This is a genomic window from Bradyrhizobium sp. HKCCYLRH2047 (assembly GCF_051168175.1).
Classification (GTDB): domain Bacteria; phylum Pseudomonadota; class Alphaproteobacteria; order Rhizobiales; family Xanthobacteraceae; genus Bradyrhizobium.
The window spans coordinates 392696-505795 of record NZ_JBNPUM010000003.1 but is presented as its reverse complement, the minus strand read 5'-3'; the positions used below and the strand labels follow the sequence as shown (position 1 = coordinate 505795).

Genomic DNA, 113100 nt, shown 5'->3' with positions numbered 1-113100 from the left:
TGTCGGAGGTGAAGTTGCGCAAGGACGTCGTCATCAGCCGCACCAAGCGGTCGAAGACGATTTCGAGCATCGGCAGACGCTCGTAGGAGACCATCGCCGAATCGATGATCGCGCGAATGCCGGAATGGTCGTCGAGACTGACCTCGCCGGCGGTGAAGCCGAGGAGGTTGTCGATCTCCTCCTGCGACAGCACCCGCTCGCCGCCGTTCTTGGTGGCGCCGAAATCGCGGCTGCCGTCCTCGACCATCGCGGCCCATTGCAGGGCCATCGATTCGGTGAGTTCGTTGGCTGCTGCGGCTTCCGCGGCCTCTGTGGGATCCTCCGAGTCGAGCGAGGCTTCCCATTGCGCGGCTATCGCATCTTGGTCGACTTGATCGTTGCCAGCCATGATCGTTGCGCTTCTTTGCCTTACTGGACCACGATTTCCTTGAACAACACCGCGTTGACCTGGTTGGGCGCCAGCGCGACGTTGACCCGCTTGGTGAGCTCCTCCTTGAGCCGGAACAGGCCCGCCGAGCCGTTGAGGTCGCTCGGCCGGAGCTCGCGCAAATACGTCTGGAAGATGTCGGTGACGCGCGGAAGCGTCGGCTTGATCGTCTCGACCTGCTTCTCCTCCTTCACCTCGAGCACGATCTTCACTTTCAGATATTGGACGCGGTCACCGGGATTGCCGACCAGGTTGACGAGAAGGTCCGGCACCTCGACGAAGGCCGGCGGCTTCGGCGGCGGCGCCGCCTCGGCGTGATGCTCGTCGTTCTTGTGGCTGAAGAAGAAGAAATAGCCCGCACCGCCGACGCCGAGCAGCGCCAGCGCGCCGACGACCATGATGATCAGCTTGAGCTTGCTCTTCGGCGAGCCTGCTTGCTCCTCGCCTTCGCCTGCTCCGGCTTCGTTCTCGGCCATAGCTTTCGGATCCTTCCGGAAAATCGAGCCGATGCCGCCAGAAAGCTTAATGACGCGAAACCAACGCTCCCAGCGCATCTGCGCTTTGTTGAGGGAACGCTACGGTAACAATGGTTAACGGAAGCTTTCTTTTGCCGAGGCGGTGGGAAAAACTTGCCGGGCAATTATGGTTAGCGAGACGTTATTGCCGGGTGTTCTGAACCCGCACTGAAATCCAAACCATTGATTTATCGATAGTTTCAGAGTTGGCACGGCTTTCGCTGTACCCCTTGCGAACCCGCCGGCTTGGGAGAGCTGAACGGTTCTGGAAGACCCGGTCGAGACCGCCTTGGGAGAGGTGCCGCGAACGGGATTCGTTAAGAGGGGAGATCGACCGGTGGAGAATGCGCTTCTCATCGGATTGTCGCGGCAGATGGTGCTGGAGCGACAACTCGACGTCGTTGCCAACAACGTCGCCAACGTCAACACCAACGGCTTCAAGGCCGATCAGCAGCTGTTCGAGGAGTATCTCTCCTCCGGCGCGCATGAGGACAATTTTCCGGTAGCCGGCCGCAGGGTCTCCTATGTGCAGGACCGCGGCACCTATCGCGACTTCTCGCAGGGCTCGATGCAGCGCACCGGCAACGCGCTCGACGTCGCCGTCACGGGCGACGGCTTCCTGACGGTGCAGACCGCGGCCGGCGAGCGCTACACCCGCGATGGCAATCTGCACATGAACAACCTCGGCCAGCTCGTCACCGCCGCCGGCGACCTCGTGCTCGGCACCGGCGGTCCGATCGTGTTCCAGCAGACCGACCACGACATCAACATCTCGCCCGACGGCACCGTGACGGTGGTCGAGGGCCTCAACCGCACCGACTCGATCCGCGGCAAGCTGCGCATCGTCAACTTCGCCGATCCGCAGGCCGCGCAGAAGCAGGGCAACAACCTCTACGCCGCCGCCGCCGGCGCCACCGCACAGCAGGACACCAAGTCGACCGTGCAGCAGGGCTACATCGAGAAGTCGAACGTCAGCGCGGTCGGCGAGATGAGCAAGATGGTCGAAGTGATGCGTGCCTACACCCAGGTCGCCAACATGCTGCAGGTCCAGAGCGACCTGCGCAAGAACGCGATCGAGAAACTCGCCGACGTTCCGGCCTGACAGATCTTGAAGGAGACGTGACATGCAGGCGCTTCACACCGCTGCGACCGGAATGGCGGCACAGGAACTCAACGTTCAGGTGATCTCCAACAACATCGCCAACCTCCGCACCACCGGCTTCAAGAAGCAGACGGTGGCGTTCCAGGACCTGATCTACGAGCACATGCGCCGCGTCGGCGCGCAGTCGTCGGACCAGGGCACGATCCTGCCCGTCGGCATCGACATCGGCGGCGGCGTCAAGACCGTCGGCACGCCGCGCTCGATGACCCAGGGCACGCTGTCGCAGACCGGCAACGACCTCGACCTCGCGATCTCGGGCGAGGGCTTCTTCAAGGTGCTGATGCCCGACGGCACCTTCCAGTACACCCGCGACGGCACCTTCCAGATGGACAATCAGGGCCGCATCGTCACCGCCCAGGGCAACCCGGTGCAGCCGACCATCACGATCCCGCAGAACGCCTCGGGCATCACGGTCAACGCGCAGGGCCAGGTCTCGGTGACGCTGCCGGGCTCGACCACCTCGAACATCATCGGCCAGCTCCAGATCACGCGCTTCATCAACAAGGCCGGCCTGCAGCCGGTCGGCAACAACCAGTTCACCGACACCCCCTCCTCCGGGCCGCCGCAGGACGGCGTCGCCAACCAGGACGGTCTCGGCAGCATCACCCAGGGCAGCCTGGAGCAGGCCAATGTCGACGTCGTCAGCGAGATGAGCGAGCTGATCGCCGCGCAGCGCGCCTACGAGATGAACGCGAAGGTCATCTCGGCCGCGGACCAGATGCTGCAGTCGACCACGGCGCTGTTCCGCTGAGGTTCGAAGGGAGATCACCGTCATGACCCGTACCGTCCGTCCCTTCCTTCTTGCGGCTGCCCTGCTCGCCTCGACTGCGCTCTCGGCGCTGGCCGGCGAGGCCGACGACCAGATCAAGGCGCCCGTGCTGCGCTCCACCGTGAACGTCACCGGCGACATCGTTCGCGTCGGCGACCTGATCGACAATGCGGGCGTCGCGGCCAACATCGCCGTCTACCGCGCGCCCGACCTCGGCACCACCGGCGTGCTGCCGGCCGCGCAGGTGATCGCGACCCTGCGCACCCACCAGGTGATCGGCGTCGAGGTCCGCGACATCAAGGAGGTCGCGGTCACGCGGCTGGCGCGCGCCGTCGATGCCAAGGAGATCGGCGCGGCGGTGGCCCAGGCGCTCGATCACCGCAACGGACTTGGCGATGCCGCGAACCTCAGCATCAGCTTCGACCAGCCGGTGCAGGACCTCAAATTCGAGGCGTCGATGTCGGGCACGCTGGCGCCGACCAGCGTCCGGTTCGACCCACGCAGCGGCCGCTTCGACATCACCTTGGAGCTCGGCCAGGCCAATGGCGCTGGTACGACCAAGCTGCGCTACACCGGCACGGCGATCGAGACCGTCGAGGCCGTGGTGCTGACCCGCAACATCGATCGCAACGAGATGATCCGCTCCGGCGACCTGCAGACCGAGCGACGGCCGCGTGCCGAGCTCGGCGGCGGCGAACCCGCCTCGCGCGAGCTCGCGGTGGGCATGCAGATGCGCCGCCCGGCGCGCGCGGGCCAGGCGCTCAAGACCACCGACCTCGCCAAGCCCGACCTCGTGCAGCGCGACCAGGCGGTCACGCTGATCTTCCAGACCGCAGGCATCTATCTCACCACGCGCGGCAAGGCGCTGGAGTCGGGCACCGAAGGCGATGTCGTCAGCGTGCTCAATCTGCAGTCCAAGCGCACCGTGACCGGCCGCGTCTCGGGTCGCGGCCAGGTCTCCGTCGACATCGCCGTCGCCAAGCCGGCGCAGACCTCCGAAGCGGACATCGCCGCGCCCGTGGCCGTCGCCAGCCGCCTTCCCACCTCCGCCACCCCGAAAGCCGAGTAAGTTTCATGTCGAAGTTCAAGTTTGATGATCGGGGCGCATCGAGCCTGCGCCGGGTCGCGCTGATCTCGGTCTCCTTCGCGGTGCTGTCGATCGCCGGCGGATGCTCCTCGATCGACCGTCTCAGCCAGATCGGCGAGCGGCCGAAGCTGACGGAGATCGACAATCCGACCACGCAGCCGGGCTACAAGCCGGTACAGATGCCGATGCCGAAACCCGAGACCGTGTCCTACGCGCCGAACTCGCTGTGGCGTAACGGCTCGCGCGCCTTCTTCAAGGACCAGCGCGCCCGTCAGGTCGGCGACCTCCTGACCGTCACGGTCAGCATCTCCGACAAGGCCAATTTCGCCAACGAAACCCAGCGCAGCCGCACCAACAAGGAGGATTCGGGCATCACCGACTTCATCGGCGCGAAGACGCTCGGCGTGCAGGCGCAGAAGGTGCTGCCCGGCCGCATCCTGACCGCCGACGGCACCTCGTCCTCCGACGGCAAGGGCACCATCCAGCGGTCGGAGTCCCTGACCACCAGCGTCGCCGCGGTCGTGACCCAGGTGCTGCCGAACGGCAACCTCGTCGTCGAAGGCAAGCAGGAGATCCGGGTCAACTACGAGATCCGCGAGCTGATCGTGGCCGGCATCGTCCGCCCCGAGGACATCCAGAGCGACAACACCATCGACTCCACCAAGATCGCCCAGGCCCGCATCTCCTACGGCGGCCGCGGCCAGATCACCGACATCCAGCAGCCGCGCTACGGCCAGCAGGTCATGGACATCCTGCTGCCGTTCTGAGGCAAACCTCAGCATCAAGGACCGGGCGGAGCGCCGCCCGGTCGCACTGGAAGCCGCCCATGCGATGACCTCGCAAGGCGCAAATCGAAACGAGGACCAGGACACACGACCGAAATCCCTCCCCAGGCGGGAGGGTCGGACAAGGGATTGGCCGAGCGCGATATGGGTCATGGCGCATGACCCCGCAGCCGCCGCCCTTCTCTGAAAACGAGCTCCCACATTGCCCTATGCGAACCTAGGCGCGGCGGGTGATGTATACGCGGCCTCCGGTAGCTCCCCTGCCGGAGGCCGTGTTCGTTTTAGTTGTCACACCCGAGCTGATGGACGCCAGCTCAAAGCGTTCCAGCGCCACCTCGGCTCACACGAACGCGGCCTCGACCACGCCGAGGCCGTCCAGCTCCATCCGTACCCGGTCGCCCGCGCCCAGCCAGATCGTCTTGACCAGGCTGCCGGTCAGGACGAGCTGCCCGGCCTCGAGCCCGTCACCACCCGCGGCGAGATGATTAGCAAGCCAGGCCAGCGCATGGACCGGATGTCCCAGCACATCCGCGCCTGTGCCCTCGCCGACCAGGGTGCCGTTGACGATGGCACGGCCCTGCACAGCGGCCAGGTCCGCCACGGCAGCGCGTGGGAGCGCCGGGCCGAGGACACAGCCGGCAGCAAAGAAATCGTCGGCGACCAGCGTCGGCGCTCCCAGCGTCTGCCATTGCACATAACGGTCGTCGACGATCTCGATCGCCGCATGACAGTCGCCGATCGCCTCGATGACCCGATCCATGGTGAACGGCGCGTCCAACGGCGGCAGGTCGTGCTCGAGTCGCACGGCGATCTCGCATTCGACGCCCACGCGGACGAAGTCGGCCGTGCGCAGTTCGACACCTGTCTGGTGAATACCGGACGCGAACACTCCGCCGGAACAGGGATGCGGAATGCCAAGATAGTCCTGCATCACCTTGCTGGTGCAGCCGATCTTGTAGCCGGCGAAGTCACCGGCCTGCTCGGCGAGCAGCCAATGGACTTCGCGCTGGATCTCATAGCCGGCCGCTTCATCCTTCGGCTGAAGCTGAGGCGGCAGAGCCCCCAGGGGCGCCCGCTGCTTGCGGGCATCCACGATCAGTCGCGCAGCGGCAAGGATCTCGTCTGCTCCCATGGCCCTTCAACTCCCCTGGCCCGCGGCCCGAACCGGCATCGCAGGATCTATGGTGAACGGATTGTTTATAAACGAGTTTTGGACTCCCATCTCAGCTTCATCAACAATTTGAGACGGCGCGGCCGCGGCGCAAGCGGCTCGTTCAACCGATTTCACGTTTCACGATACCGAGTTCGAGCAGACTTTCCGCAGTGGCGACGATCGCGTCCTCGTTGGAGCGTGGACTCCAGCCGAGCAGACGCCGCGCCTTGTCGGCGCTCGCCTCGCAATAGCGCCCAAGCAACGGCTGCACGGCGCGTAGCTGCGGCACCACCACGCCGAGCAGGCGCGCCAGCCAGTCAGGCAGCTCATGCCGTGGCACCCGTCGCCCGCCGACGCCCATCCGCGCGCGCAGGACCTGCGCGATTTCCAGCAGCGAGACGCTCCGGCCCGCCATCGCCAGGAAGCGCTCGCCCTTGGCGGCCGGGTCTGTCATCGCCCGCAGATGCAGGTCGGCGACATCGCGCACGTCGACGAGGCCAAAGCTGATGCGAGGCACGGCGGGGGCCTGGCCGGCCAGCAGCGCCTGCACCATCGCGATGGAGGTCGAGAAATCCGGGCCCAGGACAGGGCCGAGCACGGCGACCGGATTGATCGTTGCAAGCTCCAGCGCGCCGCCCTCGCGGGCGATGAACTCCCAGGCCGCGCGCTCGGCGAGGGTCTTGGACTTCGGATAGGGTTGAATGCCCGGACCATCGAGCCGGCTCCAGTCGGTCTCGTCGAACGGCCGGCGCCGCCCCTCGTGGCCGTAGCCGATCGCGGCGAAGGATGAGGTCACCACCACGCGCCTGACACCGGCATCGCGCGCCGCCCGCAGCACCCGCAAGGTACCCTCGCGGGCCGGCACGATGAGCTCATCCTCATCCTTGGGCACGGCGGCCGGCAGTGGCGAGGCGACGTGCAGAACATAGTTGCACCCATCGACCGCCGCCGCCCAGCCCTCGTCCGAGGTGAGATCTGCGGCATGAAACGACAGCGGCCCGGTGTCGGTCGCCCCGCCGCGCCGGAGCATTGTCAAAACCTCGCTTTGCCGATCGGGACTGCGCAAGGTCGCGCGGACACGGTGACCCGCGGCCAGCAGCTGCAGGATCGCATGCGCCCCGATGAAGCCGGAGCCGCCGGTAACCAGAACCTCGCTCATCAGAATTGCGTTCTCCGGGCGGGACTCCTGGGCGCAAGGATGGCAGTGCGCGATGGCAAGGCCATGTCGGGACCCGCTGCGCTTCGCGCGCCGGCGCTCAGCTCGCTTCCGTTGCGGCCACCGAACTCTCGCCAGGCGTCCTGAGCCAGGGCAGCTCGAACTGGCAGGTCAGCCCGCTCTCGGCAAACGTCCGCTGCAGATGCCTGACGGTGCGGGTCAGCAGCCGGCTGCCGAAGCCGACCACCGGCGGCTCTGTTGCCGGCGGGCCGCCGCTCTCCTGCCAACGGACATGCAGCGCGTCCTGCGCCAGCGACCAGCTGACATCGACGTGACCGTTGGGCGTGGTAAGCGCGCCGTATTTGCTGGCGTTGCAGGCCATCTCGTGGATGACGAGCGCCAGCTGCGTCGTCAGCTCGACCGGGACCAGGACGGCGGGGCCGCTGGTCGCGAGCTGATCCGGTGTGCCGGCGAACGGCACGACCTGGCTCCTGATGAGCGCGGCGAGATCGGCGCCCTGCCAGTCGTTCTCGGCGAGGCTGGTGTGCACCGTCGCCAGCGCATGCAGGCGCGAGGTGAAATCGCGGACCTTGGCGTCGTGGCGCGGCAGCAGCTGATGCGCCAGCGACTGCACCACGGCGAGGCTGTTCTTGACGCGATGGGCGAGCTCATGCACCAGCAGCTCGCGCTTGCGGTCGGCTTCCTTCGCGGCCGTGACGTCGATGTTCACGCCGATCATGTACGGATCGCCGCCGCCCTCGCCGCCCAGCATGCGGGCGCGCGCCTCGATCCACCGGATCGAGCCGTCGGGCAGCGGCACCCGCCATTCCGAATCGAGCTCCCCGGTAATCAGCGCCTGCTTGTTGTCCCGGTCGGCACGCGCCTGATCCTCGGGATGCACCAGCGCCAGCCAGGCGTCATAGGTCCCGGGGAACGTGCCCGGCGCAAGCCCATAGAGCTCTTCGATCTCATCGGACCAGTGGCTGGCGCCGGATCTGCCGTCCCAGGTAAAGGTGCCAAGCCGTCCGTATTTCGCGGCGAGCTTGAGCTGCCCGGCCGTGCGCGACGCATCGTCCCTGGCCTGGGCGAGCATCCCGAAATTCTCCTGGATGACGCGTGCACTCTCCGCCTGCGCCCTTTCGGCCGCAGCCAGTCGGGCGTTGAGCGCCCGGACCTCCGGGGGATCGGCGGGCGCGGCCTCGCCGGGGATGGCGCTCTTGACGGCGATGCTTTCGAGCGGCCGGGCGATGCTTCGGCCGATGCCGGCCGCCAGCAGCAGCGCCAAGGCACAGATCGTCGTCGCCACGATGGTCGCGGTCTGGACCGTCGAGGAGATCGCCTGGGCGAAGGCCGCCTGCTTGATGCCGACCCCGACCGTCCAGTCGCTCAGTTGGGGACGCGCATTGGCGTTGATGACCCGATCGCCCTCGATCGACGGAAACTCCGCAATCCCCTCGGTCTTGGCAGTCGCCCGCCAGCCGGCCGACGCCGGCTGCCCGGTCGTGGTCGCGTTCTTCGGGATGCGCGAAACGTAGCGGCCCTGGCCGTCCATGATGCCGACCAGCCAGTCGGCCGGCAGCTGCTGCTGGGCCAGCAGCCGGGTGTAGCTCGCGGCCGGCATGGCAATCGAAAGGCAGCGGAACGGCTTGCCGTCCTTGAAGACGGGGACATCGACGGTCGCCACCCACGCGCCGGAGTTGGGGCCGGTAAAGATGTCCGAGATCGACGGCCGCCCCGACTGAAACGCCCGCTCCTGCGAGCGCCGGCCCTCGGGAGTGCGCTCGCCGAGCGGCTTGCCCGGCGTTGCGATGGTGTTGAGCAGCAGCCGGCCGCTGGCGTCGGACACGATGATCCAGCCTTCGCCGCTGACCGCACCGACACGGCGCGCCTCTGCCTCGAAGCTGCTGAGATCGGCAGCGCTGAGATCAGGCGACTTCGCCAGCACCTCCGCGAGCGCGATGTAGCGCCGCAGTTCGGCGTCGACGGCACCGGAGATCGTTTGCGCGGCATAGGACAGGCCGCGCCGGATCGAGGCGTCGGCAGATTGCGCCATCGACACGATGACATAGGCGATCAGCCCGACGCAGGGCAGGAACAGAATGCCGGCCAGCAGAAGGAGGCGTCCCTTGATGCTCAGGGCGCCGTAGGAACGCTGCATCGTTGCCAGCGCGCCTCTGGCTATGTTCGGCTCGCCCATGATTCCCCGCGGCGTTCCGAGATGGAACCGCAGATAATTCAGCAGACGCCGAAAAGTTCCGGATGTTTGGAGAACAAAGGCGCTTGCGTTCGCTCCCGCACATCCTGTGCGGACCGCACGAACGCGTCTCGGCCGTCAACACTGCGGCCGCACCCGGCAAGCGGCCGCAATCCCTGCTCGTTCAGGTCAGCGTCGCGATCTACTCGTCGCGATAGACCTTTTCACGCTTCTCGTGGCGTTCCTGCGCCTCCACCGACAGCGTCGCGATGGGACGGGCCTCGAGCCGCTTCAGCGAAATCGGCTCGCCGGTCTCCTCGCAATAGCCGTAGGTGTTGTCCTCGATACGCTGGAGCGCCGCGTCGATCTTGGAGATCAGCTTGCGCTGGCGGTCACGGGCGCGAAGCTCGATCGCCCGGTCGGTCTCCGACGACGCGCGGTCGGCGAGGTCCGGATGGTTCACGTTCTCCTCCTGCAGAGCCTGCAGGGTGAGCTTCGATTCGCGCAGGATCTCCTCCTTCCATGCCAGCAGCTTGGCGCGGAAATAGTCGCGCTGGCGTTCGTTCATGAAAGGCTCTTTTTCGGAAGGTTTGTAGTTCTTCAACTTTTCCAAGGTCAGCCCATCTGTACGTGCTGGCGCCGGTTTCGGCACCGGCGGACGGAATACGCCCGTTCGCGGCCGCGTTATATAGCGGCCTCATGTGACAGACAATATTTCCATCGGCACGGGCGCCCCGCCGTTCGGGCCGTTGCACAGGCAAATTTGGCCCCGGCCGGCGGGACGCCGTGGATGGCCTCAGTAACCGACCGTGAAACGGGCCCGCCGGTGCGCCGGACGCTCGATTTCGTCGGCCATCGCGACCGCGAAGTCCTCGAAGGTGATGAAACTCTTGCCGTCGGCATCGACCAGCAGCTGGTCCGTTCCGAGCCGGAACTTGCCGGTCCGGGCGCCAAAATCGATCATTGCCGAGGGCGACAGGAAGGTCCAGTCGAGCTCCTTTTCCTGGCGCAGACGGTCGAGGAACGCGGCGCCCTTCACCGCTTCGGCCTTGTAGGCGGCCGGAAAGCCGGGCGTCGTCACCAGCCGCACACCCGGCGCGACCTCGAGCGAGCCGGCACCACCGACCACGAGGTAACGCGATACGCCGGAGTCCTTGGCGGCTCCGATCAGGGTCTCGACATCGCTGACCAGGAAATGGATCGCGCTGATCGCGACATCATGGCCGGCCCACAGTTTCGCCAGCGCGGCGCGGTCGTTGGCATCGCCCTGCACCGCCGTGACGTTGGCGCGCTTCTCGATCTTGTCCGGGTTGCGGGCGATGCCGGTGACCTGGTGGCCGCGGCTGGCCAGCTCGGCGGTGATACGGGATCCGGCACGGCCGGACGCGCCGGCGACGGCGATCTTCATGGGGCAGCTCCTATGTTCGAGATCACGAGGTCGGATCCGAGACTGGACGCAGCCACCTCGGTATCCGATAGTGACTAGATAGCCGAACGAATGCTGGTGTTAAGAGCGCACTTTAAGATCACCTGGTCACGCCGGAGTAACCGATGAGAGCCGCGAACGTCTACGCCGCCGACTGCCCGACCCGCCAGATCCTGGATCGCGTCGGCGACAAATGGGCCGTGCTGATCCTGATCCTGCTGCGCAACGAACCGTTGCGCTTCAATCAGTTGCGGCGGACGATCGAAGGCATTTCGCAGAAGATGCTGTCCCAGGTTCTGAAGAGCCTGGAGCGCGACGGCCTGGTGCGGCGGCGCGCGATCGCGACCGTTCCGGTCACGGTCGAATATTCGATCACGCCGCTCGGGCTGACGCTCGCCGCTGCGGTCGATCCGCTGCGCGACTGGGCCGAGCGCCATCTCAAGGAGGTCACCGCGGCTCAGCGCCGCTACGACGCGCAGCAGCCGTCGAAGGCGGCTTGAGCGCGCGCGATGCGTCTCAGCCCCGCCCGGCCTTGGCGAGCTCGACCTCGACGCGCAGCTCGATCTCGGAGAGGATCGCATCCAGTCCCGGGTCGCCCGAGGTCTGCTTCAGGTCGGCCGCGGCATCGCGCAGCCGCAGCGCCATCGCGGTGTCGAGCCTGCCGGACAGCAGCGACAGCTTGAGATCATCGAGCACGTCGAGCGCGCGCTTGCCGCGCTGGACCGAGCGCTTGCGGCGCTCCGCCGGCTCCTCCTCGATGCCCTGCAGCGCCAGCAGCGCATCGATGTTCGCAGTCTGCTTCGGCGCGAGCGTCGCGCGCGTGTCCTGCGTGGTGCCGGCATCAGGCAGCCTGAAGCCGCCGGACGAGGTCTTCCGCGTCGCGCTCGTCGACGAGCCCAGCGTCGTGCCTTTCGGTCCGTAGATGCGCATCGATGGCTCCCGCAAGCTTCCGCCTCTCGACGGGGAGATTGGCTCCGTCGTGGTTAACGGTGCGTAAACGGCCCGGCAAATTCTGCCGGGGCGGCAGCTTCGTTCCCCCGGCGCGCCCCGGGATCGCAACAAGGCTCGCGATTGATTTCACACTCTTTCAAGGAGTTAGCCCGGAGCATCGCCCTGGCACGGCGCTCGCATAGTTGAACGTCGATCATGCGGTCATGGGAGTGGCCGAGTGATCACTTGAAGAGTTCGAGGGGAGCATAGGATGCGACGCGTCCGAACTACGCGCCTGTTTCAGGTCGCCTGCGCCGCCGTGCTGGCGCTGGCATCTACCGTCATGTCTGCGAATGCGACCTCGCGGATCAAGGATCTCGCCAATATCGAAGGCGTGCGCCAGAACCAGCTGATCGGCTACGGCCTCGTGGTCGGCCTCAACGGCACCGGCGATACGCTGAACAACATCCCGTTCACCAAGCAGTCGCTGCAGGCGATGCTCGAGCGCATGGGTGTCAACATCCGCGGCGCCACCATCCGCACCGGCAACGTCGCCGCAGTCATGGTCACCGGAAACCTGCCGCCATTCGCCACGCAAGGCACGCGCATGGACGTGACGGTCTCCGCGCTCGGCGACGCCAAGAACCTGCAGGGCGGCACCCTGCTCGTCACCCCGCTGCTCGGCGCCGACGGCAACGTCTATGCGGTGGCGCAGGGCTCGCTCGCGATCTCCGGCTTCCAGGCCGAGGGCGAGGCCGCCAAGATCGTGCGCGGCGTGCCGACCGTCGGCCGCATCGCCAACGGCGCCATCATCGAGCGTGAGATCGAGTTTGCGCTGAACCGGCTGCCGAACGTACGGCTTGCCCTGCGCAACGCCGACTTCACCACCGCCAAGCGCATCGCCGCCGCGATCAACGATTTCCTCGGCGTCAAGACCGCCGAGCCGATCGACCCGTCGACGGTGCAACTGAGCGTCCCGGCGGAGTTCAAGGGCAACGTCGTCGCCTTCCTGACCGAGATCGAGCAGTTGCAGGTCGATCCTGACCTTGCCGCCAAGATCGTCATCGACGAGCGCTCCGGCATCATCGTGATGGGCCGCGACGTGCGCGTGGCGACCGTCGCGGTGGCGCAGGGCAACCTCACCGTCACGATCTCCGAAAGTCCGCAGGTCAGCCAGCCCAACCCGCTGTCCCGCGGCCGCACCGTGGTCACGCCGCGCACCAGCGTCGGCGTCACCGAGGAAGGCAAGAAGTTCGCGGTCGTCAAGGACGGGGTTTCCTTGCAGCAACTGGTCGACGGCCTCAACGGCCTCGGCATCGGTCCCCGCGACCTGATCAGCATCCTGCAGGCCATCAAGGCGGCCGGCGCGATCGAAGCCGACATCGAGGTGATGTGATGGCGACGTCCTTCATCGACTCCTATCATGGCCGCGTCGCTCTGAGCCTGCCGACGGCTGCGGCCGTCACCGCGCCGCGCACCGATCTCGATCTCGCCGAGGCACTGACCAAGGTCTCGCCCAAGGCACAGGCCAAGGCCAAGGCGACGGCAACCGACTTCGAAGCGATGTTCCTCAACAGCATGTTCTCGCAGATGACCAGCGGCGTGAAGGGCGACGGTCCGTTCGGCGATACGCCGGGCACCGGCGTCTGGCGCTCGATGCTCACAGAGCAATATTCCAAGAACTTCGCCAAGGCCGGAGGCGTCGGCATCTCCAACGACGTCTTCCGGACTCTCATCCTGCAACAGGCCGCGAGCAGCAGCTCCGGCGCCCACGGCAAAGCGTAGATGTTCGCGTGACAAGCGCGTGGGCGGCAAACGCTCACGCCAGAGGGAGTTATGAAATGACCGCACAGGGCCAGGCGAAGAAGACGACCTACACCGCCGCCACCAGCGCCGCAGAGGCACGCGCGCTCGCCGACGAGATGGTGAGCGTCATGAGCGAGCTCATCGCGGTCATCGAGCAGGAGACCGAACTGGTCCGCGCCGGCAAGCTGCGCGAAGGCATGGCGTTCGGCCCGAGGAAGACCGAGCTGTCCCGTCACTACGTCACGGCCGTCGGTCGTCTGAAGGCGAGCCAGAATTTCATGAAGCAGACCGCGCCGGAGCTGCTCGCCACCCTGCACCGTCACCACGACACCTTCCGCGCCATGCTGCAGGTGAACCTGACCGTGCTGGCCACTGCGCACGCGATCTCGGAAAAGATCGTGCGCGGCGTCAATGCCGAGGTTCAGCGCAAGAACATCCCCAGCACCTATACCGCCGGCGGCCGCCGCGCCGCCCCGGGGGCGCGGCATCTCACCCCGCTCGCCGTCAGCCGGACGCTCTGAGCCTCACCGCCAGACCCCCATCTGCATCGCAGCGCCGCGCCGCCTCACGGGCCGCGCGGCCATCGCCGCTTAACGCTCGGATAAGCTTAAAAGGCCCGGGCGAATCACAACGCGCCGTTCATCCTATTTCCTAACATAACGTTGATTGGTCATCGGCATAGTTGCAAGCGGGATGGGTTGGGAATTGACTCGATGGCCATGAGGAGGCTGCCATGAGTTCCGATTTCAGCGTAAGACCGGTAGGGACGCCAGCGTCCGTTCCGATAATTCCACCGTCGAGCCAGGCGGTGGTGAGCGCTGTTCCAACGGACCTTCCTCCCAGCCAGACCGTGACCGCGGCCGAGCCCGGCGCGCCCGTGCGCAACGACATCCCGGTCAACATCGCGAACGATCTTTCGGTGTCGCGCCAGGCCTATTACGATCGCGCCGCTGCCGCTCTGGTATTCCAGGTGGTCAACCGCAAGACCGACCAGGTCGTGACCCAATATCCAGATGAGGCCGTGCTGCGCCGCCGGGCCTACTTCAACACGCTCGATCTGCAGAAGGATCTGCAGAAGGCGGACGTGCCGCGCGTCGTGGCGACCGATCGCACAGCCTGAGCCCCCGCGGGATCGGGCCGCTTCATTCCGCCGCCCCGCCGCCTGCACGCCGCCCCACCGGGCGGCGTTGCCGTATCGAGCGGCGCAAGCTTTGGCGGATCAACTGCTCCGTATCGCGTAGGCGGTGTCGAGATAGGTCTGGCCCGAGGCGGCGTCGGTGACCACGTTCTTGATCTGGGCCTTGCCGTTGCCGGTCAGCGTGAACTTCGTATCGCCGATCCTGAACGCATTGTGCTTGATCAGCACGTCCTGATACTTGTTCACGCCGTCGCGCTGGTAGCGAACCTAGGCGTGAAAGCCCTCGACGTTGGCGATCGAGACCGTGAACGACGTCCCGTTGGCATATCTTCCGCGCCAGCCGCCCTGATGGAGCGTCTGATCGACGGCCACGTATCTGCTGTTGCTTCGCGCCGTATTGAACAGGTTCGACTTGTCGGACGCAGAGGGGATGCTGCGATGACGGTCGCGATGGCGCGCCTCCCGCCCCTGCCCCCTGTGGTCAGCTCCGCCCGGACAATCCCGCGGCGATGTGGCAGTTGATGTCGATCAGCGACTTGAGCTTCGCCGGATCCGGGTCCATCTGCATCTCGATCGTCTGCTTCATCACGAACACGCCGATGTTTGCGATGTTCTGGCGGATGTCGAGCGGATTCGGATTGTCGTCCGCCTCCATCGCGCTCATGAAGATTGTCCACAGGCGACGATTGAAGAGCAGAGCCTTGTACATGTTGCGATCGGGGCCATTCCAATTGGCCTGGACTTCCTGCAGCTGCCGTGCCGCCTTCAACAGAGCCTGGGCTTCGATCTCCCGTGGTGATGCCGTCGTCTGCGACGTGCGGGCATAGGCTTGAGCGGCATATGACATCAACTACTCCGGACTGACGCAGGGACACGACCAAACTGCTCAGGTTTTGTACTTTGTGTGCCTTTAAAATATGGTTAGCGGCCGTTAGCGGAATTTGTTTCGTAGCGTCACGGAGCACCGCAAATCGCTTTGTTTGGTGCACCTCTTAATTTCTTGCGAATGCGCTGATTCAAAATGTCCGGACGAAGATCGTACGTTGTTCATCGAACCCGGCGGCGCGAACTACACGAACAACGGCGTTCTCGCAGAGCGAGACCACCGCTCCCCGACATCGAACGGAGACCAGTGCCGGCACGCTCGGCATGGCCAAACGCAGAAGCGGCGGGCAAGGCCCGCCGCTTCGATGAGATATTATTCCAGCGCGTTCGCGCTCAGCGCAGGAGCTGCAGCACGCTCGCCTGCGACTGATTGGCCAGCGCGAGCGCGGAGACCGCGATCGACTGGCGGGTCGACAGCGCCTGGCTGTTGGCCGCCTCTTCGTTGGTGTCGGCCAAGGTCAGGTTCGACGAGCCGGTCTGCAGCACGTTGATCAGGTTCTTGTTGAAGTCCTGACGGACCTGCACGATCGACAGGTTCGAGCCGAGCGATGACGCCTCGGAGCGGATCGCCGTCGATGCGCTGTTCAACGTCGACAGCACCTTGTTGGCCGAGTTGCTGTCGAGGAAGTCGGTTCCGACGACCAGCGCCGACAGCCCGAGACCGGTGCTGTTGAAGGTCACGCCGGTGATGTTCAGCGTGGACCGTCCGGTCTCGTTGAATACCAGCTTGAGCGTATCGCCGTTCAGCAGGTTGATGCCGTTGAACGAGGCGTCCTGCGCCGTGGTGTCGATCTGCGCGAGCACGTTGTTGTACTGGGCGATCAATCCGGCGCGTGTGGTCTGCGAGTTGGTGTCGGCCACCGGCGTGGATGCCGTCACACCGTTGAAGGCCTGGCTTGCCGCCGTGGAGGAGCCGGCCACCGCGCCGATCGTCGAGGACGCCGATTCGTTGGTGGTCAGGATCGTGAGCTGGCCGTTCGTGCTGAGGCTTGCCTGCAGATTGTTGGCCGCGAGCGCAGTATTGAGCTGCGCCAGAGTCGATATCTGCGAGGCGCCGGTGCCGAACGTTATGTTGGTTGCGACACCGCCTCCTGTCGAAGCTATGGTCAGTGTCTGTCCTGACAATGCTGGCGGATTGCGTGTCGTGGTTGCGGCCGTCAATCCGAGCTTGGCCAGGGCCGTGCCCGAGACTGTCAGATCCTGCGCCGTGCCTGTCGCGAGAGTTATCTGGCCTCCCGTCACCGAGGATGGCGTAGCGGTTGCGCCGGTGACCGAGTCGATCGCGGCGAGGAGGTTGCTGACGGTGTCGCCGACGCCGATATTGGTGCCGGCCGAGACCGAACCGGCCACGAAGGTGAACACCACGCCGTTGACCACGAGCGTGTCGCCGGTCGTGACGCTGCTCGCCAGGTCGTTCGAGGTGGAGCTCGCCGTGCCGGACAGCCTGGTGGAGCCAGTGATCGCGACCGCCGTGCTGGTGTTGTCGTTGTTGACCGCGGAGCCGGTCACGAACTTGTTCGAGGAGCTGCCGAGCAGGTTGTTGGCCGTCGCCCCCGGAATGACCGCGGAGGTCACGCTCGACTTTGTCGTGTAGCCCGTGGGAGCCTGGAGCACCTGGCTTGCGATCGACTTGGCGCTGTCGACCAGCTTCTGCAGCGAGGTGAGACCGGTATTCGCAGCCTGGAGAACCTGGACACCGTTACCGATGCTGTCGAGCAGGTTCGCAATGTCGCTCGCGCGGTTGTTGAGCGATTGCGCGGTGAAGAATTCGGTGGGGTTATCGAGCGCCGTGTTGACCTTGTTGCCGGTGGCCAGGTTGTTTTGAGTCGTGGCCAGCAGCGATGCGGTGTTTTGCAGCGCCAGCAGGTTTTGGCGAACCGAAGCCGAGAGAACGATACCGGACATGTGTGTGAAACCTTCCTAGTTATTCACCAGGAGGTTCTAGTCCACCCACTTTTAAAACATGGTTAATGGCGCTTTAAATTTCTTGCTTAACGACTGGTTGCGATCCCTCAGCTCCACTCGCGTCCGGTTCCAGACCAGTATTGATACGGGCCGGACGGCCAAACCAGGCGAAAAAAAGCGGCGGGGTTTCCCCCGCCGCCTTGGTCGTCGAGATGCGATGCGTGCGGATCAGCGCAGCAGCTGCAGCACGCTCGCCTGCGACTGGTTGGCGAGCGACAGCGCGGACACCGCGATCGACTGGCGGGTCGACAGCGCCTGGCTGTTGGCCGCTTCCTCGTTGGTGTCGGCCAGCGTCAGGTTCGACGAGCCGGTCTGCAGCACGTTGATCAGGTTCTTGTTGAAGTCCTGACGGATCTGCACCACCGACAGGTTCGAACCCAGCGTCGACGCTTCCGACCGCAGCGTCGAGCTCGCCGAGTTCAGCAGGGTGATCACCTTGTTCGCCGAGTTGTTGTCGAGGAAGTCGGTGCCCGAGGTGAGGTTCGACAAGCCGAGACCGCCGGTGTTGAAGGTCACGCCGGTGATCGAGAGCGTCGACTTGCCGTTCTCGTTGAAGGTCAGCTTCAGCGTGTCGCCGTTGAGCAGGTTGACACCGTTGAACGAGGCGTCGGCCGCGGTCGTGTTGATCTGCGCCAGCACGTTGTTGTACTGCGAGACCAGGCTCGCGCGCTGCGTCTGCGCGGTCGCATCCGCCACCGGAGCCGCCGCCGTCAGGCCGTTGAAGGACTGGCTGGAGGCCGCCGCCGTACCACCGATCGCACCGATCGTGGCCGACGCCGCGTCGTTGGTCGTGGTGATCGAGATCTTGCCGGTGGTATCGATCGAGGCCTGCAGGTTGTTGGCCGCGAGCTTGGCGTTGAGATCGTTCAGCGACTTGACCTGCCCTGTCCCGAGACCGAACGTGACACTCGTCGCCGTGCCTCCCCCTGTCGCACCGATCGTCAAGGTCTGACCCGACAGACCGTCGCCGACAGCAGTCAGCCCGAGCTTGCCCAAGGTGCCGGTGCTGCCCGAGAGCGTCAGTCCGGACGCCGGCGGCGTCAGGGTGATCGCACCCGCGGTGATCGACGCGGTCACGCCGGTCTGGGTCTGGATCGCCGACAGCAGGTTGCTAACGCTGTCGCCGATGCCGATGTTGGTGCCGGTCGAGGACGTGCCGGTGACGAAGGTGAAGGTGGTGCCGTTGACGACCAGCGTCTCACCCGACGTGATGCCGGTGGAGAGGTCGTTCGACGAGCTGCCCGACGTACCCGACAGCTTGGTCGAGCCGGTGATCGCCGCCGGAGTCGTGTTGTCGTTCTGGACGACCGAACCGGTCACAGCGGTCGAGCTGGAGCCGAGCAGGTCGGTCGCGGTCGCACCGGTCAGAGCCGCCGAGGTCACGCTGGACTTGGTCGAGTAGCCCACGGAGCTCTGCAGCACCTGGTTGGCGATCGACTTGGCGCTGTCGACGAGCTTCTGCAGCGAGGTGATGCCGGTGTTGGCGGCCTGCAGCACCTGCACGCCGTTGCCGATGCCGTCGAGCAGATTGGAGATGTCGGAAGCGCGGTTGTCGAGACCCTGGGCGGTGAAGAAGTTGGTCGGATTGTCGAGCGCCGAGTTGACCTTCTTGCCCGTGGAGAGGTTGTTCTGGGTGGTGGCGAGGAGCTGAGCCGTCGACTGAAGCGAGAGCAGATTCTGACGCACCGACGCCGAGAGAACAATACCTGACATTTTCATACCCTTCTGGTGTGAAACAAACTGCCCGATCCATTCAGGATCGAGGCGAAGCCCGCGGGTGACTGCACCACCGGGCGACGTGCGTTAAGGTAAATGCGAGCGGCTAACAAACAGTGAAGTGACGACCGCTCGCGTTGCCCGACGCGCCGCACCGGCACGGCCGCGCCGAGGTGATTCGCCGCGGATCACATTGAAAACACCGCATATTCGCCGGGCACGCGCGGCCATTTACCGTCCGTTAACCATGATCGGAAAGGATTGCTGCGCGCCGACCGATCGAGCGCGCAGACTTCCCGCGCGATTGAGACTGGCAGCTGGACCGGTCATCGGCCTCGACGCGGCAGGTTCGGCGCCACGCCGATTGCGGCAACGGAGAATGAGAATGGCCCTGAAAGTCGAACTGAAGCCGCATGAGCGCATCATCATCGGCTCCTGCGTGATCACCAATACCGATCAGCGCGCGCGCCTCCTGATCGACGGCGAGAACATTCCGATCCTGCGCGAGAAGGACATCCTGACGCCGGAGACGGCCGACACGCCGGCCAAGCTCGTCTATCTTGCGGTCCAGCTGATGTACATCTCCCCGGGCGCAGATGCGGATCACGGCACCTATTTCAACCTGCTGCGCGACATCATCACGACGGTGCCGAGCGCCTGGCCGATCATCGAGGCGATCAACGGCCATATCCTGAACGGCGATCTCTATCAGGCCCTGAAGGAAGCCAAGAAGCTCGTCGCCTACGAGAAGAAGCTGATCGAGCAGGCTGAAGCCGAACAGCAGGACAAGCCGGTGAGCTCGGCGGCCTGAGCTTTCGCGTCCTCACATCGGAAGGCCCGGCTCGCCAGTCGCGAGGCCGGGCCTTCCGATTTTTTGCGCGCCCGCCAGGCTCCGCCGCCAGCAACGTCGGACCTTCCATGTCGTCCGATGAAAAAGCGGCGGGGTTTCCCCCGCCGCCTTGGTTTTCGAGAGATGACGATGCCTGCGGATCAGCGCAGCAGCTGCAGCACGCTCGCCTGCGACTGGTTGGCGAGCGACAGCGCGGACACCGCGATCGACTGGCGGGTCGACAGCGCCTGGCTGTTGGCCGCTTCCTCGTTGGTGTCGGCCAGCGTCAGGTTCGACGAGCCGGTCTGCAGCACGTTGATCAGGTTCTTGTTGAAGTCCTGACGAACCTGCACGACCGACAGGTTCGAACCCAGCGTCGAGGCCTCGTTGCGCAGCGTGGAGCTCGCCGTGGTGAGCACGCCGATCACCTTGTTCGCCGAGTTGTTGTCGAGGAAGTCGGTGCCCGAGGTCAACGTCGAGAGGCCGAGGCCCGCGGAGTTGAAGGTCACGCCGGTGATCGACAGCGTCGACTTGCCGTTCTCGTTGAAGGTCAGCTTCAGCGTGTCGCCGTTGAGCAGGTTGACACCGTTGAACGACGCATCGCTCGCGGTCGTGTTGATCTGCGCCAGCACGTTGTTGTACTGGGAAACCAGGCTCGCGCGCTGCGTCTGCGCGGTCACATCCGCCACCGGAGCCGCCGCCGTCAGACCGTTGAAGGACTGGCTGGAAGCCGCCGCCGTACCGCCGATCGCGCCGATCGTGGCCGACGCCGCGTCGTTGGTCGTGGTGAGGGTGATCTTGCCGGTCGACGAATCGATCGAGGCCTGCAGGTTATTGGCTGCGAGCTTGGCGTTGAGATCGTTCAGCGACTTGACCTGCCCTGTCCCCAGGCCGAACGTGATGCTGGTCGCCGTGCCACCTCCTGTGGCGCCGACCGTCAAGGTCTGACCCGACAAGCCGTCGCCGACGGCAGTCAGCCCGAGCTTGGCCAAGGTGCCGCTGCTGCCCGAGAGCGTCAATCCCGCCGCCGGCGGCGTCAGGGTGATCGCACCCGCGGTGATCGACGCCGTCACGCCGGTCTGGGTCTGGATCGCCGACAGCAGGTTGCTGACGCTGTCGCCGATGCCGATGTTGGTGCCCGTCGAGGACGTGCCGGTGATGAAGGTGAAGGTGGTGCCGTTGACGACCAGCGTCTCACCCGACGTGATGCCGGTGGAGAGGTCGTTCGACGAGGTGCCCGACGTACCCGACAGCTTGGTCGAGCCGGTGATCGCCGCCGGAGTCGTATTGTCGTTCTGGACGACCGAACCGGTCACAGCGGTCGAGCTGGAGCCGAGCAGGTCGGTGGCGGTCGCACCGGTCAGGGCCGCCGAGGTCACGCTCGACTTGGTGGAGTAGCCCACCGCGCTCTGCAGAACCTGGTTGGCGATCGACTTGGCACTGTCGACGAGCTTCTGCAGCGAGGTGATGCCGGTGTTGGCGGCCTGCAGCACCTGCACGCCGTTGCCGATGCCGTCGAGCAGATTGGAGATGTCGGAAGCGCGGTTGTCGAGACCCTGGGCGGTGAAGAAGTTGGTCGGATTGTCGAGCGCCGAGTTGACCTTCTTGCCCGTGGAGAGATTGTTCTGGGTGGTGGCGAGGAGCTGAGCTGTCGACTGAAGCGATAGCAGATTCTGGCGTACCGACGCCGAGAGGACGATACCTGACATTTTCATACCCTTCTGGTGTGAAATAAGCCCCGATCCCTTCGAGATCAGGGTGAAGCCCAGGTCGACTTGAGCGACCCGGACGACGGGCGTCACGGTGAATGGCAGTGGCTAACAAACGCTGAAGGGTTGCGGGGCGCAGCCGCCTCAATCAGCAGAACAGGCGCATCGGCGCGGCTCATTGCCGCGTCATCACGCAAGAACGCCCCTTGAAAAGGCTCATTGATTCAACAAACGCACCCGTCATTCACAACGTGTCAACCACCTTTGGAAAGGTTTCGACACGCGCGGCTACATTCCGTCGGCGGTCGTCATCGACCAGCGGACGACGCCTAGATGCGGTTTGCGATCAGAGCGCCAGCGGCGGAGCTTCGATCTCGATCAACGGCGTGAGACCGGCCGCGCGCTGGCGGCCGAACATGAGGACCGCCGCAATCAGCCGGTCGATGTCGCTCGTCCCGGTGCGATGATTGACGATCGCGGCACGGATCGCCAGCCGTCCGTCGAGCATCGTGGTCGACGGTGCGGCGAGGCCGGATTCGTGGATGTCGGCGACGATCTCGCCGTTGAGCGCATCGGCATCGTCTGCGCGATAGCGGAAGCAGACGATGTTGAGATTGACCGGCGCCAGCAGCTCGAGCTCGGGCTCGGCGCGCACCCGCGACTCCAGATGGCGCGCGAGCTCGCAGCTTCGCGCGATCACGGCACCGAGCGCGTCCGTGCCGAACGTTCTCAGCGTGAACCAGGTCTTCAGCGCCCGGAAGCCGCGCGACAGATCAGGACCGAGATCACAGGGCCATTCGGCGCCCGCCGCGAGACCGCGGGTTTCCCGGCGCAGATAGGCGGCCGGCGAGGCGAAGGCGTCACGATGCTTGGTGCCATCGCGCACCAGCAGGAAGCCCGCATCGTAGGGCACCTGCCCCCATTTGTGAAAATCCAGCGCAATCGAATCCGCCAGCTCGATGCCGGCGAGCTTCGGTGCGAGCTCCGCTGACAGCATCGCGAGCGCACCGAAGGCGCCGTCGACGTGAAACCAGAGCCCCTCGGCACGGCAGAGTTCGGCAACAGCCGCGAGGTCGTCGATGGCGCCGATATCGACGGTGCCAGCGGAGGCGACGACGAGAAACGGATGCAGGCCCGCGGCGCGATCGCGCGCGATCGCGGTCCGCAGCTCGCCGACGTCGACGCGATGTGCGGCATCCACCGCGATGCAGCCGAGCGCGTCGCTGCCCAGTCCGCAGATGTCCATCGCCTTGGCGATGCAGCCATGCGCCGCCTTCGACGTGTAGGCGCGCAAGCGCCGCCCCTCCTCACCGAGACCCGCCGAGCGAACCGACGCGCCGAGCGCGGCGCGGCGCGCCACCAGCACCGCCATCAGGTTCGCCATCGAGGTGCCGGTGACGAAGATGCCGCTGGCGCATACCGGAAAGCCGAACAACTGGCGCGTCCAGTCGACGACCTGCCGCTCGATCTCGATCGGCGCATGGTCGCGGCCGCCGAGATTGGCGTTCAGTCCGGCAGCCAGCATCTCGGCAAGCATGCCGACCACGGTGCCACCGCCGTGCACCCAGCCCATGAATCCGGGATGCACGTTGCCGGTCGCGTAGGGAACGACGAGCTCGCTGAAATCGCGATAGACCTCGGCGAGATCGGTCGGCGCATGCGGCAGCGCGCTGCGGAAGCTCTGCCGTGTCGCCGGCGACATCGGCTGCCACACCGGCCGGTCGCGGATATCGGCGACATAGTCGATCATGTCGTCGAGCATGCGATGACCGAGCGCGCGCATCTGGTCCCAATGTTGCGGATCGAGCGTCTCCGCCGTCCGCGACGCGGGATCGATGCGCAGCCCGGCGGTCACGCCGCCTGCTCCGCCCGAGACGCGGCGCGCTTCTCGATCATGGCCGCGAAGGCCGCGAAGATCTTCTGCATCTGCGGCGGCTTGTAGGGGAAGATCTCCGGCGAATCCATGTTGTGGACGACGGCCGTATTGTCGGCCTCGAACACCAGCAGCGCGCCGTCCCTGGTCTCGGCGCAATCGATGATGAAATAGTCGAGGCCGACGCGCGCGGCGATCGCATCGAGCACACTGCGATGACGGCGGCCGAAGCCGATGTCGAAGGTCTGCATGAAGGTCGCCTCTTCGAGGCGCTTGCTCTCGCTGCCGGCCATGTTGGCGTTGAGGTACCAGATGTCCCAGCGCCGCGCGATCGCCATGTGGCAGGCGTAGGCCGTGCCGTCGACGAACACGATGCGGTACTTGCGGAACTGGCCGTCCTCGCTGGCATAGTCGACGAAGCGCGAGACGAAGAACTCCTGCTCGTCGCGCTCGTCGAGATAGAGCGACAGCTCGAGCGGCTCGTCGATCTTCTCGAGGCCGACGCCGGCATGCGAGCCGCGCGGCCGCACGATGACCGGGAAGGCGAGCGAGTGGTCGACGTCGGTGATCCATTCGCGCTCGTCGGCGATCTCGATCAGGCGCTCGCGGTCGACGGGGATGGTCGCCGGAATGGTGAGTCCGTCGATGCAGGCCAGCAGCGCATGCAGCTTGTCGCGGTCGAGATGCCAGATCCGCTCCGGCGGATTGAGCAGCGGACGCGGCCAGCGCGCCGCGACGGCATCGATCTCGCGCAGCGCGTGCTGGCAATCCTCGGAATCGGAGGCGATGACGATGGCGACGTCATGGGCCGGCAGCGGTGCCAGCAGGTTCGCGCCTGGAACGACGTAGAGCAGCAGCAGCTCGAAGTCGGTATCCTCGAGCAGGAACTCGATCGGCGTGTTGCTGCCCATGTCGGTGGCCGCAGCGAGCGCGAGCACGCGCAGGCGCGGCGTCTCGCTCTTGCAGCGCACGCGATAGAGCTGCTGCGACTGCAGCACGTCGTGCTGGATTGCAAGCCCGGACGATTTCTCGCCGATGAGCTGCGCGATCAGCGCCAGGTCGAGCCCCTCGCCCGGCTCCGCGCGGCCGTCGAGCAGCTTGGCGAGCAAGGCGGCCCACATCGGTTTCAGGTCCTGGCCGTCGAAGGCGGCCTTGGCGAGCTTGGCCATGCCGACCCGGTCGGCACATCCTGCGCCGGTGGCGTCGGCCAGCGCGAGCAAATCAGTCGGCATTGCAGATGTCCCTGAGATCCTGGCTGCTCAGATCCGATACGAGCAGCTCTGTTTTGGCAACGATGTCGGCGACGCGGTCGATGTCGGATTCGAGATTGACCCGGGCGGCGGTGACGTCGTCACACCATGCGTCCGTCACCTGGCGCGCCCCGATGCACAGCCGCAGCGCGGCCGTCGGCGCCTCGCCCGCGCGTTCGATCCGCACCGGCTGGCCGATCAGGCACTGGCGCGCGGCAACCTCGGCTGCTCGCCCGGTGAAGCGGCTGCGGAGATCGCGCTGGAGCGCGCGATACACCGCCTGCGTCTCACCGAGGCCGAGCAGGCCGCCGTCACGCTGGAGCGCGAACGGGAAGATGGTGGGAAAGCCGAACTCGTCGTCGCTCCCATCCAGCGCAGGCGCGCGGGCGGCGATCGGACGCAGCGCCGGCGACAGCATCAGCAGGCTTTCGATGGACTCGCCGAGCTGCCGGATCGCCATCCGGCGGAACGGCTCGGGCACGGCGTGATATGCGGCGATCTCCGCCAACGCGGCTTCCCAGCGCAGCCATTGGCCGATATTGGCGCGCGGCGCCGTGCGCGCGCGCAGATCCGTCCAGGCGAGCGGCCAATCGCTGCGATTGACGTAGTCGAACAGGCCGGGGGCGATCGGATGTCCGCAGCGCGGCGCAGCCGATGCGGCCGCGGGCACCAGCAGCGCGCCGCTGAAGGCGGGGCCGCCGAAAAATTTCGCGCCGGTGACGAGCACCAGATGGCCGCGTTCGAGATGGTCGCGCAGCCGCGCCGCGCCGAGCCGCATCTGGCAGGCATCGACGACGACCTGCACGCGCCCCGGCCAGCGCCGCGCCACCTCGTCGAGGCAGCCCATGTCCGGCGCGCGCCAGCCGAGCTTGGAGGACTCCATGACCTGCAGCAGGACGCTACGGCCCTTCCGCGCCAGCGCCTCGACGATGTCGAGCACCTCGGCATCGATATCGCCGCGCGGCTGCATCGATGCGCCGTCGAGCAGCGGCAGCGACACGGCGTCGCCCGAGAGCCCCTCGATCGGCGTGTTCGTCCGCACCGCCAGGCCGTTCGCCGTCCGCGTGCTGAAATGGTGTCCCCGGGCGCTCGCGGCAGTGCCGCTTCCGGTCTGGTCGCTGCCGACGACGATGCTCGTGACGCTCTCGCCGAGCATCGCCCGCACCAGCGCCAGCGCATGCAGTTGCGAGTCGGTGCCGGACGGCGAGAACACGATGTCGATGTCGTCGGCAAGGCCGAGATGTCCGCGCAGTTCGCAGCGCATCTCCTCGGTGCGCCGGTCGAGCGCGGCGTCGAGGCCGAGCGAGATCGTCGCATGCATCAGTTGCTCGCGCGCCAGCTCGACGCGCGCATAGGCGCGTTCCGAAATCGGCGACGCCGTGCTCGATGCGAAGCACAGCACATCGGGTTCGGGCGACGGCCCGCAGCCATAGACGTTGCGGCCCCAGGGGCGATCGAGCGCCAGGCGGGCGTCGCCGCCATCGATCAGGAGATCGCCGAGCAGGGCAAAGAGATCACGCAGTCCGGCCGCGACGCCCTGCTCGCGCCGGTCGATGCGGGATGGCTGGGAGATCTGCGACCGGGTTGCCGCCGGGGTCATGGTACGGATCGTCAGGCTGCGTCAGCCGCAGCAGCGGTCGGAACCGCCACCGCCGAGGCGAATTGCGAGGCGACATTGCCATGGAAGACGGACGGACCGACGTGATCGAGCCGGCTGTCGAGATCGGCCCAGATCTCGCCGCCGAGATCGGTCCATCGTCTGCAGAACGCGAAATCCTCGCTGAGATAGGTGCCGGTCGCCGGATCGATCATGCATTCGAACAGCGCGAAGCGGTTCGGGCTGCCGGCCAGCGCATCCTGCGAATGCTCGCGGAAGAACTGCAGCGGCGCGTAGGCCGGATGCGCGATCATCGCCTCGATGACGCGGCGGCGGATCATCAGGAAGCCGGTGCCGGCATAGCGCACGCGGGTAAAGCCGTTGACCACCGCGACGTGGTCCGGATTGTCAATCTCCAGCACGTAGTCGAGCGACGCCGCCGGCACGTCCATCCGGTTGTCGTTAATGGCGCGGCGCGCCTTGCTCCAGTTGACCTTCTTGACCGGATAGACACCGGCGACCATGTCGCCGCCGGACTCGATCAGCCGGAAGACCTGCCTGGGCGTAAAGCCGATGTCGGCATCGACGAACAGCAGATGGGTTGCTGTGGGATCATTGAGGAACAGGGTGACGAGATTGGCCCTCGCCCGGGTGATCAGCGCATCACCGTCGCGCATGTGGACGGTGAGGCCGACGTTGGAGGTGGCGCGCAACTCGCGCTGCAGGGCGAAGATCGAGCTCGCATAGATGCTCGACACCTGGCCGCCGAAGCATGGTGTCGCGACCACCAGATGAATGCGCTCGTCGGTTCCGTCACTCACGTTCCGCCTCCAGACAAAGAGGCTCTCGCCCCAGATCTGAACAAAAGCTAAAGAGACGTGGTTAACGAAAACCTAACCGCCGTCCCCGGGGCGCTACAGATATTTCACCAGCGTCAGCTGGGCGAGCATCGCCGTCGTCTGGTAGGACGCCTGGAGGTTGGTCTGGAGCTGCAGGATCTGGCTCGCCACCTCCTGCTGCGAGATGCCCTCGGTCTGGTCGACCATGGCCTGCATTGCCGCCTTGGCCTGGGTCTGGCGCGCCGTGGCGTCCTTCATCGTGGTCTGGGCGTTGGCAAACTCGGTCTGGATGTCCGAGATCGCCTGCTGGCCGAGCTGCGGCGTCAGGTTGGCGGCGATGCGCTGGCTGAGCGCGCCGATCTGCTGCGGGGCATTCGCACCCGCCGGCGGCGTGTTGACGGCGGCATAGACCGCGGTCTGCTGCACGAGGTTGCGGATCGCAAACTCGTTGCCCTGGGCGCCGAACTGAATGCTCTGCGCCGTGTCGATCCGGATGGTCGCGCTCGACCGCGCCGAGCCGGGACCGCTGTTGCCGGTGTACCAGGCGACGGTGTTGGCCGAACCGTTCACGAGGCTGGTCGCCGATCCCAGCGGCGAGCCGGAGACGCGCAACGGCGGCGTCGGCGCCGTCACGGTGCCGGAGAAGCCGAGCGCCCCGAACGCACCCGCGTTCGAACTCGACACCGAGAAGCTGGCGGCGTCGTCGGTGCGCAAGGTGATCACGCCGCCGCTGACCGTCGACGGCGTCGACGTGCCGCTGAGCGTATCGATTTTCGACAGCAGCGTCTGCACGCTGTCGCCGACATTGATCTGGTTGTTGCCGTTGGCGCCGGAGGCGACGAAGGTCAGCGTCTGTCCGTTGACGGTGATGGTGTCGCCGGTTGCAAAGCTGGTCGCGATCGAGTCGGAGCCCGCACCGCCCGACAGCAGCGTCGCTCCGGTGATCGGCGCCGGTGTTGCGAGCTTGTTGTTGACCACGGTGCCCGACACGGAGCTCGCCGTGTTGAAGAAGTTGTCACCGGCGACGACCGCCGAGGCGGCGGTCAGCGAGGTGTTGGCCAGCGTCGACAGCGCCGTGTTGAGCGCCGCGTTGAGATTGGCGGAGGTGGCCGCGGGCGTGGCACCGATGGCGAACGTATTGGTCGGCGCCGGCGTCGTGGTGGACGCCGTCAGCTTGATCGATTCCGAGGTGCCGTCGGGCAGCTTGAAGGTGAAGCTGATCTGGTCGCCCGCATTCGGATTGCCGGCGATGAGATCGACCGAGATGCCCGCGGGCGAGCCGGACGGTCCGGTCACCGTGGCGTTGGTCAGCGACGACGTCACCCCGCTCAGCTTGAAGCCGAACGGCGAGCCGGCGACGTCCTCCGCCAGCGTGATCGGCATGGTGGCCGACGCCGACAGGTTGAGACGCCCGAGACCGTTGAGCCCGAGATCCGCCTGCTGCCGCTCGGCGATGACCTGCTTGAGCCCGGCCTGCGTTGTGGTGCCGTTCAGGATGTCGTCGGCCGATGCGATCGCCGGCCGGTCGGTGGCGCTGCCGGAGAAAATGTAGCGGTCGCCGACCTGCGTGTTGAGGATGCCGGTGATCGCCGACAGGTTGGACAGCGCCGTCAATTGTCCCGTGGTCTGGCCAGTGCTGGTCAGGTTCTGTGGTGTCGCCGAGGCGCCACTCTGGACCTGGTCATGAATCTTGGACAGCGACTGCAGCGAGGTATTGACCGCGCCGATCACGGTATTGACGTGGGTCATCGTCAGCGTGAACGCCGAGATGTTCGACAGCTGCGCCCGCGCCGCGATCGCGAACCCCTCGTCGGGCCCCATGCCGGCGTAGTTGTTCGCCTTGACGCCGCTCGAGAGCTGCGTGGAAAGGTCCGCGAGCTGGCTCGTGATGTTCCGCACGGACAGGCCGAGCAGAGAGCTTCCGTAATTGACACTGCTGATCGTCATCTTACACGCGCCTCACTAAAACGCCTGGAGCAGGCTCTGCATCATGCTTTGCACGACCGACATGATATGGGCGTTTGCCGCATAGGTGTTCTGGACCTGGATCAGGTTGGACATCTCGCTGTCCATGTTGACCCCCGCGGTGCCCTGGAACTTCTCCTTCAGCGTGCTGACCACGACGGCCTGGCCCTGGCTGAGCTGGGTCGCCAGCGTCGACGCACTGCCCTGCTGGCTGACGAATTGCTGCAGATAGCCGGACACCGTGCCCTGGAACGGCTGCGCCGCCGAGCCGAGGCCGGTGGTCGGCGAGTAGCTGAAGGTCGCCGAGGTGAGCTGCGCGAACAGGAAGTCCGGCCGCGTCGAGTCGCCGGCCGCGGTCTGCGGCGAGGTCGAATAGGTCGACAGCTTGGTCGGATCGTTGAGCAGCGCCGGGTTGACGTTGAGCCGCCCGGCGAGCCCCGTCATCTGCGAGCCCGTCGAGGTGATTGCGCCGGTGTAGAGCGCGCCGCCGTCGGTGAACACCGGGAGCTGCGCATTGCCGCTGGCAAGCGTCTGCGTCGTGGTGGTGGCCGAGGCCGCCTTGACGGTCGCCTGGCTGCTGCCGTCGTCGGTGATCCGCAGCGTGCTGCCGGAGGGATTGGAGAACTGCAGATGCGCCGACCCGAGCGCGCTGTTGAGCTGCGAGACCACCGAGGCCATGCCGAGCGAGAAGTCGACGCCGACATAGGACGGGTTGGCGCCGGTGGCATTCTGCAGCGGCAGCGCAGCGGGATCGTTGACGTTGACGACCTTGATCTGACGCTGGACGTTGCTCGAGTCCGTGTAGGTCAGGTTGATGGTGTTGCCCGCCAGCAGCCCTGATGTCGAGACGTCAAAGCCGGCCGGCGGCCCAGCCACCGCGGTGCCCGCCGTGGTCTTGTCGGACAGTGCCGAAGCCATCGTCGCCGCGAGCTGGTCGACCTGGGTCTGGGCCTGCACCAGGGTCTGGTCGCGCAGCTTGAGGTCGGCTGCGATCTGGCCCGAGTTCAGCAGATTGTTCGACACGACGTCGAGCGACACGCCGTTCGACAGCTTGATGTTGAGCTGGCCGACGCCGGTCTTGGTCGGATCGCTGTTGTAGAGCGAGGTGGCGTCGAGCGTCCCCGGCGAGGAGAAGGTGAACTCCGAGCTGAGGCCCGCGCCGACCAGCTGGATGCCCGAATTGGTGAATATGCTCGTGCCGTTGGTCGGGTCGGACACGACGCGGATATCGACATATTTGGCGAGCGTGTTGATCGCGTTGTCGCGCTGGTCCTGCAGGGTCGCCGCCAGCGGGTCGGAGCTGTCGAGGCCCTGCAGCTGCGTGTTGAGCGTCGCAATCTGCTTGATCGCCGCGTTGGCCTGCGTGACCGAATTGCCGATGTCCTGCTCGACATTGCTGCGCAGGGTCTGGATGCCCTTGGTGGTCGCGTTGAGCTGCAGCGCCACGCCCTGCGCCGCCGACAGCGCCACCGACTGCGCCGACTGGTTGCTCGGATTGTTCGACAGCGACTGCAGCGCCGTGGTGAAATTGTTCAGCGCCGTCTCGAGCGTGCCGCTGCCGCCGGGCGTACCGTACACGGTCTGCAGCTGGCTCAGGATGTTGGCCATCTGATTGGCGTAGGTCCCGCCCGAGGTCTCGGTGCGGAGCTGGTTCTGGACGAACAGATCGAGCTGACGGTTGACGCCGGTCGTCGTCACCGTCGAGCCGAAGCCGCCGCTGGCGACCTCGATCTGGTTCGGGTTCTGCGCGACGTAGCCGGGGGTGTTCGCGTTGGCGACGTTCGACGAGATGATCGAGAGCGCGGCCTGCGTCGAACGCAGGCCGGACATCGCGGTGGCGAGGGCAGAACTCAAACCCATGTGCGGTAGCCTTATGTCAATTCAACTGCCACGTCTCAGCGCGATCAGCGCAGCACGTTCAGAAGATCCTGCACCATCGAATTGGCCGTCGTGATCACCTTGGTGTTGGCCGAATAGGCCTGCTGGGTCACGATCAGCTTGGTGAACTCGTCGGCGATGTCGGTGTTCGAGCCTTCCAGCGAGCCGCCCGAGATCTTGCCGGTCGCGCCGATGATGGCCTGGCCGGACTGATCGGTCGCCTCATAGGCGCCGCCGTCGAGCGCCTTCAGGTAATTGGTGCCGTTGAAGTGCGACAGCGTCACCTGCGCCAGGTTGATGGTCTGGCCGTTGGAGAAGGTGCCGGTGACGACGCCGCTGTTGTTGACGGCGACCGACTGCAACTGACCGGCGGCGAAGCCGTTCTGATTGATCTGGTTGATGGTCGCAGAGCCGATCGTGCTCGCATATTGCGTCAGCGCGCCCGAGGAGATGTTGAGGCTGACGGTACCGAGCGTGGTGCCGTCGACCACGACGTTGGGGATGGAGATGTTGGAGGTCGTCGGCGACACCAGCGAGCCGTCGGAGGCGAACTGGAAGTTGGTGCCGACGTTCTGCCACGCCACGGTCGAGCCGGTCGCGTTCGAGTCGGTCTGGTAGAACAGGTTCCAGGTGTCCTTGTGGCCGGTGCCGAGCGTCGCGCTGTCGACCTTGCCCCAGCGCAACTGCACGTTCACCGGCGTGCCCGACGAGTTGTAGGCCGTGACCGCGCCGCCAGAGATCGTCTCGTTGTTGAAGTTGGTGAGATCGTTGCCGATCACGATGCCGGTGCCGGGACTCGCCGTGCGCGTCAGTGCCACCGGTGACGTGAGGCCGAGCGCGGTGAAACCCGGGGACGCGCTGCTCATGGTCCAGTCCTCGCCGCTGCCGGAATGCAGCGTGATCTTGCCGGCAGTGATGGTCGGCGTCACGCCGGTGACGGCCGCGATCTTCGCCATCAGCGTGCCGACGGAGTCGCCGACATTGATCTGGGTGCCCGAGGCGCCGGAGGCGACGAAAGTGAAGGTGATGACGTCGCCCGCGCTGCCGGTCATGGTGATCGTGTCGCCGGTGGCAAAGTTGCTCGTGATCGAATCGGTGGCCGCACCACCCGACAGCAGCGTCGACGTGGTGATGTTCGCCGCGTTCTTGTTGACCGCCGTACCGCCGGTGACGGTGGAGTCGGCGTAGAAGTTGGTGCCCACCGGCAGCGGCACGTTGGAGAGGTCGGCCGAGTTGAGGCCGCCGGCCGCGACCAGGGTGCCGGTCGCGGCATTGCCGCTCGCGGCGGTCTTCGGCTGCGTCGGCAGGTTGGCGGCGTACTGGATTGCGGTGGTCGCCTGCGCCGGCACGAAATTGTTGGCGAATTGCAGCACGGTCGGCACGTTGCCGGTGGCGTTGCCGGTCTTCGGATCGACCGCGACGCCCATCAGGTAATAGCCGGCGCCGTTGATCAGGTTGCCGTTGGCGTTGAGCTGGAAGTCGCCGCGCCGGGTGTAGTTGGTGACGCCAGTGAAGACCGGCACGTTGTCGACGACCGAGGAGGCCTTCTGCACGTTGAAGAAGCCGTCGCCGTTGATCGCCATGTTGGTGGCGACCGAGGACGTCGAGACGGTGCCCTGGGTGGTGATGGTGGCCTTGGCGAAGGCGGTGACGCCGCCGGCATTCTGGCGCGTCGGGTTGGTCGCGTTGGGGATGAGGTCTTCGAAGCTGGTGCCGATGCCCTTGTAGCCGACGGTCGACGCGTTCGCGATGTTACCGGAAATGTTCTGCAGCGCGAATGATTGAGCGGACAGACCGCTCACCGAAGTATTCATCGCGTCGAAGATACCCATACCAATCTCTCCACTGTGATGCCGGTGACAGGTCGGCCCGCACCGCGTTTCGTGGAGAGCTGTCGCAATCGCTGTGCCAGATGCGAAAATACTGTGAAATCAGCGGGTTGAAAAACAACAACGTCAAAAAACCAGCGTCAAAACTGGTGAACAATTGCCGAGCCGGCAGTTCTTGCCGGGCCGGACACGCCAAATCGCGCTCCGGCGCGGCCGCTCGTCACGGCTACCGGCGCGTCCTCAAGACCCCCATCTGAGCCTTGAACGGACGAGCCGGAATATCCGGGCGCAGATTCCCGTCAGGTCGACGACGGATTTGCCGGGTGGAACGTGAGCGACAGCCCGTCCATGCAGTAGCGCAGGCCGGTCGGCTTGGGGCCATCGTCGAACACGTGGCCGAGATGGCCGCCGCAGCGGCGGCAATGCACCTCGGTGCGGACCATGCCGTAGGTCTTGTCCTGGCGGGTCGCCACGGCATTGTCGAGCGGCTTGAAGAAGCTCGGCCAGCCGGTGCCGCTGTCGAACTTGGTGTCGGAGGAGAACAGCGGCAGGTCGCAGCCGGCGCAGGCGAAGGTACCCTTGCGATGCTCCTTCAGCAGCGGGCTGGTCCAGGGCCGCTCGGTGCCCTCCTCGCGTAGGATCTCGTATTGCTGCGGCGTCAGTTGCGCGCGCCACTCGGCCTCGGTTTTCTCGACCTCGAACTTCTCGGCGGCGCGGGCCGGCGCGGAACCGCCGAGCCAGCGCAGGGCGGCGAAGCCGAACAGTCCGGCGGCGGTGGTCAACATCAGGCGGCGGTCGATCATGGCGGTCTCCGTACGGCGATGAGTTACCGGATCTACGGATGGGATCCCGCGAAGTTACGTCGGGCGCGGGCGCGGCGGCTCACTTTCTTGCGAGGTGTCAGCCCTCCCCGGCGTCGGGATGGCGGTTCAGATCGGATGGCTGCGGCCGCAGCGGCAGCCGCGAGCCGGGCCGCTCGGCCGCCCGGCGCCGCGCTTCGGCCGCCCGGATCTCGCGCATGCGCTCCTGCGCACGCACGCGCTCGCGGTGTCGCGCCAGCGTCCCGGCCGCGGCGGAGCGGCCGCGGACCCAGAGATTGACGACATGCCCGGCAACCCGGCCGCTGACGCCGCCGGCCCAGACCAGTTCGAACGGCGAGAACAGCTTCCAGCGATCGTCGCCGGCGAGGATCGCCTGGGCGATCAGCTGTCCGGCCATCGCCGAAGTGTTGAGCCCCTGCCGGCCGAAGCCGCTCGCGACCCACAGGCCTTTGCGGAGCTGGCCGATCTGCGGCATGCCGTGCACGGTCTGGCCGGTGACGCCGCCGAAGGTGTCGGCGATCTCGACCCGGCCGAGCTGCGGAAACACCGTCCGGATCCGGCGCTGCAGCGCCGCGGCAAATCCGCTGGGCCGCGCGTCCCAGGTCGTCTCCGGGCTCGCCCACATCAGCCGGTCACCGTCGACGATTCGGAAATGATCGATGCCGTCGGTGTCGCTGACCGATCCCTGGAAGGAAATCGCCTCGGCGAGGCGCTCGCCGAGCGGCGCGGTGACGCCGCCATAGCGCCACACCGGCAGCAGCGTATCGGACAGCTTCTGCAGCGGCGCGCCGAGATGGATGTTGCCGGCCAGCACGATGTGCGAGGCGCGCATCCGCGCCGACGGCGTCACGATGCGCTTGCGCACGCCCGACGCATCGATGCTGACCACCGGCGTGTCCTCGAAGATCCGCGCCCCGGCCTTGTGCGCGAGCCGCGCCAGCGCGTGAACGTACCTGCGGCCGTCGAACTGGAACGCCTTGGGATAATGGACGCCGTGGAAGTAGCGGTCGGTCTTGAGCTCGGTCCTGACGCGCTCGATCTGCCAGCCCTCGACCTCGGTGTCGAAATCCTCGTGCAGCATCTGCAGGCGGCGGATCAAGGCGTCGCCGGCGTCGACATTGGAGACTTCGAGCGCGCCCTCGCTGAGCCCGATGCCCGGCATCGCTGCCTCGGTGGCCTGGGCGCGGATGAACTCGGCACCGGACCAGGACAACGCCCATAGCGCCCGGGCATGCGCGAGCCCGACGCGCTCGATCAGATCCGGCAGCGGCAGGTCGAACCCAGGCATCACCGTGCCGATCATGTGGCCGGATGCGTTCCACCCGACCTGGCGGCCTTCCAGCACCGCGACGCTCGCCCCCTGCCGGGCCGCGCACAATGCCACCGTCAAGCCGGCCAATCCCGCCCCGACCACGCAGACGTCGACGTCGAGGTCGAAATTCAGCCTGGTGCGGCCGTGTGCACCTGCGGCATCCGCGTCATCGTTCACGCTTGTGGAAGTCTCGCTCATGGCGTTTTCTTAGCGAACCCTGCGCCGGACGTCATGACGCTTTTAATGGCGACAAAGAGACGTGGTACAGCCGGACCCAGCCTGAACGATTCGAGACGGAATTCCATGCGCCGATTGATGCTGCTGCGCCACGCCAAGACCGAGACTGACGCGCCGACCGGCCGCGACCAGGACCGCCGTCTCGACGAGCGCGGGCACCAGGATGCCGCCATGATCGGCGATTTCATCGCCAGCCACCCGCCGGTGCCGGAGCTGGTGCTGGTCTCGACCGCGGTCCGGGCACAGCAGACCTGGGACCTCGCGCTTGCGGCGATGAAGGACCGTGTCCCGGCCCCGCAGGTCGAGACCGTTCCCGGGCTCTACGGCGCCGAGCCGATGCAGATGCTGCATCACATCCGCCTCGCGGCAGTGCACGATCCGAAGCAGCTCCTGCTCGTCGGGCACAATCCCGGAATGCACGAGCTCGCGCTGGCGCTGACCGGCGGGGGCGATTCAGAGGCCCGCCACGAGCTGATGCGCAACATGCCGACCGCGGGTTTGGCGGTGCTCGATTTCGACACCGACGATTGGGGCGACGTCAGCTTCACCCGCGGCCGTCTCCTGAGATTCGTCACGCCCAAGCTGCTCAAGCATGGCTCGGTCGATTGACAGGCAGGTCCGGTCCGGCGCGTAATCCCGGCGGACAGAGGAGGACCTTCGATGTTCAACTCGATTCTGGTGCCGATCGATCTGGCCGACACCGACCTCGCCAAGCCCGCCATCGCCACCGCGGCCACGTTGGCACAGACCTGGAGCGGCACGGTGCATCTGCTCAACGTCATGCCGATGACGCCGGTGATGCTCGCCGAATACGTCCCGGCCGATTTCGACGCGCAGCAGCGCGAGACCGCCGAGGAAGCGCTGTCGATCGTGGCGCGCGAATCCGGCATCCCGGCGGAGCGCATCAGCTATACGGTGCGCCAGGGCGGCATCTATCACGAGATCCTCGAGGAGGCAGCCAAGGTCAAGGCCGACCTGATCGTAATGACCTCGCACCGCCCGGCGATGCGGACCTACTTCCTCGGCAGCAATGCCGGCCACGTCGTGCGCTACGCCAAGTGCTCGGTGCTCGTGGTGAGGCCGTAAGACGCGGCCCGTCCGACGCATCCTGCGCGTGGACCAATTTCCACTTCGTGGTCATTGCCATTGCATTGGCGTTTCTCGATCATATTGCCCGACCGAAGCGCCGACTGAGGACACCGTCATGAGATGGCCTCTGCCTTATCCAAGGGCTGGTGACGTATTGGGTATCCTATTCATCGTCGCGCTGCTTTGCCTTCTCGTTTCTGGCTTCTACTGGTTTCCCAATCCTAATCCGAATACCGGATTTGGTCCGGACTGGGATTGCACTCCTGTCCCCAATGGCCAACCGATCTGCATCAAAAAGATAGGTCAGTGAACGCAGTCCGCTGACGGAATGAACCACGCGGTTGTCCGAATGCCCCCGATCATGCGTCGGCGTGATCTCGATCGAGATCTTGCTTCGGTTGGCTGTGAATAAGGATCCGGCTAGCGTGAAACGATCCCATCGAATCTCACGCGCGTGTTGGAAGACCCTGAGCAAGTGTTGGGTCAGACGGGCGGAGCCCGAACGGCGCGGGCAAGCCAGAAGCTGCGCTCGCCTTTGGCCGGCTCGCCGACTGACTGTGCGATCAGTTCGAATCCATTGTCGCGCAGCAACGCAGCGTACTCGGACGGATCGAGAGACGCATGATAGAGCGGATCGCCGCGGTAGGACCCGATGGCTTCGCCATGTGCGGGTCCGGCGTTGAACAGCAGCACGCCGCCCGAAGCCGCGCAGGCCGCGAAGATCGGAAACATGCGCCGCTGGTCATCATGTCCGAGATGGAAGAAGCTGTCCCACGCCAACACCCCGTCAAATCGCCGCCCTGAGGTCCACGACCGCATGTCGGCAACGACCCATTCCTGATCCGGCATTCGCGTCCGACACAGCGCGATCATCGTCGGCGAGCTGTCCACCCCGGTGACGGAAAATCCTTGCGCCGAGATGTGCGCTGCGACCGGCACACCACCCCCGCAGCCAAGATCGAGCACGTTCGCGCCCGGCCGCAGGAGCGTAACGAAGCGTTCGATGGGAGGCTTGTCAGTCCAGGCGGCCGCGCGGCGGTCAGCGTCCCACGCCAATGCGTGACGCTCATAATGGGCGACGATCCGGCTCGCACCTCGGCTCATGGAAGCTCCGTCATAGAGGGCAGCGCGTAGGGTCGGCAAAGGCGCGCCCGATCAGCGTGCTTGTCCGTGCCATCTGAGGGCGCCGTGCCCACCGTCTCGCGCGGATGGAGAGACGGTGGGCACATCATCGTGCGGCTCGCGCGCCCCGATGACTTTGTCCACCCTACGGGGCTCGCACCTTTGCCTGGAGCTTTGCGCCTCACGGCCACTCCGCAATGTAGCCCTTCGCCTTGTACGGCGCGATCTTGTCCCATTCGCCGAGCACGCGGCGGCGGAATTCGGGATGTGTGTGCCAGAGATGGCGCGGCACGCCGAAGCCGTCCACCGTCAGCAGCATCTTCTCCACCTCGGGCCAGTGCCGCTGCAGGGTCATCGCGTAGCGCCGCGCGGTCCAGCTGTTGCCGAGACAGATCACGCTGCCGACATTGGCGAGGCCGAGCGCGGCGTCGATCACCGGCAGCGCGAGCACGACGTTCTCGCCGGTGTTCGTGGCATGATGCTCTTCGAGGATGCGCTCGGCCGGAACGCCGCGCCTCACCATGGCGGCCTTGATCAGCGTACACTCCGAAACATCCGCGCCCGGCGTGATCCCGCCGCTGACGATGGCGTGGCGGAAGTAGCCCTGCTGCCATAGCTTCGCCGCCGTCTCGGCACGCAGCTCCTCGTCGACGCGGGTGCCGAACACGAACAGCAGATCGGCCGGCCGCAGCGGCGTGTCGGCGAAATGCCGCGCGTTGATCGCGGCGATCTCGGCGTCATCCGGCCTGCGCAGCGCGCGATCCTGCATCGTCCCACTCCGAAAGCGACTCGCTCAGTCTGGCATGGTGCGCCAAATCTGCACGATCACATTCGGTGACCGGCGATGCGATTGCGTGATCACGGCAGCAGCGCGGCCGGAATGTCCGTGAACGTGTAGCTGCGCGGCCTGTTGCGGGTGATGAAGCCGCCGACATACCAGGCGAACAGCGCGGCGAAGCCGATCAGGAACAACGCGCCCGACCATTCGGCGATGACGAGCGCACGCACCAGAAGCCCGGCCATCGCGACGGCGAGCAGCGCGATCGCGGCGAGCGCCGCGCCGTAGGTGAAGCGGCCGAGGCCCGCGGTCAGCCGCGCGTTGCTGCCGCTGACGGCGAGCCGCGCATGCAACCCGAGAATGAAGGCGCGATAGGCCTCGCTCTGCGGCGCCATCAGGGCAGCCGTCTGCCACGAGACGGAGATGATGCCGAGGCGGCGGCCGTCGCGATGGGTGACGTCGGCCCGAAAACGCGTCGCCTGCATCGACACCGGTCGGTAGGACAGCCGGATCGCGACGATCTCGGCGTAAGGCCACAGGCCGGTACGGCCGGCGAACCGCCACGACAGGCCCTGCTCCGTCAGTTCGAACTGGTGCGCGGCCCCGATCAGCGACGCCTTGTAGGCGTAGCGGATCGTATCATCGCCGGCCGTGGTGGTGCGCTCGGAAATGGATCGGTCCTGTTGCGTGTGGCACGCGCCTTATCCTACAAGCGGAGCATGAGCGAAACGATCTATTTTCCGCGCCATTTGATCCTGGCCGGGGCGATGGCCGCCGGCGTGCTGCTGGCGCTGGCGGTGCACATGCTCGGCGCCCGCTACGGGCTCGATCTCGGCGGCCTGTGGCAGACCGAGAGCGGCGCCTTCATGCCGGCGGGATCGGCGATCGCGTGGTGGCTGATCGCCACCGTCGGGTTCTCCTCGGGCTACTTCATCGCCAACATCATGCACAGCGCGGTGTCGGGCGAGATCCCGCAGCGGATGCGCAACTTCCTGGTCGTGGTCGGCGTCCTGATGCTGGCCGGCATCGGCCAGGCGATCTCCGGTCCGAGCCCCGTGCCGTCGGCCTCGGGCGTACTGGCAGGCCTGGCCGCGCTCTGCCTCGGCGCCCTGATGGCGTTCTGCGGCGCCAACTTCGCGCTGCGCAAGACCTGACCGGCGCGATCCGCACACGCCGACGCCGCGCGGGCGACCCGCGCGGCGTTTTGCCTCATCAACGATCGAGCGTCAGCTCGCGGCGCGCAGGTTGACGCTCGTCTCGGCGAGCTTGGTCAGCTTCATGTCGGTCGCCTTCTCCTCGTCGAGCGTCTTCTGCAGCACGGCGGCGCAGTCGCTGCGGCCGAGCTGCTTGGCCCAGGCGATCAGGCTGCCATAGCGGGTGATCTCATAGTGCTCGGCCGCTTGGCCGGCATTGATCAGGGCGGCGTCAAGCACGGTCTTGTCCGCGACCTCGCCGGCGACCTCCTCCGCCTCTTCGATGATGCCGTCGATTGCCGGGCAGTCGACTGCCTTGGGCGCAATGCCATGCATCTCGAACACCTGCTCGAGCCGCTTCACATGCGTCCTGGTTTCGTCGAGATGGGCAAGAAAACCCTGCTTGAGCTTCTGATCCGTCGCCTTCTCCGCCATCTTGGGCAGCGCTTTGACGAGCTGGTTTTCGGCGTAATAGATGTCCTGCAGCTGATGAACGAACAGATCGTTCATCGTCTTGATGTCCTTTGTGAACAATCCCATTTGCTTCACGTCCTCCTGGTTCGGGAACATGGCAGGTCCCGCCCCCGACCGGTGGTCGCCATGTTCGCTGTGCTCGCGGGCGCTAACCGGCGGCAGCGGCGGTCGTTCCTGTGTCACCGAGCCTGCCGTCCGGAACCGGGCGCGGAGGACCAAGTTTGCCCGTGAACCCCGCGGGTAACCAGTTGGACCGAACTGAGGCGGATGGGCGGCCAGCCATGTGACCGGAGTGTGACAGACCTGCGCCGCATGGGTCGGAGCTGACCTGTGTCAAGGACTGCACAAGCCGCGCATTTTAGCATAAGAAACAGGCTGTCACGAATTGCCCGCCCCATCGATCAATGGTTTCGCCTCTTTTCCAAGATCTAGTACCGCCCCGCCGGGAGGATGAATGCAGCGCCTGCTGACCACGCTTGGGCGTGGCTTCAAGAAATGGATCGGCTGGAAGCGGCTGGGGATTGCAGCGAGCCTTGCGATCATCGCCTTCGCGATCACGACGCTCGTGCGCACGCTGAAGGGCGTCGACGCCGGCGTCATCCTGACCGCGCTCACCGAAATCCCGCCCGGTCACATCGCGCTCGCGGCCTTGTGTGTGGTCGGCGCGTTCTGCACGCTGACCTTCTATGACTATTTTGCGCTGCGAACGATTGGCAAGAAACACGTGCCCTATCGCATCGCGGCGATGAGCGCCTTCACCAGCTATTCGATCGGCCACAACATCGGCGCCACCGTGTTCACCGGCGGCGCCATCCGGTTCCGGATCTACTCCGACTACGGCCTGTCCGCGATCGACGTCGCCAAGATCTGCTTCCTATCGGGCCTGACCTTCTGGCTCGGCAATCTGTTCGTGCTCGGTATCGGCATGACCTTGCATCCGGCCGCCGCCACCGCGATGGACCAGTTGCCCCCGGCGGTGAACCAGTTGATCGCGATCGGCATCCTCGGGGCGATCTTCGCCTATCTCGGATGGCTGACCGCCGGCAAGAACCGGCGCCAGCTCGGCCAGAACGGTTGGAAGGTGGTGCTGCCCTCGGCGCAGCTCACGCTCGTGCAGATCCTGATCGGAGTGGTCGACCTCGGCTTCTGCGCGCTGGCGATGTACCTCCTCGTCCCCGCCGCTCCGCCGATCGATTTCCTGTCGCTGTCGGTGGTGTTCATCCTCGCTACCCTGCTCGGCTTTGCCAGCCATGCCCCCGGCAGCATCGGCGTGTTCGATGCCGCGATGCTGGTGGCGCTGCCGCAGTTCGGCCGCGAGCAGTTGCTGGCCACCCTGCTCGTTTTCCGCGTGCTGTATTTCGTGATCCCGTTCGCGACGGCGATCTCCATCATGGGCATCAGGGAACTCTGGCTGAATGTGGTCAAGCCGTGGCAGGAGCGGCGCCGGCTGCAGGGCGCGGTGTCGGACGAGATCGCCGCCAAGCGCGCCGCGACCACGGCGCACGCTGCGGTTCCCCAGCGCATCAAGCGGCACTCCCAGCGCTGAGCATCAATTCTCTCGCGGACGACGCAGCGGCTCGCCCCTCGGCCGGTTGAAGTCGCGTGCGATCCTCTTATTTCCGCCCCATCGCTGACGTGAATCCTTGCGCATGACCCGAATGCCCCATCGTCCGTTGCTCGCCGCCTGCGTCCTGGCCGGCCTGCTTGCCCCTCTCGCCGCCACCGAGGCCGCCGCGCAGTTCGGCACGGCGCCGCCGCTGCAGATCAGCTGGGAGGTGCGCAACCGCTTCCGTCTCTTCCGGGAGGAGCGCGACTTCCTGCTGCATACCGAGAGCACGCGCGACCGCTCCATCCTCGCCGCCGAGCAGGCGTTGGCGGTGCAGAGCGACGGCCGCGGCTGGGCCCGCAACGTCGTCAACCGGCTCTGCATCGACCTCGCCGGTCGCATCAACGAGCCATGCACGCGCGACAACGTCAAGGAAAGCTATCTCACGCCGATCGACCACCCGGTCACCGTGCGCCTGACCGGCCCGGTTCCGGTCGGCGCCACCTGCGCGTGGTCGTTCGACGACGGCGACGGGCCGCAGACCTCGACATTCGACTGCGCCGAGCCGGTCAACCTGCGCGTCCGCTACGGCCGGCAGACCGTGGCATCCGTCGATGTCGCCAGCCCGGATGGGACGCTGCAGGTCTCGACCGGAATCCAGGTCCGCGACGTCCTGATCGCCGGCCTCGGCGACAGCATCGCCTCCGGCGAGGGCAATCCGGACCGCCCGATCGCGCTCGCCGACGAAGGCTTCTGCTTCCGCTCCTATCTCGGCGGTCCGACCGCGCAATATTATCGGCCGAGCCGCGCCGGCTTCAAAGGCGGCCGCGCCTGCGAGGCGCCGGACACGCTGCAGAACTGGCAGAAGCACAGCGCGGTCTGGCTCAACGCCGCCTGCCACCGCTCGCTCTACAGCTACCAGACACGGACGGCGCTGGCGCTCGCCGTGCGCTATCCGCATGTCGCGGTCACCTACCTGCCGCTTGCCTGCACCGGCGCTACCATCGCCGACGGCCTGTTCGGCAGTCAGCGCGCGCGCGAATGCACGCCGGGCCGCTCTGCGGCCACTTGCGCCGGCGGCGTCAACGGCCAGCTCGGCGAGCTGCGCGAGGCGCTGACCGCGGCCAAGCGCCGCCAGCCGGACCGCAAGCTCGATCTGATTCTGCTGTCGATCGGCGCCAACGACATCAACTTCTCCGGCCTCGTCGCCGACGTCATCGTCGATACGCCCACCGAGCGCACGCTGTTCAAGCGCTCCGGCGTGATCGGCTCGGTCGAGGAATCGCGCAGCGAGCTGGCGCGCGACCTGCCGCAGGGTTTTGCCAAGCTGCGCGAGGCGCTGAAGCCGCTGGTCGGCGACCTCTCGCACGTCATCTACACATCCTACGGCAACCCGGCGCTGAGCGGCCCGGGCACGCCCTGCCCGGGTGGTCCGGCCGGCTTCGAGGTCCACCCGTCGTTCAATGCCAATCCGCAGCGGCTCGCCAAGGTCGCGGGCTTCGTCGAGAACGAGTTCCTGCCGTCACTGCGCGGGCTGGCGCAATGCACCGCGGGAGTCCTGTGCCGCGACCCGCAGGCCGACCGCATGACCTTCGTCGATGCGCATCAGGCCGCGTTTGCCGATCACGGCTTCTGCGCCCGCTCGCCGCAGGATCCGCCGTTCGACCGCGAATGCTTTTCGGCCGACGGCGCCAGCTTCGATCCGAACATCGTCAGCGCCGCCAACGAGCCGCTGCTGTGCGGCCGCGGCGCCAGCGAGTATCGCCCCTATCTGCCGCGCGCGCGCTGGATCCGCGACGCCAACGACAGCTACTTCTCGGCGATGACCTATCCGCAAGGGCTGCCGGCGGCGATGCAGCCCTCCGACATCCACGATGCGAGCTGGGGCGTGCTGTCCGCGGTCTATGGCGGCGCCGTGCATCCGACGGCGGAGGGCCATGCCGCGATGGCCGACGCCGCCTTTCCGGCTGCGGCGCAAGTGCTCAACCTCGATGCGGCCGAGCCCAACGTCACCAGCCAGCCGCTGCCGCCCGCGGGCGTGGTGAGGCAGTAGTCGGCCATTCGGGCAGAGATCGCAGAGGAAGAACGGCCTGCAGCGCTCCGCTCCGCACAGCGTCTTTCGGGAGGCCCTCCGTGAGCGGGCGCTCAGGGACAATGGCCGTGTGGCAGCGAGATCTCCGAGCCTCATGGTGAGTTGGGAGCGGACGGAGAGCTGGGCCGCCCCCTCGACGTCCCAACGCTCAGCGCGCAAGTCGGCGGCGACCACCGCCATGCGATCCTGATTGTCGTTGTGCCCAATATGGGTTGTTCACGCACATGGCCGCGAGACCCCAGCCTGCCCTTCGACACTGATCCCAGGATGTATAGGTGCATTCGAAAGAGGTGCTACCACCCCATTCCCACTTTTGTAGGCAGACAGGATAATTGGAATCATGGGTTTGAGCAGCGGCGATCGGGATCATGGAGATGGCCGCGCTCCCCGCGATTATCCAACGCAGCATCAGCATCGCTCCCTCGTCGAATTCCGATCGCTGCGGCCAATGGCCCGCACAACCACCGGCAAGCAACGCTCGGATGATCATGGAGACCTTGTCGTCGACCACGCGCTTGATCTGGATCAAGCTCTTCGCCGACGCGGTGTCCGAGATCGCGCTCCCTTGTCGGCCCGGAGCGACGGTCGTAGTTCGGAAGCCGTCTACTTGATTGCAGCCGGCTTCTTCATCATCGGCGGCGCCTGCTTGGTGGCAGGGCCTGTTGCCGTCGTCGCTTGCGAGGGCAGATATTTGGCGAGGATCGCCGGATCGATCTGCGCCATGTTGCTGTCCGGCAGGCGGGTCCAGGTCTCGTCCTTGCCGAACAGCGAGATGCCGAGATAGCCGTGCAGGATCAGCGACTGCCCATCCGGAGTGACCCGCATGTTGGCCTTCCAGATGTTGCCGTCGCGCGGATTGAGCACGTTGCCGCCTTCGTATTTCAGCCCCTCGCGCTTCATGTCACGCACGAAGGAGATGCCGAGCACCGGCGCATTCTTGCGGTCATCGCTGCACTTCGAACAGACCTCGTTCGGATTGTCGCCGGGACGCGGAAACGTCTTGGCGATCACGCCCTCGAACACGCCGTCGTGGTCGATGAAGAGAAACCAGCCGACGGGCCTGCCATCCTCCACCTTCTGCCACAGACCGGCCGCGGTCGGCTCAGCCGCGAGCGCAGGCCGCGTCAGCAGAGCACCGGCAACAACGAGCGCGCCGATCGCGAGCTTCGTCACACCAGGCACCAGCCGAAGTCGGGGAAACGCATTGCGCATCATCATCTCACCTTGACCAAGTCACAAAATGAATGGCCGCACAGTACGGCCGTTTCGTGCATCGTTCCAGCCCATAACAGGTCTGGCGCGCCGGTGAAACCGGCACGCGCAGGAAACATTTCTTCACATTTGAGTTGGTCCGGCGGTGCCGGGTTCCACTGTGCGAACGAATTAGTTGACGCCGAGCTTCTTCTGCAAGCTCGACGACGACGTCGTGTACTGGAACACCAGCCGCTTCTCCGGATACACGTAGCGGTGCGCCTTCTGCGCCATCAGCGCGCCCTCGTGGAAGCCGCACAGGATCAGCTTGATCTTGCCGGGATAGGTATTGATGTCGCCGATCGCGAAGATGCCGGGCACCGAGGTCTCGAACGCCGACGTCTCGACCGGAATGAGATTGTGCTCGAGCGCGAGGCCCCACTCGGCGACCGGGCCGAGCTTCATCGTCAGGCCGAAGAACGGCAGCATCATCTCGCACGGCACGGTCTCGACCGCATTGTCGTTGCCCTTGATGGTGGCCGCGGAAAGCTGACCGTTCGCACCTTCGAGCGCGGTCACCTGACCGATGCGCAGATCCATCTTGCCGCTCGCGACCAGCGCGCGCATCTGCTCGACGCTGTGCGGCGCGGCACGGAAGTCGTCGCGGCGATGGACGAGCGTGATGCGCTTGGCAAGGGGATGCAGATTGAGCGTCCAGTCGAGCGCGGAATCGCCGCCGCCGACGATGACGACATGCTTGTCGCGGAACTGCTCCATCTTGCGCACGGCATAGAATACCGAGGTGCCTTCGTAGGCCTCGATGCCCGGCACCGGCGGACGCTTGGGCTGGAACGAGCCGCCCCCGGCCGCGATCACCACGACCTTGCACTCGAACACCTTGCCGGCGTCGGTGGTGACGCGAAACCCGGGATCGCCGATCTTCTCGACCTTCTCGACCATCTCGCCGAGATGGAAGGTCGGACTGAACGGCTTGATCTGCTCCATCAATTGATCGGTGAGGCCCTGCCCCGTCACCATCGGCACGCCGGGAATGTCGTAGATCGGCTTCTCCGGATACAGCTCGGCGCATTGGCCGCCGACCTTGTCGAGGATGTCGATCAGATGCGCCTTGATGTCGAGCAGCCCCAGTTCAAAAACGGCAAACAGTCCGCAAGGGCCCGCGCCAATGATCAGCACATCGGTCTTGATCGCTTCGCTCATGTCGCTCTTCTCGTTGGAGGCGCCGCTCGGAGGTTGGCGGCAGATGGCGGTTCCGAATTTGTAGCCAACGGGGTGGTCGCAGGGAAGGCACAAAAGCCGGCCCCCTGCTCGCGCGCGCGGCTTGCAGCGGCGGGCTTAGCCGGGTTTGAAGGGGATATGAATGATGGAGATCAATCGGTGACAGAGACGGCCCGCCGCGACCACGCGCCACGCCTGGAGGACTTTCCCTACCGCCTCACGGACAATGTCCGCTTCGGCGACCTCGACCCCAACCAGCACGTCAACAACGCGGTCTACGCGACCTATTTCGAGACCGGCCGGGTGACCCTGATGAAGGACCCGCGCCACGGCCTCGGCCAACAGGGGCTGGCCTGGATCATGGTGCGGCTCGACATGCATTTCCGGGCCGAGCTGCGCTGGCCGGGCACAATCGAGCTGGGACTGGGGGTCGTGAGGCTGGGGCGCACGTCGGTGACCTGCGAGCAGGTCATATTCTCGGACGGGCGCTGCGTGGCGTCGGCCACCGCGGTCATGGTCCTGATCGACGAAGTGACGCGCAAGCCGGCGCCGCTGACGCCGAATCTCATTGCTGCGCTCCAGCCCTGGGTCCGCCGCGGCGTGACGATCGCGCCGCCGGCATAGGCCTGGCGGCGATCATCGGAGGCGCGGCGACGAGGGCGCGAGGCGAACGGTCAGGCCTGACGCTCGGGGGTGGAGACGACGAGGCCGTCGAGCTCGTCGGAGACCTTGATCTGGCAGGAAAGACGGGAATTCGGCCGGACATCGTAGCCGAAATCGAGCATGTCCTCTTCCATCGGGGTCGGCGGGCCGACCTTCTCGCGCCAAGCTTCGTCGACATAGACATGGCAGGTCGCGCAGGCGCAAGCGCCGCCACATTCGGCCTCGATGCCGGGAATGGCATTGCGGATCGCCGCTTCCATCACGGTCGCGCCGTTCTCGATCTCAACGGTTCGGGATTCGCCGGTATGGTCGACAAAGGTGATCTTGGCCATGTGTGCTCGTGCTGCGCAGGAAATGAGGTCGGGCTGTCCTATAACGGACCGCTCCGCTCCGCGCTAGTGCTGCCGCCGGCCGCTCAGGCCGCGCCGAGCATCTCCGAAATCGCCGCGCGGGCCTGCGCGATCGCCGTGCCGAGCCAGGCCAGCGCATCGGCCGGATCGCCCGCCCGCAGCGCCGCTTCGAGCCCTTCCGCCGCATCGGCAACGTCGAGCGCGCCGACGGCGCGGGCCGAGCCCTTCAGCGTGTGGGCGACGGTGGCGGCATCCTCGGGCATCACCTGCAACCGCTCCAGCAGGCGGACGGCCTGGCTGGAGAACATGGCGAGCACCTCGCGCTCGAGCGCGCTGTCGCCGAGCGTCATCCGGCGCAGCAGGTCTAGGCTGATCGGCCCGTCATCGGGAACCAGCGGGGGCGAGGGCATCCATTCGATCCGTGAAAGGTCGGGAATCATGGCGGCAATCCGGGTCCGGCGGGCGCGCCGCGCGCGCCTGTGGTAAGCCAAGCACGACAATGGTTAATGCATTGTTACCGGCCCAATTGCCGCGGGTTTGCCGCGATTTGGGCCCGGCTCTGCCCCAATCGCGGCAGAAACGGGAATTCGCAGAACTTCTAAAGTGTTAACGGCGGCTGCTGTTAACGATGATTAAGAATCTCTTAACCACGGCCATTTCTTTCAACAGGCACAGCCAATAGGATGATGCCCGGATGGAGTGGGTCACCTGGCGGAATTTGCCACCCCTGGTGCCTGCGAGGGATGACGTCCGGTTCGAGCGTTGCGAGAGGGCACTCGTACGCGGCTCGCCGGATCGAAATTAAGACGAGGGCTCGGACTCAACATGGCGAACACTCCGAAAAAGGTCAAAGACCCGACTGAAGTTGCGCTGTCCGCCATTCAGGAGGCTTTGAACATCAGCGATTCGTCCGCGCCCACGGACTCGCAGAGCTCGGTCCACGCTGACGGAGCCCCGCCGGTCATGCCGAACGGCGTGTCGAGCCTGGATTCGTTCGACTCCCGTCCGGGCATCGATCGCAGCAGCCTTGACGAGATCGAGCCGCCGCCGCTCGCCGCGCGCCGTCCGGCCAATGACGACCGCGAAACCATCGGCCAGTTGCTGCAGGCGATCCAGAAGGGCCGCCCGTCGCGCGGCGTCTACACGCTGGCAACCGCCTTTGCAGGCATCTGGATCGTCGGCTGCGTGCTGCTGACCATCGGCTTCCTGCCCGCCTTGCAGGCCTTGATCGGCCAGAGCGGCGGCGTGCTGGTGCTCGCCGGCCTCGCCGCGGTGTTCTTCGCACCCGTTCTGCTGTTCTATTTCCTCGCGAGCCTCGCCTGGCGCGGCCAGGAGCTGCGCATGATCGCGCAGTCGATGGCGCAGGTGGCGATCCGCTTCTCCGAGCCGGAGGGCGCCGTCAGCGATTCGATCGTGACCGTCGGCCAGGCCATCCGCCGCGAGGTCGCGGCGATGGGCGACGGCGTCGAGCGCGCGATCGCGCGCGCGGGCGAGCTCGAGATGCTGGTCGCCAACGAGGTCGCGGCCCTCGAGCGCGCCTACAGCGACAACGAGGTCCGCATCCGCGCCCTGCTGCAGGACATCGCCCACCAGCGCGATAACCTCGTCGGCCAGGCCGAGCAGGTCCGCAGCGCCATCTCGGGCGTCCAGATCGACCTTCGCCACGACATCGCGCTGATCTCGGACGCCATCGCGTCGCGGGTCGACGAGGTCGCCAAGAGCATCACCGGCGCGCTGGAAGAGCGCGGCGCCCACATCACGGCCGCGCTCGGCAACGCCGGCGACAACATGATCCTCGCGCTCGGCGAGCGCGGTGGCGATCTGCTCGACCGGCTCGAAGAGGCCAGCGCCGAGACCACCCGCGCCGTGCTCGACGCCTCGGAGCGGCTGACCACCAGCCTCAATTTCAAGACCGGCCACGTCCACGACGAGTTCGCCGACCTGTCGGACCGAGTCCACGAGATGCTCAACGAGCGCATCGACCGCATCACCGGCGAGTTCGAGCAGCGCACGGCGGCCATCGTCGACGGCATTTCGGTGCGCACCGAGCAGCTCCACGACCAGCTCAAGGCCTCCGGCGAGTCCCTCCTGCTGGAGCTCGAACTGCGCAGCGGCGATCTCGTCACCAAGATCGACGAAGCGAGCCAGCGCATGTCCGGCCACATCGTCACGTCAGGCGAGAAGGCGAGCGAGTCGCTCGATGCGACCGTCAATTCGCTGGTCGCCAAGGTCGTCAGCCAGACCGAGAGCACCCACGACACGCTGTCGATCCAGATCAGTGCCTTCGACGAGCTGGTGAAGAACCAGGGCACCGAGCTCGCCGAGCGCTTCGCACGCGACAGCTCGACCTTGGGCGCGCTGATCACCCGGCACATCACGGAGTTCGACCGCACGGTGAAGACCTATGGCGGCGAGATCGTCGAGCGCATGGGCCAGCGGACCCAGGAAATCTCCGACAATCTCAAGTCTTATGTCGACACGTTCGATACGCGGCTGTCGTCCAACAGCGGTGAGATCACGGCGACGCTGGATCAGCGGCTGAACCAGTTCGAGACCAATCTGCAGGCCCGCATCACCACCCTCGACACCTCGCTCGATGCGAAGATCAAGACCTTCGACGACAGCGTCGAGGGCCGCCTCAAGTCGCTCGAGGAGAACTTCGACACCCGCGCGACCTCGGTCACCTCGACGATCGAGGGCCGCCTCGGCACTCTGTCCAATTCGCTGACCGACGGCGCGGCGCAGGTTCTGCACGCGATCGACTCGCGGCTGACCGTTCTGACCACCTCGCTGACCGACGGTTCGGCGCAGGCGATCCAGTCGATCGATTCCCGCCTCAACATTCTGACCTCCTCGCTGACCGACGGCACCGACAAGGCGCTCGAAGCCATCGATCAGCGCATCCACAGCCTGTCGAACATCATCGACGGCCGCAGCTACGAGCTGACCGAAGCCGTCACCGCGCGCTTCCAGGACATCCATCAGGGCATCGAGACCCGCGTCGGCTCGATCGCCAAGGACATCGACCAGCGCGTCTCGCAGTTCGAGGACCTCTTGGGCTCGCGCGTCGAGGCCGTGGCCGGCCGCATCGAGAGCAGCGGCCGTCAGGCCAGCGACGAGCTGATGACCCGCGCCGAGCTGCTGTCCGCCAGCATCAAGTCGCATGTGGAAGATGCGGAGCGGGCGCTCACAAACCTCGTGGTCAACACCAGCGAGACGATCCAGACCGGTGCCCGCTCGGCACAGCAGGCGCTGCTCAACGTCTCGACCGACGTCGGCTCGCAGCTGAAGAACACGTCCGCCGAGGTCGAGCGTGCCCTGTCGAACGCAGGCAGCGGCGCGGCCGAGGCCGTCCTGACCAGTGCGCGCGAGGCCCAGGCCGCGCTGGTCGCGGCCTCCGGCGAGACCGCCGACCAGATCAAGTCGCTGTCGGCCGACGTCGAGCGTACGCTCACGGCGGCAGGGTCGACCACCGCAGCCTCGATCCTCGCCGGTGCGCGCGAGGCCCAGAACACGCTGGTGTCCGCCTCCTCCGACGCCGCCACCCACGTCAAGTCGCTCGCCGTCGACGTCGAGCAGGCGCTGACGGCCGCCGGCTCAGCCACGGCAGCCTCGATCCTCGCCGGTGCGCGCGAGGTCCAGAACACGCTGGTGTCCGCCTCCTCCAACGCAGCCGACCACGTGAAGTCGCTCGCAGCCGACGTGCAGCGCTCGCTGACCAGTGCCGGGACGGAAACCGCCGAAGCCATCACGGCGGGCGCTCGCGATGCCCAGCATGCCCTGCTCACGGCATCGAGCGAAGCGGCCGAACAGGTCAAGGCGCTGACCGTCGACGTCCAGCGCTCGCTGTCGATCGCGGGGACGACCACCGCGGAAACGATCACCGGCGGCGCCCGGGAAGCGCAGAACACGCTGATCAGCGCTTCGTCCGAAGCGGCCAATCACGTCAAGTCGCTGGCGGCCGACGTCGAGCGCACGCTCGCGGCGGTCGGGACCAGCACGGCCGCGGCGATCGTCGACAGCGCCCGCGACGTCCAGTCGAAGCTCGTCACCGCCTCGACGGAAGCAACCGAGCACGTCAAGTCGCTGGCCGTCGACGTCGAGCGGACGCTGTCGTCCGTCGGCGCCGATACCGCGACCTCGATCCTCAACAGCGCGCGCCAGGCGCAGATGTCGCTGACCGCCACGTCGGCCGACACCGCAGCCACCCTGGTCGGCAGCGCACGCGAAGCCCAGGCGGTGCTGACGACGACCACGACCGAGACGGTCGCGGTGATCGTCGGCGGCGCGCGCGAGGCGCAGAACCTGCTGACGGCCACCTCCACCGACACCGCGGGCCAGCTCAAGGCGATGTCGTCGGAGATCGAGCGCGTCATCAATTCCGTCGCGGCGAACACCACCGACGCGATCCAGAGCAGCGCGCTCAATGCGCAGAGCGCGCTCGTCGCCGCCTCCAACGAGGTCTCCACGCGGGTCAAGTCGACCTCGACCGAGATCGAGCGCTCGGTGCTCGCCGCCGGCAACTCGTTCGGCTCGGCCATGACCGGCAAGACCGACGAGATCGTCACCTATGTGCAGCAGCAGAGCGAGCGGCTTTCGCAGATGCTCGACGGCAAGCGCGGCACCCTGGTCGAGGCGCTCAACTCCAAGACCAACCAGCTCACGATCGAGATCGATCGCGTCACCACCGACGCGCTGAAGGCGATCGAGGTGCGCGGCCAGAACTTCGCTCAGAGCGTCAATGGCAACGGCTCCGAGGTCGCCCGCACCATCACCTCGGCGGGCGAGCTTGCGACCACCGCGATCACCAAGTCGCTCAAGGAGCTGGAGCAGGCCTCGCGCGCGGCGATCGAGCAGTCGCGCCAGGTCTCGGTGGCCGCGGTCACCGAGATGCAGGAGACGAGCAAGATCCTGCGCACCGACACGGTCGCCCTGTTCGAGCGTCTGCGCGAGGGCAACATCCTGCTGCAGGAGGTCCTGACCGGAGCCCACGACAACCTCAACTCGCTGGAGCGGGCGCTGGTCACCCGGGTGGCCGACTTCGTCACCGCGATGAACGACGTCACCGCGCGCAACGGCACCGCGACGCAGACGCTCGAGGACCAGCTCAACGTGTTCAACTCCAAGACGTCGCGGGCGCTGGAGGATCTCAACTCGCTGTCCAGCCAGTTCGACGCGCATGGCAAGGCGCTGATCGAGGCGGCGGCGATCGTCGAGCAGAGCAACCGCGATGCGACCGTCTCGATCTCGGATCGCAAGACGACGCTGGAATCGCTGGTCACCACCATCGATCTGCGCACGGCCGATCTCGACCAGCGTCTGACCCGCTTCACCACCCTGCTCGACGAGTCCTTGGCGGCCGCCGAGGAGCGCGCCCGCGACATCGCCCGCGTCGTGGCGGAAACGGCGGGTGCCGGCTCCACCGCGCTCAGCCGCCAGTTCGAAGCCATCCGCACCAACGCCGAGGAGGAACGCCGCCTCACCACGTCGCAGATGCAGGAGATCTACCAGCAGAGCACGCAGGAAGCCGATGCGATGTTCAAGCAGTCGGCCGAGAAGTTCGCCACGCTGGTGTCGAGCATGAAGCAGATGACCGCCGAGATGCATCGCGAGCTCGAAGCGACCCGCAACGAGCTGCGCCGCGGCGTGCTGGAGATGCCGCAGGAGGCCGCCGAGAGCACGGCGCAGATGCGCAAGGTCATCGTCGACCAGATCGAGGCGCTGGCCGAGCTCAACCGGATCGTCGCCCATCATGGCCGCGGCCTCGACGTGGTCAGCGCGTCGCGCCCCGCCGCGGTCGCCGCGCCCGCCGCCGTGATCCGTCAGGAAGAGCCGATCGTCGCCGCAGCCGTCGGCGGCCGGCCCGACATGCGCCTGCGCGAGCCGGCTGCGACCAGCGTCGCCAACCTGCCGCCGCCGGATCTCGGCATGCAGCCGCCGGCCGCGCCGCCGCAGCCACGCCGGGTCGAAGCGCCGCCCATGGGTCCGGTCGCCGATCAGCGCAGCGACAACTGGCTGTCCGACCTGCTCAACCGGGCCGACAACAGCACCGCCGGCCAGCCGCAGCCTCCGCGTGGCCGCGGTCCGGCGCAGCAGTCGGGCAATCCACTGGAGTCGCTGTCGCTCGACATCGCCCGGCTGATGGACCGCAATCTCGCGGCCGAGATGTGGGACCGCTACCAGCGCGGCGAGACCAAGGCGTTCTCCAAGCGTCTCTACACCCCGGCCGGCCAGAAGGCGTTCGACGAGGTCGCCCGCAAGTACCGCGCCGACCGCACCTTCAAGCAGACGGTGGACCGCTACATCACCGAGTTCGAGCGGCTGCTCGACGAGGTCGCCCGCGACGACCGCAATCCGCAGGCGCTGCGTGCCCAGCTCACCTCGGAGACCGGGCTGGTCTACACCCTGCTCGCCCACGCCGCCGGAAGGCTGGCGTGACGAAGGGGGCGAATGGCGAGTAGCCGACCAACGATCGAAAAACAAACGGAGGCCGCGAGGCCTCCGTTTTGCTTTTGCAGGTCCAGCAACGCTTTTTCCGGCTTCGCTCGTTCCCGCCCCGCCTCCGCTCAACCGGACAGGAAGACCTGGCGCTGGGTGGCGCGCCTTGAAGTCGAGGTCGCCCAGGACTCGGACGTCACGGTCCGTCAGACGAGACGACGACGCACCGACCAAGGAGCCACCAGCGGCGCGCGGCGGCAGGAGAGCTCACGCACCCTATTCGCTATTCCCCCATTCGCCATTCGCCAAGGCCTCACCGCCGTCCGCTGGCGGAGGGCGCGGGCGCCGGCTGCGAGGCCTGGGCGTTGCTCGGGCTGGAGTTGCTGGCCCCGAACAGGACCCGGGTCGGATTGCGGTCGAAATTGTTCACGGCGCGGCTGATGTCGGACAGCGTGCGCCGTCCATCGGCCATCAGCGCGCCGGAGCGCTTGTCCAGATCCTCGGCGAGCTCGCGGATCGACTTCACCGTCAGGAACAGCTCGCCGCCATCCTTGCCGCCGGCCAGCGTGTTGAGACCGAGCATCAGGGTATCGGCCTTGCCCATGATGCCGTCGACCCGGCTCATGACGCCATCGATGCGCTCGGAATTACGGGCCAGCGACTGGGTGAACACCTCGAGATTCTTGATTGAGTTCTTTACGGCGTCCTGGTTGTCAGCGACGACCTTGTTGATGTTCTGCAAGGTGGCGCGGATCGCTTCGGTCACGTCCTGCAGCCGGGTCGGATCGGCACGCAGCACCGGCACGCCATCCTCGTCGAGCGGCGGCGGCGGCGCAGCCTCCTCGCCGCCCTTCAGCGAGATCGCGGCGACGCCGGTCAGGCCCTGGAACTCGAGCCCAACCAGGGTGTCCTTGCGGATCGGCGCGTTGTTCTCGACCATCGCCAGCGCCACGACGCGGCGCGGATTGTCGAGCTTGACCGAAATGACCTCGCCGACCCGGATACCATTGAAGTTGACGCTGCCGCCGTTGCGCAGACCCGCGGCCGGCCCCTCGAACACGACCCGCAGCGGGCTGCGCTGCTTGGTCGTGTGCAGGCTCTGAAACCAGAGGACAAACCCGATCGCCGCGGCAATCACTGCCAGCGTGAACGACCCGATCAGGACGTAATTCGCCCGCGTTTCCATTACCAACTCCGGTACCGGCACGTCACGGCGGTCATCCAGCCCCCGCTTCCGCGCACTGTCGGTTGGCGCCGGACAGCGGCACCCACCCCATCAACTTTGTCGCGGCAGTCCCCACTCCCGCTCACAAAAATCGTCCCTGGGGCGCGTCGCGCTACCCCATCACGGCTCGGGCACGCTTGCCGTGGAAATACTGTCGGAGCCACGGATGTTCCGAGGCCTGCATGTCGGCCATCGATCCCGCGGCGATAATCTTGCCGTCGCCCAGCACGGCGATGCGGTCGCACGCCGTATACAGGCTGTCGAGATCATGGGTTACCATGAAAACCGTCAGTCCCAAAGTGCGCTGCAGGGTCCGGACGAGCTCGTCGAAATCGCCGGCGCCGATCGGGTCGAGTCCCGAGGTCGGCTCATCGAGGAACACCAGTTCCGGATCGAGCGCGAGCGCGCGTGCCAGCGCGACCCGCTTGATCATGCCCCCCGACAGCTCGCTCGGGAAACGATCAGCAACATCGGGCCGCAATCCGACCATCACGAGCTTTGCGATCATGATCTCGTCGAGCAGACGCTGCGAGACCTTGAGATACTCCCGGACCGGGAACTGGATGTTCTGCCGCACCGTGAGCGAGGAGAACAACGCGCCCTGTTGGAACAGCACGCCCCAGCGCCGCTCGACAGCGCGGCGGCCGGCACGATCGGCGGCGTCGAGATCGACGCCGAACACCTCGATGTTGCCCGACAGCTTCGGCACCAGGCCGATGATGGTGCGCGTCAGCACCGACTTGCCCGCGCCAGAGGGACCGACGAAGCCCAGGATCTCGCCGCGCATGACGTCGAGGTCGAGCCCGTCGAGCACGCGCGTCTTGCCGAACTGCACGGTGACGTCACGCACGCGGATGATGGGATCGGAGACCTGCTGCACCATCTCAGCTCACATCCCGACCGCGGCGAAGAAGATCGCGAACACGCCGTCCATCACGATGACGAAGAAGATGCCCTTCACCACCGACGAAGTGGTGTGGCGCCCCAGCGACTCGGCGCTGCCCTGCACGGCCAGTCCTTCGACGCAGGCGACGATCCCGATCACGGCAGCCATCACCGGCGCCTTGAGCAGGCCGACCTTGAAATGATCGATCGAGATCGCATCGCGCAGGCGCAGCAGGAAGGCCTCGGGATCGACGCCGCCATAAAACCAGGCCACCAGCCCGCCGCCATAGAGCGCGGCGATGTCGCCGAGGAAGGCCAGGATCGGCAGCGCGATCACCAGCGCCAGCATGCGCGGCAGGATCAGGACCTCGATCGGATCGAAGCCCATGGTGCGCAGCGCGTCGATCTCCTCGCGCATCTTCATCGAGCCGAGCTCGGCCGTGTAGGCGCTGCCCGACCGGCCGGCGATCATGATCGCCACAAGCAGCACGCCGATCTCGCGCAGCACCAGCACGCCGAGCATGTCGACGACGAAGATGTCGGCGCCGAACCTTCGGAAATGGAAGATGCCCTGCTGAGCGATGATGCAGCCGATCAGGAAGGTGATCAGCACGATGATCGGCACCGCACGCCAGCACACCTGCTCGAGATGATGAATGGTCGAGGTCAGTCGGAAGCTGCGGGGATGAATGAGGACCCGGCCGCTGGCGACGATCACGGCGCCGAGCATGTCGACGAGTGCGGCGACCGTGCCGAAGATGCCGGCGACACTGAGGCCGATCTGGCCGAGCATGCCGGTGATGGTCACCATCGTCGCGTCGCCATTGGGCGCGGTGCTGACGCGGCGAACCTCGTCGACCAGGCTGGCGTAGTTCGCAGAGAGCCCATCGATCCGGACCTCGACGGTTCCGGTCGTGAAGCTGCGGCGCAGCCGCTCGATCAGCCAGGCGCCGAACGTGTCGAGCTTGGACACCTGGGAGACGTCGATGGAGACATCGATCTTCTTGCCGGCGAGCTTTTCGGCATCGGCGACGAGCCGTTCGAGCGACGGCGCAAAGGGCGCAGTCCAGGCGCCGGTCGCGCGCAGCGACAGCGCGTTGCCATCGCCGCTGCGCTGCAGATCAGGGCCGCCCTTCACGACGGCCATCCTCGGAGCCTTGGACGTCCGCTCCTTGACGAGAAAAATCCCACCGCGTCGCTACCACCTTGCCGGAGACCACTATCAACAGCCATAGTCGGTCACATCGCGCAAGTCCCAAGCGCCTCATTCCGGTTCACAAAGCGCCAGACTTTCAAATGACTTCCAACGGTTTTCCAATACTGGACGCCCAGATCGGCCACTGGCCGATCGCCGGCAGCTTCACGATCAGCCGCGGCGCCAAGACCGAAGCCGTGACAGTGATCGCGGAGCTGCGACACGGGACGATGGTTGGCCACGGCGAATGCGTGCCCTATCCGCGTTATGGCGAAACGCCCGATGCGGCGCTGAGCGCCCTGCTCGCGATGCGCGATGCGATCGCCTCTGGTCTCGACCGCAACGCCCTGCAGACGGCGATGCCGCCGGGCGCGGCGCGCAATGCCCTCGATTGCGCGCTGCTCGACCTCGAAGCCAAACGAAACGGCCGGCGCATCTGGGACCTGCTCGGACGCCGCGCACCGGCGCCGTGCGTCACGGCCTACACGATTTCGCTCGGGACCCCCGATGTGATGGCCAAAGCTGCGGCCAAGGCCGCGCACCGCCCGCTGCTCAAGATCAAGCTCGGCGGCGACGGCGATCCGGCGCGGATTGCAGCCGTGCGAGCCGCGGCGCCGCAGTCACAACTGATCGTCGACGCCAACGAGGCCTGGACCGAGGCCGTCCTGGAATCCAATCTCGCAGCCTGCGCCGCCGCCGGCGTCACGCTGGTCGAGCAGCCGCTGCCCGCAGGCAACGACGAAGCGCTCGGAAGGATCGCGCGCCCGCTCGCCGTCTGCGCCGACGAGAGCGTGCACGACCGCAGCTCGCTGGACGCGCTGCGTGGGCGCTACGACGCCGTCAACATCAAGCTCGATAAGACCGGAGGACTCACCGAGGCGCTTGCCATGGCCGATGCCGCGCGCGCGCTCGGCTTCGACATCATGGTCGGCTGCATGGTGGCGACGTCGCTGTCGATGGCGCCGGCCATGCTGCTGACGCCGTTCGCCCGTTTCGTCGATCTGGACGGACCGCTGCTGCTCGCCGAGGATTGCGAGCACGGCCTGCACTACGAGGACAGCCTGGTCTATCCGCCCGATCAGGCGTTGTGGGGCTGAAGCGAGACGCCGCGGCGCGCGAGCCACATCAGCGCGCCGCCCGCTCCGGCCATCGCAGCCATCACGTAGTAGACGCCGGGGCCATAGGCCGCATAGACCGGCCCCGAGAGGGCCGACGCCGCCGAGCCGACCACGCCGCTGGCGGCGGCATAATAGCCCTGCCCGCGCGCGGTCAGATGCGCCGGCACCTGGCGCACCAGCAGCCCCATGGTTCCGACCAGCGTCAGCCCGAAAGTGAAGCCATGGCTGATCTGGACCGCCGCGAGCCCCGCCGCATGCGGCTCCTGCGCCGTGAGGCTCCAGCGCAGCACGGCCGCCATCGCACCGATCATGACCAGGCTGGCGGGCGCCAGCGTGAACCGTGGCGACAGGGCAAACACGACGATCTCGGCGAGCACGCCCATGGTCCAGAGCCAAGCGATGGTCAGCCCGCTGAAGCCCTGCGCCTTCCACTCGATGGCGGAGAACGTGTAGTAGGCCGCATGGCTGGCCTGAATCAGCGCCGAAGCTGCGATGATGCAGAGGAAGCTCGGATTGCCCAGCAGACTGCGGCCGTCCCGGGATGGGCCGGCGCCATGCGGCAAGGGCGGCAGCGCCTGCAGCAGCAGGCTGCTTGCCGCACCGCACAGCGCAACCGAGACGATGATCCAGATCAGCTCGGACGACGGCGCGAGATCGGCCAGCCCGCCGCACAGCAGCGTTCCAGCGATGAAGGCCGCCGATCCCCACAGCCGCAGGCGACCGTAGTTCAGGCCATAGCTCATCACGCCACGAAGCGCATAGGCGTCCGTCAGCGGGACAACGGGTGTCCATAGGCAGCAGGTCGCCACGTAGACCAGGAATACCAGCCAGGGTTCGCGCTGGAAGGCAAGAACCACAAAGCCCGATGCCGTTGCGAAGGTGGCCAGCCCCATCGCGGTGCGCAGGGCCTGCCGGCGCTCGGCGACCGCAGTGATCAGCGGCAGGACGGTGAAGCGGGTTACGGCGGGAACCGCAATGATGACGCCAATCCATGCGGCATCCAGCCCGATCGCCCGTAGCCATACCGGAAAGAACGGCAGATGCGTGCCCGACAGCATGAACACCGCGCCATAGAACAGCCCCAACCTGTCCGCGAATCGGCGCGACAATACCGGCGATGTGGTGGAGATTTGTCGGGACAGTGGCATCAATTCAATTGCGATTCGATCAATATCATGGTGATCGTTATGCCAACGCGCAGCAATGTGCGCGATAGGTTTGCCATGGTCGATGAAGTCTTCGCCCTCTCGCCGATATCCGCCCGTGCGGCTCAGCCGAACGAGGCCGATTACGAGGCGATCCGCGACGCCTTCATGGAGACGTCCCGAGGCCGCTGGTTCCTCGGTGAATATGCCAAGCGCAACCGCAATGCTGACACCAGCATGGTGCTCGACGCCGTCGCCCGCATCGAGCACGCTCTTGCCTCGCAGCGTCAGCAGCAGCAGGAATTCGAGCAGGCGGACAGCAAGGCGCTGCCCGAAGCGCTCGCCGCGATCCGCGCCACGGTCGAAGACGCCGCGTTGGCCGCCGCCTCTGCGGTCGACCGCATGGCCCTCGAGCAGAACCTGGCGCCGGTGCGCAAGGGCATCCGAATCATCAAGGAGATTTCCTGGCGCTGGCGCGAGATCGGCGCCGATTCCCGGATCTGTGACCTGATCGATTCGCAGGTGACATCGATCGAGGCCGCCTGCGATCAGCTTGCGAGCGCCGACCCCAAGGTCGCGCTGCTTGCGGCGTTCGAGATCATCAAGACGCGGCTGAAGGAGCTCGAGGCGGAGAAAGCGAGCGTTCCGCCTGCGGCCGACGAGATCAGTCCGGCGGCCGAGGCCGCCGCTTCGCCAGCGCCTTATGTCGCATCAAGTCCGTCCGCCGAGATGGTGGTCTCGGAGCCGGAGCCTGCACCGGAACAGAGCGAGGCGTCCCAAGCAGCGCTCGAGATCGCCATTCCGCTCGTTGCGGCGGTGGCCGCGATGGAAGTGGTTGAGACCTCCTCGGCTGCTGACGCTGTGATCGTGGCGGCCGCAGCAGTCGACGCCAGGATCGTTGACGCCGAAACTGCGGCAGTGGTGCAGCCCCCGGAAGCTGCGACGGAGCCGTCGGTGGACGAAGCCCTGCTCGAGATCGAGCAGCACGCCGCGGCGGCCCTGGATGACGCCGCCGCCGCAGAAGCCGAAGACGAGGCCATTCTGGAATTGGTCGCGGCGGAGATGGGTGTCCTCGACCCGATCGACGACGAGGAGTTCAGCCGGGTCAGGACGCTCGGCTTCGACATTGAGGAGCCGACCTCGGTCGACGACGACATCGTCGCGAGCTTCAGCGAGACAGCGCCGTCGGAGCCGGATCTCGTGCTGACCACGGCAGAAGCCCCGGTTGCCACGGCGGCGCCGGCTCCGGCTGCGCCCACGATGCCTGCCCCGCCGGTGTCTGCCCCGTCGATGTCTGCCCCTCCGATGCCGGCCCCGCCCACGGCGGCCCCGCGCATGGCATCGCCTCCAGTCCCGGCGCCAATCCCCAGCGCGCCCGTATCGCCACCGCTTCCGGAAGCGATCACCATCGAGACCCTGGCCGCCGTGGCGGCTGCGGTCGCAGCTCAATCTCCCGCAGCGGCCCCGCAGGCCGACGTTGCGCCGAGCCAGCAGGTCCGCCCGACCGCTGCCGCGGCTCACAGCACCAGCGCATCCGCGATGCCCAAGCCTGCCTACGAGCCGTCGCTGGGATCGACACTCCTGTCGAACGGCCTTCTGCAGCGGCCACAGGCGCCCGCCAATGACTCGCTGGCACCGATCCGTCGCATGACCCAGCCTGAGAAGATCGCATTCTTCTCGTAGGCCGAGAGCATCTCGGCCACCTCCTGTTGAACCTCGATCACTGAGCACCAAGGGTGCCGCGTTGATGGGTGACGCGGATCACGTACGCCACTGCGTGATCTGCGTAGCCTGCTCCTCAAGCCATTCGCTTTGCGCATGCTTGAGGAGAACGCCGTGTCCGTTCCGAAATTTCGCGCTGTAACGTCCGCCTGGAAATCCCTGCTCATGTCCGCGCTGCTGGGCCTGATGGCCTGGGTCGGCCCGGGCTCGGCGTTCGCCGCCGGCAGTGAGCTCGACACCCTTCACACGCCACCGCGCGCGCTGGCAGCTCCCTCACCGGCAAGGGAGAGCAACACGCCCGCCGCGATCCCTCAAGGAGCCGAGCCACGCGTCGCGCTCGTGATCGGCAATGCGAGCTATCAGAACGCGCCGCCGCTGGAGAACCCGGACAACGACGCCCATGCTGTTGCCAAGCTGTTGAACTCGGCCGGCTTCGAGGTGATCACGGCGACCGACCTGACGCAGAACGAGATGCTCAAGGTCGTGGAGGATTTTTCGAGCCGGGTGGCAGCACACGGGCCGAACACCGTGGCAATGGTCTACTACGCCGGCCATGGGGTTCAGCTCGCGGGGGAGAACTATCTGATCCCGATCGATGCCCGTATCTCAGCGCCCTCCGACCTGACGACGGGGACCATCCGGCTGGTGGATCTGATGGCAACGCTCGACGCCATCCCGAGCCGCATGCGGATCGTCGTGCTGGACGCCTGCCGCAACAATCCATTCCCTGCCATCAACGATGCCGGACGCGGACTTGCCATCGTCGACGCGCCGAACGGCTCCATCCTCGGATATTCGACCTCGCCCGGCGCGGAGGCGCTCGACGGCCGCGGCGAGCACAGCCCTTATGCGCAGGCCTTCCTCAACCTCGCGCGACAGCCGAACCTGCCGATCGAGCAATTGTTCAAGCGCATCCGTCTGCAGGTCAACCAGACCACCGACGGCCGGCAGACGCCGTGGGAAAGCTCTTCGCTCACCGGCGATTTCACCTTCTTCGGGGATACGCTGGTCGCGGCCGCGCGCCCTGCCGAGAATGCGCCGGTGATCCAGATGGCGGCCGACCTGCCCAGCCGGTCCGTGCGGCAGGCCTATGACTACGTGCTGTCGGAGAACCGTCCGCAATATTATCGCGAGTTCATCGCGATGTATCCGCGCGATCCGCTCGCCGACCGCATCCGCGCCCTGCTCGCCGGCCTCGTGCAGGCCGCGGCGTGGCACGAGGCCGTACTGGCGAATTCGCCGGCCGCCTATCGGAGCTTCCGTGAATCCTATGCCGACAGTCCATATGCGCCGGTCGCGCTGCGGCTGCAGGGACAGCCTCGGCCCATCCCCGTGCTGCAACCGAGCCGCCTCATGATGCCGCCGCAACTGGCGCCGATCGCGCGACCGTTCAATCCGGGCGCCCAGATCCCGCAGCCGAAGCTGCCGACCACCACCATGCCGCCGCGCGGGCCGCTGCCGCCCACGGTCGTCACGAAAGGCGATGCCGTCAACAACGCGATTCCCAACAAGGTCGTCGATCCCGGGCCGATCTCTCAGACGAAATTGCGCGACAGGATCATGCCGCCGGCAAATCCGCCCGTGACTACGAAAATCCAGCGCGACCCACTGAAGCGCAGTCCTGGTCGGCCATTCGACACCCGCGAGGTCCGGCGTCCCTTCCCCGGCAATTCCGGACCGTTCAAGCCGAACATCAACGCGTCGCATCCGTCGATGGCGCGGGGTCAAGGCGGGATGCAGGGCGGCCTGACGCGGGGCGCGCCGCACGTCGCGCAGTCCGGACTGCGCATGGGTGGTGGAGGATCGGCAAGAGGCGGCCTCGGCTTTCGCTGAGGCTTGATCGTCAGGCAATCAGCCGGGCGTAGAGCTCAGCGTCGACATTGCCGCCGGAGAGCACGATCACCACCGTCTTGCCCGCCGCGTCCAGCCGGCCGGCCAGCAATGCCGCGAGCCCGACCGACCCGCCGGGCTCGACCACGAGCTTCAGCTCCCGGAAGGCAAAGCCGACCGCCCGCCCCACCTCCTCATCCGAGGCCTCGACCGCAGCCGACAGAAGTTGGCTGTTGATCGCGAAGGTGATCTCGCCGGGAATCGCCGCCATCAGCGCGTCGCAGATGGTTCGGCCCTTTGCATCGTGGGCCTCGCGGTGACCGGCCCGCAGCGAGCGCGCATGGTCGTCGAAGCCCTTTGGCTCGGCAACAATCATCTGCGTCTGCGGATATCGCGCCTTCACCGCGGTCGAGACGCCGGCAAGCAGCCCGCCGCCGGAAGCAGGCACAATCACCAGATCCGGCGACAGGCCGAGCGCAGCAAGGTCGTCGGCGATCTCGCGGCCGACGGTGCCCTGCCCTGCGATGACAAAGGGATCGTCATAGGGCGGCACCACCGTCGAGCCGCGCTTTGCAGCGATGTCGCGCGCGATCGCTTCGCGGTCCTCGCGGTCGCGATCATAGAGCACGACGTCGGCACCGAACGCCTTGGTGCGCTCGCGCTTGGCCGCCGGCGCATCCGAGGGCATCACGATCGTGGCGTCCATGCCCAGCAATGTGGCGGCATGGGCGACGCCCTGCGCATGATTGCCGGAGGAGAATGCGACGACGCCGTTGCCGCGCGCTGCTTGCGGGATCGACGCCAGCTTGTTGTAGGCGCCGCGGAACTTGAACGAGCCGGTCCGCTGCAGCACCTCCGGCTTCACGAACACGTTCGCTTTGAACCGCTCGTTGAGCACGGGAGCCGGCAGCAGCAGGGTCCGCACGGCCACGGGCGCGAGGACGCGTGCCGCCGCATCGATGTCGGCGGCGGTCACGGGCAGGATCGGGGAATGAGCTGTCATACCCCGATTTTACCGCGCCCGATTGCCGAGAGGCAAGGGAGCCGGTGTCAGGCGGCGCGGGCGGCCAGCTGCGGAACCGGCGCCGGCTGCCGCTGCGGATCGGTCCAGGTGAGGATCTCGAAGCGGCCGTCCTCGTGCTCGACCAGCGCCGTGCAGCTTTCGACCCAGTCGCCGCAATTCATGTAGCGGATGCCGTCCTGGTCGCGGATGACGGCGCAATGGATGTGGCCGCAGATCACGCCGTCAGCGCCATGCCGGCGCGCCTCGGAGGCCAGTGCCGTCTCGAACGCGCCGATATAGTTCACCGCGTTCTTGACCTTCTGCTTGGCCCATTGCGACAGCGACCAATAGGGCACGCCGAACATGCGGCGGAAGAAGTTGACCAGCCGGTTCATCTGGATCGCAAAATCGTAGGCCTTGTCGCCGAGATGGGCGAGCCAGCGCGCGTTCTGCACGACCAGATCGAAGATGTCGCCGTGAATGACGAGATAGCGTTTGCCGTCGGTGCCGGTGTGCACGATGTTCTCGACGACGTCGATGCCGCCGAAATGCGTGCCGTAGTAGCCGCGCAGGAACTCGTCGTGATTGCCGGGGACGTAAACGACCTTGGCGCCCTTGCGCGCCTTGCGCAGCATCTTCTGCACCAGGTCGTTATGCGACTGCGGCCAATGCCAGCTCGATTTGAGCGCCCAGCCATCGATGATGTCGCCGACCAGATAGATCGTATCGGCATCATGGTGGCGCAGGAAATCGACCAGGAGATTGGCCTGCGAGCCGCGGGCTCCGAGATGAACGTCCGAGATGAACAACGTCCGAAAGCGCCGAGCCGGGCTTTCTTCACCAGCAGTCTCAAGTCCCATGCGCGCCCACCTAACAGCCCCTGATGACACCGCGATGACGAACGGCCTCACTGGCAGAACCCGTCCTGCCGGACCGCGACCGGACACCGCTCGTTCGACGACTCGCGACGTCCTTCGTCACTGCCCCGCGATACCAGCGCGGTGCGACAATCAGGCGACAGGCGGGCGGCGCGAACAGGGAAAATCGGCCTCCTATCTCGGCATGGTGACGACACGCAGATTGTTGGTGGTGCCGGCCTGCGCGAACGGGATGCCGGCGACGACGACGAGCAGGTCGCCGGCTTCCGCGAACTCCTCCTGCACGGCAAAGAAGGTCGCGCGCTCGACCATTTCCTCGTAGTTCTGCACGTCCTGCGACAGCACGCTGTGCGCGCCCCACAACAGGCACATGCGCCGCGAGGTGTCCTCGTTCGGCGTGATCGCCAGAATCGGCAGGCTCGGCCGCTTGCGCGCAACGCGGGAGGCCGAAGTTCCGCTCGACGTATAGGCCACGATCGCCCTGGCGTGGATCGCCGACGCCAGGTCGGCCGCGGCGGTCGCCACCGCATGCGGTGCGGTCTGCTCCTCGCCCGGCTGCGTCGCCTCGACGATGGAGCGGTACATCTTGTGGCCCTCGGTTGCCTTGATGATGCTGTCCATCATCGCGACCGCCTCGCGCGGGTATTGCCCGCTGGCCGATTCCGCCGACAGCATCACCGCGTCGGCGCCGTCATAGATCGCGGTCGCGACGTCGGAGACCTCTGCGCGGGTCGGCGTCGGCGTCGCGACCATCGAATCCAGCATCTGCGTCGCGACGATCACCGGCTTCACCGCGAGCCGGCAGGCGCGCACCAGCTCCTTCTGCTTGCCCGGCACGTCCTCGTTGGGAATCTCGACGCCGAGATCGCCGCGCGCGACCATGATCGCGTCCGACAGCTGGATGATGTCGTCGATGCGCTCCAGCGCCGCCGGCTTCTCGATCTTGGACATGATGCCGGCGCGGCCATTGATCAGGCCCCTCGCCTCCAGCACGTCGGACGGCTTCTGCACGAACGACAGCGCCACCCAGTCGACGCCGAGGTCGAGCCCAAAGGCAAGATCGGAGCGGTCCTTGGCCGTCAGCGGCGACAGCTCCAGAATCGTGCCCGGCAGATTGACGCCCTTGTGATTGGAGATCGCGCCGCCGACGATCACCTTGGCTTCGATCCAGTCGTCGCCGAGGCCCATGACGCGCACCCGCACGCGGCCGTCATCGATCAGAAGATCGTGACCGGGTGCGACCGCCGCAAAGATCTCCGGATGTGGCAACGGAATCGACGTCTTGTCGCCCTCGGTGCCGTTGAGGACAAACCGAATCGTCTCGCCGGCTTCGACCTGGATCTTCTTGTCGCGCAAGGTGCCGACACGAATCTTCGGACCCTGCAGATCCATCAAGATGCCGATTGGCCGCTGCACCTCCTTCTCGAGGGCGCGGACCGCGGCATGGACCCTGGCGTGATCGGCCTGCGTGCCGTGACTGAAATTGAGACGAAATGTGTCTACACCGGCGAGGAACAGCGCTTTCAGCATCTCCGGAGAATTGCTCGCGGGACCGACAGTCGCGACGATCTTGGCTCGACGGTGACGACGCATGATGTGTCCTTTCTCCTGAAGCCCAGGCCACTTAAGTCCGTGTCTCGCGTCACTATGACATGCATGTGATTAGCATGCGCGGACGCAGCGGAAGCGCTGATATACGCCCCGCAGCGTCCATTGCAAGCGCGACGCGGAACACGCCGAAATTGTGCAAGAGAGTGGCACGCCTCAGACGTTGGAGCCGTGGATCGCGTCGATGACGGCGTCGGTCACCTCCTTGGTCGTCGCCTTGCCGCCCACGTCGGGCGTCAGGATGCCGGCTGCACACACCTTTTCCACGGCCGCCATCAATCGCACGGCCGCGTCCCTCTCGCCGAGATGCTCGAGCATCTGCGCGCCGGTCCAGAACGTCGCCACCGGATTGGCGATGCCCTTGCCGGTGATGTCGAACGCCGAGCCGTGGATCGGCTCGAACATCGACGGGAAGCGCCGCTCCGGATCGATGTTGCCGGTCGGCGCGACGCCGAGGCTGCCGGCGAGCGCGCCGGCGAGATCGGACAGGATGTCGGCGTGAAGGTTGGTCGCGACGATGGTGTCGAGACTCTTCGGCTGCAGGGTCATGCGCACGGTCATCGCATCGACCAGCATCTTGTCCCAGGTCACGTCGGGGAATTCGCGCGCCACCTCGGTCGCGATCTCGTCCCACATCACCATGCCATGGCGCTGCGCGTTCGACTTGGTGACGACGGTGAGGAACTTGCGCGGCCGCGACTGCGCGAGCTTGAACGCGTAGCGCATGATTCTGACGACGCCGACGCGGGTGAAGACCGCGACCTCGGTGCCGACCTCCTCCGGCAGGCCGCGATGCGCCCGGCCGCCCATGCCGGCATATTCGCCTTCGGAATTCTCGCGCACGATCACCCAGTCGAGATCGCCGACGCCGACATTGCGCAACGGCGAGGCCACGCCGGGCAGGATCTTGGTCGGGCGCACATTGGCGTACTGATCGAAGCCCTGGCAGATCGGCAGCCGCAGGCCCCACAGCGTGATGTGATCGGGCACGTCGGGCGCGCCGACCGCGCCGAAATAGATCGCATCGAATTTCTTGAGTTCGGTAAGGCCGTCGGCCGGCATCATCACGCCGTGCTTCTTGTAGTAGTCCGAGCCCCAGTCGAAGGTCTTGACGTTGAAGCTGATGTCGCCCGCGCGCTTGGCGAGTGCCTCGAGAACGCGGACACCTTCGGAGATGACCTCGGGGCCGATGCCGTCGGCGGGAATGGCGGCGATGGAATGGGTGCGCATTTGAGCTTTTCTTGACCTCTGTCCGGGCGTTTCACCCGGACAGCTTTTGCACGACATCCCGCGAACGACAAGCCGGCGCCGGGCTGTGTCGCCGCCCTACCCCAGCGGCGCCTCCGCGATGTCCAGCAGGGCGCCGAGGCCGTGGCGCAGGCTGCGCATCGGCTGCTGCTCCGAGGACAGGCCGAGGGCCAGCAGCGATCGCCCGGTCACCGCGTAGACGTGGCCAAACGGAAACGACTGCGGCTGTGCATCCGGCTGGTTGGTATCGATCAGCGCCAGCCAGTTGTGGCCCTCGGGCACGGACGGCAGCGTGAAGTTCACGACGTCGTAATGCGCGTTGTAGACCAGCAAGAGCGTCGCGTCCGATCCGCGCCGCTTGACGCCGGTCTCCTGGGCGCGGCCGTCGAGCAGCATGCCGAAACAGCGCGCGTGATCATCGGTCCACTGCTCGGTCGTCATCTCCTCGCCGGACGGATCGAGCCACGTCACATCCTTGACGTCGAGCTCCTCATTGTGCGAGCCGACCAGGAAGCGGCTGCGATAGAGGATCGGGAAGGCCTTGCGCATCGCGATCAGCTTGCGCGTGAACTCGCGCAGCGCCCTGCCCTGCGGCGTGATGCCCATCCAGTCGAGCCAGGTGGTCTCGTTGTCCTGCGCATAGGCATTGTTGCTGCCGTTCTGGGTATGGCCGAACTCGTCGCCCGCCAGCAGCATCGGCGTGCCGTGCGACAGCAGCATCGTGGCGAGCAGATTGCGCTTCTGCCGCTCGCGCAACGCGGTGATCTCGGGGTCGTCGGTCGGCCCCTCGACGCCGCAATTCCACGAGTGATTGTTGCTGTGGCCGTCGCGATTGTCCTCGCCATTCGCCTCGTTGTGCTTCTCGTTGTAGGAGACGAGGTCGTTGAGATTGAAGCCGTCATGGGCGGTGATGAAGTTCACGCTCGCCCAGGGCCTTCGGCCGCGCTTGTTGAACAGATCGCCCGAGCCCGAGATGCGCTTGGCGAAATCGGCCAGCGTGCCGCCGTCGCCCTTCCAGAACGCGCGCGCGGTGTCGCGGAACTTGTCGTTCCACTCCGCCCAGCCCGGCGGAAACTGGCCGACCTGATAGCCGCCCGGACCGATGTCCCAGGGCTCGGCGATCAGCTTGACGCTGGACAGCACCGGATCCTGCCGGCAGGCGTCGAGGAAGCTGCCGCCTTCGTCGAAGCCGTAGGGCTCGCGCGCCAGGATGGTGGCGAGATCGAAGCGGAAGCCGTCGACCCGCATCTCGGTCGCCCAATAGCGCAGCGAGTCCGCGACGAGCTGCAGCACGCGCTGGTGCGACAGGTTCACGGTGTTGCCGGTGCCGGTGTCGTTGATGTAGTAGCGCTTCTGGTCCGGCATCAGCCGGTAGTAGCTGGCATTGTCGATGCCCTTGAACGACAGGGTCGGCCCGAGCTCGTTGCCTTCGGCGGTGTGGTTGTAGACCACGTCGAGGATGACCTCGATGCCGTTGGCGTGGAACTGGTTGACCATGGTCTTGAATTCGGTCGCGAGCGGCGTCTTGAGATAGCGCGGCTCCGGCGCGAAGAAGCCGATCGAGTTGTAGCCCCAGTAGTTGCGCAGGCCCTTGTCGACCAGATAGCTGTCGTCGATGAAGGCATGGATCGGCAACAGCTCGGCCGAGGTGATGCCCAGGGAGCGCAGATAGGCCGGGATGTCCTGGTGCGCGAGACCGGCGAAGGTGCCGCGATCGGCCTCGGGCACCAGCGGATGCAGCTTGGTAAAACCCTTGACGTGCATCTCGTAGAAGATCGTCCGCTCCCACGGAATTTCCGGCTTGCGTGAGGTGCCCCAGGTGAAGGCGGGATCGATGACCCGGCACTTCAGCATCAACGGCGCGCTGTCGCGGCCGTCGAACGACAGATCCTTGTCGGCATGATCGAGCTGGTAGCCGAACAGCTCCGGGCCCCAGCGCAGGTTGCCGACGAGCTGCTTGGCATAGGGATCGATGACGAGCTTGTTCGGATTGAAGCGGTGGCCGGCGTCGGGCTCGTAGGGTCCGTGCACGCGATAGCCGTACACCGTGCCGGGACGGGCGGTCGGCAGATAGCCGTGCCACACCTCGTCGGTGTATTCCGGCAGCTCGATGCGCTCGAGTTCGGTCTCGCCGGTGTCGTCGAACAGGCACAGCTCGACCTTGGTCGCATGCGCGGAAAAGATCGCAAAATTGACGCCGAGACCGTCCCAGGTCGCGCCGAGCGGAAACGGACGGCCTTCGCTGATCTTGGCCTTGCGCAGGTTGAACGCCGCCTGCGTCAGGGCGTCGGCCCTGTCGGTGATCTGATCCATTGCTGCCCCCTGGCAATGCGCTGTCTAATGCGTCTCGGATGCCGCAACGACCTCGACGGCAGCGGTCTCCGTGGCTGCAACGGACGCAATCACCTCAGCGGGCGGCACATCCGCGGGGACGGCCGGCTTGCTGGCGCGCTGCTGATGGACTTCCTTCGAAATCGCGGCGATGGAATTGCCGATGCGGCCGACGATCTCGGTCAACTCGGCCGGCGTGACGCGCAGCCTCCGCGTGACGATGCGGACCTGGACCCGATCGGTGAGATCGAGCTTGTTGCGGATGGGCTGGATTTTGGGACGGCGCATTGGGATCCTCCTGCGTGAGGGCTAACCGCGGCTGCGGAATTTGGTTCCCAAAGCGAGCCGCCGGCATGCCCAGGACCGCGATGAGGACATGAATCATTGGTCTCGCGGCGTCTTACGCCCGAGTGATGTCAGTCGTGTCACCCTCGCCTCAGGCAGAGGGCACGGGGAATGCCGGGAGCTGGCCGCCCCCATGGCCCGCCTGCAGAAAAAAAGCAGGCGGCAGTCACCACAGGTTCAGCCGAGACATCCCGGCATTCCCCGCGCGATGGTTTTCACGCTTACTTCGCGATCTCCCCGGTGTCCGGCTTGTGAGCCACCGTCGCCCTCGGGCTCGTCGCCCGAGGACTTGGCGCCAGCGTCGGGGCGCCAGGACCACGCGACTTCGCGTCCGCAAGCTGCCGTTCGTCCGCGCGGGTCACCCCGCGCTGCGGCATCCTGCAGCCACCGCATCCCGCGCCCAACGTTCCGTGACGATCGCGAAGCGCCCCTCTCGAGGAGCACGGGATGGCGATGATCTAGCACGTTTTCTGGAAACGCGAAATAGAAATTTTCAGTCGACGACGAGCACCTTTTCGCACACGTTCGACGGGGTGGCCGGTCCAACTGCCCTTGCACCGGTCGGGCGAAGGAGCGGCGGGAGCCCGCGACCGGAGTCGACCCGAGCACTCCGATTTGCGCAGTGCTTCAGGAAGGATCTGGATGCAGGACGTCAGCACCAATGCGCGCGACAAAGCCACGTCCGCTTTTGACCCTGAACCGACGTCGCGAGCCGATTGCTGCATGCAGATCACTGAGGCAGCGCCACCCCGGCGATTTGCATGACGCCAAGCTGGTCGAACAACTCAATCTGCTCACCGTTCAGCACTGGAATGTAGCAACGACGTCTAGCAGCCGAGACCAAGATACAGAGCTTATCCTCCGCGACCGCCCATGTCCCCGTTGCAGGCCCAAAGGACTCGTCCCAGTGCGGATAAGTCATCCGGCCGTCGGGCTCGAATCGCATGGATAACGGACCATTCTTGAGCTTCGGACCGAAGCTGATCGTCTTGCCCTTGAATTTTGCGGCCAGGGTCTCACCTGTCGGTCTTTCGCCGGTTGCTGCGGTGAGCGAGGCATCGGGCCCCGGATCATAGCCATCGGCCTTCAGGATGAGCCAGAAGAGCCTAGCCATGTTGCGAAATGAAGGTTCGACGTACGGCGCATCGCGGTCGACACGATGCACCACGACAAGGTCGAGTGCGGGTACGACTAAGGCGTATTGGCCGCCGGCACCTTGGGCCATAAAGCTGCCCTCGGGCAAAGTCACCGTAGGCGCAACGTCACCGCCCAGAAAGCCGATCCACCAGAGATAGCCATAGCCCATCCCGAACGCTGCTTTCGAATAGCTGCGCGTGCTCTCTTCCACCCACTCCCGCGGCACGATCTGGTGTCCGGCCCAATTGCCTTTGTGAAGATAGAGAAGTGCAAAACGCGCCAAGTCCCGTGCGCTCATGCGGATCTCATAGGCGGGGTGGATAGACGCTTCGCCGCGGACGTAGCTGCCATCCTGTGGCCGGTAGTCCTGCATGCCGATTGGCTTTGCGATCTTTTGGTCGAGCGCCTCGAAGAGGCCGATGCCAGTTGCGTGCTCGTAGATCGTGCCAAGCGCGTTGAAGTCCCAATTGTTGTAATACCAGAAGGTGCCGGGCGGGTGACTGCCGCGCGGCGGTCTCATCTTGGCATTGTCCGGCGTCTCATAGAGCGCCGCGTGGTAGACCCCGGAACGCGCTTCGAGGAGTTCGCGCACCGTCGCGCCCTTCTCGACCCCGGTCAAGCCAGGCGGGTTATCGTCGATGCCAAGTTCGCCAAGCGTGCTGTCAAGGTTGATCTGGTGATCCGACACTGCGATGCCGATCAGGGCGCTGAGCATGCTCTTGCGGATTGAAGCGACTTCCATCGGCTTCGTCGTACTGCCCCACTCGGCCACGACCTTGCCGTGCTGAACGATCACAACCGCGCTCGAATGAATCTGATCCGAAAAGGATCGCGCTTGGGTCAATCCGGTTTCTGACCAACCCAATTCTGCAGGCGTGACGCGCTCCCACTCCGCTGCTGGGAAGCCATCTTCAGCTTGGGCATGCTCGAACCGAACCAAAGCGCCGAGCAGCACGACAGCGAAAACAATCTGGCGAATATGCATAGGATGATCCCACCCGTTGCGAGCTTGACCAGATTGCTACACACTAATCATTAACGGAATTAAGCAGAACGCCTGTTGAAGTGTTTTCTTTGGATACCCGCCAACCATCCTCATGGCGACGTCTCTTGTTGGCCCACAACGGACATGGAACGAACGGAACTCCCTTACGACCAAACTGTGTGACCGGCTGGTGAGAAATCGCTACTCATCCTTATTCAACGCGGCGATGAGGACGCCAACCTCTTCAACAGGTAAGGATCGTCACGCGCTATCAACTCTTCTGTCCTTGGGAGCTTTCCGAAAGCAAACCGTGCCTCCTCGATGCAAGAAAAATAACACAAGCATCTCCGTGCCATCTGAATGCTCGACCTCAACCATGTAGGATGCTAGCGATGGCGGAGTAACCACCCCATGTAAGGCTGGTCTGAGAGGCGATCTCGATTGTGCAACACGATCGAAAAGCAGACTTGATCATCTATTCCTTGTCGTCACATCGCCCTCGACCATCATTTCGTCAGCCATCTCTCGAAGTACAAATTGATCGGGTTGGAAACGTAAGGGCCATACGCTGGGCACGGAACGAACCCCTTCGCCCGATAGAGCCTCTGGGCATCGGGAAGAAATTCCGTGGTTTCCAGCCGCAGAACCGACAGCTTGGCGGTCAAGGCCGCTTCCACAACGCGCGTCAGGAGCCTGCTGCCTATTCCAGTTGTCCGAGCCTCGGTGACGACATACATGCGCTTCACCTCCCCGGTACCATCCGCGAACACCTGCAGCCCTGCACAGCCAACGGCTTGTCCGGCAATCCGCGCGATAAACATTTGCGTGTCGTCGTGCGCTAGCCGATCAATTGGAGAGCCGTGATTCCTCTCCACCCCGCAGACCTTGTTTAAGAAATCGTCCAGCGCGGTTACGAGATTAATCAGGTCCGGGGACCTTGCATCGGCCAGCTCAATTTCGATTCGATCGACAGTCATTCTCGTCCCCTTCTTCGAAGAGATGAGCGCATGACGCCGTGGTGGCTTGTCCCGTTTAGTTGCCGGACCGGCCACATCTTCTTCCGAAGGAAGAAAGCCACCTTGCTCGGGGAGCAGGTTGGCGCTGGGCGTCGGCCCAACTCTTGATGTTGGAGTTGACGATAGCGGGCACTATCGAGCTTGGCAAGTACGCCCCCAGTTTGAGGAACAACGCGTGGCCGCTCCTGGCTCATCTCGAACCTTTTGGTCGGCTCCGACGATGGCCGCTCCGTCGAAGATTGGAGTCTTGTCAGGCCGCAATCGGCGCCTACCGGGGAGGCCGACGGCGGCTTGGCTCAGGCGGGCGCTGTGCATAGGGGTTCAGCAAGCACATGGCCGAAAGGCCCGCAGCTCCTGCTCTGCACGCCTCCCACGACCTGTACTGGCACGAGACCGTGCTGGACCCGCCCCATTCCCATGTCTGGAGGCACACCGGATCATTGCCATCGAACCGCTGAGCCGCGGCTGGAGCGGTTGCAAGCACGATGATCGAAGTCATGAGGAGAAGCGCGCGCATCATCAGCCATCATGACATGCGGCTGACCAATCCGAAAGGGTCTGCCGGCGCGGCCACGTCAACGCGGGCTTCATCCGCAGGCGCGGCGGGTTTCGGTATCCGCGTCGTCAGGTGACCCTCTCTTGCTCCACGAAAAGCAGGCGATCGCAGCTAGCTTCGGCGGCTCATGACTCAGAAATAGGAGCGCGGCTGCTGCTTGATATGTTGGCCGAGGTAGCGTCTCACGGTCGAAAGATTTTTCGGTTCAGAAAGCTTCTCAAATACCTGATGCACCAATTCATCGTGATCGGAGGCAACCATTGCGACGGCGTCCCTCAGGTTTCTAAGCTGACGCCAGGAAAGAGCAGGCTCCGCTGCTGCCACCAAAGCCCAAAATACAGGGCGCCATAACCCGGTGTCGAAGGGCTTTGACGCTTGAAATATGGAAAACAGCGCCTCTGAACGACTCCCCATGTTTTCAATGGCGCTGGAGGCAGCGACATACTTTGTGAGAAGTTCTTTGGCGGGTGGCCCGTTGCCGCGCTCGAGGTATGCCCTGATCGGCCATGCCGAGACGGCTACACGATTGAAAATATCCTCCTGACAGTCGGCTGCCAGAATCGCCTCTTCAAGGAGGCGGCTATACCTTTCATCGGGCCAATGGCGTGCGACGTGAGATAACGCCTGACACCTGAACCAAGGTGCTTCTATCCCCCTTGCGACGCTTAGCGCTTCGTCAGGGCGAGCAGATGCGAGGCGGATCGCGAGGTCTCTTGCTTTGGTCGGGGTCAGGGTCTTGCTCACCCAAACCGACTACCATAACTCCCCGCAACGGCCAATTGGATGGAACGTCAGATTCTGGCCTAAAGGTGAGCTATGCTGGTTCAAGGCTGACGCATGGTCTCAACCCAACGCCGTCGTCAGGACGTCCAGATCCGCAGAGCACCAACAGTCTCGAACTCGGCGAGCCTAAAGCTCTTTGTCACAGACAACGCTGCCGTAGGGTGGGCAAAGCGACGCCAAGGGCGGCGCGTGCCCACCATCGGTGGCGCTGGGTGTAGGCGGTGGGCACGGCGCGCGTGAAAGCTCGCCCGACAAGGCCGCATCCCGGCGCGCCTTTGCCCACCCTACGGCAGGTTGTTAGTTCAGCGTGCCATCAATCTTGACGCTGCTGGCAAAGCGGCGCGTGACCACCATCGCCACCGCTCGAAACGCGCGGTGGGCCCGATGCGACGCGGCGTTGCCGCGTACGCCTCTTTGCCCACCCTACAGCTCGGGTGACGGGATCATGACCGGCCCGGTGACCTTCGTCCGAACGGCCTAGACCGCAATCCCGCTCCACCTCACCCGAACAGATGCGCCAGCCAGAACGCGGCGCCGGCGGCGAGGCCGCCGACGAGGGCGGTCTGCAGCGCAGACTTGATCTTGTTGACGCCGGTGAAGTGGCCCTTGATGGCGCCGAAGATCAAGAGCGCAATGCCAGTGGCGATCACGGAGATGCGGAGCGCCGACGAGATGTCGGCCGCCAGCATGTAGGGGATCAGCGGGATCAGGCCGCCGATCACGTAGGAGCCGCCGATGGTCACCGCGCTGACCGGCGCGCGCTTCGGATCCGGGCGTTCGAGGCCGAGCTCGAAGCGCATCATGAAGTCGACCCACCGCTTGCGATCGGACGCGATGGCGTCGACCACGGTGGTCAAGGCCTGGCCTTCGAGACCATAGCCGCGAAAGATCGCCGCGACCTCCTCGACCTCGCGACCGCGGAGCTTCTCGATCTCGTCGTGCTCCCGCTTCTCCTCGGCGGCGTAGTGCTCTGCGTCGGAGCGGGCGGCGAGATAGCCGCCGAGCCCCATCGCGATCGCGCCGGCGACGACCTCGGCGAGGCCGGCCGTGACGATCACGTCGGTCCTGGCGACCGCCGCCGAAAGACCGGCGGCGAGCGCGAACGGCACGGTGAGGCCGTCGGCCATGCCGATGACGACGTCGCGGACGACCTCCGACGCGGTGAAGTGCTTTTCGATGTGCGGCGTTGCCGGCATGACGGCCTCCGATGACGTGTTCGACGGAGGCCTTCTAGCAGGCCCGGATGACAGGCGCGATCACCGCAGTCCCGGCACCATCCGCCGCAGGGTGCGATCGTGCAGCCAGTAATGGTGCAGCAAGGCGGCGCCGGCGTGCAGGCCGATCAGGATCATCAGGCCATTGGCCAGCGCCTCGTGCATCTCCTTCATGTCGTGGGCGAAGCCGCGGTCGCCGATCCAGGGTGAGGCGATCTCGAACAGGCCGAACACCGGCAAGCCGTAGCCGCGGGCAAACTGGGTGACGATGCCAAGCACCGGAATGGCGAACATGATGCCGTAGATCAGCAGATGCGTGATCTCGCCGACATGAACGGTCCACGCGCCGAATTTGGTCGCTTCAGGCACCGGCGGCGGATCGGCCAGGCGCCAGGCCAGGCGCGCCAGCGCGAAGCCGAGCATCGACAGCCCGAGCGAGACGTGCATGAACAGGCCCATGTCATGAGCGGGACGTGGCAGCACGTCGCCGAGATGGCCTGAAATCCAGGCCGCCGGCACCAGCACGGCGACGATCCAGTGCAGTGCGATCGCGACGGAGCCATACGTCTTGGCGGAGTTTCGAATACGCATGATCAGCTTCCTTCGGCCATTGGGCCCCGCTGCCGGCAGGCCGGAGCGCGGGGGTGGTAGGACCGGAGGAAATAGCCGACCGGGGGCGTCGCGCCGCTGACGCGGGATGTCAGCCTGCTGTCAGAATGGACGGCGCCGGGGTGGCCTGCGACGTCGCGGGCTGCGACCAGCGGAGCGCCGAGACGATGGCCGGCGCGATCGTGATCCTGGCGCCGCCGAGCTGGGAACGTCCGATGTGCAGCCGCCAGCCATAGGCTTCGAGCACGTCCTGCACGATCGCGAGCCCCAGCCCGCTGCCCGGCCCCTGCTCGTCGAGGCGGCCGCCGCGCTCGAGCACGCGGCCGATCTTCGCGTCCGGAATGCCCGGACCGTCGTCCTCGACAGTGACGATCAGAGGGGTCGCACTGGCGACGATGCGAACCGTGCTCGCCGCATGACGCGCGGCGTTCTCCAGGAGATTGCCGAGCACCTCGGCGAGATCCGTGCGGTCCATGCCGACGCGCAGGCTTGGAGGCACCTCGCCATCGAAGCTGACATGGGCGGCCGCCGGCGTGCGGCCGAGCGTCCCGAGCAGCGCATTCACCAGCGGCGCCAGCTCGGTTGCGGCCTCCGGCCCGCCGCGAGCCTTGCCGCGCAGCCGCGCCAGCGCCAGCTCGCGATCGACCTGCCGGCTCATCGCCTCGGCAACATCCTCGACATTGCGCGCCAGCTCGATCTGGCCGAGCTCCTTCAAGCGCGCGGCGTCGGCCGCGAGTGCGGCGAGCGGCGTCTTGAAGCCGTGGGCGAGATCGGCCGCACGGCTGCGCGAGCGCATGATCTCGCGGCTCTGCGCATCGAGCAGCGCGTTGACCTCCTCGACCAGCGGCGCCACCTCGGTCGGCACGTCCACGGGAAGATGCTGGCGCCGGCCGCTGCGGATCTCGGCGACGCCACGGCGCAGCACGCCGAGCGGACGCAGGCCGAGAGTGACCTGAACCGAGGTGCCGACGGCGAGGATGACGGCCAGCACGGCGAGCGCGATCGACAGATCCTTGGCGAAGGTCCGCACCGCACTGGTGGCGCCGTCGAGGTCGTAGGCCACGGCCGCGCGCACGCGGATCTGGCTTTCCGGATTCATCAGGATGCCGCGCTCGGCAACCAGCACGTGTTCGCCATCCGGCCCGGCGAGCTCATGCTGATGCACGTCGCTCGGTCCGGGCTCGTCGATGGGCAGCGGCAGGATGGTGTCCCACAGCGAGCGCGAGCGCAGCAACTGGCCGTGATCGTCCGAGATCTGCCAGTACAGCCCCGACAGCGGCACCACGAAGCGCGGATCGGCCGGCGGCCGCGCGACCACGATGCGCCCTTCCGCATCGACCTCGAGGCCGTTCAGCAATTGGCGCAGGTGGATGTCGAGATCGGAGGCGAGCGTGCGCGCGACGTGGCGCTTGAACAGCACGACCATGCCGAAGCCGGCGACGCCGAGCGCGACCAGCAGCGCGATGGTGCCCGCCGCCACCAGTCGCAGCCGCAGCGAGCCGAGCCTCATTCCGTCGTCTCCGGGATCATGTAGCCGAAGCCGCGGCGGGTCTCGATGATGTCGGCGCCGAGCTTCTTGCGCACGCGCCGGATCAGCACCTCGAGCGCGTTGGAGTCGTGCTCGTGGCCGAGACCGTAGACGTTCTCCTCCAGCTCATGCTGCGGCACGACGCGGCCGCTCTGCCGCAGCAGATAGGCGATCAGCCGGTATTCGAGCTGCGACAGCGTCACCGGCACGCCGGACAGGCTGACCTTCATCTGGCGCTCGTCGAGCATCAGGTCGCCCGACGAAAGCACCGGAGCGGCATGGCCGGCGGAGCGCCTGATGATCGCGCGCAGTCGCGCCAGCAGCTCCTCGTTGCGAAACGGCTTCGGCAGATAATCGTCGGCGCCGGCATCGATGCCGTCGACCCGCTCGGCCCAGCTCGCGCGCGCCGTCAGGATCAGCACCGGCATATGCCGCGCCGCGCCGCGCCAGCGCTTCAGCACCGACAGGCCGTCCATGCCGGGGAGGCCGAGATCGAGGATCACGGCGCCATAATCCTCCGTGTCGCCGAGAAACCAGGCCTGCTCGCCGTTGTCGGACGTTTCGACCAGATAGCCCGCCGCCTGCAGCGTCCGCGCCAGGTCGGACGACAGCCGCGGATCGTCCTCGACCAGCAGCACACGCATCTATTTTTCCTCGATCCGCTCGATCTCGCCGCTGCGCGCATCGACATAGACCTCGCGCACGCGGCCATCACGGCCGATCACCCGAAACTCATACCGCCAGCGGCCACGCTGGCGGTCGACATCGATTCCCATCACGTCGCCGGCGATCCGGCCGCGCAATCTCGGCAGGATCTGCGACAGCGGCAGGACGTCGCCCGCCTCCACCGCGCGACGCACGGCATCACGGCGCTCGCGATCGTCCTCGCGCGCCACCGTCGCCGCGGACGCCGCCGTCGAGATCAGCATCGCAAATGCCGTGATGCGCATGAACCGTCCGATTTGAGGCAAATGCATGATCTTCCCGGGGCCTGACGCTCTGATCTTCAAAGCTCGTCGTCATTCGTTGCGCGCGCGCCACTGGGTTCGAATTGCGGGGGTCGACTTGCGGAGCGTTCGCAGATGCTAAGGAGCTGGTGCGGATTTTAGTTTGAACTTCCGATGTCGGAATTGCGCTCAGGCCGATGCGCGGGTGGAAACTCGCAAGGGATCGGCATCCTGCCCGAGACAAGCTGACGTCTCGCTGACTCAACCTGACAGGATGCCGTCAGCCTCGTTGCGACATGATCCCGCCCGGACGGAGCGAGCCGGGGGCGCGGTGAGTTCGGAGACGAGAATGCGTAAGACGATGACATTGGCAGCCGTGCTGGCGGGGCTGGGCGGCCTCCTGGCGATGTCACAAGCCGGCCGGGAGACGGCACCCACGCTGGTGCCGGTGGCCCGTGCCGATGACGGCACCCTGGCGGCCTATCCGCATCTCGCGGCGCTGCATGCGCCGGCCGACAGCCAGCTGCTGAGCTACGAGCCCGCGCGCCGGGACCGCGAAGGCGACGACGACGATCAGGACGAGCCGCGGCGGTGAGGCGAACCGGCTTCTGACCAAGGCACGGACCAAGGCTAGGCCGGCAGGCCCGCTTCGTACCAGCGACGCGTCGCCTTGACGATGCGCACGACCGAGAGCATCACGGGGACTTCGACGAGAACCCCGACGACGGTCGCGAGCGCAGCCCCCGAGTCGAGCCCGAACAGGCTGATCGCGGCGGCAACCGCCAGCTCGAAGAAATTGCTGGCGCCGATCAAGGCGGCCGGAGCCGCGACGCACCAGGCCACGCCGAGCCGGCGGCTCAGCCAATAGGCGATCCCCGCGTTCAGATAGACCTGGATCAGGATCGGCACGGCCAGGATCGCGATGACGACCGGCTGCTTCAGGATCTGCTCGCCCTGGAAGCCGAACAGCAGCACGAGCGTCCCGAGCAGCGCCACGAGCGAGACCGGTTGCAGCACCCGCAAGGCGCGCACCAACGCCCCGTCCGTGCTACGCAGCAACGCACGGCGCCAGAGTTGCGAGACGATGACCGGCACGACGATATAGAGCAGCACCGACAGCAGTAGGGTTGTCCAGGGCACCGAGATCGAGGCGACGCCGAGCAGCAGGCCCACCAGCGGCGCAAACAGGAACACCATGATGACGTCGTTGAGCGCGACCTGGCTCAGCGTGTAGTGCGGCTCGCCGTCGCACAGATTCGACCAGACGAACACCATCGCCGTGCACGGCGCCGCCGCCAGCAGGATCAGACCCGCCACGTAGGACGACAACTGGCCTGCGGGAAGCATCGGCGCGAACACGTGGCCGATGAAGATGCTGCCGAGCAGAGCCATCGAAAACGGCTTGATCGCCCAATTGACGATCAGGGTGACGCCGATGCCCCGCCAATGCTCCTTCACGTTGCCGAGCGCGGCGAAATCGATCTTCAGCAGCATCGGGATGATCATCAGCCAGATCAGGGCCGCGACCGGCAGATTGACCCGCGCCACCTCCGCCGACGCGACCGCCGCGAACAGCCCCGGCATCAAATGGCCGAGACCGATACCGACGACGATGCAGAGCAGGACCCAGACCGTCAGATAGCGTTCGAAGATCGTCATCGGATCAGGCCACGTCGGAGCGGAACGACGTTGCGCCCTCGCCCGTCCCGATCGCGCGCAGCCGCGTGCCGAGCGACATCGAATCGATGCGGCCGAGCGGCAGATTGATGAAGGCGTCGATCCGGTTCTTCAGATAGCGGAAGGCGGTCGTGAACGCCGCGAGCTTCTCCAGCTCCGTGCCTGCGGCCGCCGCCGGATCCTCGATGCCCCAATGCGCGGTCATCGGCTGCCCCGGCCAGATCGGGCACGCCTCGCCGGCGGCGTTGTCGCAGACCGTGAAGACGAAATCCATCGCCGGCGCGCCGGCGGCGGCGAACTCGCTCCAGCTCTTCGAGCGCAGATCGTCGGTCGGATAGTCCATGCGCGCGAGCGTCTCGAGTGCCAACGGATGCACCGCGCCCTTCGGCGTGCTGCCGGCGGAAAAGGCGTGGAAGCGGCCCGCGCCGTCCTTGCGCAGGATCGACTCGGCCAGCACCGAGCGCGCCGAATTTCCGGTGCAGAGGAACAAGACATTGTAGATGCGGTCAGACACGGCTCTTCTCCTTGCGCTTCGGCGCACAGCACGGGGTGAGACTTGCGATGACGGGTGCGCAGACCTCCGGCCGGCCGCCGCAGCAATCCTGCAGCAGAAACAGCGCGACCTCGCGAAACTGCGTGAGATCGGCCCGGTAGACGATCGAGCGGCTGTGCCTGATCGAGCTGACGAGGCCGGCGCGCGCGAGCACGGATAGATGTGCCGACAGCGTGTTCTGCGGCACCTCCAGCAGACGCGCGAGCTCGCCCGCCGGCAGCCCGTCGGGCTCGTGCTGCACCAGCGTGCGGAAGGCCTGCAGGCGCGTCGGCTGCGCCAGAGCGGCCAGCGCCAGAACGGCTTGTTCGTTTTCCATATATCCAGAATTATCGATATAACAGGCGAACGTCAAGGGCGGCTGCGCAGGGAGGGCACGACGGAGCGAAAGACGCCGGAGACGGACGGCTCACGGCAAGCGCAGGCGGGTGCCGTCGACGATGAGTTCGCCGTGCTGCTCCATGCGCGCCAGCGCGCGATAGAGCGCTTCATGGGTGACGCCGAGCTCGCCGGCCCAGTCCTTCTTCGACCGGCCGAGCTCGACCTCGCCGCCCTCCCCTTCGGTCTCGATGAAATGCACGATCCGCTCGCGCGCCGTCTTCAGGCTGAGCCGCTCCGACTGCGCCCGGACCTTGCGCAACTCGCGGGCGAGATGATCGCACCATCGGTCCCCGATCTCGGGACGGCGCAGCGCCTCGGCGAAGGCCTTGCGTTCGATCGCCAGCAGCGCCGAATCCTGCGCCGCGACGGCGTCGCAATGATACGTCGACTGGTCGAGGCTGGCCTCTGCGAGAAAGCCGCGGCGGGCCCGCTGCAGGACGATGTCGTCGCCGGCGCGCGAGCGGCGCACCAGCCTCACCTCGCCGGTCAGCACGAAGAACATCGCCCGCGGCCGATCACCCCGACAGAACACCGTGCCCTGGCGCGGCACATGGATGCGCCGGGTCCGCAACCGCGCGGCCGCGGGCAGCGCGGCGAGCAACGGCGACAGCCGTGCAAGAGCGCGCCAGTCGAGCGGCGGGCGCGTGCCCTCGGGCGGGAGATGGTCAATCCTCGGCATATGATCAGGATCATATGCGCCGTCCGGCTGCGCGGTCTAGGGAAGACGTCACCGCGTTCGCTCAATGGAGGTCCTCATGCGCCTGCGTCTCGCCGCCGTTACGCTGGCCCTCGTCGCATCCGCCGGCATCGCGACGGCCCAGCACCACGGCCATCACGACCATGGCAGCCACGGGATGCTTCCGGCAGACCCGCGCGAGCGGGTGGCGTTTCCGCCCGACCTCGCCGAGCATACGCTTGCCAACATGCGCGACCATCTGCTGGCGCTGCAGCAGATCAACGACGCGCTCGCGGCGGGCGAGCCGGACAAGGCCGGCCAGATCGCCGAGCAGCGCCTCGGCATGAGCTCGCTGCGGCTGCACGGCGCCGCCGAGGTGGCCGGGTTCATGCCCCAGGGCATGCAGGAGGCCGGCACCACCATGCACAAGGCGGCGAGCCGCTTCGCCATCGAAGCGCAGAATGCGGGCGTGACCGGCGACCTCAAGCCGGCGCTGAAGGCGCTCGGCGAGACGATGGCGGCCTGCGTGGGCTGCCATGCCGGCTACCGGCTGCGATAGCGCGCCGGACGCGCCTCCCGCCGGCGATGCACCGCGGCGCGTTATTTCCAATATTCTAGAAATATCGTTTGACTTCGGCACGCCGCCTGCCCCATCCTGGTTGTCATGAAGCTCGATGACGCCGCTGCCCGCCTGGAAGCCCTCGGCAACACCACGCGCCTGAAGATCTACCGCGCGCTGGTGCGCGCCGGGCATGCCGGGATGCCGGTCGGCCGATTGCAGGAGCGGCTGAAGATCCCGGCCTCGACGCTGTCGCACCACGTCAAGACGCTGGTCGCGGTCGGGCTGATCTCGCAGCAGCGCGAGGGCACCACGCTGGTCTGTCACGCCGAATACGACGTGATGCGCTCCCTGCTCGGCTTCCTCGTCTCCGAGTGTTGCGTCGAGGATCGCGGCTGCGGCACCGCTCGGCCGGCGGCCTGATGGTTTCGTCCTTTAATTCGATCATTCTAGAAATATGGGAGGAAGTACCATGACGGATGCCAAGACGGTTGCGATCATCGGCGCCGGCCCGGTCGGGCTGGCGGCCGCCGCCCACGCGCTGGCGCGCGGCCTGACCCCGGTCGTGCTGGAAGCAGGTCCAGAAGCCGCGCATGCGGTGCGGCAGTGGCAGCACGTCCAGCTGTTCTCGCCGTGGAAGTACAACATCGACAGCGCGGCGGCGCGGCTGCTGGCGGCGACGGGATGGACTTCGCCCGAGCCCGAGGCCTATCCGACAGGGCGCGAGCTGATCGAATCCTATCTCGCGCCGCTTGCAACGCGCACCGCGCTGCGCGACGTCATCAGAACCTCGCATCGCGTCACCGCGATCGGCCGCGCCGGCTTCGACAAGGCCAGGTCGAAGGGACGCGCCGATGCGCCGTTCGAGATCCGCGCCCACAACGGCAAGGGCGAGGCGGCGCTGCAGGCCGACGCCGTCATCGACGCCTCCGGTGCCTGGTTCTCGCCCAATCCTGCCGGCCAAGGCGGGCTGCCCGCGCTCGGCGAAGCCGCGCATGCGGCGCGCATCGCCTACGCGATGCCGGACGTCCGGGGCGCGCAGCGCAGCCGCTATGCCGGCAAGACGGTCGCGGTGCTCGGCGCCGGCCACTCGGCGATCGGCAGCTTGATCGATCTGGCCGCATTGGCCGAGGATGCGCCGGGCACGCAGGCGATCTGGCTGTTGCGCGGCGACGATCCCGCGAAGGCGTTCGGCGGCGGCAGCGCCGACCAGCTCGCCGCGCGCGGCGAGCTCGGCCTGGCCTTTGCCGCGCTGGTGCGTTCGGGCCGCATCCGGCTCGAGTCCGGCTTCGGCGTCATCGGGATCACCGATGAGGACGGCCGGTTGCGGATCGATGCCGCGGGCGACCGCCACGTCACCGCCGACGAGCTGATCGTCGCCACCGGCTTCCGCCCCGATCTGTCGCTGCTGGCGGAGCTGCGCCTGCGGCTCGATCCCGCGATCGAGGCCCCTGTGGCGCTCGCGCCATTGATCGATCCGAACGAACATTCCTGCGGCACGGTGCGGCCGCATGGCGCGCGCGAGCTGGCGCAGGCCGACGAGCCCGGGCTCTATCTCGCCGGCATGAAGAGCTATGGCCGCGCGCCGAACTTCCTGATGATGACCGGCTATGAGCAGGTCCGGTCGATCACCGCCGACATCGCCGGCGACAAGGCCGCCGCGCATCGTGTCGAATTGAAGCTGCCGGAGACCGGCGTCTGCACCCGCGGCGGAGTGGAGAGCATTGCAGCCTTGTCCGGCTGCTGTGGCGGACCGGCGCCATCGGGCGTAGACAGTTGCTGTGCCGATGATGCCAAGGCCAAGGCGGCTGGCCGCAGCGGCTGCGGCTGTTCGTGATCCAGAGACGTCGTAACGCAGAACCGAGGAGAGGTCGACGGGAATGCAGGCAAGACGGCTGGGCGTGGTCATCGCTCTCGGCACCGCCCAGACGCTGGCCTGGGGATCGAGCTACTATCTGCCCGCCATCCTCGCCGACCCGATCGCGAGGGATCTCGGCCTGTCCAACAACTGGTTCTTCGCCGCCTTCTCCGCCTCGCTGATCATCTCCGGCCTGTTGGGTCCGCGCATCGGCCGCCAGATCGACCGCGTCGGCGGCCGCCAGGTGCTGTGCGCCTCCAACATCGTGCTGGCGATCGGGCTCGCGCTGCTTGGCCTGTCGCATTCGCTGTGGGTGATGGCGCTGGCGTGGCTGTGGCTCGGCGTCGGCATGGGGCTCGGCCTCTATGATGCCGCGTTCGGCGCGCTCGGTCGCATCTATGGCAAGGATGCGCGCGGCGCGATCACCGGCATCACCCTGATCGCGGGCTTTGCCTCCACCGTCGGCTGGCCGCTGAGCACCTGGGGGCTCGCCACCATCGGCTGGCGCGAGACCTGCTTTGCCTGGGCGATCGCGCATCTCGTGATCGGCCTGCCGCTCAATCTGTCGCTGCCGCGTGCCACCGCGATGGCACCCGGCGAGATGCCGGGGGGCAAGCCGAACATTCCGCTCGATCGTCCCATGATCCTGATCGCGTTCGCGATGGCGGCGGCCTGGACCGTGACCGCGGCGATGGCGGTGCATCTGCCGCGGCTGATGCAGGCCTTCGGCGCAACCCCTGCACAGGCGCTGTTCGCGGGCATGATGATCGGGCCGGCGCAGGTCGCCGCGCGCGTGTTCGAGGCCGGCTTCCTCAGCCGCTTCCATCCGCTCGCCTCGGCGCGGCTCGCCTGCATCACCCATCCGATCGGCGCCGTGACGATCGGGCTGTTCGGCGGCGGCGCGGCGGCGGCCTTCGCGCTGCTGCACGGCTCCGGCAACGGCATCCTGACCATTGCTCGCGGCACGCTGCCGCTCGCGATCTTCGGCCCCGTCAACTACGCCTACCGGCTCGGCCTGATCGGGGCGCCGTCGCGGATCTGCCAGGCCTTCGCGCCGCTGCTGTTCGGCCTGCTCATCGACGGGCTCGGCCGCGGCGTGCTGATCGTGTCGGCGAGCCTGAGCCTGTCGGCGCTCGCCGCCCTGATGCTGCTGCCGGCCGAGCGCGCCGAGACGGCGATGCCGCTCGACACCACCGACAAGGCGGCCTGAGCCGGTAGCCCTTCATTAACCAGCTTCCTGCGCTCACGGCCCACCGTGCCGCTGCGGACGGGCATCCTGGGGCGCATATACGGAAAGTTGAAGGTTGGATTGAAGGATACCCGTGGTCATACGGGGGCGTTCACGACACGATGGCATTGCAACGTAAACACATGCTTCGTGTCGCGGCGGTGGTCGCCTGCGTCGGGATCTTCCTGGCCGGCGCCGATCTCGCCGTGACCGCGCTGATCGGCAACCAGACCGCGCGGCAGCTCAGCGAGCTCAGCAAGCTGGCGCTCCGCCGTTCCGAGGCCGCGATCGACTCGGCCGGATCGATCCTGAACCGTCTGATCGCGAAAGGACCGATGGACTGCAGCGCCGTCGCGCTGCAGGCGCTGCGCCTTCACGTCTATCAAGGCACCATCATCAAGGACATCCGCACCGTCGATCGCGACGGCGCGGTCAAGTGCGCGGCCTATTCCGAAACACTGGAATTCGACAATGGCTGGGCGCGGCGCGACGAGATGTTCAAGTCCGCCGACGGCGAGCTGCGGCTGTTCCGCGTCGAGCAGTTCACCGGCGCCGCGTTCGGCGTGATGCGCGACATCGACCCGCAACGGTCGCTGGCGGCGATCCTGCGCATCGACGGCAATCTGCTGGACGTGATGCCGGTCGGCCTGCGCGCCGAGAGCAACGTCACCCTGACTTTGCCCGATGGCGAGCAGGTGGCCGGCTATCATCCCGACGCATCCGCCAGATCGCCGGCGCAGACCGTCGCGTTCACCACCGTGTCCGACCGCTATCCGCTGCAGGCCACGATCCATGTGCGGCCGCAGAGCCTGAGCGCGCGCGGCGACCTCGCTTATCTCCTGACGATGCTCGCCGCCGGCACGCTGGGCGGCATGTTCGGCCTGCTGCTGGCGAGCTACCTCAGCCGGCCGGTGGACCCGGTCGCCGAGCTCGACCGCGCGCTCGCGGCCAACGAGTTCAAGCCCTATGTGCAGCCGACCTTCCGACTGAAGACCGGCGACATCGTCGGCTGCGAGATCCTGGCGCGCTGGGAGAAGCCGGACGGCCGGCTGATCCCGCCGATGAGCTTCATCCCGCTCGCCGAGAGCTCCGGCCGCATCGAGAGACTGACCTGGCAGCTCCTCAAGACCGCCTTGCGCGAGCTGCAGCCGGAGATGAAGCAGGACAAGCTGTTCAAGCTGTCCGTCAACGTCACCCCGCGCCACCTGCTCGGCGACCGCTTCATCGACGATCTGCGCAAGACGGTCGCGTCGTCATCGGTCTCCACCCGCCAGGTCGTGCTCGAGGTCACCGAGCGCGAGGAGCTCGCCGATCTCGCCAAGGCGACTGATGTCGTGAAGGAGCTCAGCGAGCTCGGCTTCCGCGTCGCACTCGACGACGTCGGCATCGGCCATAGCGGCCTGTCCTATATCCAGCGGCTCGGCGCGCGCATCCTGAAGATCGACAAGTTCTTCGTCGACGCGATCACCCGCGACCAGTCCGCCATCGTGGTGGTGCAGATGCTGGTGGCGCTGGCGCGCGAGCTCGACATGTCCGTGGTCGCCGAGGGCATCGAGCATCAGGAGCAGGTCGATGCGCTGATCGCCTGCGGCGTCGAGGAAGGCCAGGGCTATCTGGTTGCGCCGCCGCTGTCGCTCGGGCGTTTCAAGCAGTTCCTCGACGTGCGCCGGGCCTCGGCCGTTCCGGGCGTGGCCGGCGCGCCGGAACTGGCCGCGTGACGGCGAGCCCGCGCGCGTCGGGCACGCGCCTCACTGCCGGGTCATCTGTCCGCGAATCTCGCCGCCTGGGTTCGCCTGGGTGTGGACGTTGGCGTACCATTTGCCGGCCAGCAGGTCGGCCGCCTGAGCGTCCGTGATGACGGCCGAACCGGTAATCGGGGTCTCCGGGCTCTTGAACGGCAGCACGATGCCGGCATTCTTGCCGGGCTCGCTGGGACCGTGGAAATGCGCCCCCATTGCCGGCCCGGTGAGGCCCGAATAGGTGACCTTCCAGCTCAGCGTCTTGGTGGCGGTGTCGAAGCTCGCTTCGGCCGCGCCCGTCGCGGGCGAGGCGTTCGGCGGCACCTCGTTGGCGGCCTTGAGCTCGGACTTCAAGATGACGGTTTCAGCGCGCGCAAGCGGCGCGGCCGCGACGCAGGCGACCGCGAGCAACGACAAATGAACGAATGTCCGTCCCATAGTTTCCTCCTCAATCGTTTTGGGCAGTCTCAGTGTTCGAGACCCCACGGGCAAGCCGATATTCCGTGGAACGCGTTAACGCCCCAGGCATGAGCAGCGGCCCCCGGCCGCGTTGATTGAACAATCCGGACCCCTGTGCCAAACAGGACGGGAACACAAAGGCCTCGAAAGAAAGCCTCGAAAGAAAGAAAGCCATGGCGGATCGAATGGTTGCTTCCAAGACGGCGCGCGGCAAGGTGGGGCGGCCTCCGCTCGAACGTGCCGGCGAGGTCGAGGAGCGCATTCTCGATGCGGCAAAGACGGTGTTCCTCGCCAACGGCTTCGAAGGCGCGAGCGTCGACGAAATCGCGCAGACCGCGCGTGCCGGCAAGCCGACCATCTACGCGCGATTTCCCAGCAAGGCCGCGCTGTTCGCGGCTGTGATCGCCCGCCATGCCGCGCGCAACACCCAATATGAGAACCTGGTGCCGCAGGGCCGCACCTTCCGCGCCCGGCTGATCAGCCTCGGACTCACCCTGATCGAGCGCGCCTTCGTCGAAGACACGATCGGCCTGATGCGGACCGCGATTGCGGAAAATCCGCGGTTTCCCGAGCTGACGCTCGAGATCCAGGACACCGCGCGCAAGCGCGCCACCTGCAATGTGAGCCATGCGATCGGCGAGCTCGCGCGCGCCGAAGGCCTTGCCGGCAAGGGCGCGTTCTCGGCCGATCGCATCGAGGACAGCGCACGGATCTTCCTCGATCTCGTCGTGTTCGCCGTGCTGATCCGCAGCCTGCTCGGCGAGGACATGCGCACCCTGAAGAAGGAAGCCCAGGCGCATGTCGAGAAGCGCGTCGACTTCTTCCTCGCCGCGACGACGTGATCCTAAATCTGCTTGTCCTTGCGCAGCTCCGGAAAGATCGTCTCGTCCTGCAGGATCACGTCGGCGGTGCGCTGATAGTGCGCCGTGAGCAGCGCAACCGCGCGTTCGGTGTCGGCGTCAAGCACGGCGTTCATGATGTCGGCGTGCTCGTCGCCGACGGGGCGTGACGGAAACGCCTTGCGGATCGACAGCCGGCGGTAGCGATAGAGCTGGTCGGCAAGCTGGCCGCAGAACGCGATCAGCGACTGCGAGCCGCAGTTCGAGATCAGGACCCGATGATAGATCCGGTGCAGCCTCTCCCACTCCGGATTGTCCTCGAACGTGGTCGCGCTGAGCGAGCGCGGCGCGCGGCTGAGCCGATGCTGCGCCAGCACCAGTTGCTCCTCCCAATCCGGCGTCGCCGCCGCCATCGACTCGCGCAGCGCCAGCGCCTCGACCCAGCAGCGGGTCTTGGTCAGCTCGGCGAGCTCGGCGCGGCTGATGTCCTTGACGTAGAAGCCGCGCTGCTCGCGCACCTCGACCAGTCCGTCGGCAGTGAGGCGGTTGAGCGCCTCGCGCAGCGGTGTCTGCCCGGTCTGATAGGTCTCGGTCAAAAACCGCATCTGCAGCTTGCGCGACGGCGCCAGCCGGCCGGACAGCAGGTCCTCGCGCAGCCGGTCATACACATGACTCGCCTGCGTCGACGGGCCCTGCCCCTCGGCCTCCAAAACCGCATCCACGCCCGATCTCCTCTGAATCAGACGACATGTATAGAGCGAGGCTACAGAACATAAAATTTATAAATTCTGATTGATTCATATTTTTTATGTAATAAAAGGGACGAGCCGGTTCTGCCGGCCAGGGATAGAAACGTCGCGCGTCCTCACCCGGGCATCGCGCAGGAGGACACGCTCATGACCCGGTTTCCGGTCGCGGCTCTGCGCAGCGTCGATCTGGGCACGCCAGATCTCGCGCGTTCGGAAGCGTTCTATCGACAGACCTGGGGGCTGGAGCGCGTCGCGGAGGCCCGCGGCATCGTCTATCTCCGTGCGACCGGCAGCGATCATCATGTCGTAGCGCTGCACCAGAGCGAGCGTACCGAGTTGAAGGCGGTGACTTTCCGCCTCGCCGAGTCCAGTGATTTCGATGCCGTCAGCCGCAACGCCATCCATGAAGGCGCGACGCTGATCGCAGCGCCAGCGCCGAACCCCGGTCCCGACGGCGGCGTGATCATGAGCCTGCGCGGCCCCGAAGGCGGCGTGCTGCGCTTCGTTCATGACGACCTCAGGCACGACACCAGGCCACCGCGGCCCGAGTTCCCCGAGCGGCTCGCCCACGTCAATCTCAACAGCACCGACGTCGATCGCACGGCTGCGTTCTACGAGAAGGCGCTCGGCTTCAAGCTGACCGATCGCTCCGCGGCGATGGCGTTCGTCCGCTGCAACTCCGATCACCATGCGGTGGTGATCGCCGCCGCCAAGGTGAACGGCCTCAACCACGTCGCCTTCCTGATGCCGACCTGGGAAGGCGTGATGCGCGGCGCGGGCCGCATGATCGATGCCGGCCATCCGATCGCCTGGGGCGTCGGCCGCCACGGCCCCGGCGACAATGTCTTCGCCTACTTCATCGATCCCGTCGGGACCGTGATCGAATACACCGCCGAGGTGCTGCAGGTCGACGACGACTACGTCGTGCGTGGGCCGGAGCATTGGGTCTGGCCGCCCGGCCGCACCGACCAATGGGGCATCGCGCCGCCCAAGGCCGAGCACGTCAAGGCCGCGCAGCTCGCGGTCGGCTACGCCGCCTGACTCGTTGTCCAACTCCAGAGTTTCCATGTCAGCCACGTCCGATCACAAGCATTTCGAGGTTGCCGTCATCGGCTTCGGTCCGACCGGCGCCATCGCCGCGAGCCTGCTCGGCATGCAGGGCATCAAAACGCTCGCGATCGATCGCGCTGTCGAGATCTACGACAAGCCGCGCGCGATCGCGCTCGATCACGAGATCATGCGGCTGTTCGACAATCTCGGCATCGCCGAACAGGTCAGCCGGTACGTCGCGCCGTTCCCGGCGTCCGAGCATTTCGGCGCACGAGGGCAGTTGATCCGCCGCATCGACATGGTCGGCCCGCCCTACCCGCTCGGCTACACGCCGAGCATGGTGTTCACGCAGCCGCCGGTCGAACAGATGATGCGCGATCGCGTTTGCGCCTGTCCGTCGGTGACGGTCGAGCTGGGCACGAGCCTCGTCGCGATCCGGCAGGATGCAACGGCGGCGACCGTCGTGCTGCAGCGGGCGGACGGCACGACGCATGAGGTCACCGCCGACTACGTGATCGCCTGTGACGGCGCCTCCAGCACCGTGCGCCAGCAGCTCGGCATCAGCTTCGATGATCTCGACTTCGACGAGCCATGGCTGGTGGTCGATCTTCTCGTGAATGCTGGCGGCGCCGGCAAGCTCCCGGCCACCGCGGCGCAATTCTGCGATCCCGCGCGTCCGACCACCTACATCATCGGTCCCGGGAACCATCGCCGCTTCGAGATCATGCTGCGGCCGGGGGAAGACCGCCACGCGATGGAGCAGCCGGAGCAGGTCTGGCAGTTGCTGTCCCGCTGGCTCGGGCCCAAGGACGCCACACTGTGGCGCGCGGCGAGCTACCGCTTCCATGCGCTGGTCGCGCACCGCTGGCGCCAGGGTCGTGTCCTGCTCGCCGGCGATGCCGCGCATCAACAACCGCCCTTCATCGGCCAGGGCATGTGCCAGGGCCTGCGCGACGCCGCCAATCTGTGCTGGAAGCTCGCGCGCGTGTTGCGCGGCCAATCGACCACGGCCCTGCTCGACAGCTATGAGAGCGAGCGCAGCACGCATGTGCGCGAGCTGACCACGCGCATCAAGGCGATCGGCCGCGTCATCTGCGAGCAGGATCCGGAGGCCGCAGCGGCACGCGATGCGCGTATCCTTGCCGAAGGCGGCGGCGCGCCGCGCACCATCACGCGGCAGGAGATCGTGCCGCCGCTGACGCAGGGACTGCTCGCGACCAGGGCAAACGCGGCCAATGGCACGCTGTTTCCGCAGCCCTGGATCGTCGGCGACGGTGGTGGGCGAGCGCTGCTCGATACCATCACCGGCACCGGATGGCGGCTCGTCCTCGACGGGCGGGGCGCGCTGAACTCGAGCTCGATCGACGCCGCGACCCGCGACGCCGGGATCAGTGTGATCGCCATCGGCGGTCACGGCTTGCACGAGGAGAGCGCCGTCGTCGCACGCTGGTTCGAACGCCACGGCTGCAGCGCCGCGCTGGTGCGCCCCGATCATTATGTCTACGGCGTCGCGACGGACGCGCCGGAGCTCGCCGCGCTGCTGAGCGAGCTGAACCAACGACTGCACTAATCAAAACAAGAGAATGTCAAACGGGGAAACGCCATGACGACATCATCGGACACCGCCAGACCCAGTGTGGGAGGACGCGCGATCGCCGTCCTCATCATGCTGTTCCTGTTCCAGACGCTGAACTTCTTCGACAAGCTGGTATTCGGCCTCTCGGCCGTGCCGATGATGAAGGAGCTTGGCTTGAGCCCGAAGGAGTTCGGGCTGATCGGCAGCAGCTTCTTCCTGCTGTTCTCGCTGTCGGGCATGGCGGTCGGGATGTTCGTCGTCGGCCGCTTCCCGGTGAAATGGCTGCTCCTGATCATGGCCGCCGTCTGGTCGGCCACGCAGATCCCGATCTTCTTCTCCGGCTCGATCGCCGTGCTGGTGATCTGCCGCATCATTCTCGGCGCCGGCGAAGGCCCGGGACTGCCGACCGCGCTGCACGCCTGCTACAATTGGTTTCCCGCCGACCGCCGCAGCGTGCCGAGCGCCGTGGTGCTGCAGGGCATCAGCGTCGGTCTGTTGGCTGGCGGTCCGATCCTGACCTATGTCATCGTGAGCCATGGCTGGCGCACCGGCTTCCTGTTCTGCGGCCTGCTCGGGCTCGCCTGGATGCTCGGCTGGTTCTTCGTCGGTGGTGAAGGACCCTACTCCGCCCATGCGCCGGAGGCTTCGGCGGCGAAGGACAAGGCGTTGCCGGCGCGCGTGCTGTGGGCCGATCCGACCGTGATCGGCGTCATCATCATGTCGACCGCGTCGTACTGGATCGTCGGCATGTCCGCGACCTGGCTGCCGCCCTATCTGCAGCTCGGGCTCGGCTACAAGCAGGTCGATGTCGGCTGGATCATCTCGGGGATCTACCTGTTCCAGTCGCCGCTGCTGCTCGGCGGCTCCTGGCTGACGCAAGTTCTGCAGCGCAAAGGCTTCAGCCTGCGTGCCTGCCTCGGCCACGCCTCCGGTCTCGCCCTGCTCGCCGCCGGCTGCGCGCTGCTCTTGAGCATCGTCACCTCGGGCCCGCTGCAGCTCGCCTGCATCGCGATCGCTTTCGCGGCGCCGAGTCTCACCACGATCTTCGGCCCCGTCGCGCTCGGCGCCGTGGCGCCGGCAATCCAGCGCGGCCGGCTGATCGTCGTGATCTATTCCGGCAACGCGGCCTCCGCGCTGGTGTCGAATGCGCTCACCGGCTGGATCGTCGGCGAGGCCGGCGGCAACGCGCCGCTCGGCTACGCCCACGCCATGACCTTCACCGCCGGCGTGCTGATCGTTGGCGCCATCTCGGCCTTCGCGCTGATCTTCCCGGAGCGCACCATCGCGCGCTTCGCGAAATCGGCGCAAGAACCGGCTTCTCCCTCCGCCGTAGCGGCGGTTTCGACCTGAGGACATCGGATGAGATTTGCAAGCTTCACCATCGACAATGCGCCGACCTGGGGACTCGTCGAGGGCACCGACGTCGCCGATCTCGGTGCCGTCCTGCGCGACCGCTTCCCGGACCTGAAATCGGCGATCGCAGCGGACGCGCTGAAGGAGGCGGCTGCAGCGGCCTCAGGCGCAAGGCGGCATCCGCTCTCGGCCATCAGCTTCCTGCCGGTGATCCCGAACCCGGACAAGATCCTCTGCATCGGCTTGAACTACGAGACGCACCGCAAGGAGACCGGCCGCTCCGAGGTCGAGAACCCCACGGTGTTCGGCCGCTTCGCCAACAGCCAGACCGGGCATCTCACGAATATCATCCGCCCGCGCGTCTCGACCGATCTCGATTTCGAGGGCGAGCTCGCCATCGTGATCGGCAAGCCGGGTCGCTACATCCCGCGCAGCGAGGCCTTCAAGCACATCGCCGGCTATGCCTGCTACAACGAGGGCAGCGTCCGCGATTTCCAGCGCCACACCCACCAATTCACGCCGGGCAAGAATTTTCCGGCGACCGGCGGGTTCGGCCCGTGGCTGGTCACGCCGGATGAGATCGACGATCTCGGTTCGCTGCGGCTGCAGACGCGGTTGAACGGCGAGGTCGTCCAGGATGCGACGATCAGCCAGATGATCTTCGATATCCCGCGCCAGATCGAATATTGCTCCTCGTTCACCCGGCTCGAGCCCGGCGACGTGATCGCCACGGGCACGCCCGGCGGCGTCGGCTCCCGCCGCACACCGCCGCTGTGGATGAAGCCCGGTGATGTCGTGGAGGTCGAGATCGACAAGATCGGACTGCTGCGAAATGGCATCGCCGACGAGGCGGTGTGAGCGCCCCTGATGTTCCTGACCGTCATTCCGGGGCAGCCCGCCAGGGCTGAACCCGGAATCTCGGGATTCTCAGGTGCGCAACTGCGCACCATAGTTCGATGCTTGCGCATCGCCCCGGAACGACAGCCGAACGACCGTGCTTCCTCAATGCGCCATCGCCGGGCCGCCGCCGAGCTTGACCTTGCGGAGCGTCAGGGCCAGCGGAATCGCCGACAGCGAGATCAGCATCAGCGCCCAGTAGACGTCGACATAGGCGAGCAGCGACGCCTGCGTCTGCACGGTCTGGCCGATCCAGGCGAGCGCCTGCTGCTGCGCCTGGACCAGCGAGCTGCCATGGGCGGTGAAGTAGTTGGTCACCTGGTGCAGCGTGTCCTGATAGGCCGGGTTGGACGGAATGGCATTCTCGACCAGCCGGCTCTGGTGGAATTGCGCGCGGTGCGCCAGGATGTTGGCGGCGAGCGACACCCCGATCGACCCGCCGGTGTTGCGCGCGGCGTTGATCAGGGCGGAGGCCTGGTCGGTCCTCTCAGGCGGAATGCCGTTGTAGGACGCGGTCGTGATCGAGAGGAAGATCAGCGGCAGGCCGATGCCGATCAGCATGCGGGATTCGGCGAAGAACCAGAAGTCCACATTGGCATAGACCCGCGTGAGGTCATACATCGCGAAGGCGACGACCGCGGCGCCCGTCATGATCATGTATTTCGGCTGCACCTTGCCCGAGAGCCGTCCGACCACGAACATCATCGCCATGGTGACGAGGCCGCCGGGCGACAACACGAGGCCCGCCCAGGTCGCGGTGTAGCCGAAATCCTGCTGCACCATCTGCGGCAGCATCTGCGTGGTGCCGAGCAGGATCGCGCCGGTCGCCAGCATCACCAGGAAGCTGGCGCCGAACTGGCGCGACGCCAGCATGCGGACGTCGACCGTCGGGTTTTTCTGGTTCATCTCCCACGGGATCATGGCGATGAAGGCCGCAACGCAGACCGCGGCGGTCACCAAGATGAAGCGCGAGTCGAACCAGTCGTCCTCCAGGCCACGGTCCAGCATCAGTTCGAGCGCGCCGAGGAAGGTCGCGACCAGCATGAATCCGACGACGTCGAAGCCGTGCGCCTGCTTGCGCCGCTCTTCAGTGACAGCTTCAGGCTCCTTGAGGATCAGCCCGATCAGCAGCATCGCGGCGACGCCGACGGGGCCGTTGATCAGGAAGCACCAGTGCCATGAGACGTTGTCGGAGAGATAGCCGCCGAGCGTCGGGCCGACGACGGGCGCGACAACGACGGCGACGCCGAACAGCGCGAACGCCTGGCCGCGCTTTTCCGGCGGGAAGGAGTCGGCGAGGATCGATTGCGCGACCGGCACCATGCCGCCGCCGCCCAGGCCCTGCATGATCCGGAACAGCAGCAGCACCTGCAGATTCCAGGCGAAGCCGCACAGCACCGAGCTCAAGGTGAACAGGCCGAGGCACATGATGAAGAAGGTCTTGCGGCCCAGGCGCTTGGCGAGATAGCTCGACGCCGTCAGGATGATCGCGTTCGAGACGAGATAGGTCGTCACCACCCAGGAGGATTCGTCCTGGCTCACGCCCATGCCGCCGGCGATATAGGGCAGCGCGACGTTGGCGATGGTGGTGTCGAGCACCTCCATGAAGGTCGCGACCGCGACCAGCACCGCGATGATCCACGGACTGCCGGCGCGCGGCGCGGAGAGAGCAGCAGCGCTCATGGCGGACCTCTTACAGCACGGCTTTCAGCCGCTCATAGAGCGACGGCCTGGGATCGACACGCACGGTCGGCACCACCGACATGCCGGGACCGAGCGCGACGTCCGTCGGCGGATCATCCATGTCGATCTTGACCGGCACGCGCTGCACGATCTTGACGTAGTTGCCGGTCGCATTCTGCGGCGGCAGCAGCGAGAAGGCCGGGCCCGAGCCGGACTGCACGCTGGCGACATGGCCGCGGATCTCGCGCTCCGGATAGGCGTCGATCTCCAGGGTCACGGGCTGACCTGGACGCATCTCGTCGAGCTGGGTTTCCTTGAAATTGGCGGTCACCCAGACGTCATCCGGCACGAACATCGAAAGCGCCGTGCCTTGTGCCGCGAACTGGCCGTCGGCGGCGCTGAGATTGACGACGCGGCCGGGCTGCGCCGCGGTCACGGTCGTGTAGGACAGATTGAGCTGCGCCTGGTCGCGCTGCGCCTGCGCCTGCGCGAGATTGGCGTCGGCGCTCTCGCGCTGCGCCTTCAAGGACTCCAGTTGCCGCTGCGCCACCTGCAGATTGGCCTGCGCCGAGGTCAGCGCCGCCTTCTGCTGCTGGAGCTGCGATGTGTATTGCTGCTCGCTCTGCACCGTGCCCGAGCCGGTGCGGGCGAGGTCCTGATAGCGCTTGGCCTGCTGCTCGGCGAAGGTCAGCCCGGCCTGGGCCTGCTCGACCTGGGCCTGGCCCGCGGTGATCTGCGCCTGCTGCACCTCGATCTGCGCATCGATGTTGCGGATCGCCGCCTGCGCCGACTTCACCTGCGCATCGGCCTGGGCCAGCGCGGTCTTGTAGTCGCGATCGTCGATGCGCGCGATCACGTCGCCGGCCTTGACGTGCTGGTTGTCGGTGACGGGGACGGCGGTGATGTAGCCGGAGACTTTCGGCGCAATGGAGAACTGGCGGGCCGCGATGAAGGCATCGTCGGTGGTCTCATAGTGACCGGCCGCATCGTAGTAGACGTAGCCGCCGGCGCCGACGGCGAGCAGCAGCACGAGACCCAGCGCTGCCCCAAGCGGATGCCGCCGGATCAGGCTCCTCCGGGCCCCCTCCTGGCGCTGCCCGTGCTCCGTCGGCGACGGACCGGGCTCCGCAGCCGGCGCCTTGGCCTCGATCTGCTGCGGAGTGTCGCCAGAGGCATCCCCGCGCCATTGCCGCACGGCACGATCGCGCGCGGAGACCACCGGATCGTCGTTGGCCGCAGATGGAACCTCAGCCGATGACAGAGCTTGCTGTGTCATCACGTCTCCTTGAAAAGAACGGAACCGTTTCGTTTCTACAGTTGGGCGCGATGCATGTGGGACGCAATGGCGCACAGCGATGAGGCCGGCTAAACTTTTCGTCATTGGAGATCGCCGACGCGCGTTCCCCTGCGCCTCCACCGCGAACCGCCGTGAGCAAGGTCAACTGCGTGACGCAGCCGCGGTTGCAGTCTCACGTCATCGCGTTGACTCGATCAACGCGGCTAAATACAACACACGCATAATAAGAAATTGTTAGGGTCGGCAACCGACTACCGCGGAAGATGCCGACGTGATCCTATTGCGAGGCACGCATGCCCGTCCGTCAGGTGCCAGGCTCAGACCTGCAATATGTGCTCATCGCCTTCGATGCGACGGGGCAGGAGCGGCGAGAGGCCGACGGTTCGCTCGCGAGCGAGATGGTGGTGAACCGCCTCCATGCGCTGGGCGCGGCGGTCAGCGATATCATCCTGCTGAGCCATGGCTGGATGGGCGACGTCCCTGGGGCGATCGAGCAGTATGACCGCTGGCTCGCCGCCATGGCGGGGCTCGATGCGGATCGGCTCGCCGCCGCGCAGCAGCATCCCGGCTTTGCCCCCGTCATCATCGGACTGCACTGGCCGAGCCTGCCGTTCGGCGACGAGACGCTGCCGTCGGGCGGCGGCGGGTTACTGTCCGCCGACACGCCGGCGGCATCGCTCGAGGCGGAAGTGGAGCGCTATGCGGCGCGCATCGCCGACACGCCGGCGGCGCGCGCCGACATTCGCTCGATCCTCGAGCAGGCGCGCATTGCGCCGGCGGCGACGTTGCCGGATTCGATGCGCGATGCCTATCTCAGGCTGTTCGCCGCGGCCGGGCTTGCGATGGGCGATGCGAGCGGGCGCCCCGGCGCCGAGCAGGACCGGTTCGATCCGACCGTGATCGTGAACGAGGCGCGGAGCGCGCCGGCCGATGCGACCGCAGGCACGCTCGGCCTCGGCGATGATCTGCGCGAGGCGCTGCTGGCGCCGCTCCGCATCCTGTCGTTCTGGAAGATGAAGGATCGCGCGCGCCAGTTCGGCGAGGCCGGCGCCCATGATGTCCTCGTCAAGCTGCAGCAGGCGGCGCCGGCGGCCCGGGTGCACCTGATGGGCCACAGCTTCGGCTGCATCGTCGTGTCGGCGGCCGTCGCCGGCACACCCGACGGCCGCGCGCTGCCGCGTCCGGTCGAGACGATGTTCCTGGTCCAGGGTGCACTGTCGCTGTGGTGCTATGCCGAGAGCATTCCGCAGGCCGCCCCGGCGCAGGGCTATTTCCGGCGCACGCTGCTGAAGGGGCTCGTGCGCGGCGCCTTCGTGACCACCCGCTCGAGCTACGACCGGGCGAACGGATGGTTCTACCCGCTTGGAGCGCGGCTGAAGCAGCAATATCTGCTCGATACCGACTATCCGCTGTACGGCGCCATCGGCAGCTTCGGCGTCCGCGGCACCCAGCCTGTGGCGACCGTCGACATGCCGATCCAGGATGTCGGCTTCAGCTACGGTTTCGGCAGCGGCCGGGTCTACAACATCGAGGCGAGCCGGATCATCCGGAACGGCGGCGGCGCGGCCGGCGCCCACAGCGACATCGCCCACCCCGAAGTGGCTCACGCCTTCTGGGCCGCGATCCTGGCCGCGCCCGCGGCCGTCAGGCCGCAACCCGGCAGCATCGGCGGCGGGCTGCTCAGCGACGACATCCGCCACTTCGATCAACAGCGATACGATCAGCAACTCTGGCGGCAGCGAACGTTCGAGCGGACTTCGGAGCAGGTGCAACAGGTTCAGCGGCAGGAACAGCAGCAGCAGGTCGAGCCGGGCCAGCGGCAGCAACGCGAGCAGCAGCAGCGGGAGCAGAGTCAGCATCAGCAGCAGCAACGGCAGCAGGAAGAGCAGCAGCAGGTTCAGTTGCCATATCCGCAATGGGCGCCGCCGCCGACCGTTCCGCAACCGCCCCCGCTCGACAACCGCAAAGCCTATCCGCCCGGCGAGCAGCGCTGGATCAATGCCGGCTTCGAGGATCTCGATGCGCCGTTGAAGCCGGGCCAGTGGTACACGTTCGCCTTCGACGTCGACATCCAGCAGAGCGGCGTCTCGTCGGTGCCGCTTGCCGACGAGCAGCTGTTCCCGGAAGGAACCTCCGACGTCACTTTGACCATCCAGCTCGACAGCGACGATTTCGAGCTGTCGGACAAGAGCCGCCCGCTGCGCCTGCCGCGCACCGGCAAGTCGCGCAACAAGGCACGGTTCGATCTGTCGCCGAAGAAATTCGGCCCGTCGGCTCTGCGGGCGACGGTCCACAAGGACGGCAATTTCGTCCAGCAGATGGACCTTGTCATCGATGTCGGCGCGGCGCCCTCTCCCCGCGTCGAGGGCGCGCATGGCCGGCCCTACTCCTCCGCCAGCGTGCTCAATCCGCGCGACGTCGGCCTGTCGATCATGCCGATCGCGGGCGGCTACGACTGTCTTGTCTGGAAGCCCGTCACGGCGCGCGCCCGGCTGCCGTTGCTGCCGGACTACCTGGCCAAATCGATCGAGATCGTGCGCCAGGAGCTCATGAAGGTCGTGACCCATCAGAACGCGGCCGGCAGCTTCGTCTTCCAGAGCGGGATCGACATTGCCGATGCCGACCGCGACGCCGCGCTCAAGATCATGGCGCGGGCGGGATCGGCGCTGTTCCAGAAGCTGTTCTTCGGGCCCGCCGCGGCGCAGGATTCCAAGGACATCGGCGAATTCCTGCGCAAGCTCACCAGCGACCGCTCCAGGCGGCTGAAGCTGCAGATCGTGGCGGAGGCGACCACGGTGCCGTGGGGCCTGCTCTATGTCGGCGATGCCTCGGCCGGCGCGCAGCTCGACTGGGACAATTTCATCGGCATGCGCCACGTGATCGAGCAGATCCCGATGCAGAACACGCCGCGCATCTCCGACTGCCTGATCCCGAGCGACAAGCCCGAGCTCAGCATCAGCCTGAACGTCAACGACAACATCGACCGGCAGATGGGCGCCGACCTCGTCGCCCAGCAGCAGCGGTTCTGGCTCGCGGAAAAGGCGGCACGCCGCAACGTCCACATCGTGTCGCGCACGACCAGCAAGGAGCTGGTCAAGGCGCTGGCCGACGAGACCACCAACGACCAGATCCTCTACCTCTATTGTCACGCCCGGGCGACCGGCCTCGACGACCCCGGCGGTCCCGACAGCTCCAGCCTGGTGCTGACCGATGCCGGCATCACGCTGGGCGAGCTCAGCCTGGACGCCCCGACCAGCAAGCTGCTTCCCGGCAACCCCCTCGTCTTCATCAACGCCTGCGAGTCGGCCGAATTGTCGCCGGCGTTCTACGACGGCTTCGTGCCGTATTTCATGGCCAAGGGCGCGCGCGGCGTGGTTGGAACGGAATGCAAGACCCCGGCGATCTTCGCCACGGCCTGGGCGAAGCGCTTCTTCGAAAGCTTTCTCGACGGCGTGCCGCTGGGAGAGACGTTCCTCAGCTTGCGCCGGGAATTTCTCCGCGAGCACGGCAACCCGCTCGGGCTGCTCTACGCGGTGCACTGCGACGGCGACACCCAGGTTGCGCCGTCGCTGCCGCGGCTGCCGCCGACGGCGCCTGCGCCGAACGTCCAGCCGGCACTCGGCACCGGCACCTGACGGCGTCCTCAGCGCGCCGGCTCGGGCCCGGCGAGGCGCACGCCGAGCGCCAGCGCGGCGATGACCGGCGGCACGACGAAGCACCAGCCTCCCAGGCGCATGAACAGCAGCGCCGCGGCGCCGCAGCCGAGCGCAAAGGCGAGCACGTTGATCGCCATCTGCATCAGCCGCGCCGGCGGCGGCGCTTGCCCCTTGTCGCCCACATAGATCCTGTCGGCGAGGTCGATCATCACCTGCGTGGTCGTGCCGGTCATCAGGGTCGACGGCGGCGAGCTCGGCAGATGGATCCGGTGCACGGCGTTCTGGATCGCCATCGCCGCGACCAGCACCATGCCGGTGATGATCGCCTCGCGGCTGTCGCCGTCATGGAACGGGCCGAAATGGATGGCGAGCACGGCGCCAAGGACGAGCAGCACCAGCTTGACGCCGATCAGGACCTCGAACGCGCGCGACCACCGCCGCGACAGCAACGTGCCGGCCAGCCGCGTCGCGATCACGACCAAGCAGAATACCGGGAGCGCCAGCAGCTTGGCGGTCGCGCCCGAGGTGCCCAGCGCCAGCGCCGCACCGAACGTCACGAAGTTGCCGGTGACGTGCGCGGTGAACAGGCCCTGCAGCGCCAGGAAGCCGGCAGTGTCGACATAGCCGGCATTGACGCTGAGCAGCAGCGGCACCACGTTGCGGGACTCGAATTGCGACATGTGGTCCTGCTTTCGTTGTTCAGAGCGCGTATTTCAGCTCGATGCCGATGTAGTTGCTGTCGTGGCCGCCGGCGCGGCGCAGCGTGTCGCCGATCTCATAGTGCACGGCTTCCAACGCGCCCGTGAGGTTGGCGTTGAAGCGATAGTCGGCGCGCAGCTGCGCATAGGCGCCGGACCACGAGCTGCCCTGCCCCGCGGTGCCGGCGACCGCGACATTGGGCTGGACGTAGATCGCGTCCGCATTGGTCGCGCGCCATTGCAGGCCGATCGCGGCCATGAATGAGAGATCTGTCATGGGCTTCACCGTCAGCGACGGTTTGAGGTGAATCAGGTTGGTGTAGCCGGTGAAGCCGGCCAGCGTGAAGTAGTAGCCGTTCGGGAACAGCGGATTGAAGGTCTCGATCTTGCCGTCACCGGGATGGCGGTCTCCGGAGGCGCCGTCGAGCTGAAGGCCGATGCGCGGCTGCCAGGCGACGTCGGCGAAGGTGTAGCCGGCGCGCGCGCCGGCGCCCCAGGCGCGGATCTGCGTCGCCCCGACCGAACCCGCCTGCCCCATCGCCTCGAGATCCCAGTCGAAGCCGGCGAGCTTGCCGGCGAAGCGGATGTCCAGCACGTGGCGCTGCTCGAGGCCTGCGGCATCGAGGAAGCGCGCATCGTCACGCTGATAGTAGGAATAATACGACGACAGCTCGTTGGTGCCGAACACCTGGCGCTCGACGCGGAAGGTGTGGAAGAGGAACGATCCGTTCGACGTGTCGTCGAACGGGCGCACCAGCTTGTATTGCACCGGCTGGCTGACGAAGCCGATGAAGCGCCACGGGCCGCTCTCCCAGTCGGCCCACAGCGCGTCGAAGGACTGGCGCACGTTCGGCCCGTCGCGCGAAGAGACGAAGCGCTGCAGGTCGAAGTCGAAATCCTGCCGCCCGACCCGTGCCTTGAACGTGCCCTGCTCCGTCGCATCGACATAAGCGAGGAAGGCGAGCCGGAGATCGAGCGGGTTCTGGTCGACCGACGTGATGTTGGCCTTGCCGAAGGCGCGGTCGTCCTCGAGCTGGACGAACAGCTGCCAGTGCTCGTTGAGATGCGCGTCAGCATGGATCTGCAGCCGCTGCAACACGTGCTGGTCCGGCTTCGCCCCGCCGATGCCGAAGCTCGCGGCATCGAGGCTCTCGAAGCGCTCACGCAGGGTCATGCCGAACGAGACATAGCTCTGCGGCACACCGGCCTGCAGCGGAATGTACTTGATCGGATCGAACGGCTCCGTGCGCAGCGCCGGATTGGCGAGGACGGACCAGTCCTCCTGCCAGCGATTGGTGCGAATGGCGGGACGGGCGTCCTCGGCGGCGGCCAGGCCGCACGACACCGCGACCATCGCAAGCGCCGCGGCCGTCCTCGTCAGTGCCCCAGCCATCCGCACGCGCCTCTCCATCCGCCGATGGCGCTACTTTACCAGCGCATGGATTTCCGCGACATAGCCGCCGGGAAACTGCACCAGCGCCTGCTCGCGCTTGTCCGCCGTGAACGGCTCGACCAGCACGGTCGCGCCCGAAGCCTTGGCCTTGTCGAGCGTGGCCTTGAGGTCGGCGACCTCATAGCCGGTCATCTCGCGGCCGAACGGATATGGCAGATGGCCATCGGTGACGAGCACGGTCATGCGGCCGAACACCGACTCGATGCGGATGCGCCGGTAGCGGTCGTTGGGCCGGCCGATCTCGACGCCCGGCGCCTTGGCCTCGTCGGAGATCACCTTGCCCTTTGAGAACCGCAGGAAGGCGCGGGTAAACGCCTCGGCGCGATCGGCCGAGACATAGACGCGGTTCTCCGGAACCTTCTCGAACGCGGCGTAGGACGGCTTGGTCGTGTGCCAGTAGAGCTGCATGTTGACGCCGCCCGGCCACTGGATCACGGCATCGCGGCCGATCGGATCGGGAAACGGCGAGACGACGACGTCGGCGCCGGCGGCCCTGGCGGCCTTGATGGCGGCGTCCATGTCGGTGACGAGATAGCCGGTGCGCTCTGCGCCGAACGGATACGGGATCGGAGTCTTGAAGCCGAACAGCGACACCGTGCCGACCGGCGTCTGCAGCAGCTGCGAGGTCGTGCTGCTCGGCGTCGGCGTCACCGTCGCGACGACCTGCTTGGTGCTCTGGCCGCCGAAGGTGGCGAGGAAGCTCGTGACGAACTTCTCGACGTCGTCGGGCGCGACATAGACATGCGTCGTGTCGTATTGCGCGCCGACGCCCACGAGCCGCGCGGTGTCCTTGGCGAATGCGGGAGCGCCGAACAAGGCGGTGGCAACGAGTACGCCGAGCAGATGACGGGAGCGGATCATGACAACCTCAGACAAATGGAGACCGGATCAGGCGCGGCGCGCGCGCCAGGACATGATGGAGACGAGCACGAGACCGGCGATCAGGCCGAGATGCTCGAAGAAGGAATTGAGCGCCATGAAGCGGTCATGGCCCTCCATGTGCCAGAAGTCGTTGGCGGTGAGCATGGCGACGAAGGTGAGCACGCCGAGCGCACCGGCGCCGAGCCAGGCGAAGCGGTTGACCACGACGAGCAGCGAGCCGATCAGCTCGACGGCGATTGCAGCGACCGCCCACAGCGCCGCCGGCTGCAGGCCGAAATGGGCCTGCTCGGCGACGGCACCGGGAAAATCCATCAGCTTCTGGACGCCGCCGATCACATAGGCCGAGACGAGCGCGAGCCGCGCCGCGGGCCAGAGCCACGGCCAGGCGAGCACCGCTGCGACCGGCCGCGGCGTGTCCGGGATCACGGCCATCACACCGCCCAGCAGGCGCAGCCGAGCGCGCCCCAGAAGCTCTTGAGGTCGGCGATCGGCAACTGGCTCGACCAGGACCGTGCATGGTCGTGGCCGTGGACGCCGCAGGCATTGGCGCAGCCGCACATCTGCATCGCCTGGGCACGCACCGCGCCGGTCTCATCCTTCGCGAGCCACGCGCCGTAACCGCCGAAGCGGCGCACCGGCGACCAGTCCGGCATCGCCGGCGGCGGCGCGGAGTCGTCCAGCATCTTGAAATCTGACGCCGCATAGACGACGCGGCCGCCGACCATGGTGAGATCGCTGGTGATGTCGGCGATCTCGGCCTCGGGACACGAGAAGAAGTCGCGGTCCGGCACAATCAGATCGGCGAACTGGCCGACCTCGATGCGGCCCTTGCGGCCCTCTTCATTGGAGAACCAGGTGACGTTCTCGGTCCACATCCGCAAAGCGGTCTCGCGATCGAGGCAGTTGCGCTGGGGATACAGCCGCAGGCCGCCGACGGTGCGGCCGGTGACCAGCCAGGACAGCGAGACCCAGGGATTGTAGGAGGCGACGCGGGTCGCATCGGTGCCGGCGGAGACCTTGACGCCCTTGTCGAGGATCTTCTTCACCGGCGGCGTCGCCTCGGCCGCGCCAAAGCCGTAGCGCTCGACGAAGTACTCGCCCTGATAGGCCATGCGGTGCTGCACGGCGATGCCGCCGCCGAGCGCGGCGATGCGGTCGATCGACTGGTCCGAGATCGTTTCGGCATGATCGAAGAACCAGTTGAGACCCTCGAGCGGCGTATCCTGGTTGACCTTCTCGAACACGTCGAGCGCGCGCGAGATGGTCTCGTCATAGGTGGCGTGCAGCCGCCACGGCCATTTGTTCTGGACGAGGATGCGCACCACCTCTTCGAGCTCGCCTTCCATCTCGGCCGCCATGTCCGGCCGCGGTACGCGAAAATCCTCGAAATCGGCGGCCGAGAACACCAGCATCTCGCCGGCGCCGTTGTGGCGGAAATAGCCGTTGCCCTGCTTGTAGGTCGAGCTTTGCGTCCAGCGCAGGAAATCGTCCTTCTCGCCCTTTGGCTTCTGCGTGAACAGATTGTAGGCGAGCCGGATCGTGAGCTGGCCGTCATCGGCCAGCTTCTGGATCACGGCATAGTCGTCCGGATAGTTCTGGAAGCCGCCGCCCGCGTCGATCGCGCCGGTGACGCCGAGGCGGTTCAATTCGCGCATGAAGTGCCGGGTGGAATTGAGCTGATAGTCAAACGGCAGTTTCGGTCCCTTGGCGAGCGTCGCATAGAGTATGGCGGCGTTCGGCTTGGCGAGCAGCAGACCGGTCGGATTGCCCTCGGCATCACGCGCGATCTCGCCGCCGGGCGGTTGCGGCGTGTCCTTGTCGTAGCCGACGGCGCGCAGCGCGGCGCCGTTGAGAATGGCGCGGTCGTAGAGATGCAGCAGGAAGACCGGCGTTTCAGGCGCCACGGCATTCAATTCGTCGATCGTCGGTAGCCGCTTCTCGGCGAACTGATGCTCGGTGAAGCCGCCGACGACGCGCACCCATTGCGGCGGCGGCGTGATGGCGACCTGGGCCTTGAGCATCGCCATCGCGTCCGCGAGCGAGCGCACACCGTCCCAGCGCAGCTCCATGTTGAAGTTGAGCCCGCCGCGGATGATGTGCAGGTGATTGTCGATCAGGCCAGGCAGCACGCGACGGCCCTTGAGATCGATGACCTTCGTCCGGGGGCCGGCGAGCTTCATCACGTCCTGCTCGTGGCCGACCGCGGTGAACACGCCGTCCTTGATCGCGACCGCGCTCGCCGCGGGATTGGAGCGATCGAGCGTCGTGAACAGGCCGCGATGCAGGATGAGGTCGGGATGATCGGTCATGAGGTCTTCTCGTCCCGCGCCGGAGCGATGGTTGTGTCTGCCCGTCCGTGATGGCCGGGCAGCAGGCCGAAGATGTGCGTGGCGCAGGCCGCCTTCTGCCACGCGGCAGCAAGCGTGGTGCCGTTCAGGAGCTGCCTGCCCACGGGGATCACCTGCTCTCCGACGAGAATGCCGAGCAGGCCGACCAGCGCCACCAATGGCGGCGCCGGCGAGCGGACCTGAAGCAGGCTGTAGATCACGCCGACCAAAAGCCCTGCCCCGAGCGAGAACAGATAGATCTTCATCGTTCGTCCCAGGGCTACTTTGCGCCGCCTTCCGAGGCGTGCTCGCCGAGCGCCCATTTCGAGAAGCGGATCTGGATGCCGTAGGGCGAATGCGCCTTCAGGATCTCCATCATGCCGTCATAGGTCTCGGCACGTGCCCAGTCCTGCTGCAGCTCGAAGGCGAACTGGCACGAGGTGATCGGCACCGCGCCGGCCTGCACCGCGCGATCCATCGCCCGGTTGTGCGCTTCGAGCGACAGGTCGCCGCAGGCATCGGCCGGGATGTAGATCTCATAGCCTTCGCGCAGCATGTCGAGCGTCGGGAACAGCACACAGGCCTCGGTCCAGAGTCCCGCGATGATGAACTTCTTGCGACCGGTGGCGGCGACCTGCTTGCGGAAGCCGGCATCGAGCCAGGAGTTCATCGCCGTGCGGTCGACGATGTCGTGCTCCGGAAACAGCTCGGTCACTTCCGGCATGAAGGGACCGGAGAACGAGTCCTTGGCGACCGTGGTGAGCACCGTCGGAATCTTGAACAGCTTGGCCGCCTTGGCGACGATCTGGATGTTGTTGAACACGCCGAGGCGATCATGCGACTGCACGCCCTGATACATCGCGGGCTGATAGTCGATCAGCGCCACGGCGCAGTTCTGCGGGGTCAACATTTCGAGCTTGGACACGAGGTTCTCCTTGAAAGACCGAACGGATCAGGTGAGCGAAGCTCGCGGCGTCAGCGCGGTGGGTGCGAAACGCCGCCACGAGAAGACACCGAAAGCAATGAACAGAGCGAGCGTGACGAGCTGAGCTGCCGCGAACGGCGGCTCGCTCTGCGTCGGCGCCAGCGCATTGAGCACGCCGATCTTCTGGAACGACTGCACGATCGCGACGAAGACGTTGAGATAGAGCGAGAGCAGCGCGGTGACGACATAGACCCGTCGCCACCATCCCGACAGCCCGAACGCATAGAGAGCGGCGCTGGCCGCAATCAGCAGCGCGAGCAGGATGATGCCGATGATGCGCGGCGGGTCGAGACCGAACGGCGGCAGCGGAAAGCCGGTCACGCCGGTGAGGAAGGTCGTCACCAGGAACAGCGCCGCCCAGGCCGCCAGATGGCGGCCCGCCAGCATGCCGGCGAGCATCACGAGCCCGGTCGCGATTCCAATCAGGCTCAGCACCACGTGGATCTGAAGAAACAGTGCCGTCGGAATTCCCCAGGTCATGCAAGCCTCCCCTGATCAGCTCTTGATGAAGGACAGCAGATCGGCGTTGATGGTCTCGGCTTCCGTGGTCGGCATGCCGTGCGGAAAGCCCTTGTAGGTCTTCAGCACGCCGTTCTTCAGCAGCCTGGCCGACAGCGGCGCGGAATCCGCGTAGGGCACGATCTGGTCGTCCTCGCTGTGCATGACCAGCACCGGCAAGGTGATCGTCTTGAGATCCTCGGTGAAGTCGGTCTGCGAGAAGGCGACGACGCCGTCGTAATGCGCCTTGGCGCTGCCCATCATGCCCTGGCGCCACCAGTTCTGGATCACGGCCTCGGACGGCTTGGCGCCAGGCTTGTTGTAGCCGTAGAACGGCCCAGCGGCGACGTCGCGATAGAATTCCGCGCGGCGCGTGGCGACCTGGGTCTGGAAGTCGTCGAACACGGATTTCGGCAGTCCGCCCGGATTCGCCGCGGTCTGCACCATCAGCGGCGGCACCGCGGCGATGATCGCAGCCTTGGCCGCGCGGCTCTCGCCATGGCGCGCGAGGTAGTGCACGACCTCACCGCCGCCGGTCGAATGGCCGACATGGATCGCGCTGTTGAGATCGAGATGTGCGGTCAGTGCCGCGAGATCGTCGGCATAGTGGTCCATGTCGTGACCGTCGGCGACCTGGGCCGAGCGGCCATGGCCGCGGCGATCGTGGGCAATGACGCGAAAGCCGTGATTGAGGAAGAACAGCATCTGCGCATCCCAATCATCGGCTGACAGGGGCCAGCCATGGCTGAACACGATCGGCTGGCCGGAGCCCCAATCCTTGTAGTAAATCTCTGTGCCGTCATTGGTTTTCAGAACGGGCATGATTTCTCCTGCGCGCCAGCCATGCGGTCGCACCACCGATTTTGGTATCGCGATCGCCAATATCAGGTGCTATGCAGTCTCATGTGCATCTGCACAATGACCCGAGGATACCAAAGCACTGGCTCCAGAAGGCCAAGGGATGGCTCAGCAGATTCGAACCACATCGTCGTCCTGGATGCGCGGCGTTGCGACGACGCTGAACGAGCAAGGTCTGGATGCCGCCGCGCTGTTCGCCGAGGTCGGTCTGTCGATCGACGATCTCGACGATTGCGACCGCCGCTGGCCGACCGAGGCATTGAGCCGGTTGTGGGTGCTGGCGGCCGAGCGTTCGGGCAATCCGGACATCGGGCTGGCAAAGCTCGATGCGCCGCGACCTGACAACTATGGCGTCGCCGGCTACGCCATGATGTCGAGCCCCACTCTTCTCGCCGGGCTGATGCGCCTGATCCGCTACATGTGCCTGGTGAGCGACGCGGTGACCATCACGCTCGAGCCGGGTCATGGCGGTCGCTGGATACGAACCGACGTGTTCGGCGGTGAATGCCCGATTCCGCGGCAGCGTTATGACTACGGCGTCGTCAATCTGCTCAATCTATGCCGGTGGATGCTGGATCGTCCGCTGACGCCGCTCGCGACGCGTTTCTCGCATGCGGTGCCGCTGTCGATCGCGTGCTACAACAGGGCGTTCCAATCCCCGCTCGAATTCGATGCGCCGTTCAACGGCTTCCTGGTGTCGGATCAGGATCTCGCCTGCAAGCTGACGACCTCGGCGCCCGAGCTTTCGGCAATCCACGATCGGATCGCCGACGAGGCGCTGGAGCGCCTGGTCAAGGCCGACACCGCGCATCGCGCCCGCACCGCGATCGCCAGGCTGCTGCCCGACGGCAGCCCGCTGCGCTCGGCCATCGCAGCCGAGCTCGGCTTGAGCGACCGCACCTTCCAGCGCCGGCTCGCCGATGAAGGCCTCTCCTTCAGCGACCTCGTCGACGATGTCAGGCGCGAGCTGGCCCAGCGCCATCTCGCCGACTTCCGCATGACGCTCACCGACATCGGCTATCTGCTGGGCTATGCCGACCAGAGCACCTTCTTCCGCGCGTCAAATCGCTGGTTCGGCGAATCGCCAGGCGAATACCGCTCGCGCGTGATGAGGGGCGTGCGTCGGGAAATCGCGCTCGCGCGCGGACCATGATCCGCCGGCGGGAGACGCCTTCAGACGCGTTCTTCAGAACATCCCATTGGGATTGGCCGACTGCTCGGGAATGGGCTGAACCGAATCCCAGTGCTCCTCGATCTTGCCGTCCTTGAGACGGAAGATGTCGACGATGGCGTTGCCGCGGGTGCCGGGCTCGCGGATGGCGTGAACGCGCAGCACGACGAAGTCGCCGTCGACATGCACCTGCGTGATCCTGCTGTGCGACTGTGGAAACTTGGCCTTCAGAAATTCGATGAACTTGCGAAATCCCTCAGGGCCATCCTCGGCATTCGGATTGTGCTGGATGTAGGTGCCGAGATATTTCGACGCCGCCTCGAAATCCTTGCGATTGAGACCCTGCTCATAGAAGTCGAGCACGATCGCCTTGTTGCGCTCCTCCTGGGCGGAATAGGCCCGCTGGGCCAGCACCGGTGTCGCCACCGTGGCGAACAGCACCGCAGCCACCGCCGCGAAACGCGTCATCATTCCGTCATCTCCTGCGGAGCGCAGACATGATGCAGCCGTTGTCCGCCCCAGCTATTTCGGCTGCCGCCAGCTAAGCTGAGTTGCCACGGGAAGTGACCTCAAAGATGTGTGACCTCAATAATAGCGGTGGAGATGATGCACCGGGCCGTGGCCGTGTCCGACCGTGAAGCGATCGGCCGCCGCGATCGCGCCGGAGATGAAGGCCTTGGCGTTGCGCACGGCCGCCTCGAGGCTCTCCCCCTTCGCCAGCCCTGCGGCCACGGCCGACGACAGCGAACAGCCCGTGCCGTGGGTGTTCTTCGTGTCGATGCGCGGCGACGGCAATGGGATGCTGGTCGCTGATGTGATCAGGTAATCGGTGCTGTCGGCGCCCTGCCCGTGACCGCCCTTGATCAGCACGGCCGGACAGCCCAGTGCGAGCAGCCGGAGGCCCTGCGCGGCGATCGCCTCGTCAGAGATCGCAATCGGCTCGTCGAGCAGCGCGGCCGCCTCGGGCAGGTTCGGCGTGATCAGCGTCGCCTGGGGGATCAGCCGGCGGCGCAGCGCGTCGACCGCATCCTCCGGCAACAGCCGCGCGCCCGAGGTCGCGACCATCACGGGATCGAGCACGACATGCCGCGGCCGCCAGCGCGCAAGGCTTGCCGCGATGGCGTCGGCGACCGGCGCCTGCGCCACCATGCCGATCTTGACCGCGCCGACGTCGAGGTCATCGAACACCGCATCAATCTGCGCCGTGACGAAATCGGGCGGCACCAGATGCACCCCGGTCACGCCCCTGGTGTTCTGGGCGGTCAGCGCCGTCAGCACCGAGGCGCCGTAGACGCCGAGCGCCGCGAAGGTCTTGAGGTCGGCCTGGATACCGGCTCCCCCGGAGGAATCCGAACCGGCGATGGTGAGTGCGACGGGGGTGCTCATGCCCCTTCCTAGCGCGGGCCGGCCGCGCCCGGCAAGCAGGCCCGGTCGCCGGAGAAAGCGTATCGACTTCGCCGGAAAACGCTATATTGAGGCGAAAGATGCCTTCCGGAGACAGCCCGCAATGGTTCCCTTCTTCGTCCAGATCAAGTGCAAGCTCGGCCAGTCCTACACGGTCGCCAATGCGCTGGCGGAAGCCGAGATCGCCTCCGAGATCTACTCGACGGCGGGAAATTACGACCTGCTGGTGAAGTTCTACGTCGACAATGACACCGACATCGGCCACTTCGTGAACGAGAAGGTCCAGGTCCTGCCCGGCATTCAGGACACCCACACCATCATTACGTTCAAGGCCTTCGGCGCCACCTAGCGACGCGCTCGTCCCGACCGGGCGCGGCCTGCCCGTCGGCCGCCTGCCCCACGACAAAGGCGCCCGTCGTGACCGACGGGCGCCGAGGTCCTGAAAATGGGTCAAGCATGGTTTCGTCATGAAAGACGGTGGCGGCCGGAGACCGTTGTCCGCCAATTCGCGCCAGTGGGCCGGAAAGCCGGACCTTTCGATCGTGAGGGGCAATGGGGGACCGTCGAACGGCCCGGCTTTCCCTTTCGGCAACTTGGCGACAGGCGTTCTATAGCGGGTGCGCGGAGCACCCGGTCAAGGCGAGCAACCGATCCGATACGGTCGATCAAGAGGTTGAGACGAAAACTCAAGAATGACTGCGGCGCCGTGTGAAGAGTGAGATCAAAGCCGTTTCGTCCCTGCTGCCGAGCTACGGCTTTTGCGCCGAGCAGATGGACACCGAGGCGAACATCGCGGCTTGGCGCGAGGCCACTTCGACGTTCTTCGAGGTCGACGAACTCGCGGCCGGCGAGGCCGCTCCGTTCAGGGCGGACGTGCTGTCCTACGCGCTGGGCTCCGTGCTGCTCGGATCGGCCCGGGCGAGCGGCCAGCGGTTCCGCCGATCGGCCGAGACCATTGCCCGCAGCGGCGTCGACCACATCATCCTGCAGCTCTACGTGAGCGGCAGCTATGAGGGGGTCGCGGCGGCCGCGCCGATCCGGGTCGAGGCCGGCGACCTCTGCGTGCTCGATCTCGCCCAGACACTCGAAACGCGCGCGACGCCGTTCGAGAACATTACCTTGGTCGTTCCCCGTCCGATGTTCGATGCGCGCCTGCTGCAGGTCGACGACCTGCACGGCCTGGTGCTGCCGCGCAGCGGCGCGCTGGCGCCGCTGCTGGCGCGGCATTTCGGCGCACTGCTCGACTGTGCGCCGCGCATGAGTTTCGACGAGTGCCAGGCCGCGGTCGAGGGCACGATCGCGCTGATCTCGGCCTGCCTGCGCGGCGAGCTCGAACGCCGCGATGCCGACCGCAGCGTGACGCCGGATGCTTCGCTGCTCCGCATCCGCCAATACATCGAGGCGCAGCTGTCGAGCCCCGAGCTCAGCGCCGACGCGGTGGCGCTGCATTTCGGGATGTCGCGCGCGTCGCTCTATCGCCTGTTCGCGCCGATCGGCGGCATCGCCGACTACATCCGCAGCCGCCGCCTGCATCGCGCGTTCTTCGATCTCGCCGGGACCGGGTCGCGGACACAGCGCATCAGCGAGGTGGCGCGGCGCTGGCAGCTCGGCACCGATGCCCATTTCACGCGGCTGTTCAAGACCGCCTACGGCATCACGCCGAGCGCCGCGCGCGAGGCCGCCATGCTGGGCCTGGCACGCCTGCCGGTCGACGCGGATGCCGAAGCCGCCTCGCCGCTCAGCCGTTGGATGCGAGGGATAGCAGCGCCCCGGACCGGGGAATGAGCGCGACGACGGCCGCCGAGCGCGGATCGTCGTCCTCGGATGCGTCGTCCTCGGATGCGTCTTCGGCCGGCTGCGG

At 66.3% G+C, this 113100-nt stretch carries 105 protein-coding genes and 1 riboswitch (2 of these 106 only partly in view); of the genes, 35 read left to right on the top strand and 70 right to left on the bottom strand.

Features of this window, described 5'->3' with window-relative positions; all coding sequences use genetic code 11:
• A protein-coding gene (gene fliM / locus ACQR1D_RS09585; protein ID WP_315804293.1) for a flagellar motor switch protein FliM crosses the window boundary here: on the bottom strand, positions 1 to 388 show its start. It extends 815 nt beyond the left edge of the window; the window shows 388 of its 1203 coding nt (coding positions 1–388); its start codon is at positions 386 to 388; its stop codon lies beyond the left edge, outside the window.
• Between the two features lie 20 nt (positions 389 to 408).
• Positions 409 to 903 (bottom strand): flagellar basal body-associated protein FliL, encoded by a 495-nt coding sequence (gene fliL / locus ACQR1D_RS09580; protein WP_316238733.1) that lies wholly within the window; start codon positions 901 to 903, stop codon positions 409 to 411.
• A gap of 376 nt (positions 904 to 1279) precedes the next feature.
• Here fliL and flgF point away from each other — a divergent pair, with 376 nt between their 5' ends.
• Genes flgF through flgH form a run of 4 tightly spaced genes read left to right on the top strand, consistent with a single transcriptional unit; the run spans position 1280 to position 4727 of the window.
• Entirely contained in the window at positions 1280 to 2044 is a 765-nt protein-coding gene (flgF, locus tag ACQR1D_RS09575) for a flagellar basal-body rod protein FlgF (protein WP_316180437.1), read from the top strand.
• 22 nt (positions 2045 to 2066) lie between these two features.
• Positions 2067 to 2855 carry a flagellar basal-body rod protein FlgG gene (gene flgG / locus ACQR1D_RS09570; protein ID WP_315804296.1) on the top strand — a complete coding sequence of 263 codons (789 nt, stop codon included), beginning with the start codon at positions 2067 to 2069 and terminating at the stop codon, positions 2853 to 2855.
• A gap of 22 nt (positions 2856 to 2877) precedes the next feature.
• Positions 2878 to 3942: a flagellar basal body P-ring formation chaperone FlgA gene (gene flgA / locus ACQR1D_RS09565; RefSeq protein WP_316180435.1), complete on the top strand. Its 1065-nt coding sequence runs from the start codon at positions 2878 to 2880 to the stop codon at positions 3940 to 3942.
• 5 nt (positions 3943 to 3947) lie between these two features.
• The gene (flgH, locus tag ACQR1D_RS09560) at positions 3948 to 4727 is read left to right on the top strand and encodes a flagellar basal body L-ring protein FlgH (protein ID WP_315804298.1); all 780 of its coding nucleotides are present in this window, start codon (positions 3948 to 3950) and stop codon (positions 4725 to 4727) included.
• Between the two features lie 358 nt (positions 4728 to 5085).
• Here the strand turns inward: flgH and ACQR1D_RS09555 are convergent, their stop codons facing one another.
• From ACQR1D_RS09555 to ACQR1D_RS09535, 5 genes are all read right to left on the bottom strand, one after another.
• Entirely contained in the window at positions 5086 to 5877 is a 792-nt protein-coding gene (locus ACQR1D_RS09555) for a 2-keto-4-pentenoate hydratase (RefSeq protein WP_316218147.1), read from the bottom strand.
• 142 nt (positions 5878 to 6019) lie between these two features.
• A complete protein-coding gene (locus ACQR1D_RS09550) occupies positions 6020 to 7057 on the bottom strand; it encodes an SDR family oxidoreductase (RefSeq protein WP_434837865.1) in 1038 nt (345 codons plus the stop codon).
• A 97-nt stretch (positions 7058 to 7154) separates the two neighbouring features.
• Positions 7155 to 9212, bottom strand: coding sequence for a sensor histidine kinase (locus tag ACQR1D_RS09545; protein ID WP_434837864.1), 2058 nt, complete (start codon positions 9210 to 9212; stop codon positions 7155 to 7157).
• Positions 9213 to 9450: 238 nt separating this feature from the next.
• On the bottom strand, positions 9451 to 9816 hold the full coding sequence (gene dksA / locus ACQR1D_RS09540) for an RNA polymerase-binding protein DksA (RefSeq protein WP_170323279.1): 366 nt from the start codon (positions 9814 to 9816) through the stop codon (positions 9451 to 9453).
• Between the two features lie 228 nt (positions 9817 to 10044).
• Complete coding sequence (locus ACQR1D_RS09535; protein ID WP_434837863.1) at positions 10045 to 10656, bottom strand: NAD(P)-dependent oxidoreductase; 612 nt, start codon at positions 10654 to 10656, stop codon at positions 10045 to 10047.
• Between the two features lie 143 nt (positions 10657 to 10799).
• Between ACQR1D_RS09535 and ACQR1D_RS09530 the strand changes: the two genes are divergently transcribed.
• Entirely contained in the window at positions 10800 to 11174 is a 375-nt protein-coding gene (locus ACQR1D_RS09530) for a winged helix-turn-helix transcriptional regulator (protein ID WP_315804303.1), read from the top strand.
• A gap of 16 nt (positions 11175 to 11190) precedes the next feature.
• On the opposite strand, the gene ACQR1D_RS09525 is transcribed toward ACQR1D_RS09530, so the two are convergent.
• The gene (locus ACQR1D_RS09525; RefSeq protein ID WP_316180422.1) at positions 11191 to 11604 is read right to left on the bottom strand and encodes a flagellar assembly protein FliX; all 414 of its coding nucleotides are present in this window, start codon (positions 11602 to 11604) and stop codon (positions 11191 to 11193) included.
• A gap of 271 nt (positions 11605 to 11875) precedes the next feature.
• Between ACQR1D_RS09525 and ACQR1D_RS09520 the strand changes: the two genes are divergently transcribed.
• From ACQR1D_RS09520 to ACQR1D_RS09505, 4 genes are all read left to right on the top strand, one after another.
• Entirely contained in the window at positions 11876 to 13000 is a 1125-nt protein-coding gene (locus ACQR1D_RS09520) for a flagellar basal body P-ring protein FlgI (RefSeq protein ID WP_315738786.1), read from the top strand.
• The gene (flgJ, locus tag ACQR1D_RS09515; protein WP_434837862.1) at positions 13000 to 13389 is read left to right on the top strand and encodes a flagellar assembly peptidoglycan hydrolase FlgJ; all 390 of its coding nucleotides are present in this window, start codon (positions 13000 to 13002) and stop codon (positions 13387 to 13389) included. The genes ACQR1D_RS09520 and flgJ overlap by 1 nt, the downstream gene beginning before the upstream one ends.
• A 56-nt stretch (positions 13390 to 13445) precedes the next feature.
• Positions 13446 to 13931 (top strand): hypothetical protein, encoded by a 486-nt coding sequence (locus ACQR1D_RS09510; protein ID WP_316180418.1) that lies wholly within the window; start codon positions 13446 to 13448, stop codon positions 13929 to 13931.
• A 212-nt stretch (positions 13932 to 14143) separates the two neighbouring features.
• A complete protein-coding gene (locus ACQR1D_RS09505) occupies positions 14144 to 14530 on the top strand; it encodes a hypothetical protein (protein WP_316180416.1) in 387 nt (128 codons plus the stop codon).
• A gap of 99 nt (positions 14531 to 14629) precedes the next feature.
• Here ACQR1D_RS09505 and ACQR1D_RS09500 read toward each other — a convergent pair whose 3' ends face one another.
• The 4 genes from ACQR1D_RS09500 to ACQR1D_RS09485 form a co-directional block, all read right to left on the bottom strand.
• Positions 14630 to 14794: a hypothetical protein gene (locus tag ACQR1D_RS09500; protein WP_434837861.1), complete on the bottom strand. Its 165-nt coding sequence runs from the start codon at positions 14792 to 14794 to the stop codon at positions 14630 to 14632.
• 235 nt (positions 14795 to 15029) lie between these two features.
• Positions 15030 to 15395, bottom strand: a complete 366-nt coding sequence (flaF, locus tag ACQR1D_RS09495) for a flagellar biosynthesis regulator FlaF (protein ID WP_315715999.1) — start codon at positions 15393 to 15395, stop codon at positions 15030 to 15032.
• Positions 15396 to 15766: 371 nt separating this feature from the next.
• Positions 15767 to 17338, bottom strand: coding sequence for a flagellin (locus ACQR1D_RS09490; RefSeq protein WP_315804310.1), 1572 nt, complete (start codon positions 17336 to 17338; stop codon positions 15767 to 15769).
• Positions 17339 to 17566: 228 nt separating this feature from the next.
• A complete protein-coding gene (locus ACQR1D_RS09485; RefSeq protein WP_434837860.1) occupies positions 17567 to 19111 on the bottom strand; it encodes a flagellin in 1545 nt (514 codons plus the stop codon).
• Between the two features lie 388 nt (positions 19112 to 19499).
• On the opposite strand from ACQR1D_RS09485, the gene flbT reads away from it, so the two are divergent.
• Positions 19500 to 19925 (top strand): flagellar biosynthesis repressor FlbT, encoded by a 426-nt coding sequence (flbT, locus tag ACQR1D_RS09480; RefSeq protein WP_315715996.1) that lies wholly within the window; start codon positions 19500 to 19502, stop codon positions 19923 to 19925.
• A 179-nt stretch (positions 19926 to 20104) separates the two neighbouring features.
• Here the strand turns inward: flbT and ACQR1D_RS09475 are convergent, their stop codons facing one another.
• From ACQR1D_RS09475 to ACQR1D_RS09430, 10 genes are all read right to left on the bottom strand, one after another.
• On the bottom strand, positions 20105 to 21652 hold the full coding sequence (locus ACQR1D_RS09475) for a flagellin (protein ID WP_434881035.1): 1548 nt from the start codon (positions 21650 to 21652) through the stop codon (positions 20105 to 20107).
• Positions 21653 to 21998: 346 nt separating this feature from the next.
• The gene (locus ACQR1D_RS09470) at positions 21999 to 23435 is read right to left on the bottom strand and encodes a pyridoxal phosphate-dependent decarboxylase family protein (protein WP_434837940.1); all 1437 of its coding nucleotides are present in this window, start codon (positions 23433 to 23435) and stop codon (positions 21999 to 22001) included.
• Between the two features lie 68 nt (positions 23436 to 23503).
• The gene (locus tag ACQR1D_RS09465; RefSeq protein WP_434893862.1) at positions 23504 to 24694 is read right to left on the bottom strand and encodes an ATP-grasp domain-containing protein; all 1191 of its coding nucleotides are present in this window, start codon (positions 24692 to 24694) and stop codon (positions 23504 to 23506) included.
• A 52-nt stretch (positions 24695 to 24746) separates the two neighbouring features.
• Positions 24747 to 26375: a hypothetical protein gene (locus ACQR1D_RS09460; RefSeq protein ID WP_434893827.1), complete on the bottom strand. Its 1629-nt coding sequence runs from the start codon at positions 26373 to 26375 to the stop codon at positions 24747 to 24749.
• Between the two features lie 11 nt (positions 26376 to 26386).
• Complete coding sequence (locus tag ACQR1D_RS09455; protein ID WP_315804314.1) at positions 26387 to 27193, bottom strand: hypothetical protein; 807 nt, start codon at positions 27191 to 27193, stop codon at positions 26387 to 26389.
• Positions 27194 to 27286: 93 nt separating this feature from the next.
• On the bottom strand, positions 27287 to 29158 hold the full coding sequence (locus ACQR1D_RS09450; RefSeq protein WP_434837857.1) for a flagellar protein: 1872 nt from the start codon (positions 29156 to 29158) through the stop codon (positions 27287 to 27289).
• Positions 29159 to 29173: 15 nt separating this feature from the next.
• Entirely contained in the window at positions 29174 to 31036 is a 1863-nt protein-coding gene (gene flgK / locus ACQR1D_RS09445; protein WP_434837856.1) for a flagellar hook-associated protein FlgK, read from the bottom strand.
• Between the two features lie 44 nt (positions 31037 to 31080).
• Positions 31081 to 32886 carry a flagellar hook-basal body complex protein gene (locus ACQR1D_RS09440; protein ID WP_316182988.1) on the bottom strand — a complete coding sequence of 602 codons (1806 nt, stop codon included), beginning with the start codon at positions 32884 to 32886 and terminating at the stop codon, positions 31081 to 31083.
• A gap of 296 nt (positions 32887 to 33182) precedes the next feature.
• The gene (gene msrB, locus ACQR1D_RS09435) at positions 33183 to 33686 is read right to left on the bottom strand and encodes a peptide-methionine (R)-S-oxide reductase MsrB (protein ID WP_316182987.1); all 504 of its coding nucleotides are present in this window, start codon (positions 33684 to 33686) and stop codon (positions 33183 to 33185) included.
• A gap of 97 nt (positions 33687 to 33783) precedes the next feature.
• Positions 33784 to 35214 carry an NAD(P)/FAD-dependent oxidoreductase gene (locus ACQR1D_RS09430; RefSeq protein WP_434837855.1) on the bottom strand — a complete coding sequence of 477 codons (1431 nt, stop codon included), beginning with the start codon at positions 35212 to 35214 and terminating at the stop codon, positions 33784 to 33786.
• 105 nt (positions 35215 to 35319) lie between these two features.
• Here ACQR1D_RS09430 and ACQR1D_RS09425 point away from each other — a divergent pair, with 105 nt between their 5' ends.
• Together ACQR1D_RS09425 and ACQR1D_RS09420 are read left to right on the top strand one after the other, a co-directional pair.
• Entirely contained in the window at positions 35320 to 35862 is a 543-nt protein-coding gene (locus ACQR1D_RS09425) for a SixA phosphatase family protein (protein WP_315804320.1), read from the top strand.
• Between the two features lie 51 nt (positions 35863 to 35913).
• Positions 35914 to 36339, top strand: a complete 426-nt coding sequence (locus ACQR1D_RS09420) for a universal stress protein (protein WP_284420907.1) — start codon at positions 35914 to 35916, stop codon at positions 36337 to 36339.
• A gap of 486 nt (positions 36340 to 36825) precedes the next feature.
• On the opposite strand, the gene ACQR1D_RS09415 is transcribed toward ACQR1D_RS09420, so the two are convergent.
• From ACQR1D_RS09415 to ACQR1D_RS09405, 3 genes are all read right to left on the bottom strand, one after another.
• Positions 36826 to 37446 carry a class I SAM-dependent methyltransferase gene (locus ACQR1D_RS09415; RefSeq protein ID WP_434893828.1) on the bottom strand — a complete coding sequence of 207 codons (621 nt, stop codon included), beginning with the start codon at positions 37444 to 37446 and terminating at the stop codon, positions 36826 to 36828.
• A 199-nt stretch (positions 37447 to 37645) separates the two neighbouring features.
• Positions 37646 to 38233 (bottom strand): YdcF family protein, encoded by a 588-nt coding sequence (locus ACQR1D_RS09410; protein ID WP_316216863.1) that lies wholly within the window; start codon positions 38231 to 38233, stop codon positions 37646 to 37648.
• Between the two features lie 89 nt (positions 38234 to 38322).
• On the bottom strand, positions 38323 to 38913 hold the full coding sequence (locus ACQR1D_RS09405; protein ID WP_434837939.1) for a hypothetical protein: 591 nt from the start codon (positions 38911 to 38913) through the stop codon (positions 38323 to 38325).
• A 48-nt stretch (positions 38914 to 38961) separates the two neighbouring features.
• Here ACQR1D_RS09405 and ACQR1D_RS09400 point away from each other — a divergent pair, with 48 nt between their 5' ends.
• A complete protein-coding gene (locus ACQR1D_RS09400) occupies positions 38962 to 39396 on the top strand; it encodes a hypothetical protein (protein ID WP_315712681.1) in 435 nt (144 codons plus the stop codon).
• A gap of 72 nt (positions 39397 to 39468) precedes the next feature.
• On the opposite strand, the gene ACQR1D_RS09395 is transcribed toward ACQR1D_RS09400, so the two are convergent.
• Positions 39469 to 39975, bottom strand: coding sequence for a ferritin-like domain-containing protein (locus ACQR1D_RS09395; RefSeq protein WP_316239268.1), 507 nt, complete (start codon positions 39973 to 39975; stop codon positions 39469 to 39471).
• Between the two features lie 388 nt (positions 39976 to 40363).
• Between ACQR1D_RS09395 and ACQR1D_RS09390 the strand changes: the two genes are divergently transcribed.
• Both ACQR1D_RS09390 and ACQR1D_RS09385 read left to right on the top strand, forming a co-directional pair.
• On the top strand, positions 40364 to 41455 hold the full coding sequence (locus tag ACQR1D_RS09390) for a lysylphosphatidylglycerol synthase transmembrane domain-containing protein (RefSeq protein WP_315804325.1): 1092 nt from the start codon (positions 40364 to 40366) through the stop codon (positions 41453 to 41455).
• Positions 41456 to 41558: 103 nt separating this feature from the next.
• Positions 41559 to 43508, top strand: coding sequence for a hypothetical protein (locus ACQR1D_RS09385; protein ID WP_316182982.1), 1950 nt, complete (start codon positions 41559 to 41561; stop codon positions 43506 to 43508).
• 187 nt (positions 43509 to 43695) lie between these two features.
• Here the strand turns inward: ACQR1D_RS09385 and ACQR1D_RS09380 are convergent, their stop codons facing one another.
• The 3 genes from ACQR1D_RS09380 to ACQR1D_RS09370 form a co-directional block, all read right to left on the bottom strand.
• On the bottom strand, positions 43696 to 44076 hold the full coding sequence (locus ACQR1D_RS09380; RefSeq protein ID WP_316216866.1) for a DUF3551 domain-containing protein: 381 nt from the start codon (positions 44074 to 44076) through the stop codon (positions 43696 to 43698).
• Positions 44077 to 44150: 74 nt separating this feature from the next.
• A complete protein-coding gene (locus tag ACQR1D_RS09375; protein WP_315804353.1) occupies positions 44151 to 44759 on the bottom strand; it encodes a DUF2147 domain-containing protein in 609 nt (202 codons plus the stop codon).
• 171 nt (positions 44760 to 44930) lie between these two features.
• Complete coding sequence (locus tag ACQR1D_RS09370; protein WP_315804328.1) at positions 44931 to 45959, bottom strand: NAD(P)/FAD-dependent oxidoreductase; 1029 nt, start codon at positions 45957 to 45959, stop codon at positions 44931 to 44933.
• A gap of 177 nt (positions 45960 to 46136) precedes the next feature.
• Here ACQR1D_RS09370 and ACQR1D_RS09365 point away from each other — a divergent pair, with 177 nt between their 5' ends.
• On the top strand, positions 46137 to 46601 hold the full coding sequence (locus tag ACQR1D_RS09365) for an acyl-CoA thioesterase (protein WP_434837853.1): 465 nt from the start codon (positions 46137 to 46139) through the stop codon (positions 46599 to 46601).
• Between the two features lie 50 nt (positions 46602 to 46651).
• On the opposite strand, the gene ACQR1D_RS09360 is transcribed toward ACQR1D_RS09365, so the two are convergent.
• Both ACQR1D_RS09360 and ACQR1D_RS09355 read right to left on the bottom strand, forming a co-directional pair.
• Entirely contained in the window at positions 46652 to 46972 is a 321-nt protein-coding gene (locus ACQR1D_RS09360; RefSeq protein WP_315707114.1) for a 2Fe-2S iron-sulfur cluster-binding protein, read from the bottom strand.
• 83 nt (positions 46973 to 47055) lie between these two features.
• The gene (locus ACQR1D_RS09355; protein WP_315804330.1) at positions 47056 to 47400 is read right to left on the bottom strand and encodes an Hpt domain-containing protein; all 345 of its coding nucleotides are present in this window, start codon (positions 47398 to 47400) and stop codon (positions 47056 to 47058) included.
• 415 nt (positions 47401 to 47815) lie between these two features.
• Here ACQR1D_RS09355 and ACQR1D_RS09350 point away from each other — a divergent pair, with 415 nt between their 5' ends.
• Positions 47816 to 53428 (top strand): methyl-accepting chemotaxis protein, encoded by a 5613-nt coding sequence (locus ACQR1D_RS09350; RefSeq protein WP_434837852.1) that lies wholly within the window; start codon positions 47816 to 47818, stop codon positions 53426 to 53428.
• Positions 53429 to 53741: 313 nt separating this feature from the next.
• Here the strand turns inward: ACQR1D_RS09350 and ACQR1D_RS09345 are convergent, their stop codons facing one another.
• From ACQR1D_RS09345 to ACQR1D_RS09335, 3 genes are all read right to left on the bottom strand, one after another.
• On the bottom strand, positions 53742 to 54614 hold the full coding sequence (locus tag ACQR1D_RS09345; RefSeq protein ID WP_315804332.1) for an MlaD family protein: 873 nt from the start codon (positions 54612 to 54614) through the stop codon (positions 53742 to 53744).
• A 151-nt stretch (positions 54615 to 54765) separates the two neighbouring features.
• Entirely contained in the window at positions 54766 to 55536 is a 771-nt protein-coding gene (locus ACQR1D_RS09340) for an ABC transporter ATP-binding protein (protein WP_434837851.1), read from the bottom strand.
• A 6-nt stretch (positions 55537 to 55542) separates the two neighbouring features.
• Positions 55543 to 56676, bottom strand: coding sequence for an ABC transporter permease (locus tag ACQR1D_RS09335; protein ID WP_316216886.1), 1134 nt, complete (start codon positions 56674 to 56676; stop codon positions 55543 to 55545).
• Positions 56677 to 56834: 158 nt separating this feature from the next.
• On the opposite strand from ACQR1D_RS09335, the gene dgcA reads away from it, so the two are divergent.
• On the top strand, positions 56835 to 57830 hold the full coding sequence (gene dgcA / locus ACQR1D_RS09330; RefSeq protein WP_434837850.1) for an N-acetyl-D-Glu racemase DgcA: 996 nt from the start codon (positions 56835 to 56837) through the stop codon (positions 57828 to 57830).
• Here the strand turns inward: dgcA and ACQR1D_RS09325 are convergent.
• A complete protein-coding gene (locus ACQR1D_RS09325) occupies positions 57812 to 58999 on the bottom strand; it encodes an MFS transporter (protein WP_434837849.1) in 1188 nt (395 codons plus the stop codon). The two genes, dgcA and ACQR1D_RS09325, sit on opposite strands and share 19 nt — an antisense overlap.
• A 75-nt stretch (positions 59000 to 59074) precedes the next feature.
• On the opposite strand from ACQR1D_RS09325, the gene ACQR1D_RS09320 reads away from it, so the two are divergent.
• Together ACQR1D_RS09320 and ACQR1D_RS09315 are read left to right on the top strand one after the other, a co-directional pair.
• Complete coding sequence (locus tag ACQR1D_RS09320; protein WP_434837848.1) at positions 59075 to 60679, top strand: hypothetical protein; 1605 nt, start codon at positions 59075 to 59077, stop codon at positions 60677 to 60679.
• Between the two features lie 153 nt (positions 60680 to 60832).
• Positions 60833 to 62551 carry a caspase family protein gene (locus ACQR1D_RS09315; RefSeq protein ID WP_434837847.1) on the top strand — a complete coding sequence of 573 codons (1719 nt, stop codon included), beginning with the start codon at positions 60833 to 60835 and terminating at the stop codon, positions 62549 to 62551.
• A gap of 10 nt (positions 62552 to 62561) precedes the next feature.
• Here the strand turns inward: ACQR1D_RS09315 and ACQR1D_RS09310 are convergent, their stop codons facing one another.
• The 15 genes from ACQR1D_RS09310 to ACQR1D_RS09240 all read right to left on the bottom strand — a co-directional run bounded on the left by ACQR1D_RS09310 (position 62562) and on the right by ACQR1D_RS09240 (position 78739).
• A complete protein-coding gene (locus ACQR1D_RS09310) occupies positions 62562 to 63551 on the bottom strand; it encodes a threonine ammonia-lyase (RefSeq protein WP_434837846.1) in 990 nt (329 codons plus the stop codon).
• 47 nt (positions 63552 to 63598) lie between these two features.
• Entirely contained in the window at positions 63599 to 64411 is an 813-nt protein-coding gene (locus ACQR1D_RS09305; protein ID WP_315804339.1) for a UDP-2,3-diacylglucosamine diphosphatase, read from the bottom strand.
• A gap of 192 nt (positions 64412 to 64603) precedes the next feature.
• Complete coding sequence (gene pyk / locus ACQR1D_RS09300) at positions 64604 to 66022, bottom strand: pyruvate kinase (RefSeq protein ID WP_315804340.1); 1419 nt, start codon at positions 66020 to 66022, stop codon at positions 64604 to 64606.
• Between the two features lie 171 nt (positions 66023 to 66193).
• The gene (locus ACQR1D_RS09295) at positions 66194 to 67267 is read right to left on the bottom strand and encodes a tartrate dehydrogenase (protein ID WP_434837845.1); all 1074 of its coding nucleotides are present in this window, start codon (positions 67265 to 67267) and stop codon (positions 66194 to 66196) included.
• Between the two features lie 96 nt (positions 67268 to 67363).
• Positions 67364 to 69598 carry a glycogen debranching protein GlgX gene (glgX, locus tag ACQR1D_RS09290; protein ID WP_315804342.1) on the bottom strand — a complete coding sequence of 745 codons (2235 nt, stop codon included), beginning with the start codon at positions 69596 to 69598 and terminating at the stop codon, positions 67364 to 67366.
• 24 nt (positions 69599 to 69622) lie between these two features.
• Positions 69623 to 69904: a DUF3606 domain-containing protein gene (locus tag ACQR1D_RS09285; protein WP_315804343.1), complete on the bottom strand. Its 282-nt coding sequence runs from the start codon at positions 69902 to 69904 to the stop codon at positions 69623 to 69625.
• A 787-nt stretch (positions 69905 to 70691) separates the two neighbouring features.
• Positions 70692 to 72083, bottom strand: coding sequence for a serine hydrolase domain-containing protein (locus tag ACQR1D_RS09280; RefSeq protein ID WP_434837844.1), 1392 nt, complete (start codon positions 72081 to 72083; stop codon positions 70692 to 70694).
• 506 nt (positions 72084 to 72589) lie between these two features.
• Positions 72590 to 73060 carry a GNAT family N-acetyltransferase gene (locus tag ACQR1D_RS09275; protein ID WP_315805359.1) on the bottom strand — a complete coding sequence of 157 codons (471 nt, stop codon included), beginning with the start codon at positions 73058 to 73060 and terminating at the stop codon, positions 72590 to 72592.
• A 45-nt stretch (positions 73061 to 73105) separates the two neighbouring features.
• Positions 73106 to 73215: riboswitch (SAM-I-IV-variant riboswitch) on the bottom strand.
• Positions 73216 to 73367: 152 nt separating this feature from the next.
• A complete protein-coding gene (locus ACQR1D_RS09270; protein WP_434837938.1) occupies positions 73368 to 73616 on the bottom strand; it encodes a DUF3551 domain-containing protein in 249 nt (82 codons plus the stop codon).
• Between the two features lie 171 nt (positions 73617 to 73787).
• Entirely contained in the window at positions 73788 to 74399 is a 612-nt protein-coding gene (locus tag ACQR1D_RS09265; RefSeq protein WP_315805358.1) for a hypothetical protein, read from the bottom strand.
• A gap of 539 nt (positions 74400 to 74938) precedes the next feature.
• Positions 74939 to 75634, bottom strand: a complete 696-nt coding sequence (locus ACQR1D_RS09260; RefSeq protein ID WP_315805357.1) for a VIT1/CCC1 transporter family protein — start codon at positions 75632 to 75634, stop codon at positions 74939 to 74941.
• A 60-nt stretch (positions 75635 to 75694) separates the two neighbouring features.
• Positions 75695 to 76243, bottom strand: coding sequence for a cytochrome b (locus ACQR1D_RS09255; protein ID WP_316182968.1), 549 nt, complete (start codon positions 76241 to 76243; stop codon positions 75695 to 75697).
• A 109-nt stretch (positions 76244 to 76352) separates the two neighbouring features.
• On the bottom strand, positions 76353 to 77771 hold the full coding sequence (locus tag ACQR1D_RS09250; RefSeq protein WP_316239286.1) for a sensor histidine kinase: 1419 nt from the start codon (positions 77769 to 77771) through the stop codon (positions 76353 to 76355).
• Entirely contained in the window at positions 77768 to 78433 is a 666-nt protein-coding gene (locus tag ACQR1D_RS09245; RefSeq protein ID WP_315805354.1) for a response regulator transcription factor, read from the bottom strand. Before ACQR1D_RS09245 ends, ACQR1D_RS09250 begins: the two co-directional genes overlap by 4 nt.
• The gene (locus ACQR1D_RS09240; RefSeq protein WP_315805353.1) at positions 78434 to 78739 is read right to left on the bottom strand and encodes a PepSY domain-containing protein; all 306 of its coding nucleotides are present in this window, start codon (positions 78737 to 78739) and stop codon (positions 78434 to 78436) included. It lies immediately after the preceding gene.
• A 346-nt stretch (positions 78740 to 79085) separates the two neighbouring features.
• Here ACQR1D_RS09240 and ACQR1D_RS09235 point away from each other — a divergent pair, with 346 nt between their 5' ends.
• Positions 79086 to 79331: a hypothetical protein gene (locus tag ACQR1D_RS09235; RefSeq protein ID WP_316182966.1), complete on the top strand. Its 246-nt coding sequence runs from the start codon at positions 79086 to 79088 to the stop codon at positions 79329 to 79331.
• A 35-nt stretch (positions 79332 to 79366) separates the two neighbouring features.
• On the opposite strand, the gene arsB is transcribed toward ACQR1D_RS09235, so the two are convergent.
• The 4 genes from arsB to ACQR1D_RS09215 all read right to left on the bottom strand — a co-directional run bounded on the left by arsB (position 79367) and on the right by ACQR1D_RS09215 (position 82023).
• Positions 79367 to 80395 (bottom strand): ACR3 family arsenite efflux transporter, encoded by a 1029-nt coding sequence (arsB, locus tag ACQR1D_RS09230; RefSeq protein WP_316182965.1) that lies wholly within the window; start codon positions 80393 to 80395, stop codon positions 79367 to 79369.
• Positions 80396 to 80399: 4 nt separating this feature from the next.
• A complete protein-coding gene (locus ACQR1D_RS09225) occupies positions 80400 to 80927 on the bottom strand; it encodes an arsenate reductase ArsC (RefSeq protein WP_316182964.1) in 528 nt (175 codons plus the stop codon).
• The gene (locus tag ACQR1D_RS09220; protein WP_316182963.1) at positions 80920 to 81282 is read right to left on the bottom strand and encodes an ArsR/SmtB family transcription factor; all 363 of its coding nucleotides are present in this window, start codon (positions 81280 to 81282) and stop codon (positions 80920 to 80922) included. The genes ACQR1D_RS09225 and ACQR1D_RS09220 overlap by 8 nt, the downstream gene beginning before the upstream one ends.
• Positions 81283 to 81372: 90 nt before the next feature.
• A complete protein-coding gene (locus tag ACQR1D_RS09215; RefSeq protein ID WP_316182962.1) occupies positions 81373 to 82023 on the bottom strand; it encodes a Crp/Fnr family transcriptional regulator in 651 nt (216 codons plus the stop codon).
• A 76-nt stretch (positions 82024 to 82099) separates the two neighbouring features.
• On the opposite strand from ACQR1D_RS09215, the gene ACQR1D_RS09210 reads away from it, so the two are divergent.
• The 5 genes from ACQR1D_RS09210 (at position 82100) to ACQR1D_RS09190 (ending at position 87383) form a co-directional block, all read left to right on the top strand.
• On the top strand, positions 82100 to 82579 hold the full coding sequence (locus ACQR1D_RS09210) for a hypothetical protein (RefSeq protein ID WP_315805347.1): 480 nt from the start codon (positions 82100 to 82102) through the stop codon (positions 82577 to 82579).
• A 105-nt stretch (positions 82580 to 82684) separates the two neighbouring features.
• Entirely contained in the window at positions 82685 to 83002 is a 318-nt protein-coding gene (locus ACQR1D_RS09205; protein WP_316182961.1) for an ArsR/SmtB family transcription factor, read from the top strand.
• A gap of 49 nt (positions 83003 to 83051) precedes the next feature.
• On the top strand, positions 83052 to 84416 hold the full coding sequence (locus ACQR1D_RS09200) for an NAD(P)-binding domain-containing protein (protein WP_434837843.1): 1365 nt from the start codon (positions 83052 to 83054) through the stop codon (positions 84414 to 84416).
• A gap of 43 nt (positions 84417 to 84459) precedes the next feature.
• Positions 84460 to 85647 carry an MFS transporter gene (locus ACQR1D_RS09195; RefSeq protein ID WP_434837842.1) on the top strand — a complete coding sequence of 396 codons (1188 nt, stop codon included), beginning with the start codon at positions 84460 to 84462 and terminating at the stop codon, positions 85645 to 85647.
• Between the two features lie 161 nt (positions 85648 to 85808).
• On the top strand, positions 85809 to 87383 hold the full coding sequence (locus ACQR1D_RS09190; protein ID WP_316182958.1) for an EAL domain-containing protein: 1575 nt from the start codon (positions 85809 to 85811) through the stop codon (positions 87381 to 87383).
• Between the two features lie 30 nt (positions 87384 to 87413).
• Here the strand turns inward: ACQR1D_RS09190 and ACQR1D_RS09185 are convergent, their stop codons facing one another.
• Complete coding sequence (locus tag ACQR1D_RS09185; protein ID WP_316182957.1) at positions 87414 to 87842, bottom strand: CHRD domain-containing protein; 429 nt, start codon at positions 87840 to 87842, stop codon at positions 87414 to 87416.
• A gap of 206 nt (positions 87843 to 88048) precedes the next feature.
• Between ACQR1D_RS09185 and ACQR1D_RS09180 the strand changes: the two genes are divergently transcribed.
• Positions 88049 to 88705, top strand: a complete 657-nt coding sequence (locus ACQR1D_RS09180) for a TetR/AcrR family transcriptional regulator (RefSeq protein WP_315805365.1) — start codon at positions 88049 to 88051, stop codon at positions 88703 to 88705.
• A gap of 2 nt (positions 88706 to 88707) precedes the next feature.
• Here the strand turns inward: ACQR1D_RS09180 and ACQR1D_RS09175 are convergent, their stop codons facing one another.
• On the bottom strand, positions 88708 to 89424 hold the full coding sequence (locus ACQR1D_RS09175) for a GntR family transcriptional regulator (protein ID WP_434837841.1): 717 nt from the start codon (positions 89422 to 89424) through the stop codon (positions 88708 to 88710).
• Positions 89425 to 89598: 174 nt separating this feature from the next.
• Between ACQR1D_RS09175 and ACQR1D_RS09170 the strand changes: the two genes are divergently transcribed.
• From ACQR1D_RS09170 to ACQR1D_RS09155, 4 genes are read left to right on the top strand one after another with little or no spacing between them, the layout of a single operon-like run.
• Complete coding sequence (locus tag ACQR1D_RS09170; RefSeq protein ID WP_434837840.1) at positions 89599 to 90492, top strand: VOC family protein; 894 nt, start codon at positions 89599 to 89601, stop codon at positions 90490 to 90492.
• Between the two features lie 25 nt (positions 90493 to 90517).
• Positions 90518 to 92071, top strand: coding sequence for a bifunctional 3-(3-hydroxy-phenyl)propionate/3-hydroxycinnamic acid hydroxylase (locus ACQR1D_RS09165; RefSeq protein ID WP_434837839.1), 1554 nt, complete (start codon positions 90518 to 90520; stop codon positions 92069 to 92071).
• Positions 92072 to 92104: 33 nt separating this feature from the next.
• Positions 92105 to 93427, top strand: coding sequence for an MFS transporter (locus ACQR1D_RS09160; RefSeq protein WP_316218796.1), 1323 nt, complete (start codon positions 92105 to 92107; stop codon positions 93425 to 93427).
• 9 nt (positions 93428 to 93436) lie between these two features.
• Entirely contained in the window at positions 93437 to 94288 is an 852-nt protein-coding gene (locus ACQR1D_RS09155) for a fumarylacetoacetate hydrolase family protein (protein WP_434837838.1), read from the top strand.
• A 144-nt stretch (positions 94289 to 94432) separates the two neighbouring features.
• On the opposite strand, the gene ACQR1D_RS09150 is transcribed toward ACQR1D_RS09155, so the two are convergent.
• A complete protein-coding gene (locus ACQR1D_RS09150) occupies positions 94433 to 96010 on the bottom strand; it encodes a DHA2 family efflux MFS transporter permease subunit (RefSeq protein ID WP_434837837.1) in 1578 nt (525 codons plus the stop codon).
• A 10-nt stretch (positions 96011 to 96020) separates the two neighbouring features.
• Entirely contained in the window at positions 96021 to 97286 is a 1266-nt protein-coding gene (locus ACQR1D_RS09145) for an HlyD family secretion protein (protein ID WP_434837836.1), read from the bottom strand.
• Between the two features lie 314 nt (positions 97287 to 97600).
• On the opposite strand from ACQR1D_RS09145, the gene ACQR1D_RS09140 reads away from it, so the two are divergent.
• The gene (locus ACQR1D_RS09140) at positions 97601 to 100942 is read left to right on the top strand and encodes a CHAT domain-containing protein (RefSeq protein WP_434893830.1); all 3342 of its coding nucleotides are present in this window, start codon (positions 97601 to 97603) and stop codon (positions 100940 to 100942) included.
• 8 nt (positions 100943 to 100950) lie between these two features.
• Here ACQR1D_RS09140 and ACQR1D_RS09135 read toward each other — a convergent pair whose 3' ends face one another.
• The 9 genes from ACQR1D_RS09135 to ACQR1D_RS09095 are packed head-to-tail and all read right to left on the bottom strand — an operon-like array spanning position 100951 to position 108628.
• Positions 100951 to 101643: a YoaK family protein gene (locus ACQR1D_RS09135; RefSeq protein WP_316182950.1), complete on the bottom strand. Its 693-nt coding sequence runs from the start codon at positions 101641 to 101643 to the stop codon at positions 100951 to 100953.
• 19 nt (positions 101644 to 101662) lie between these two features.
• A complete protein-coding gene (locus tag ACQR1D_RS09130) occupies positions 101663 to 103072 on the bottom strand; it encodes an alginate export family protein (RefSeq protein WP_434893831.1) in 1410 nt (469 codons plus the stop codon).
• 12 nt (positions 103073 to 103084) lie between these two features.
• Positions 103085 to 103975, bottom strand: a complete 891-nt coding sequence (locus ACQR1D_RS09125) for a glyoxalase (protein WP_316182948.1) — start codon at positions 103973 to 103975, stop codon at positions 103085 to 103087.
• A 27-nt stretch (positions 103976 to 104002) separates the two neighbouring features.
• Complete coding sequence (locus ACQR1D_RS09120; protein WP_315805331.1) at positions 104003 to 104428, bottom strand: DoxX family protein; 426 nt, start codon at positions 104426 to 104428, stop codon at positions 104003 to 104005.
• Positions 104428 to 106305 (bottom strand): amidohydrolase, encoded by a 1878-nt coding sequence (locus ACQR1D_RS09115; protein ID WP_434893832.1) that lies wholly within the window; start codon positions 106303 to 106305, stop codon positions 104428 to 104430. The genes ACQR1D_RS09120 and ACQR1D_RS09115 overlap by 1 nt, the downstream gene beginning before the upstream one ends.
• Positions 106302 to 106589, bottom strand: coding sequence for a XapX domain-containing protein (locus ACQR1D_RS09110; RefSeq protein ID WP_315805329.1), 288 nt, complete (start codon positions 106587 to 106589; stop codon positions 106302 to 106304). The genes ACQR1D_RS09115 and ACQR1D_RS09110 overlap by 4 nt, the downstream gene beginning before the upstream one ends.
• A gap of 14 nt (positions 106590 to 106603) precedes the next feature.
• A complete protein-coding gene (locus tag ACQR1D_RS09105) occupies positions 106604 to 107248 on the bottom strand; it encodes a hydrolase (protein ID WP_315712755.1) in 645 nt (214 codons plus the stop codon).
• A 27-nt stretch (positions 107249 to 107275) separates the two neighbouring features.
• The gene (locus ACQR1D_RS09100; protein WP_434893833.1) at positions 107276 to 107788 is read right to left on the bottom strand and encodes a hypothetical protein; all 513 of its coding nucleotides are present in this window, start codon (positions 107786 to 107788) and stop codon (positions 107276 to 107278) included.
• Between the two features lie 15 nt (positions 107789 to 107803).
• Complete coding sequence (locus ACQR1D_RS09095; RefSeq protein ID WP_315805327.1) at positions 107804 to 108628, bottom strand: alpha/beta fold hydrolase; 825 nt, start codon at positions 108626 to 108628, stop codon at positions 107804 to 107806.
• A gap of 139 nt (positions 108629 to 108767) precedes the next feature.
• On the opposite strand from ACQR1D_RS09095, the gene ACQR1D_RS09090 reads away from it, so the two are divergent.
• The gene (locus tag ACQR1D_RS09090) at positions 108768 to 109817 is read left to right on the top strand and encodes an AraC family transcriptional regulator (RefSeq protein WP_434893834.1); all 1050 of its coding nucleotides are present in this window, start codon (positions 108768 to 108770) and stop codon (positions 109815 to 109817) included.
• A gap of 33 nt (positions 109818 to 109850) precedes the next feature.
• Here the strand turns inward: ACQR1D_RS09090 and ACQR1D_RS09085 are convergent, their stop codons facing one another.
• Both ACQR1D_RS09085 and thiD read right to left on the bottom strand, forming a co-directional pair.
• Positions 109851 to 110306 carry a nuclear transport factor 2 family protein gene (locus ACQR1D_RS09085; protein WP_410053194.1) on the bottom strand — a complete coding sequence of 152 codons (456 nt, stop codon included), beginning with the start codon at positions 110304 to 110306 and terminating at the stop codon, positions 109851 to 109853.
• A gap of 114 nt (positions 110307 to 110420) precedes the next feature.
• Entirely contained in the window at positions 110421 to 111221 is an 801-nt protein-coding gene (gene thiD / locus ACQR1D_RS09080) for a bifunctional hydroxymethylpyrimidine kinase/phosphomethylpyrimidine kinase (RefSeq protein ID WP_434893835.1), read from the bottom strand.
• Positions 111222 to 111342: 121 nt separating this feature from the next.
• Between thiD and ACQR1D_RS09075 the strand changes: the two genes are divergently transcribed.
• Positions 111343 to 111588: an Lrp/AsnC ligand binding domain-containing protein gene (locus tag ACQR1D_RS09075; RefSeq protein WP_315805323.1), complete on the top strand. Its 246-nt coding sequence runs from the start codon at positions 111343 to 111345 to the stop codon at positions 111586 to 111588.
• A gap of 371 nt (positions 111589 to 111959) precedes the next feature.
• The gene (locus tag ACQR1D_RS09070; protein WP_316182993.1) at positions 111960 to 113024 is read left to right on the top strand and encodes a helix-turn-helix domain-containing protein; all 1065 of its coding nucleotides are present in this window, start codon (positions 111960 to 111962) and stop codon (positions 113022 to 113024) included.
• Here the strand turns inward: ACQR1D_RS09070 and ACQR1D_RS09065 are convergent.
• Positions 112978 to 113100, bottom strand: the 3' portion of a protein-coding gene (locus ACQR1D_RS09065; protein WP_434893836.1) for a bifunctional diguanylate cyclase/phosphodiesterase. 2400 nt of this gene lie beyond the right edge of the window; 123 of the gene's 2523 nt are visible here — the last part of the coding sequence; its start codon lies beyond the right edge, outside the window — the gene reads right to left on this strand; its stop codon occupies positions 112978 to 112980. The genes ACQR1D_RS09070 and ACQR1D_RS09065 overlap by 47 nt on opposite strands.

Coding starts and splice junctions, on each gene's coding strand:
- ACQR1D_RS09550 (WP_434837865.1), bottom strand. CDS start 7,057: ATGAGCGAGGTTCTGGTTACCGGCGGCTCCGGCTTCATCGGGGCGCAT.
- ACQR1D_RS09270 (WP_434837938.1), bottom strand. CDS start 73,616: ATGCGCGCGCTTCTCCTCATGACTTCGATCATCGTGCTTGCAACCGCT.
- ACQR1D_RS09215 (WP_316182962.1), bottom strand. CDS start 82,023: ATGCCGAGGATTGACCATCTCCCGCCCGAGGGCACGCGCCCGCCGCTC.
- ACQR1D_RS09205 (WP_316182961.1), top strand. CDS start 82,685: ATGAAGCTCGATGACGCCGCTGCCCGCCTGGAAGCCCTCGGCAACACC.
- ACQR1D_RS09475 (WP_434881035.1), bottom strand. CDS start 21,652: ATGTCAGGTATCGTCCTCTCGGCGTCGGTACGCCAGAATCTGCTATCG.
- flgK (WP_434837856.1), bottom strand. CDS start 31,036: ATGGGTTTGAGTTCTGCCCTCGCCACCGCGATGTCCGGCCTGCGTTCG.
- dksA (WP_170323279.1), bottom strand. CDS start 9,816: ATGAACGAACGCCAGCGCGACTATTTCCGCGCCAAGCTGCTGGCATGG.
- flbT (WP_315715996.1), top strand. CDS start 19,500: ATGGCCCTGAAAGTCGAACTGAAGCCGCATGAGCGCATCATCATCGGC.
- ACQR1D_RS09095 (WP_315805327.1), bottom strand. CDS start 108,628: ATGCCCGTTCTGAAAACCAATGACGGCACAGAGATTTACTACAAGGAT.
- ACQR1D_RS09085 (WP_410053194.1), bottom strand. CDS start 110,306: ATGATGACGCGTTTCGCGGCGGTGGCTGCGGTGCTGTTCGCCACGGTG.
- ACQR1D_RS09470 (WP_434837940.1), bottom strand. CDS start 23,435: ATGCGCGCGCTCGGTCATCGCATGCTCGACGACATGATCGACTATGTC.
- ACQR1D_RS09420 (WP_284420907.1), top strand. CDS start 35,914: ATGTTCAACTCGATTCTGGTGCCGATCGATCTGGCCGACACCGACCTC.
- ACQR1D_RS09395 (WP_316239268.1), bottom strand. CDS start 39,975: ATGGGATTGTTCACAAAGGACATCAAGACGATGAACGATCTGTTCGTT.
- ACQR1D_RS09165 (WP_434837839.1), top strand. CDS start 90,518: ATGTCAGCCACGTCCGATCACAAGCATTTCGAGGTTGCCGTCATCGGC.
- ACQR1D_RS09155 (WP_434837838.1), top strand. CDS start 93,437: ATGAGATTTGCAAGCTTCACCATCGACAATGCGCCGACCTGGGGACTC.
- ACQR1D_RS09390 (WP_315804325.1), top strand. CDS start 40,364: ATGCAGCGCCTGCTGACCACGCTTGGGCGTGGCTTCAAGAAATGGATC.
- ACQR1D_RS09305 (WP_315804339.1), bottom strand. CDS start 64,411: ATGGGACTTGAGACTGCTGGTGAAGAAAGCCCGGCTCGGCGCTTTCGG.
- ACQR1D_RS09150 (WP_434837837.1), bottom strand. CDS start 96,010: ATGAGCGCTGCTGCTCTCTCCGCGCCGCGCGCCGGCAGTCCGTGGATC.
- ACQR1D_RS09545 (WP_434837864.1), bottom strand. CDS start 9,212: ATGCAGCGTTCCTACGGCGCCCTGAGCATCAAGGGACGCCTCCTTCTG.
- ACQR1D_RS09465 (WP_434893862.1), bottom strand. CDS start 24,694: ATGGCCAAGCTCGCCAAGGCCGCCTTCGACGGCCAGGACCTGAAACCG.
- ACQR1D_RS09160 (WP_316218796.1), top strand. CDS start 92,105: ATGACGACATCATCGGACACCGCCAGACCCAGTGTGGGAGGACGCGCG.
- flgJ (WP_434837862.1), top strand. CDS start 13,000: ATGGCGACGTCCTTCATCGACTCCTATCATGGCCGCGTCGCTCTGAGC.
- ACQR1D_RS09370 (WP_315804328.1), bottom strand. CDS start 45,959: ATGAGCGAAGCGATCAAGACCGATGTGCTGATCATTGGCGCGGGCCCT.
- ACQR1D_RS09295 (WP_434837845.1), bottom strand. CDS start 67,267: ATGCGCACCCATTCCATCGCCGCCATTCCCGCCGACGGCATCGGCCCC.
- ACQR1D_RS09245 (WP_315805354.1), bottom strand. CDS start 78,433: ATGCGTGTGCTGCTGGTCGAGGACGATCCGCGGCTGTCGTCCGACCTG.
- ACQR1D_RS09275 (WP_315805359.1), bottom strand. CDS start 73,060: ATGACTGTCGATCGAATCGAAATTGAGCTGGCCGATGCAAGGTCCCCG.
- flgH (WP_315804298.1), top strand. CDS start 3,948: ATGTCGAAGTTCAAGTTTGATGATCGGGGCGCATCGAGCCTGCGCCGG.
- ACQR1D_RS09195 (WP_434837842.1), top strand. CDS start 84,460: ATGCAGGCAAGACGGCTGGGCGTGGTCATCGCTCTCGGCACCGCCCAG.
- ACQR1D_RS09505 (WP_316180416.1), top strand. CDS start 14,144: ATGAGTTCCGATTTCAGCGTAAGACCGGTAGGGACGCCAGCGTCCGTT.
- flgG (WP_315804296.1), top strand. CDS start 2,067: ATGCAGGCGCTTCACACCGCTGCGACCGGAATGGCGGCACAGGAACTC.
- ACQR1D_RS09320 (WP_434837848.1), top strand. CDS start 59,075: ATGGTCGATGAAGTCTTCGCCCTCTCGCCGATATCCGCCCGTGCGGCT.
- ACQR1D_RS09250 (WP_316239286.1), bottom strand. CDS start 77,771: ATGAGGCTCGGCTCGCTGCGGCTGCGACTGGTGGCGGCGGGCACCATC.
- pyk (WP_315804340.1), bottom strand. CDS start 66,022: ATGCGTCGTCACCGTCGAGCCAAGATCGTCGCGACTGTCGGTCCCGCG.
- ACQR1D_RS09520 (WP_315738786.1), top strand. CDS start 11,876: ATGCGACGCGTCCGAACTACGCGCCTGTTTCAGGTCGCCTGCGCCGCC.
- ACQR1D_RS09310 (WP_434837846.1), bottom strand. CDS start 63,551: ATGACAGCTCATTCCCCGATCCTGCCCGTGACCGCCGCCGACATCGAT.
- ACQR1D_RS09235 (WP_316182966.1), top strand. CDS start 79,086: ATGCGTAAGACGATGACATTGGCAGCCGTGCTGGCGGGGCTGGGCGGC.
- ACQR1D_RS09440 (WP_316182988.1), bottom strand. CDS start 32,886: ATGGGTATCTTCGACGCGATGAATACTTCGGTGAGCGGTCTGTCCGCT.
- ACQR1D_RS09100 (WP_434893833.1), bottom strand. CDS start 107,788: ATGACCTGGGGAATTCCGACGGCACTGTTTCTTCAGATCCACGTGGTG.
- glgX (WP_315804342.1), bottom strand. CDS start 69,598: ATGGATCAGATCACCGACAGGGCCGACGCCCTGACGCAGGCGGCGTTC.
- ACQR1D_RS09220 (WP_316182963.1), bottom strand. CDS start 81,282: ATGGAAAACGAACAAGCCGTTCTGGCGCTGGCCGCTCTGGCGCAGCCG.
- ACQR1D_RS09350 (WP_434837852.1), top strand. CDS start 47,816: ATGGCGAACACTCCGAAAAAGGTCAAAGACCCGACTGAAGTTGCGCTG.
- ACQR1D_RS09140 (WP_434893830.1), top strand. CDS start 97,601: ATGCCCGTCCGTCAGGTGCCAGGCTCAGACCTGCAATATGTGCTCATC.
- ACQR1D_RS09460 (WP_434893827.1), bottom strand. CDS start 26,375: ATGACCCCGGCGGCAACCCGGTCGCAGATCTCCCAGCCATCCCGCATC.
- ACQR1D_RS09510 (WP_316180418.1), top strand. CDS start 13,446: ATGACCGCACAGGGCCAGGCGAAGAAGACGACCTACACCGCCGCCACC.
- ACQR1D_RS09260 (WP_315805357.1), bottom strand. CDS start 75,634: ATGCCGGCAACGCCGCACATCGAAAAGCACTTCACCGCGTCGGAGGTC.
- ACQR1D_RS09360 (WP_315707114.1), bottom strand. CDS start 46,972: ATGGCCAAGATCACCTTTGTCGACCATACCGGCGAATCCCGAACCGTT.
- ACQR1D_RS09430 (WP_434837855.1), bottom strand. CDS start 35,214: ATGAGCGAGACTTCCACAAGCGTGAACGATGACGCGGATGCCGCAGGT.
- ACQR1D_RS09535 (WP_434837863.1), bottom strand. CDS start 10,656: ATGAAGATCGCCGTCGCCGGCGCGTCCGGCCGTGCCGGATCCCGTATC.
- ACQR1D_RS09280 (WP_434837844.1), bottom strand. CDS start 72,083: ATGCATATTCGCCAGATTGTTTTCGCTGTCGTGCTGCTCGGCGCTTTG.
- arsB (WP_316182965.1), bottom strand. CDS start 80,395: ATGACGATCTTCGAACGCTATCTGACGGTCTGGGTCCTGCTCTGCATC.
- ACQR1D_RS09425 (WP_315804320.1), top strand. CDS start 35,320: ATGCGCCGATTGATGCTGCTGCGCCACGCCAAGACCGAGACTGACGCG.
- fliL (WP_316238733.1), bottom strand. CDS start 903: ATGGCCGAGAACGAAGCCGGAGCAGGCGAAGGCGAGGAGCAAGCAGGC.
- ACQR1D_RS09090 (WP_434893834.1), top strand. CDS start 108,768: ATGGCTCAGCAGATTCGAACCACATCGTCGTCCTGGATGCGCGGCGTT.
- ACQR1D_RS09400 (WP_315712681.1), top strand. CDS start 38,962: ATGAGCGAAACGATCTATTTTCCGCGCCATTTGATCCTGGCCGGGGCG.
- ACQR1D_RS09115 (WP_434893832.1), bottom strand. CDS start 106,305: ATGACCGATCATCCCGACCTCATCCTGCATCGCGGCCTGTTCACGACG.
- ACQR1D_RS09490 (WP_315804310.1), bottom strand. CDS start 17,338: ATGTCCGGTATCGTTCTCTCGGCTTCGGTTCGCCAAAACCTGCTGGCG.
- ACQR1D_RS09240 (WP_315805353.1), bottom strand. CDS start 78,739: ATGCGCATCACGGCATTTGCGATGCTGATCTCGACGGCGGCGTCCGCG.
- dgcA (WP_434837850.1), top strand. CDS start 56,835: ATGACTTCCAACGGTTTTCCAATACTGGACGCCCAGATCGGCCACTGG.
- ACQR1D_RS09385 (WP_316182982.1), top strand. CDS start 41,559: ATGACCCGAATGCCCCATCGTCCGTTGCTCGCCGCCTGCGTCCTGGCC.
- ACQR1D_RS09345 (WP_315804332.1), bottom strand. CDS start 54,614: ATGGAAACGCGGGCGAATTACGTCCTGATCGGGTCGTTCACGCTGGCA.
- ACQR1D_RS09120 (WP_315805331.1), bottom strand. CDS start 104,428: ATGGCCGTGATCCCGGACACGCCGCGGCCGGTCGCAGCGGTGCTCGCC.
- ACQR1D_RS09200 (WP_434837843.1), top strand. CDS start 83,052: ATGACGGATGCCAAGACGGTTGCGATCATCGGCGCCGGCCCGGTCGGG.
- ACQR1D_RS09185 (WP_316182957.1), bottom strand. CDS start 87,842: ATGGGACGGACATTCGTTCATTTGTCGTTGCTCGCGGTCGCCTGCGTC.
- ACQR1D_RS09555 (WP_316218147.1), bottom strand. CDS start 5,877: ATGGGAGCAGACGAGATCCTTGCCGCTGCGCGACTGATCGTGGATGCC.
- ACQR1D_RS09340 (WP_434837851.1), bottom strand. CDS start 55,536: ATGGTGCAGCAGGTCTCCGATCCCATCATCCGCGTGCGTGACGTCACC.
- ACQR1D_RS09075 (WP_315805323.1), top strand. CDS start 111,343: ATGGTTCCCTTCTTCGTCCAGATCAAGTGCAAGCTCGGCCAGTCCTAC.
- ACQR1D_RS09170 (WP_434837840.1), top strand. CDS start 89,599: ATGACCCGGTTTCCGGTCGCGGCTCTGCGCAGCGTCGATCTGGGCACG.
- ACQR1D_RS09410 (WP_316216863.1), bottom strand. CDS start 38,233: ATGCAGGATCGCGCGCTGCGCAGGCCGGATGACGCCGAGATCGCCGCG.
- ACQR1D_RS09485 (WP_434837860.1), bottom strand. CDS start 19,111: ATGTCAGGTATTGTTCTCTCGGCGTCGGTGCGTCAGAATCTGCTCTCG.
- ACQR1D_RS09415 (WP_434893828.1), bottom strand. CDS start 37,446: ATGAGCCGAGGTGCGAGCCGGATCGTCGCCCATTATGAGCGTCACGCA.
- ACQR1D_RS09110 (WP_315805329.1), bottom strand. CDS start 106,589: ATGAAGATCTATCTGTTCTCGCTCGGGGCAGGGCTTTTGGTCGGCGTG.
- ACQR1D_RS09190 (WP_316182958.1), top strand. CDS start 85,809: ATGCTTCGTGTCGCGGCGGTGGTCGCCTGCGTCGGGATCTTCCTGGCC.
- msrB (WP_316182987.1), bottom strand. CDS start 33,686: ATGATCGACCGCCGCCTGATGTTGACCACCGCCGCCGGACTGTTCGGC.
- thiD (WP_434893835.1), bottom strand. CDS start 111,221: ATGAGCACCCCCGTCGCACTCACCATCGCCGGTTCGGATTCCTCCGGG.
- ACQR1D_RS09125 (WP_316182948.1), bottom strand. CDS start 103,975: ATGATCCGCTCCCGTCATCTGCTCGGCGTACTCGTTGCCACCGCCTTG.
- flgA (WP_316180435.1), top strand. CDS start 2,878: ATGACCCGTACCGTCCGTCCCTTCCTTCTTGCGGCTGCCCTGCTCGCC.
- ACQR1D_RS09255 (WP_316182968.1), bottom strand. CDS start 76,243: ATGCGTATTCGAAACTCCGCCAAGACGTATGGCTCCGTCGCGATCGCA.
- ACQR1D_RS09530 (WP_315804303.1), top strand. CDS start 10,800: ATGAGAGCCGCGAACGTCTACGCCGCCGACTGCCCGACCCGCCAGATC.
- ACQR1D_RS09145 (WP_434837836.1), bottom strand. CDS start 97,286: ATGACACAGCAAGCTCTGTCATCGGCTGAGGTTCCATCTGCGGCCAAC.
- ACQR1D_RS09180 (WP_315805365.1), top strand. CDS start 88,049: ATGGTTGCTTCCAAGACGGCGCGCGGCAAGGTGGGGCGGCCTCCGCTC.
- ACQR1D_RS09135 (WP_316182950.1), bottom strand. CDS start 101,643: ATGTCGCAATTCGAGTCCCGCAACGTGGTGCCGCTGCTGCTCAGCGTC.
- ACQR1D_RS09325 (WP_434837849.1), bottom strand. CDS start 58,999: ATGCCACTGTCCCGACAAATCTCCACCACATCGCCGGTATTGTCGCGC.
- flaF (WP_315715999.1), bottom strand. CDS start 15,395: ATGTCATATGCCGCTCAAGCCTATGCCCGCACGTCGCAGACGACGGCA.
- ACQR1D_RS09355 (WP_315804330.1), bottom strand. CDS start 47,400: ATGCCCTCGCCCCCGCTGGTTCCCGATGACGGGCCGATCAGCCTAGAC.
- ACQR1D_RS09285 (WP_315804343.1), bottom strand. CDS start 69,904: ATGCGCCGTCCCAAAATCCAGCCCATCCGCAACAAGCTCGATCTCACC.
- ACQR1D_RS09210 (WP_315805347.1), top strand. CDS start 82,100: ATGCGCCTGCGTCTCGCCGCCGTTACGCTGGCCCTCGTCGCATCCGCC.
- ACQR1D_RS09450 (WP_434837857.1), bottom strand. CDS start 29,158: ATGACGATCAGCAGTGTCAATTACGGAAGCTCTCTGCTCGGCCTGTCC.
- ACQR1D_RS09525 (WP_316180422.1), bottom strand. CDS start 11,604: ATGCGCATCTACGGACCGAAAGGCACGACGCTGGGCTCGTCGACGAGC.
- ACQR1D_RS09375 (WP_315804353.1), bottom strand. CDS start 44,759: ATGCGCAATGCGTTTCCCCGACTTCGGCTGGTGCCTGGTGTGACGAAG.
- ACQR1D_RS09130 (WP_434893831.1), bottom strand. CDS start 103,072: ATGGAGAGGCGCGTGCGGATGGCTGGGGCACTGACGAGGACGGCCGCG.